This window comes from Rubritalea marina DSM 17716, from assembly GCF_000378105.1.
GTDB lineage: Bacteria > Verrucomicrobiota > Verrucomicrobiia > Verrucomicrobiales > Akkermansiaceae > Rubritalea > Rubritalea marina.
Map to the genome: position 1 here is coordinate 57,672 of NZ_KB899248.1, position 115,343 is coordinate 173,014.

General features: G+C 50.5%; 103 protein-coding genes, 2 tRNA genes, 1 other RNA gene and 2 pseudogenes (2 of these 108 cut by a window edge). 56 read left to right on the forward strand and 52 right to left on the reverse strand.

Annotated elements, in window-relative coordinates; translation table 11 throughout:
- Positions 1-253, forward strand: partial view of a MauE/DoxX family redox-associated membrane protein gene (locus F454_RS0101580; RefSeq protein ID WP_018968867.1) — the 3' portion only. It extends 488 nt beyond the left edge of the window; the window shows 253 of its 741 coding nt (coding positions 489-741); its start codon lies beyond the left edge, outside the window; the stop codon is at positions 251-253.
- Positions 254-306: 53 nt separating this feature from the next.
- Here the strand turns inward: F454_RS0101580 and F454_RS16245 are convergent, their stop codons facing one another.
- From F454_RS16245 to F454_RS0101610, 6 genes and pseudogenes are all read right to left on the reverse strand, one after another.
- Entirely contained in the window at positions 307-471 is a 165-nt protein-coding gene (locus F454_RS16245) for a hypothetical protein (RefSeq protein ID WP_156817079.1), read from the reverse strand.
- 573 nt (positions 472-1,044) lie between these two features.
- Positions 1,045-1,230 (reverse strand): annotated as a pseudogene (locus tag F454_RS16760) (sigma factor); the annotation flags it as partial.
- A gap of 293 nt (positions 1,231-1,523) precedes the next feature.
- Positions 1,524-2,126, reverse strand: coding sequence for a cation efflux transmembrane domain-containing protein (locus F454_RS0101595; protein ID WP_018968870.1), 603 nt, complete (start codon positions 2,124-2,126; stop codon positions 1,524-1,526).
- 4 nt (positions 2,127-2,130) lie between these two features.
- Positions 2,131-5,250: an efflux RND transporter permease subunit gene (locus F454_RS0101600; RefSeq protein ID WP_018968871.1), complete on the reverse strand. Its 3,120-nt coding sequence runs from the start codon at positions 5,248-5,250 to the stop codon at positions 2,131-2,133.
- Positions 5,251-5,306: 56 nt separating this feature from the next.
- Positions 5,307-6,872 (reverse strand): efflux RND transporter periplasmic adaptor subunit, encoded by a 1,566-nt coding sequence (locus F454_RS0101605; RefSeq protein ID WP_018968872.1) that lies wholly within the window; start codon positions 6,870-6,872, stop codon positions 5,307-5,309.
- Between the two features lie 4 nt (positions 6,873-6,876).
- The gene (locus F454_RS0101610; RefSeq protein ID WP_083912846.1) at positions 6,877-8,178 is read right to left on the reverse strand and encodes a TolC family protein; all 1,302 of its coding nucleotides are present in this window, start codon (positions 8,176-8,178) and stop codon (positions 6,877-6,879) included.
- 738 nt (positions 8,179-8,916) lie between these two features.
- Here F454_RS0101610 and F454_RS13775 point away from each other — a divergent pair.
- The gene (locus F454_RS13775) at positions 8,917-9,273 is read left to right on the forward strand and encodes an ArsR/SmtB family transcription factor (RefSeq protein ID WP_018968874.1); all 357 of its coding nucleotides are present in this window, start codon (positions 8,917-8,919) and stop codon (positions 9,271-9,273) included.
- A gap of 536 nt (positions 9,274-9,809) precedes the next feature.
- Positions 9,810-10,409 (forward strand): annotated as a pseudogene (locus F454_RS16740) (antirestriction protein ArdA).
- Positions 10,410-10,475: 66 nt separating this feature from the next.
- Here the strand turns inward: F454_RS16740 and F454_RS16765 are convergent.
- Positions 10,476-10,721 carry a GIY-YIG nuclease family protein gene (locus F454_RS16765; protein WP_425481058.1) on the reverse strand — a complete coding sequence of 82 codons (246 nt, stop codon included), beginning with the start codon at positions 10,719-10,721 and terminating at the stop codon, positions 10,476-10,478.
- A 13-nt stretch (positions 10,722-10,734) separates the two neighbouring features.
- A tRNA-Ile gene (locus tag F454_RS0101625) sits at positions 10,735-10,810 on the reverse strand.
- Positions 10,811-11,074: 264 nt separating this feature from the next.
- On the opposite strand from F454_RS0101625, the gene aqpZ reads away from it, so the two are divergent.
- Complete coding sequence (gene aqpZ, locus F454_RS0101630; RefSeq protein WP_018968877.1) at positions 11,075-11,761, forward strand: aquaporin Z; 687 nt, start codon at positions 11,075-11,077, stop codon at positions 11,759-11,761.
- 71 nt (positions 11,762-11,832) lie between these two features.
- On the opposite strand, the gene asnS is transcribed toward aqpZ, so the two are convergent.
- Together asnS and F454_RS0101645 are read right to left on the reverse strand one after the other, a co-directional pair.
- Complete coding sequence (gene asnS, locus F454_RS0101635; RefSeq protein ID WP_026292636.1) at positions 11,833-13,200, reverse strand: asparagine--tRNA ligase; 1,368 nt, start codon at positions 13,198-13,200, stop codon at positions 11,833-11,835.
- Positions 13,201-13,877: 677 nt separating this feature from the next.
- Positions 13,878-15,164, reverse strand: coding sequence for a glutamate-5-semialdehyde dehydrogenase (locus tag F454_RS0101645; protein ID WP_018968880.1), 1,287 nt, complete (start codon positions 15,162-15,164; stop codon positions 13,878-13,880).
- Between the two features lie 151 nt (positions 15,165-15,315).
- Here F454_RS0101645 and F454_RS13795 point away from each other — a divergent pair, with 151 nt between their 5' ends.
- From F454_RS13795 to F454_RS0101675, 4 genes are all read left to right on the forward strand, one after another.
- Entirely contained in the window at positions 15,316-16,536 is a 1,221-nt protein-coding gene (locus F454_RS13795) for a DUF418 domain-containing protein (RefSeq protein WP_018968881.1), read from the forward strand.
- Positions 16,537-16,654: 118 nt separating this feature from the next.
- A complete protein-coding gene (locus F454_RS15455) occupies positions 16,655-17,689 on the forward strand; it encodes a phosphatase domain-containing protein (RefSeq protein WP_018968882.1) in 1,035 nt (344 codons plus the stop codon).
- Positions 17,690-17,696: 7 nt separating this feature from the next.
- Positions 17,697-19,118 carry a dihydrolipoyl dehydrogenase family protein gene (locus tag F454_RS0101670; protein ID WP_018968883.1) on the forward strand — a complete coding sequence of 474 codons (1,422 nt, stop codon included), beginning with the start codon at positions 17,697-17,699 and terminating at the stop codon, positions 19,116-19,118.
- 60 nt (positions 19,119-19,178) lie between these two features.
- Positions 19,179-19,760 (forward strand): thioredoxin family protein, encoded by a 582-nt coding sequence (locus F454_RS0101675; protein WP_018968884.1) that lies wholly within the window; start codon positions 19,179-19,181, stop codon positions 19,758-19,760.
- Between the two features lie 7 nt (positions 19,761-19,767).
- On the opposite strand, the gene F454_RS0101680 is transcribed toward F454_RS0101675, so the two are convergent.
- On the reverse strand, positions 19,768-20,139 hold the full coding sequence (locus tag F454_RS0101680; RefSeq protein WP_018968885.1) for a rhodanese-like domain-containing protein: 372 nt from the start codon (positions 20,137-20,139) through the stop codon (positions 19,768-19,770).
- A gap of 62 nt (positions 20,140-20,201) precedes the next feature.
- A complete protein-coding gene (locus tag F454_RS13805) occupies positions 20,202-20,831 on the reverse strand; it encodes a L,D-transpeptidase family protein (RefSeq protein ID WP_018968886.1) in 630 nt (209 codons plus the stop codon).
- A gap of 181 nt (positions 20,832-21,012) precedes the next feature.
- Between F454_RS13805 and F454_RS13810 the strand changes: the two genes are divergently transcribed.
- On the forward strand, positions 21,013-21,849 hold the full coding sequence (locus F454_RS13810; RefSeq protein ID WP_169334287.1) for a polysaccharide deacetylase family protein: 837 nt from the start codon (positions 21,013-21,015) through the stop codon (positions 21,847-21,849).
- A gap of 7 nt (positions 21,850-21,856) precedes the next feature.
- The gene (locus tag F454_RS0101695) at positions 21,857-23,512 is read left to right on the forward strand and encodes a GTPase domain-containing protein (protein ID WP_018968888.1); all 1,656 of its coding nucleotides are present in this window, start codon (positions 21,857-21,859) and stop codon (positions 23,510-23,512) included.
- On the opposite strand, the gene F454_RS0101700 is transcribed toward F454_RS0101695, so the two are convergent.
- Entirely contained in the window at positions 23,509-24,402 is an 894-nt protein-coding gene (locus tag F454_RS0101700; RefSeq protein ID WP_018968889.1) for a LysR family transcriptional regulator, read from the reverse strand. The genes F454_RS0101695 and F454_RS0101700 overlap by 4 nt on opposite strands.
- Before the next feature lie 109 nt (positions 24,403-24,511).
- On the opposite strand from F454_RS0101700, the gene F454_RS0101705 reads away from it, so the two are divergent.
- The 4 genes from F454_RS0101705 (at position 24,512) to F454_RS0101725 (ending at position 27,044) form a co-directional block, all read left to right on the forward strand.
- A complete protein-coding gene (locus tag F454_RS0101705; RefSeq protein WP_018968890.1) occupies positions 24,512-25,231 on the forward strand; it encodes a pirin family protein in 720 nt (239 codons plus the stop codon).
- Between the two features lie 40 nt (positions 25,232-25,271).
- On the forward strand, positions 25,272-25,907 hold the full coding sequence (locus tag F454_RS0101710) for a YceI family protein (RefSeq protein WP_018968891.1): 636 nt from the start codon (positions 25,272-25,274) through the stop codon (positions 25,905-25,907).
- Between the two features lie 239 nt (positions 25,908-26,146).
- The gene (locus tag F454_RS13815; protein ID WP_033367156.1) at positions 26,147-26,518 is read left to right on the forward strand and encodes a hypothetical protein; all 372 of its coding nucleotides are present in this window, start codon (positions 26,147-26,149) and stop codon (positions 26,516-26,518) included.
- A 187-nt stretch (positions 26,519-26,705) separates the two neighbouring features.
- A complete protein-coding gene (locus tag F454_RS0101725) occupies positions 26,706-27,044 on the forward strand; it encodes a hypothetical protein (protein ID WP_156817081.1) in 339 nt (112 codons plus the stop codon).
- Between the two features lie 59 nt (positions 27,045-27,103).
- On the opposite strand, the gene F454_RS0101730 is transcribed toward F454_RS0101725, so the two are convergent.
- The 15 genes from F454_RS0101730 to F454_RS0101810 all read right to left on the reverse strand — a co-directional run bounded on the left by F454_RS0101730 (position 27,104) and on the right by F454_RS0101810 (position 43,814).
- A complete protein-coding gene (locus tag F454_RS0101730; protein WP_018968895.1) occupies positions 27,104-27,739 on the reverse strand; it encodes a hypothetical protein in 636 nt (211 codons plus the stop codon).
- A 124-nt stretch (positions 27,740-27,863) separates the two neighbouring features.
- Positions 27,864-28,169: a nucleotidyltransferase domain-containing protein gene (locus F454_RS0101735; RefSeq protein WP_018968896.1), complete on the reverse strand. Its 306-nt coding sequence runs from the start codon at positions 28,167-28,169 to the stop codon at positions 27,864-27,866.
- A 2-nt stretch (positions 28,170-28,171) separates the two neighbouring features.
- Complete coding sequence (locus tag F454_RS0101740) at positions 28,172-28,585, reverse strand: nucleotidyltransferase substrate binding protein (RefSeq protein ID WP_018968897.1); 414 nt, start codon at positions 28,583-28,585, stop codon at positions 28,172-28,174.
- Positions 28,586-28,712: 127 nt separating this feature from the next.
- On the reverse strand, positions 28,713-31,244 hold the full coding sequence (locus tag F454_RS0101745; protein ID WP_018968898.1) for a CapA family protein: 2,532 nt from the start codon (positions 31,242-31,244) through the stop codon (positions 28,713-28,715).
- Positions 31,231-32,562: an NADase-type glycan-binding domain-containing protein gene (locus F454_RS0101750; RefSeq protein ID WP_018968899.1), complete on the reverse strand. Its 1,332-nt coding sequence runs from the start codon at positions 32,560-32,562 to the stop codon at positions 31,231-31,233. Before F454_RS0101750 ends, F454_RS0101745 begins: the two co-directional genes overlap by 14 nt.
- A 400-nt stretch (positions 32,563-32,962) precedes the next feature.
- Positions 32,963-33,928 carry an ABC transporter permease gene (locus F454_RS0101760; RefSeq protein ID WP_033367159.1) on the reverse strand — a complete coding sequence of 322 codons (966 nt, stop codon included), beginning with the start codon at positions 33,926-33,928 and terminating at the stop codon, positions 32,963-32,965.
- A 2-nt stretch (positions 33,929-33,930) separates the two neighbouring features.
- On the reverse strand, positions 33,931-34,851 hold the full coding sequence (locus F454_RS0101765; protein WP_018968902.1) for an ABC transporter permease: 921 nt from the start codon (positions 34,849-34,851) through the stop codon (positions 33,931-33,933).
- Positions 34,852-34,854: 3 nt separating this feature from the next.
- Entirely contained in the window at positions 34,855-36,465 is a 1,611-nt protein-coding gene (locus F454_RS0101770) for a peptide ABC transporter substrate-binding protein (RefSeq protein WP_018968903.1), read from the reverse strand.
- A 133-nt stretch (positions 36,466-36,598) separates the two neighbouring features.
- Positions 36,599-37,165, reverse strand: coding sequence for a hypothetical protein (locus tag F454_RS0101775; protein WP_018968904.1), 567 nt, complete (start codon positions 37,163-37,165; stop codon positions 36,599-36,601).
- 15 nt (positions 37,166-37,180) lie between these two features.
- Complete coding sequence (gatB, locus tag F454_RS0101780) at positions 37,181-38,644, reverse strand: Asp-tRNA(Asn)/Glu-tRNA(Gln) amidotransferase subunit GatB (protein ID WP_018968905.1); 1,464 nt, start codon at positions 38,642-38,644, stop codon at positions 37,181-37,183.
- A 61-nt stretch (positions 38,645-38,705) separates the two neighbouring features.
- Positions 38,706-39,509: a hypothetical protein gene (locus F454_RS0101785; protein ID WP_018968906.1), complete on the reverse strand. Its 804-nt coding sequence runs from the start codon at positions 39,507-39,509 to the stop codon at positions 38,706-38,708.
- A gap of 193 nt (positions 39,510-39,702) precedes the next feature.
- On the reverse strand, positions 39,703-40,464 hold the full coding sequence (locus tag F454_RS0101790) for an exodeoxyribonuclease III (protein WP_018968907.1): 762 nt from the start codon (positions 40,462-40,464) through the stop codon (positions 39,703-39,705).
- A gap of 29 nt (positions 40,465-40,493) precedes the next feature.
- Positions 40,494-41,207, reverse strand: coding sequence for a hypothetical protein (locus F454_RS0101795; RefSeq protein WP_156817083.1), 714 nt, complete (start codon positions 41,205-41,207; stop codon positions 40,494-40,496).
- An 83-nt stretch (positions 41,208-41,290) separates the two neighbouring features.
- A complete protein-coding gene (locus F454_RS0101800; protein ID WP_018968909.1) occupies positions 41,291-41,662 on the reverse strand; it encodes a HesB/IscA family protein in 372 nt (123 codons plus the stop codon).
- Between the two features lie 568 nt (positions 41,663-42,230).
- A complete protein-coding gene (locus tag F454_RS0101810; protein ID WP_156817084.1) occupies positions 42,231-43,814 on the reverse strand; it encodes a hypothetical protein in 1,584 nt (527 codons plus the stop codon).
- A 704-nt stretch (positions 43,815-44,518) separates the two neighbouring features.
- Between F454_RS0101810 and F454_RS0101815 the strand changes: the two genes are divergently transcribed.
- Both F454_RS0101815 and F454_RS0101825 read left to right on the forward strand, forming a co-directional pair.
- Positions 44,519-45,763, forward strand: coding sequence for a hypothetical protein (locus F454_RS0101815; protein WP_018968911.1), 1,245 nt, complete (start codon positions 44,519-44,521; stop codon positions 45,761-45,763).
- A gap of 545 nt (positions 45,764-46,308) precedes the next feature.
- A tRNA-Pro gene (locus F454_RS0101825) sits at positions 46,309-46,385 on the forward strand.
- Between the two features lie 256 nt (positions 46,386-46,641).
- Here the strand turns inward: F454_RS0101825 and F454_RS0101830 are convergent.
- The 3 genes from F454_RS0101830 to F454_RS0101840 all read right to left on the reverse strand — a co-directional run bounded on the left by F454_RS0101830 (position 46,642) and on the right by F454_RS0101840 (position 48,840).
- Positions 46,642-47,589 carry an MBL fold metallo-hydrolase gene (locus tag F454_RS0101830; RefSeq protein ID WP_018968913.1) on the reverse strand — a complete coding sequence of 316 codons (948 nt, stop codon included), beginning with the start codon at positions 47,587-47,589 and terminating at the stop codon, positions 46,642-46,644.
- Between the two features lie 108 nt (positions 47,590-47,697).
- Positions 47,698-48,339, reverse strand: coding sequence for a SanA/YdcF family protein (locus F454_RS13820; RefSeq protein WP_018968914.1), 642 nt, complete (start codon positions 48,337-48,339; stop codon positions 47,698-47,700).
- Between the two features lie 33 nt (positions 48,340-48,372).
- Positions 48,373-48,840 carry a phage regulatory CII family protein gene (locus F454_RS0101840; protein ID WP_018968915.1) on the reverse strand — a complete coding sequence of 156 codons (468 nt, stop codon included), beginning with the start codon at positions 48,838-48,840 and terminating at the stop codon, positions 48,373-48,375.
- A 126-nt stretch (positions 48,841-48,966) separates the two neighbouring features.
- Here F454_RS0101840 and F454_RS0101845 point away from each other — a divergent pair, with 126 nt between their 5' ends.
- From F454_RS0101845 to F454_RS0101885, 9 genes are all read left to right on the forward strand, one after another.
- Positions 48,967-50,928 carry a nitrilase-related carbon-nitrogen hydrolase gene (locus tag F454_RS0101845; RefSeq protein ID WP_018968916.1) on the forward strand — a complete coding sequence of 654 codons (1,962 nt, stop codon included), beginning with the start codon at positions 48,967-48,969 and terminating at the stop codon, positions 50,926-50,928.
- Positions 50,929-51,175: 247 nt separating this feature from the next.
- Entirely contained in the window at positions 51,176-52,858 is a 1,683-nt protein-coding gene (locus F454_RS0101850) for a 30S ribosomal protein S1 (RefSeq protein WP_018968917.1), read from the forward strand.
- Positions 52,859-53,143: 285 nt separating this feature from the next.
- A complete protein-coding gene (locus F454_RS13825) occupies positions 53,144-54,877 on the forward strand; it encodes a GspE/PulE family protein (RefSeq protein WP_169334288.1) in 1,734 nt (577 codons plus the stop codon).
- Between the two features lie 37 nt (positions 54,878-54,914).
- Complete coding sequence (locus tag F454_RS0101860) at positions 54,915-56,159, forward strand: type II secretion system F family protein (RefSeq protein WP_018968919.1); 1,245 nt, start codon at positions 54,915-54,917, stop codon at positions 56,157-56,159.
- A 37-nt stretch (positions 56,160-56,196) separates the two neighbouring features.
- The gene (locus F454_RS0101865; RefSeq protein ID WP_018968920.1) at positions 56,197-57,147 is read left to right on the forward strand and encodes a type II secretion system minor pseudopilin; all 951 of its coding nucleotides are present in this window, start codon (positions 56,197-56,199) and stop codon (positions 57,145-57,147) included.
- Positions 57,137-58,348, forward strand: a complete 1,212-nt coding sequence (locus tag F454_RS0101870; RefSeq protein ID WP_156817086.1) for a hypothetical protein — start codon at positions 57,137-57,139, stop codon at positions 58,346-58,348. Before F454_RS0101865 ends, F454_RS0101870 begins: the two co-directional genes overlap by 11 nt.
- 8 nt (positions 58,349-58,356) lie before the next feature.
- On the forward strand, positions 58,357-58,893 hold the full coding sequence (locus F454_RS0101875) for a hypothetical protein (RefSeq protein ID WP_156817087.1): 537 nt from the start codon (positions 58,357-58,359) through the stop codon (positions 58,891-58,893).
- A 47-nt stretch (positions 58,894-58,940) separates the two neighbouring features.
- Entirely contained in the window at positions 58,941-59,459 is a 519-nt protein-coding gene (locus tag F454_RS0101880) for a hypothetical protein (protein WP_205618978.1), read from the forward strand.
- A 29-nt stretch (positions 59,460-59,488) separates the two neighbouring features.
- Positions 59,489-61,858 (forward strand): secretin N-terminal domain-containing protein, encoded by a 2,370-nt coding sequence (locus F454_RS0101885; protein WP_018968924.1) that lies wholly within the window; start codon positions 59,489-59,491, stop codon positions 61,856-61,858.
- A 50-nt stretch (positions 61,859-61,908) separates the two neighbouring features.
- Here F454_RS0101885 and ssrA read toward each other — a convergent pair.
- Both ssrA and F454_RS0101890 read right to left on the reverse strand, forming a co-directional pair.
- Positions 61,909-62,265, reverse strand: a transfer-messenger RNA (tmRNA) gene (gene ssrA, locus F454_RS16035).
- A 119-nt stretch (positions 62,266-62,384) separates the two neighbouring features.
- The gene (locus F454_RS0101890; protein ID WP_018968925.1) at positions 62,385-62,780 is read right to left on the reverse strand and encodes a Minf_1886 family protein; all 396 of its coding nucleotides are present in this window, start codon (positions 62,778-62,780) and stop codon (positions 62,385-62,387) included.
- Positions 62,781-63,615: 835 nt separating this feature from the next.
- Here F454_RS0101890 and F454_RS0101895 point away from each other — a divergent pair.
- Positions 63,616-64,692 carry a 6-phosphofructokinase gene (locus F454_RS0101895; RefSeq protein WP_018968926.1) on the forward strand — a complete coding sequence of 359 codons (1,077 nt, stop codon included), beginning with the start codon at positions 63,616-63,618 and terminating at the stop codon, positions 64,690-64,692.
- A 119-nt stretch (positions 64,693-64,811) separates the two neighbouring features.
- Here the strand turns inward: F454_RS0101895 and leuB are convergent, their stop codons facing one another.
- Positions 64,812-65,921: a 3-isopropylmalate dehydrogenase gene (gene leuB / locus F454_RS0101900; RefSeq protein ID WP_018968927.1), complete on the reverse strand. Its 1,110-nt coding sequence runs from the start codon at positions 65,919-65,921 to the stop codon at positions 64,812-64,814.
- A gap of 99 nt (positions 65,922-66,020) precedes the next feature.
- Between leuB and F454_RS0101905 the strand changes: the two genes are divergently transcribed.
- Positions 66,021-66,995, forward strand: coding sequence for a calcium/sodium antiporter (locus F454_RS0101905; protein ID WP_018968928.1), 975 nt, complete (start codon positions 66,021-66,023; stop codon positions 66,993-66,995).
- 90 nt (positions 66,996-67,085) lie between these two features.
- Here the strand turns inward: F454_RS0101905 and F454_RS0101910 are convergent, their stop codons facing one another.
- Positions 67,086-67,346, reverse strand: a complete 261-nt coding sequence (locus tag F454_RS0101910) for a hypothetical protein (RefSeq protein WP_018968929.1) — start codon at positions 67,344-67,346, stop codon at positions 67,086-67,088.
- A gap of 364 nt (positions 67,347-67,710) precedes the next feature.
- On the opposite strand from F454_RS0101910, the gene F454_RS15460 reads away from it, so the two are divergent.
- Both F454_RS15460 and F454_RS0101920 read left to right on the forward strand, forming a co-directional pair.
- Positions 67,711-68,772: a permease gene (locus F454_RS15460; protein WP_018968930.1), complete on the forward strand. Its 1,062-nt coding sequence runs from the start codon at positions 67,711-67,713 to the stop codon at positions 68,770-68,772.
- On the forward strand, positions 68,766-69,554 hold the full coding sequence (locus F454_RS0101920; RefSeq protein ID WP_018968931.1) for a TIGR03943 family putative permease subunit: 789 nt from the start codon (positions 68,766-68,768) through the stop codon (positions 69,552-69,554). The genes F454_RS15460 and F454_RS0101920 overlap by 7 nt, the downstream gene beginning before the upstream one ends.
- Positions 69,555-69,593: 39 nt before the next feature.
- Here the strand turns inward: F454_RS0101920 and F454_RS0101925 are convergent, their stop codons facing one another.
- Both F454_RS0101925 and F454_RS0101930 read right to left on the reverse strand, forming a co-directional pair.
- Positions 69,594-69,881: a hypothetical protein gene (locus tag F454_RS0101925; protein WP_018968932.1), complete on the reverse strand. Its 288-nt coding sequence runs from the start codon at positions 69,879-69,881 to the stop codon at positions 69,594-69,596.
- A 12-nt stretch (positions 69,882-69,893) separates the two neighbouring features.
- The gene (locus tag F454_RS0101930) at positions 69,894-70,253 is read right to left on the reverse strand and encodes a HesB/IscA family protein (protein ID WP_018968933.1); all 360 of its coding nucleotides are present in this window, start codon (positions 70,251-70,253) and stop codon (positions 69,894-69,896) included.
- A gap of 137 nt (positions 70,254-70,390) precedes the next feature.
- Between F454_RS0101930 and lpxD the strand changes: the two genes are divergently transcribed.
- Both lpxD and F454_RS13835 read left to right on the forward strand, forming a co-directional pair.
- Positions 70,391-71,416 (forward strand): UDP-3-O-(3-hydroxymyristoyl)glucosamine N-acyltransferase, encoded by a 1,026-nt coding sequence (lpxD, locus tag F454_RS0101935; RefSeq protein ID WP_169334290.1) that lies wholly within the window; start codon positions 70,391-70,393, stop codon positions 71,414-71,416.
- Complete coding sequence (locus tag F454_RS13835) at positions 71,416-72,144, forward strand: RluA family pseudouridine synthase (protein ID WP_018968935.1); 729 nt, start codon at positions 71,416-71,418, stop codon at positions 72,142-72,144. Before lpxD ends, F454_RS13835 begins: the two co-directional genes overlap by 1 nt.
- Before the next feature lies 1 nt (position 72,145).
- On the opposite strand, the gene F454_RS0101945 is transcribed toward F454_RS13835, so the two are convergent.
- The 5 genes from F454_RS0101945 to F454_RS0101965 form a co-directional block, all read right to left on the reverse strand.
- Entirely contained in the window at positions 72,146-76,093 is a 3,948-nt protein-coding gene (locus F454_RS0101945; protein ID WP_018968936.1) for a leucine-rich repeat domain-containing protein, read from the reverse strand.
- Positions 76,094-76,317: 224 nt separating this feature from the next.
- Positions 76,318-76,788, reverse strand: a complete 471-nt coding sequence (locus F454_RS0101950; RefSeq protein WP_018968937.1) for a RidA family protein — start codon at positions 76,786-76,788, stop codon at positions 76,318-76,320.
- A 24-nt stretch (positions 76,789-76,812) separates the two neighbouring features.
- Positions 76,813-78,429, reverse strand: coding sequence for a CTP synthase (gene pyrG, locus F454_RS0101955; RefSeq protein WP_018968938.1), 1,617 nt, complete (start codon positions 78,427-78,429; stop codon positions 76,813-76,815).
- 17 nt (positions 78,430-78,446) lie between these two features.
- The gene (kdsB, locus tag F454_RS0101960; protein ID WP_026292644.1) at positions 78,447-79,205 is read right to left on the reverse strand and encodes a 3-deoxy-manno-octulosonate cytidylyltransferase; all 759 of its coding nucleotides are present in this window, start codon (positions 79,203-79,205) and stop codon (positions 78,447-78,449) included.
- A 94-nt stretch (positions 79,206-79,299) separates the two neighbouring features.
- Complete coding sequence (locus F454_RS0101965) at positions 79,300-79,539, reverse strand: hypothetical protein (RefSeq protein ID WP_018968940.1); 240 nt, start codon at positions 79,537-79,539, stop codon at positions 79,300-79,302.
- 83 nt (positions 79,540-79,622) lie between these two features.
- Here F454_RS0101965 and F454_RS0101970 point away from each other — a divergent pair, with 83 nt between their 5' ends.
- The 12 genes from F454_RS0101970 to F454_RS0102025 all read left to right on the forward strand — a co-directional run bounded on the left by F454_RS0101970 (position 79,623) and on the right by F454_RS0102025 (position 90,940).
- Positions 79,623-81,194, forward strand: coding sequence for a sodium:solute symporter family transporter (locus F454_RS0101970; RefSeq protein ID WP_018968941.1), 1,572 nt, complete (start codon positions 79,623-79,625; stop codon positions 81,192-81,194).
- A 574-nt stretch (positions 81,195-81,768) separates the two neighbouring features.
- A complete protein-coding gene (gene dnaA / locus F454_RS0101975) occupies positions 81,769-83,169 on the forward strand; it encodes a chromosomal replication initiator protein DnaA (protein WP_018968942.1) in 1,401 nt (466 codons plus the stop codon).
- Between the two features lie 213 nt (positions 83,170-83,382).
- Complete coding sequence (gene dnaN, locus F454_RS0101980) at positions 83,383-84,486, forward strand: DNA polymerase III subunit beta (RefSeq protein ID WP_026292645.1); 1,104 nt, start codon at positions 83,383-83,385, stop codon at positions 84,484-84,486.
- A gap of 113 nt (positions 84,487-84,599) precedes the next feature.
- Complete coding sequence (locus tag F454_RS0101985) at positions 84,600-85,001, forward strand: hypothetical protein (protein ID WP_156817089.1); 402 nt, start codon at positions 84,600-84,602, stop codon at positions 84,999-85,001.
- 77 nt (positions 85,002-85,078) lie between these two features.
- The gene (locus F454_RS0101990; protein ID WP_018968945.1) at positions 85,079-85,399 is read left to right on the forward strand and encodes a bactofilin family protein; all 321 of its coding nucleotides are present in this window, start codon (positions 85,079-85,081) and stop codon (positions 85,397-85,399) included.
- 111 nt (positions 85,400-85,510) lie between these two features.
- Positions 85,511-86,017, forward strand: coding sequence for a GtrA family protein (locus tag F454_RS0101995; protein WP_083912850.1), 507 nt, complete (start codon positions 85,511-85,513; stop codon positions 86,015-86,017).
- A gap of 41 nt (positions 86,018-86,058) precedes the next feature.
- The gene (locus F454_RS0102000; protein ID WP_018968947.1) at positions 86,059-86,829 is read left to right on the forward strand and encodes a glycosyltransferase family 2 protein; all 771 of its coding nucleotides are present in this window, start codon (positions 86,059-86,061) and stop codon (positions 86,827-86,829) included.
- The gene (locus F454_RS0102005; protein ID WP_018968948.1) at positions 86,819-88,456 is read left to right on the forward strand and encodes a hypothetical protein; all 1,638 of its coding nucleotides are present in this window, start codon (positions 86,819-86,821) and stop codon (positions 88,454-88,456) included. Before F454_RS0102000 ends, F454_RS0102005 begins: the two co-directional genes overlap by 11 nt.
- A 124-nt stretch (positions 88,457-88,580) precedes the next feature.
- Positions 88,581-89,105 carry a GbsR/MarR family transcriptional regulator gene (locus tag F454_RS0102010; RefSeq protein ID WP_018968949.1) on the forward strand — a complete coding sequence of 175 codons (525 nt, stop codon included), beginning with the start codon at positions 88,581-88,583 and terminating at the stop codon, positions 89,103-89,105.
- A 65-nt stretch (positions 89,106-89,170) separates the two neighbouring features.
- Positions 89,171-89,602: a thiol-disulfide oxidoreductase DCC family protein gene (locus tag F454_RS13840; protein ID WP_018968950.1), complete on the forward strand. Its 432-nt coding sequence runs from the start codon at positions 89,171-89,173 to the stop codon at positions 89,600-89,602.
- The gene (locus F454_RS0102020; RefSeq protein ID WP_018968951.1) at positions 89,599-90,501 is read left to right on the forward strand and encodes a TIGR01777 family oxidoreductase; all 903 of its coding nucleotides are present in this window, start codon (positions 89,599-89,601) and stop codon (positions 90,499-90,501) included. The genes F454_RS13840 and F454_RS0102020 overlap by 4 nt, the downstream gene beginning before the upstream one ends.
- 49 nt (positions 90,502-90,550) lie before the next feature.
- A complete protein-coding gene (locus tag F454_RS0102025; RefSeq protein ID WP_018968952.1) occupies positions 90,551-90,940 on the forward strand; it encodes a hypothetical protein in 390 nt (129 codons plus the stop codon).
- Positions 90,941-90,959: 19 nt separating this feature from the next.
- Here F454_RS0102025 and F454_RS0102030 read toward each other — a convergent pair whose 3' ends face one another.
- Positions 90,960-91,433 (reverse strand): hypothetical protein, encoded by a 474-nt coding sequence (locus F454_RS0102030; protein WP_018968953.1) that lies wholly within the window; start codon positions 91,431-91,433, stop codon positions 90,960-90,962.
- Positions 91,434-91,529: 96 nt separating this feature from the next.
- Between F454_RS0102030 and F454_RS0102035 the strand changes: the two genes are divergently transcribed.
- Positions 91,530-92,102, forward strand: a complete 573-nt coding sequence (locus F454_RS0102035) for an SOUL family heme-binding protein (RefSeq protein ID WP_083912851.1) — start codon at positions 91,530-91,532, stop codon at positions 92,100-92,102.
- Between the two features lie 40 nt (positions 92,103-92,142).
- On the opposite strand, the gene moeB is transcribed toward F454_RS0102035, so the two are convergent.
- From moeB to rplM, 7 genes are all read right to left on the reverse strand, one after another.
- Complete coding sequence (moeB, locus tag F454_RS0102040) at positions 92,143-93,270, reverse strand: molybdopterin-synthase adenylyltransferase MoeB (RefSeq protein ID WP_051083276.1); 1,128 nt, start codon at positions 93,268-93,270, stop codon at positions 92,143-92,145.
- 73 nt (positions 93,271-93,343) lie between these two features.
- On the reverse strand, positions 93,344-94,441 hold the full coding sequence (locus F454_RS0102045) for an agmatine deiminase family protein (RefSeq protein ID WP_018968956.1): 1,098 nt from the start codon (positions 94,439-94,441) through the stop codon (positions 93,344-93,346).
- A 3-nt stretch (positions 94,442-94,444) separates the two neighbouring features.
- Positions 94,445-95,302 carry a carbon-nitrogen hydrolase gene (locus F454_RS0102050; protein ID WP_018968957.1) on the reverse strand — a complete coding sequence of 286 codons (858 nt, stop codon included), beginning with the start codon at positions 95,300-95,302 and terminating at the stop codon, positions 94,445-94,447.
- Positions 95,303-95,337: 35 nt separating this feature from the next.
- Positions 95,338-96,135, reverse strand: a complete 798-nt coding sequence (locus tag F454_RS0102055; RefSeq protein ID WP_018968958.1) for a TatD family hydrolase — start codon at positions 96,133-96,135, stop codon at positions 95,338-95,340.
- 53 nt (positions 96,136-96,188) lie between these two features.
- The gene (locus tag F454_RS0102060) at positions 96,189-96,455 is read right to left on the reverse strand and encodes a hypothetical protein (protein WP_018968959.1); all 267 of its coding nucleotides are present in this window, start codon (positions 96,453-96,455) and stop codon (positions 96,189-96,191) included.
- A gap of 200 nt (positions 96,456-96,655) precedes the next feature.
- On the reverse strand, positions 96,656-97,051 hold the full coding sequence (rpsI, locus tag F454_RS0102065) for a 30S ribosomal protein S9 (RefSeq protein ID WP_018968960.1): 396 nt from the start codon (positions 97,049-97,051) through the stop codon (positions 96,656-96,658).
- 26 nt (positions 97,052-97,077) lie between these two features.
- Positions 97,078-97,509 (reverse strand): 50S ribosomal protein L13, encoded by a 432-nt coding sequence (rplM, locus tag F454_RS0102070; RefSeq protein ID WP_018968961.1) that lies wholly within the window; start codon positions 97,507-97,509, stop codon positions 97,078-97,080.
- A 196-nt stretch (positions 97,510-97,705) separates the two neighbouring features.
- On the opposite strand from rplM, the gene F454_RS15465 reads away from it, so the two are divergent.
- From F454_RS15465 to F454_RS0102100, 6 genes are all read left to right on the forward strand, one after another.
- Positions 97,706-100,576, forward strand: a complete 2,871-nt coding sequence (locus F454_RS15465; RefSeq protein WP_018968962.1) for a GNAT family N-acetyltransferase — start codon at positions 97,706-97,708, stop codon at positions 100,574-100,576.
- The gene (locus F454_RS0102080; RefSeq protein WP_240471531.1) at positions 100,573-101,046 is read left to right on the forward strand and encodes a secondary thiamine-phosphate synthase enzyme YjbQ; all 474 of its coding nucleotides are present in this window, start codon (positions 100,573-100,575) and stop codon (positions 101,044-101,046) included. The genes F454_RS15465 and F454_RS0102080 overlap by 4 nt, the downstream gene beginning before the upstream one ends.
- 7 nt (positions 101,047-101,053) lie before the next feature.
- Positions 101,054-101,818 (forward strand): RluA family pseudouridine synthase, encoded by a 765-nt coding sequence (locus tag F454_RS0102085; RefSeq protein WP_018968964.1) that lies wholly within the window; start codon positions 101,054-101,056, stop codon positions 101,816-101,818.
- Positions 101,819-101,977: 159 nt separating this feature from the next.
- Positions 101,978-103,411: a decarboxylating NADP(+)-dependent phosphogluconate dehydrogenase gene (gene gnd / locus F454_RS0102090; RefSeq protein ID WP_018968965.1), complete on the forward strand. Its 1,434-nt coding sequence runs from the start codon at positions 101,978-101,980 to the stop codon at positions 103,409-103,411.
- A 235-nt stretch (positions 103,412-103,646) separates the two neighbouring features.
- Positions 103,647-104,594: a tRNA lysidine(34) synthetase TilS gene (gene tilS / locus F454_RS13850; RefSeq protein ID WP_169334291.1), complete on the forward strand. Its 948-nt coding sequence runs from the start codon at positions 103,647-103,649 to the stop codon at positions 104,592-104,594.
- A gap of 98 nt (positions 104,595-104,692) precedes the next feature.
- Positions 104,693-105,403: a YebC/PmpR family DNA-binding transcriptional regulator gene (locus F454_RS0102100; protein WP_018968967.1), complete on the forward strand. Its 711-nt coding sequence runs from the start codon at positions 104,693-104,695 to the stop codon at positions 105,401-105,403.
- A 260-nt stretch (positions 105,404-105,663) separates the two neighbouring features.
- Here the strand turns inward: F454_RS0102100 and hemN are convergent, their stop codons facing one another.
- Complete coding sequence (hemN, locus tag F454_RS0102105; RefSeq protein WP_018968968.1) at positions 105,664-107,013, reverse strand: oxygen-independent coproporphyrinogen III oxidase; 1,350 nt, start codon at positions 107,011-107,013, stop codon at positions 105,664-105,666.
- Between the two features lie 163 nt (positions 107,014-107,176).
- Between hemN and F454_RS0102110 the strand changes: the two genes are divergently transcribed.
- Complete coding sequence (locus tag F454_RS0102110; protein WP_169334292.1) at positions 107,177-107,728, forward strand: DUF4136 domain-containing protein; 552 nt, start codon at positions 107,177-107,179, stop codon at positions 107,726-107,728.
- Between the two features lie 75 nt (positions 107,729-107,803).
- On the opposite strand, the gene F454_RS0102115 is transcribed toward F454_RS0102110, so the two are convergent.
- Complete coding sequence (locus tag F454_RS0102115; protein WP_018968970.1) at positions 107,804-109,279, reverse strand: bifunctional ADP-dependent NAD(P)H-hydrate dehydratase/NAD(P)H-hydrate epimerase; 1,476 nt, start codon at positions 109,277-109,279, stop codon at positions 107,804-107,806.
- Between the two features lie 205 nt (positions 109,280-109,484).
- On the opposite strand from F454_RS0102115, the gene F454_RS13855 reads away from it, so the two are divergent.
- The 5 genes from F454_RS13855 to F454_RS0102140 all read left to right on the forward strand — a co-directional run.
- Positions 109,485-110,198 (forward strand): spermine/spermidine synthase domain-containing protein, encoded by a 714-nt coding sequence (locus F454_RS13855; RefSeq protein WP_018968971.1) that lies wholly within the window; start codon positions 109,485-109,487, stop codon positions 110,196-110,198.
- A 247-nt stretch (positions 110,199-110,445) separates the two neighbouring features.
- The gene (locus F454_RS0102125) at positions 110,446-111,960 is read left to right on the forward strand and encodes a sialate O-acetylesterase (RefSeq protein WP_018968972.1); all 1,515 of its coding nucleotides are present in this window, start codon (positions 110,446-110,448) and stop codon (positions 111,958-111,960) included.
- Positions 111,961-112,080: 120 nt separating this feature from the next.
- Positions 112,081-113,142, forward strand: coding sequence for an alkene reductase (locus F454_RS0102130; protein ID WP_018968973.1), 1,062 nt, complete (start codon positions 112,081-112,083; stop codon positions 113,140-113,142).
- Between the two features lie 91 nt (positions 113,143-113,233).
- Positions 113,234-113,872: a signal peptidase II gene (locus F454_RS0102135; RefSeq protein WP_018968974.1), complete on the forward strand. Its 639-nt coding sequence runs from the start codon at positions 113,234-113,236 to the stop codon at positions 113,870-113,872.
- A 138-nt stretch (positions 113,873-114,010) separates the two neighbouring features.
- On the forward strand, positions 114,011-115,343 hold the 5' portion of the coding sequence (locus tag F454_RS0102140) for a DNA topoisomerase IV subunit B (RefSeq protein ID WP_018968975.1). 515 nt of this gene lie beyond the right edge of the window; only the first 1,333 of its 1,848 coding nucleotides appear in the window; it begins with the start codon at positions 114,011-114,013; its stop codon lies beyond the right edge, outside the window.

Here is a 115,343-nt window from a genome sequence, read left to right on the forward strand (position 1 = left end):
TCCCTTTGTCGAGACCGGAGCGGGCATTCTCATGATCGCCGGACTCTTCACCTGGGTCGCTGCCCCCGCAGCCCTGCTTGTCTCCAGCATCGGAGCCATCTCAGTGATCAAAGCTGTCTACATCGAAAAACGAGATCTCGAATGCGCCTGCACCGGCGGCGGTGATGGAGTGCCACTAGGTTCCCTGTCCCTCACTGAAAACCTTCTGATGATTGGAATGGCGATTTGGATGCTACTCAAAGAAATTATTTAGCCTGCAGTCAGCGATAGGAGCTTGTCCTAAGTGCTCCTATTCAGCGGTTTTTTTCAACTCAAGACCCAGTTTGGCTTCGGGAGATTAAGGTGAGACAAAGTCTCTTCACGGATTTGTAACCTCTCAAGCAGGATCAGTAGGAACATGATCCAGAGAAACAGTTCGTCCTCTTTCTTGCGTTCGGCCTCGCGGTTGAATTTGTGGTGTAGCTTGGTCATGGTAACCTCCTGTAATCGCTGGGTTCTTGATTGCGTTGGACGCATTCGAAAGACGCCAAGACCGGGCAGGAATGGAAATCCGAGCAGTATTCCATCCGCTTGCAAGAGCCACCGCAATTGGATCGCACTCATACCCGCAACCGCGATGGCTGCGGGATGGAGCGATAGGGACATAAAAAAACTCCTGAGCGGAAGTTCCACTCAGGAGTTTTGTTAGATAGGAAGCCGGATCAGAAGTTTCGGCTAGTCGATTATGCGAAGTCGTCGTCTTGCTCTTCTTCTAGCTCAACTTCTTCGACTTGTGCTTGCACTTGATCCGCGTTCTTTTTTGCTTCGCTTTCGGCAGCTTCGATTTCCAAGAAAGTGAATCCGTATCTCGCGTGGAGCCAATGGACGTCTTTTTTTCTCTTCCGCTAAATCCAGATCAGGATATCCAGCCCAAAACCGCTTCTTTAACTCGATCTCCTCAGAACGAGTCGATGCGTCTTGGCTGACAGGACTCTGAAGGGATTTGGGGTTGAAAACTAAATCAGCTAGAGCACCTCTCTTCTGCGTTTCTGATTTATTTTTGCGATACTGGTCGATAAATAAACGTTTCGCGCTGACGAAGACTAGAGTCCCTTTCTTTATCTGCTCAGCATCAAATCTTGGAGACATGAATACCTTGAGCCAGGTTTTTTGGTAGATGTCGCTCGCGTCGTGCATATTTCCAGACAAACTAACAAGAAGCCCCATAAGGCGGTCTCCATAGTATGCAATCGGTCTACTATAGCGGCTTTCTTTTCAATCATTTCAGGGAGTGACCCTGTAGCTTGTTTTCTTCTTCCCATAAGCGTTTTTATATTTGGTGGGTTGATCTCAATTTTTTGCAGTCATGCGGTTACAGGAATGAAAACGAAAGATCTTCACGTTGCATCCGAGTAAATCTGACTTTTTTTATTTTTTCTTCAAGGCGTTCCTCTTCAAATCAACAGGTGGTCAGCCAATTTTATTCGAGGAATAACTCACAAAAAGATAACTTCACTCAAGCTTTTCAATTCTAACGATGGGTTTCAGTCTCTCTCGCTCTGTTGCCTAGCATCCACAAATATGCGAATTCCACCCCATAGCACAACCCCAGTAATGATTGTGCCAATGATCAGATCTGGCCACCTGGAGCCAGTGAGGTAGATGATGACGCTTGCCAGAATGACACAGGAGTTAGCGATGACGTCGTTCTTGGAAAAGATGTAGCTGGCTCGCATGTGAACCTCCCCTTCCTTTTCCTTGGAAATGAGTTTCAGGCAGTAAGCGTTCACAGCGAGCGCTATGATGGAAACGATGAACATCAGGAGCGACGAAGGCTCGCTACCAGTGATCGCCCGCCTGACGATGTCCGTGCCAATTCCCAAGGCGATGAGCAATTGGAACCCGCCGCTGAGGAAGGCTGCCTTGGTCTTGATGCTTGAACAGCGCCCGACAGCGTAAAGAGCCACGCTATAGACGAGCGCATCAGCCAGCATGTCGAGCGAGTCGGCCAAGACACCAGTCGATTCGCCGATGATGCCAACGACGAGTTCGACGAGGAACATGGTAGCATTTAGGGCGAGCAGTTTGCGGAGAACTCCTTTCTGTGAGGCATCGGTGACTTCGATGTGGCAGTCGCAAGATGACATCGATTTATTGGGCTGGAGTGGTTTCTATAGTTGATGAATTCTGCCGCTTACGGTTCACCATCAGGTAAAGAATTGGTAGCACAACGAGAGTGAGGGCGGTCGAAGTGATGACTCCGCCGATGACAACGGTGGCCAGAGGTTTCTGGACTTCCGAGCCTACGCCAGTCGAGATGGCCATTGGAAGGAAACCGATGGCATCGGTGATGGCGGTGGCCAAGACGGGACGGAGACGCTGAGTCGCCGCTTGTTTTACGGCGGTGACGGCATCGGTCGCGTCCTGTAGATTGGAACGAATCGCCTCAATCAGGATCTGGCCGTTGAGCACAGCGATTCCGAATAACGCGATGAACCCGATGGCGGCACTGACACTGAATGGGATGTCGCGCAGCCACAAGGAGAGAACACCACCGACAAGCGCGAAGGGAATCCCGAGATATATCAGGGCGACATCCTTGAGGTTCCGCAGACTGAGATAGAGCAGCACAAAGACCAGGATCATGGTCAGAGGAACGACTAGGGAAAGCCGGGTGTGAGCGCGTTCCAGGTTTTCGAATTGGCCACCCCACTCGATGACATATCCTTCCGGAAGATCGATCTCTTCAGCGATCTTGCGTTTGGCTTCTTCGACAAAAGAAACCACGTCTCTGCCATCGACATTGCTCTGGACTCGGATCAGGCGGCGACCCCATTCGCGGTTAATTGTAGCTGCACCGGGTGCTTCGACGATGTCAGCGACCTCGGAGAGAGGAACCCGAATTCCATTGGCAGTCGGAATGACAAGGTTCCGAACGGCTTCGATGTTGGTGCGATATTTTTCAGGCAGGACAATGCCGAGTGGAAACTGGCGCTGCCCTTCATAGATTTCGCCGACACGGAGCACACCGATTGCCTCGATGTATGGTAAAATTTCGGATGCTGAAATTCCAAGGCGAGCCATTTTTTCAGGGCGCAGCTCGATCCGCAGGCCGGGCTGGCCGCTGATCTGGTCGGTGGAAACGTCGGCTTGTCCGTCGATGTCAACGAGCACTTTCTGGATTTCATCGCTGAGGCGGGTAAGCGTTTCGAAGCTATCGCCGTAAATTAGAACACCGACATCTGAGCGCACGCCGGATTCCATTTCATTTAGTCGCATCTCGATGGGTTGTGTAAAAAGGATGTTCACGCCGGGCAGGGTTGAGACGGTTCCCTGCATCTTGGCAACGAGTTCGTCCTGGGTTTTGGCGCGAGTCCATTGATCGCGGGGCTTCAGAGAAAGGAAGATGTCGGTGAGTTCGGTGCCCATCGGATCAGTGGCAATCTCGGCGGTGCCGATACGGCTCCAAACGTGGCGAACTTCATCAGGGAATTTCTCCTTGAGTAGCTTTTCGATCTGAGTGTTGTAGTCAGTGGATGTATCGATGGAGGTTCCTGCCAAGCGAATGGTGTTCGCTACGACCGCACCTTCACTGAGGCGCGGGATGAACTCACCGCCAAGTCGGGTGGAGACGAAGCCAGTGACGACGAGCAGCGCGAGGACAACGGAGAGGACGATCCAGCGAACTTTCAGAACTATACCAAGGATAGCCGAGTAGCCACTAGTGAGTTTGCGTGAGAACCAGCCTTCCTTGTTCTTGAATTTACGGGGTAAAAACAGGTGTCCAAGGACGGGGGAAATGACGATGGCAATAATCAGTGCGCCAAGTAGGGCGAGGATGAAGGTCGTGGCCATGGGGCGGAACATTTTTCCTTCGGTGCCTTCCAGGGTGAGAATGGGCAGGAAAACCACGGCAATAATTCCCATACCAAAGAGAATTGGGCGGGCGACTGAGCGGCTTGACTCGAAGATGCAATTGAAGCGTTCCAAGACTGTGAGTTTTCGCCCGGCTTGGCGGGTGCGATCAGCGAGGCCGCGCAAGTTGGCTTCCGTCATGACCACAGATCCATCGACGATCAGGCCAAAGTCGATAGCTCCTAGGCTGAGAAGGCTAGCGGTGATGGCGAAATAGTTCATTCCAAGCACAGCGAAGAGCATGGCGAGCGGGATACAGATGGCGACCAGGAGACCGGCGCGGACATTCCCAAGCAGGATTAAAAGTGTTAGAGTGACCAGTAACGCACCACCGACGAGGTTGTGGGTCACGGTATCGAGTACCGAATCAGTCAGCTCGGTGCGGTCGTAAACAATTTGGACTTCCACACCATCGGGGAGAGACGGGCGGATTTCTTCCAAGCGAACTTTGAGTGCTTGGGTCACTTCTTGAGCGTTCTCACCCATCAGCATGAAGGCAAGGCCGAGGACGACTTCGCCCTGACCGTCAGCAGTAACCGCGCCACGACGTAGCTCACTGCCGATCTGCACTTCCGCTATATCTGCAACACGAACCGGAGTCCCTTCGCTAGAAGCGACCTCGATTCTTTCGATTTGTTTAATGGAGCTGACTCGCCCTACACCATGAACCAGTAAATCTTGGCCGCTGACAGTAACCCGGCCTCCGCCCACGTTGCGGTTGTTTTTTTCCAAAGCCTCTACGACATCGGAGAGAGATAAATCAAATTTTACCAGCAGCTCTGGATCGACTACAACGTGATATTGTTTTTCGAGGCCTCCCCATGAGTTTACTTCAGCAACGCCAGGGACTTTGCGAAGTTCGGGCTTGATGATCCAATCATGGATGGTTCGGAGTTGTTCAAGACTGCGACTGCCGTCGCTACTACGGATCACGTAATGGAAGATTTCACCGAGTCCGGTCGAGATCGGTCCCATCTGCGGTGTGCCGACTCCATCGGGCAGCTCGACTGTGAGGAGTCTTTCGGAAATATACTGGCGAGCGGTGGTGATTTCCGTATCGTCATCAAAGGTGGCGACAACCTGAGAGAGCCCGAATTTGGAGACTGAGCGCACACTGACGAGTCCGGGAAGGCCGGATATTTCCAGTTCAACGGGCAGAGTGATCTGTTGCTCAATCTCTTCGCCATTGAGTGACGGAGCAACGGTATTGATCTGAACTTGGATTGGAGTGGTATCCGGAAAGGCATCAACAGGAACACGCGATCCCGCCCAGATCCCGGCAACTGCGATCAAGGCGGTAAAAAGGAAGACTAACAGGCGGTTGGCCAGACAGAAGCGAATGAGATGTGTGAACATGGGTGCGGAATAGATTGAAAAATAGAAAGAGCGGGGTGCGGTTGGTGTGGCGGCTATCAATCATCGACGCAGCCAGCACCGAGAAGTGATTTGAGAAACTCCGAGCGCAGAATGTAGCTACCTTGGCTGACGATTTTATCGCCGGGCGTAAGTCCGCTGCGAATAGCGGTTAGTTCTCCGGAAGCCGCGCCATGTGTGATTTCAACGCGGGTTGCTGCGTAGAGTGCGGGTTCCTTGCGGACGAAGACGAAAGGAACTCCATCAATGGTCTGGATCGCGCCTGTGGGAACTGCGAGTGTAGGGCTGGCCTTGCCAAGGTGGATGCGAGCGTCCCCATATAGGCCTTTCCGTAAAGCGGCTGGAGGTGCGTTCACCACAGCGCGTGCCTGTATGCGGCGGGATTTCTCATCTACCGCACTCGCGACCCATACAAGTTCGCCGGTGATGACTGTATCCGGTATGTCGGTGAAAGTTGCGCTTACTTCCATTCCAGGTGTTAGGCCTGCAGCATCGCGGGCGGGAATAGAGAGTTCAAGCCACATGGTCGAGAGATCGGCCAGAACGAAGATCGCTTCGCCGGGTTCGATCCGCTCTCCTACGGAGACATCGCGGTCAACGATGGTTCCCGCAAAGGGAGCTTTTAGAGTGAGTAAAGAAGTCGGACGACCGTCGGAGGCGAGCAGATTGATTTCGTTCTCGCTCAATCCGAGATTGAGCAATCGCTGGCGTGCTGTGGACAAATCCACATCGGCGACTTCTGCAGCGGCTTCGGCGGCTTCGAGATCGGCGGCGGCGGAGATCTGTTTATCCGCTAACTTGCGCTCGCGAATTACCTGAAGACCAGCGAGCTTCTTTGCCGCATTCGCAGAGAGAAAACGGCTTTTCATTTCCGCGAAGTCCGGTGAATTCACCGTGCCGAGAATTTCACCAGCGGCAACTTTTTGACTGGGAACCACTGCGATTTTCTGGACGATGCCCTCGACCAGAGGAGTGATTTTCGCGACCTTGTTTTGATTGTAATCGACCGTTGCGTAAGCTTCGACAGCAGGCTGGCCGGTGGTAGTTTCCGGATTGGAAACTTTGACTCCTACCTTTTCCATCGACTCGGCAGATGCGACGCGGATCTTGAGGCTTTCACCCGCCTTGAGGCTGGCTGCGAGCTGAGGTTGGCAGATGGCGCATTCCTTTTCCAGGACACCATGCTCGTTGCACATCAGGGCATTGGCGGGTGCTGACGGTGCGGCAACTCCGGCTTTGTCGCCCTTCAGTTCAGGATGGCAAAGATAGCATTCATCTTCATAGACACCGTGCTCGGTGCAATACAACCGCTTTGGGTCTTTGATTTCCGGGTGACAAAGGAAACAACGATCTTCGTATCGGTCATGTTCCTTGCACCAGAGGCGCTTGGCATCGCGTTTTGAAGCATCGCAAATGAAGCAGCCTTCGCCCGTGGGGCAGGCCGCTACGGCGTGGACTTCGATTTCTCCATCGGAGGATTTCTCACTGGCTTCAGTCGATTCGGATTTCGTGTTGGTTTCATTTTTCTCGGCATTACATGCGGCGAAAAAAAAGGTGAGGATGCCAAGGCCGATGGCCTGGCTTAGTTTTGGGATTAGTTTCATAGCTTCAGTTGTTAGTCATTGTTTTTAGGGAATTGTGGGCGCGGAGAAGATCAGCCTGGGCGCGGGTCTGACCGCGCTCGACCTTGAATAGGGTTTTGCGGGCATCAAGCACTTCGAGCAAAGAAGCTTTGCCTGAGTTGTAGGCTTCGCGGGTGTCAGTCAGTCCTAGGCGGGCTGCATTGATGGTTCGCGTGTCGAATTCGCTGGAACGGCTGCGGGCGGCACGGAGATCTGAGGAGAGTTTGGTAATGCGGGAGCGAAGTTCGCTTTCGGTGGCGCGGCCATTGGCTTGGGCGCTGTCGAGGCGTTCTTTGGCGGCCTGAATATTCCCCTGATTACGGTCGAAAATAGGGAGTGGAATACGGATGCCGACCACCGCAGCCGTCTCATTGGCATCACGCATCTCGCGGACTCCGCCGCCTACCTCAATATCGGAATAACGCTTCACTTTTTCGAGGTCGTAGGTGGCTTGCGCACGGGCGAAACGAAGCGCAGCGGCACGCATCGCTGGATGGCGCGAGATCGCGGATTCGGGATTTGATGGGACAGCACCTCGCGGAGCATCAAGCGATCCGGCGGCGGTGACGTTGGGTGATCCACCTCCCCATATCTGGCTCAGTTCTGCTGAGGCATTGCTCTCCGTAGAGCGAGCCTCGGCAAGATTTTCCTTGGCTTCGGAGATGGCTAGCCTCGCCTTACCGACATCGATCCGATTGCTTTTTCCTACCTCAAGCAAAGTATTCAGCGTGCTCAAGTTTTCCTCTGCACGGCCAAGATTTTGTTCGCTTAGTTCGCGAAGCTTCCGCGCTTCCAGAAGGGTGGTGAAAGCCCTGTCAGCGGCGATTCGGATATTACGTTCTTCGCTGGCAATCTCGGCTTTAAGTGCTGCAGATTTGAGTGCTGCGACCATCGTTCGCTTCGACCGTTTGCCCCCGAGTTCCAGTTTTTGAGATAGCGCTGCGGTGATTTCAGCTCCATTGAAACCGCTGCTCTCACCACTTCCGGCGAAGTTCTCCACGTCCAGTCCTATTTCGGGGTTTGGTGGAAGCCCGGCCTGGATTGTCTCCGCTTCAAGAGCCCTGAGTTCCGCGCGTAGAGACTGTAATCTGGGGCTATAGATCAACGCATGTTGAATAGCACTATTGCGGGAGACGACTCCCTTCAAAAGAGGCGCTGATTTTAATCCGGTGTTGTGGCTGGAAGTAAATCGATTGGCTGATTCCCTGCTTGATCGAGACTGAGGGTCAGAGGCGCAGGAAATGAATAGGAATGGGAAAATTAAAAAAATTGAGAGCCTTAAATGCATAAGAATGTGGGTTAGAAGTCACTTGGTTTGAGTGGGTGCCTGATCCAACAGAGGAATCGGCCACAGCTGGGAAACCGCGAGAAATAATTGCGGCTTTAGGGCATAAAAAAGCGTGCGCTAAAAATGAGCGCTCGCTGTCAAACCAGTGAATCAAACGAGAAACACTGAATACCTCACACGAAGAGATACAGAGGGAATAAGTCCCACAAACGGGGGGCTTCCACGTATTCCGTGGATGGATCTTGTTAGGGAAAACGCGGTGGCGATTTCTCCTAACGACCTTGGAGATGCCATGGGGTCAGCCCCGTTTCGGCTATGGCTTTGGATGGAATCTACAGCAACAAAATTGTCTAGCTCCATGTAGAGATCTAGCGAACAATCTTGGCCTCGATTAGGAGAAACATCAATCTCAGAGGTGTCTTGCGAAGAATAATCACAAGATTCTTCATTGCTAAAACGTGAGCAGGCCCCCTCTGGAAGGATATCAAGGCACTCGCATTTTCCCACGAAAAAGTTCTGTATACAAAGACAATAGCCAAGGCCAGGCTGAGAAGTGGAAATTCCCACTAACATCAACCACAGCATAACTAGTGCTGTAAGTTTACGAGGCATTGTATAATTTGAGGTCAAATAGTTGAGCGGGCAAACGGCTTCTGTTTGTGACGCGGACGCTATGTGATTTCGCATAACGTAACTAAACACTTGAATTACGCAAGGGAAATTTTACAATTTTACATAATGAAAGCCGATATTGCAATGATCGACACCCCTAAGTGCCTGAACACGAGTAAAGTAGCTCGTCTTAAAAAGGGGCTGGAGGCGGATGCCTTTGTTGACATAGCAAAAATCTACAAGGCATTATCGCACCCATCCCGCTTGCAGGTGCTTTATTTGCTGGGTCTGGAACCGTGCTGTGTCTGCGATTTATCTCACGTCATGGGTATTCCAGTCCCTACAGCGTCACAATACCTCAGAATACTGAGGAAAGCAGGACTCGTAGAATTCGAAAAGGATGGAAAATTTATCATCTATTCCCTGACCTTGACGGCTCGTAGCCTGGGGGATTTAGGTAAAGTAAATGCCATTTACCTCTGAGATTGTTCGATGGCTGCAGAATACATCCCAGAATAAGGGAGAGCAGCGCAAGCAGTAGCAGCGAGAAGGCTTTCCCTTTGGGCTTACTACGTGCAGTCCTACGCCTTCGCCTGAAAGGCTCCACCTCTCAAACTCTAAAAAGTGGCGGCATTAGCCGCAGGAAATTAGCGGACTAACTGGCTTGTTTGCTCCGCACCTCGTGGACACCAAAAGCCCGCCGTTCGCTCATGCTTCGCTTGCCGGACGGGCTTATCGTGTCTCACGGACCGGAAGAATAGACAGCGTTCAATTGTCCGTTGGCGATACCAACCGACGAACAGCATTTGCCAGATGACGAACCGATCTGGCTAAGGGTTTGCCACCCTCGCGACCGTAAAGGGCATCACAAACATTGTCCTCGTCACTGCGTTCCTGCGGGACTGTTCGGAGCCTCCCTTGACGTTGCTACCCCGCTTCTCGGCGAAGGCCAAGGTTTCATGCGCGGGGCGATGAAGCCCAGTGGCTTATATAAGAACCAAATGAGAAAGGAACCTAACATGACGAACAACACCCCAAGAATTTACGTGGCTTGCCTTGCCAGCTATAACGCCGGAACCCTACACGGAAACTGGATCGACCTCGACGGAACCGAGGCCATCGAAGACCAAATTTCGGGAATCCTCAAAGCCTCGCCCGAGGAGGACGCGGAAGAATGGGCAGTGCATGACAATGAGTTTTGCGGCCATCTCTCCGAGCATGCCGGAACCGATACCCTGAACGCGATTCAGGAGGCATTCTAGAAAGTCGAAGCCGAGGGGATTGATTGGGAAGTATTCTGCGAATACTGCGCCCACTTGGGGCATGACATTGAAGCCGGACAGGTTGAAATGTTTAGCGAAGCTTACGCAGGGACAGCGGACACACTAGAAAACTGGTGCACCGAGTTTCTGGAGGAAACCGGGCAACTGGAATCCATCCCTGAAAATCTGCGTCACTACTTCGATTATGCGGCATATGCCAGAGACATGGAAATCAACGACGTGTTCACGATCAGTCACAACAGTGACACGCTCGTTTTCTGGCATCGATATCTTCCGTGGAACCGATATAGTGGCGACCAGATTGGCCTTTCAAAATGTAGACAAACGCCAAAATAAGGATGAATTGGTAGGGCCGGTGGGACTTGAACCCACGACCAACCCCGACTCTGAGTCGGGGCTGCTCTAACTAGAAGTAATATATTGGATCACCCTTTTCGGATTTTTCCACCGTTTCAGCGTAGCTTCAAGCTTTCTAGCCTCTGACATGCTTGCGATGTGCTTGGCGGCAATAAGAACAACTGGCAGGCCAAGGCGTTTTGTGGAGTGCACCATGCCTGAGTTGTGACGCGTAATTCTGGCATCGAGATCTTCTGTGGAACCGATATAGTGGCGACCAGATTGGCCTTTCAAAATGTAGACAAACGCCAAAATAAGGATGAATTGGTAGGGCCGGTGGGACTTGAACCCACGACCAAGGGATTATGAGTCCCCTGCTCTAACCACTGAGCTACAGCCCCCCTGAATTCGATTCGGAATATAAGGAGTCGAGATCGCTTGGCAACACAACAATTCTTTTTTTTGGATCGTGATTCTCTCCGGCTCCATGGAATTGCAGGCTGGGGGTGGCGTGCTGGACTTGAGATCACTAAGTCATGCGTGATGGACGCGCGCTTAGGTGGTTTTCAACTGGCTTGTAACAAATAACTTCTGGCTTTGATTCTAACGGTCTGATAGTTTTTTAAACGCTCGTTGTTCGGGCGCTTAATGAACACTAGAAAATTATGAATAAGTATTTAGCGGAAGCATTTGGAACATTTTGGTTGGTGCTGGGCGGTTGTGGAAGTGCGGTCTTAGCAGCAGGAATCCCTGATGTGGGGATTGGCTACTTGGGAGTGTCTCTTGCTTTTGGACTAACTGTACTGACGATGGCATTTGCAATTGGCCACATTTCTGGCTGTCACCTCAATCCAGCAGTATCGATCGGATTGATGTTGGGTGGTCGCTTTGATAAGAAGGATCTCCTACCTTACATCACCTTTCAGGTGCTGGGGGGGATTGCAGCGGGCGGTGTCCTCTATGTGATTGCGAGTGGTAATGACGCTTTTAGTCTTGAGGGTGGCTTTGCATCCAATGGTTATGGAGAGCATTCGCCGAACGGTTATTCGATGATGGCCGGCTTCGTGTGTGAGGTCGTCATGACGATGATGTTCTTGATCATTATCCTAGGAGCCACGGATGAGCGCGCTCCTGCTGGTTTGGCTCCCATTGCAATTGGCCTAGGCTTGACCTTGATTCACCTCGTGAGCATTCCTGTGACCAACACCTCGGTGAATCCTGCGCGCAGTACTGGTGTGGCGATCTTTGCTGGTGGATGGGCAGTGAAGCAACTTTGGTTGTTCTGGGTGGCTCCGATCATCGGAGCTGTGTTGGGTGCGCTTGTCTACCGCGTGATTGGCGCCAAAAAGTAGCCAGCGAGCAACTAAAATAACTTGATAGAAAAGCCTTCACGATTTAATCGTGAAGGCTTTTTTTTGAGAATTTAGAACTCACAATGCCCGGGTGTCCGGGCGAAAGGTATCACGTCACGGATGTTTTTCATGCCTGTCACGAACATGAGCATGCGCTCGAATCCTAGGCCGAACCCAGCGTGGGGGCAGGTACCGAATTTACGAAGATCGAGGTACCAAGCATATTCTTCTTTGCTCAGCCCGTGGGCTTGCATGTTGGACTCGAGAATGTCGTAGCGTTCTTCCCGCTGGGCTCCTCCGATGATTTCCCCGATGCCGGGCACGAGGAGATCCATAGCAGCCACAGTTTTTCCATCGTCATTGCTGCGCATGTAGAATGGCTTAACGTCTTTCGGGTAGTTGTAGACTGTGGTGGGACATTTAAAATGTTCTTCGGTGAGGTAGCGTTCGTGTTCTGACTGGAGGTTGGCTCCCCAGCTGACTGGGTATTCAAATGTTTGGCCAGAAGCCAAGAGAATCTCTACCGCCTCGGTGTAGCTCACACGTTGGAATGGTCGCTCAGCCACAAAGTTGAGCCGTTCCACTAGCCCTTTGTCGACAAATTTATTGAAGATTTCGAGGTCGCCTTCGTGTTGTTCTAGGATATAGCGCACTAGGTACTTCACAAATTCTTCTGCCAGGTCCATGTCGTCTTCTAGGTCGCAGAATGCCATTTCTGGTTCCACCATCCAGAACTCTGATGCATGGCGGGTCGTGTGCGAGTTCTCAGCACGGAATGTTGGGCCAAAGGTGTAAATGTTAGAAAGTGCGCAGGCGAAGGCCTCGCCCTCCAACTGACCAGAGACAGTGAGAAAGGTGTTTTTACCAAAGAAATCACTTTCTGGCGCGTCCTTGGCGCCTTGGCTTTGCGTGGTCACGCGGAACATCTCACCAGCGCCCTCGCAGTCGGAGGCGGTGATAATAGGGGTGTGGATGTAACTAAAGTCTCTTTCTTTAAAAAACTGATGGATCGCAAAGGCCAGGCGCGAACGCATGCGGAAGACGGCTCCATAGAGATTGGTGCGGGGGCGTAAGTGAGCGATTGAGCGCAGGAATTCTTGGCTGTGACCTTTCTTTTGAAGTGGGAAGTCGGTTGGCGCTTCGCCATAGAGCTTGACCGAGCTAGCGTGTACTTCCCACGACTGACCAGCGCCCTGGCTTTCCACCAATTTGCCGGTGATGCCTACTGCTGCTCCGGTGCTCATGCGTTCGATATCTTCGTAGCCGGGTACTCCAGCATCCACAATGCATTGTAAGTTCTGCAACGAGGAACCGTCGTTGAGCTCGATGAAGGAAAAGGCTTTCGAATCTCGGCGAGTACGAACCCAGCCTTTCACGGTGATTGCTTCAAGCGCTTGGCTACTGGATAGGGCGGATTTAATCAAAGTGCGCATCGACATTAGATCTAGCAGTGATTGCTGGAAATGCAAGGGAGGCTTTGCTTCCTAGGGGTAAGTTTTAGGCGTTAGATTTTATGGACTCCAAATGATGGTGAAATCTATCATCACAACGAAACCCTAAAGGACATGATTTTGTTTGATGCTATCTGCTATGATTCAGCTGATTTATTGGCAGGTATGGCTATTTTCTTTATGAAATAATGACAAGCCAGTGAATATATAGGGCTGATGATGAAACCTGTGACAGGAGCATAAGTCCTCCCGGTGTCGCTAGCTATAGCATTTAAGAGTTTTTTCAATTCAGGGGTGATCTCATCGCCATTAAAGGTGCCATTACCATCTAGGTCGAATGGTTCTAATTGAATCTGAAGTTGATACTCGATCATTTGAACACCCAGTATGATAGAGAGGTAGCAGATGAATGAGCAAATTACCGTGTTTCTCATCCACTTTGACCTAGCATCCGATTTTTGTGCGAGCAGAGAGAGCGAGCTTATTAGAGGAGGTGAGATAAACAGAAATATGGCTAGTAGCTTAATCATGAGTCTCAGGGATTCGAGAGCTTAGCAGACTACTTCCGTCAAAACTAACACGTAAATCGTAAACCTTCTTGAACCAAAAAAACGCGCTCGTGTGATGGCGAGCGCGTTTGAATAGATAAGTGTTTTTGGGGGCGCTTAGAGCCCTTCTTGGCGGGCGGCGTCCTTAAGCTGTCCGTCACCGGAGATGCGGTATTGGTAGCTACAGAGCTCGGCGAGACCCATGGGGCCACGTGCGTGGAGCTTGTCTGTGCTGATGCCAATCTCGGCGCCGAAGCCAAATTCTTCGCCGTCGGCGAAGCGAGTGGAGACGTTGTGGAAGAGGCAGGCGCTGTCGATCTCTGATTGGAAGCGAGCAGCATCGGCTGCATTCTCGGTGATGATCACTTCGCTGTGCTGTGAGCTGTAGTGGTTGATGTGCTCGATGGCTGCATCGAGGTCGTCTACGATCTTGAGCGCCACCACGAGGTCGAGATACTCGGTGCTCCAGTCTGCATCATCGGCTACTTCGAAGGACGGGACAATGGCGCGAGCAGCCTCGTCTGCTCGGACGGTTACGCCACGCTTGGCGAGGCGTTTGGCAAGCTTTGGTAGGAATTCTGCAGCCACTGACTGGTGTACTAGAATGGTTTCTAGGGCATTACAGACAGAAGGCTTCTGAGTCTTAGCATCGTCGATGATCGCAACGGCGAGGTCTTGGTCGGCAGCGCGATCTACGAAGGCGTGGCAGATCCCATCGTAGTGCTTGATGACAGGCATTCTAGCAAGTGAGACGACAGTCTCGATGAGGCCTTTGCCTCCACGTGGGATGATGAGGTCGAGGAATTGATCCATCTCAGCGAGCACCTTGACTGAGGCGCGGTCGGTGAAGGGGATGAGCTGGATTGAGCCATCTGGGAGACCAGCCTTGGCACCACCATCTTGTAGTGCCGCTGCAATTGCTTTGTTTGAATGAATTGCTTCAGATCCACCACGTAGGATTGTGGCATTACCAGATTTGAGGCAGAGCACCGCAGCATCAGAAGTCACGTTTGGGCGGCTTTCAAAGATGATGCCAATCACGCCAATTGGGACACGTACCTTGGTGATGTGGATGCCATTCGGGCGATCCACTTCATCGAGCACCGTGCCAACTGGGTCGGGGAGGCCGGCTACTTGGTCGACACCCCCAGCAATCGCATCGATGCGTGCGCTGTCAAGGCGCAGGCGGTCGAGCATCGCGCCACTGAGGCCCTTGGATTCGCCGGCTTCGATGTCGAGCTTGTTGGCTTCGAGAATTTCAGCACTGGCATCGCGGAGCCCCTGCGCCATTGCACGCAGGATATTGGACTTCTGCTCGCTGGAAAGTTGTGCCAGTGCGTGGGCAGCCTTGCGGGCTTTGGCTCCCATCGCATAGATGCTTGCTTGGATTTCCTCGTTCGTCATGGCTCACCCATACGCCATGATGGAGTGTTTGACTAGGGGGAACAGTGATAAATTCTAGTTGTATGGGAAGAGCAATCGGCGAGCTAACAATAGTTTAGTTGGTTATCGGTTGTTCACATTCACTGTATCATGCTAGAAGGAAATAGAATCAATGAGTCAGCAACGTATTAGTATAATTGACGCCATTCGTGGTATGGCGGTTTTCGGGATTTTATTAGCAAATATCCAGAGTTGGAGTGGCTACAAGTTTGTGCCATTTGAAGTGCATGACACGCAGCCGCTGCATGCCTATGACCATTATTTTAAGGCAGTTCACCAGTTTGTGGTAGATGGCAAGTTTTACGCGATTTTCTCGATTTTGTTTGGTGCTGGGTTCGCGATTCAATTTGTAAAGAACCAGGAGCGGATGGATCCGTTTTTGCAGATGTACCGGCGTAGGTTGAAGTTTCTGTTGATGTTTGGATTGCTGCACACAGTGGTGTGGTCAGGTGATATTCTTACTCTTTACGCTTTATTGGCATTTGTTTTGGTAGCGATCCGCGACATCCCATACCGATGGCTACTACCTACGTCTATCTTCTTGCTGAGTCTTTTCGCACTGACTCATTTGATCGTGTTGTTCGGTGGCTTGGCTCCTGAACCGATCGAGCAAACTGCGTATAAAACCTATCCAGACATCGATAGTGTGAGTTACATGGCGATCTTCACCGATGGCTCGGTGGTGGATGTGTTTAAGCGCAATTGGGAGAACGTGTATTACCGCTGGGCGGACATGTTGCCGAATGGCCGTGTGTCACGCGTTCTCGGTTTTTTTATGCTGGGCTTTTATATGATGCGCAGTGGTTTTTTCACCAAGCATATTTACAAGTGGTCGGTGTTGTTGGGGTCTTTGGTGGTTGGCTCGGTACTGACGTTTATTGTGAGTGAGCAAGGTACCTCAATGGCTTCGTGGTCGACCACTGCGATGGATGCGTGGTTCAAGATTCTCGTCGTTGGGGCTCAGATTGCGCTAGCCATCGGCTACATGTGTATTCTTGCTCAGATTTACCAACGCCCGATTGGTGAAAAGTTGCTCTGGCCACTGACTGCGATAGGGCGCATGGCATTCACGAATTATTTGTCGCAAACGCTAATAGGCATTTTGTTGTTCTATGGATTTGCTGGCGGTCTGTATGGGAAGCTATCGTTGACGCAGCTGTACATGCTTGCGGTGCTCATCTACAGTGCACAAGTGCTCTTTAGTTCCTGCTGGGCGAAGTTTTTCAAGCAAGGTCCCGTGGAGTGGCTATGGAAGTGCCTGACCACCGGGAAGTGGACTTCGAACCGCAAGCAAGTGCAAGTAAGTCAGGCTGAGGGAGCCACGCGTGCTTGATCTGAGGGATCGTTTCTGGCGCCGTGGCTCGAGACTTGATACACTTTCAGAATCGGCATTGGAATTGCTAGTCTCTGGTAGCTTGAAGGCACTAGAGAGATAAAGGATGAGACGGATCATGATATGGTTGCGCCACGGTGCGCTGGTGGTGGAATGGTTGATGGGGGTGATTTTTTACGTCCTCACCTTCTGGATCCCACGCCGTAAAGCAGAGCCAGTGGCGAATGTTTTCAATGCCGTGCATCATCCGAAAGGAATCTACCTCTTTGGCAGAGTGATGGCATTGCGAGTAATGTCTGCCCCGAAGCCAGAAGATGGCAATTGGGAGAATTTCAAGCGCATGGCGAGTAATTGGTTCACCCTTGATTTTCCCAATGCTCGAGTGGAGGTGAAGGTGGGGCAGCGACTCATCACGGTGCGATCGAATAAGGAAGGTTACTTTGAATTGCACGACACAATGGAGGCGGATGTGGACCGTATTGAGGTCAGCCTGCCGCAGCATGGGTATTCGGCATCGGTGGATCTCACCGACAGTCGTTCGGCCCCTCACTACGTGGTCATCTGTGATGTCGATGATACCGTGGTAGAGACTGGTTCGATCTCGATGATGAAGATGCTTGAGACGACTTTGTTTGGCAATTTACACACCCGTGAGATCGTGCCTGCGGTCCCGGAGTTGGTGTCTGAGTTGCATCGGCACCTGGCGTGTCCGGTATTTTATGTGACTAGCTCGCCATGGAATTTAGCGCGTTTTTTGAAACAGGTTTTCCGCCGAGCTCAGCTGCCATTGGGTGGATTGTTCATGACGAACTGGGGACTGACACCGGAGCAATGGTTGACCCCCAGCCACGATGACCACAAGCGTGAATCGATCAACGAGGTGGCTCGTTGGTATGATGACACGCCTTTCATCTTGATTGGCGATGATAGCCAACGTGACCCTGAAATCTATTCCAAGGCACTGCGAGATTTTGGTCCCGACCGAGTGAAGGCTATTTTGATTCGCAATGTGGCGGGCACCTTGCGCGGGATGGAAGTGAAGCAAGACTTTGAGTTGCTGAATGAGTCTTATGGCAAGCGTGCCGTCCATGTCGAAGATGAAGAGTTGATGCGCCAATTCCTCTGTGATATTGGTGTTAGCCTCACGGATTAGTGATTCTATGTTAGCAGAAAATTTTGATTACGATATGGCTGTCATTGGTGGCGGCAGTGGTGGATACGCGGCGGCTCGCACTGCTGCTGCAGCAGGTAAGAAGGTGGTGGTGATTGATGGTGCTGATGAGCTTGGTGGCTTGTGTATCCTACGCGGGTGCATGCCCAGCAAGGCATTGATAGAATCAGCCAACCGCAATCTCGCGATGCGTGAGTCTGAGGAATTTGGTCTGAGCCACGAGAATGCCAAGGTTGATATGCGCACGGTGATCGAGCGCAAACGGTATCTGATTAAAGACTTTTCTGATTACCGTGCGGAGCAATTGCAAGACGGGCGTTTTGATCTATTGCGTGGCTTTGCACGTTTCACTGATGCACATCACTTGGAAGTGCAGCTCAAAGAAAGTGGGGCGATGGAGTCTCTATCTGCTCGTACGATCATTGTCGCTACCGGGTCTAGCATTTTTGTGCCTGAAATTGAGGGTCTTCAAGACTGCGGCTACATCACCTCGGACGACATCCTCGACATGCAAGAATTGCCCGATTCGATTGTCGTGCTCGGCGGGGGGGCGATCGCGCTGGAGATGGCGCATTATCTCGAAGGGTTAGGCAAGGAAGTCACCGTGGTGCAGCGTAGCCCGCATTTATTGACCGGAATGGATACTGACTTGGCTGATGAACTAGAGGCTGCGCTCACCGCCCGCACGATGAAGATCCACACGGGTACGAGTCTGCAACGCTTTGAACCCTCAAGTGCAGGAAAGAAGCGTGTTGTGTTTGTTCGCGATGGTGAGGAAGAAGTGGTAGAGGCAGATGAAATCTTGTTGGCGCTGGGGCGGGTGCCAAATACTGTGGGGATGCAACTGGAGCAAGCTGGAGTTGAGCTTAATAAACGCGGCGGCATCGTAGTGAACCAACAGATGCAGAGTTCAATCCCACACATCCTGGCATGTGGTGACGTTTGTAGCCCCTACGAGCTGGTGCATATTGCCATTGAACAAGGTGAGTTGGCGGCTGAGAATGCCATGAGTTTGATGTCTGATCAGGCTGCGCAGCTCAATGAAATCGACTACCGGCTTAAACTTTACGGGATTTTCACCGAACCTCAGGTGGCCGCTGTCGGTCTGTCTGAGGCTGAGGTGCGCGCCTCAGGAATTGAACCTTTGGTGGAGACCCATCCATTTAATGATCATGGTAAATCGATGATCCATGGCTCCAAGTATGGTTTTGTGAAGCTGATCGGTGACCCGACGACTAAGGAGATTCTTGGCGGGTCGGTTGTGGGGCCTGAGGCGGTGGAATTGATCCACGAAATCGTGGTTGCCATGGCCTTCCGCGCAACGGCGAACCAACTAGCAAAAATCCCGCACTACCATCCAACCTTGAGCGAAATTTGGACCTACCCGGCTGAGGAAATTGCTGATGCGTGATTGCGTTTCTGAGTCTGAAGAAATCCTTGCACTTTTGGCTGGGTAGGTGAGAGTCACCCTATGGCTGAAGTACCATCTACATTCACATTGGAAGCAGGGGCGCAAGCACCTGATTTTAGTTTGCCGAACGGCGCTGGCGAGCTTGTTGCTCTGGCGGAGCATCTTGGCAGTAAGGGCACCTTGGTGATGTTTGTGTGCAACCATTGTCCTTTCGTGGTGCATCTTGCCAAGCAAGTGGGTGAGATGGCTGCCGAGATGAAAAGCTGGGGGATGAATACCATCGCAATTAGCTCGAATGATGTGGAACATTATCCGCAAGATAGCCCAGAGAAGATGCTTGAGTTTGCGCAACAATTTGGCTGGGATTTTCCATACTTGTACGATGAAAGCCAGGAAGTAGCGCATGCCTACTCTGCTGCTTGTACGCCGGACTTTTTTCTATTGGATAAGCGCGGTTGTTTGTTCTATGCGGGGCAATATGATGATTCACGTCCTAACAATGATCTGGCGATTGACGGCCGTGATCTCAAGCTCGCGATCCGCCAGCTTCTGGAAGACGGCGAGCCGGTCACGGAGACCAAGCCAGCAACGGGCTGCAACATCAAATGGAAGCCAGGCAACGAGCCTGCTTACTTCGCTTAATGCTCGCTTAATACCTTGGCACCGAGGGATCGATGTCTAGCGACCAGAGTTCGATCCCACCGTGCATTGAGAAAACGTTAGCATACCCTTGCTCTCGCAGGTAGAAGGTGGCGTTGAGAGAGCGTACCCCATGGTGGCAGTAGATGATGCAGGCAGTCTCTTTGTTGGGGAATTGTGATTCCGCCATGCCTGCAAATTGGGAGAGCGGTACTAGCATACTACCCTCGATGCGGCAGTAGGCGTATTCATGTGCCTCACGGCAATCAAGAAACAAGACCGAGCTGTTCTCACTGAGGATTGCCTTGCATTGCTGTGGGCTGATCTCGTTGACGTGTGTTGGATCGGGAAGCATGAAGATACGTGATGATGGGCCATTCATTTCGGAGCCCAATGGTGTGCTTGAACCTATCAGAGAAGCTCTGTTGCTAGAATTAGCCCAGATTACTCGACGATGACGGTACTGCGGAGTGGGGTGTTCTCGAAGAACTTTTTGGCCATCGCATCGGGCATACGCACACAACCATGGGAGGCTGGGTAGCCAGGAAGGAAGCCCGCGTGCATGCCAATGGTACGGTTGAAGCGCATGAAGTATGGCATTGGAGCCGCTTCAAATGTTTCGCCTGGGCCCGGCTTGTCGATACGGGTGTCGGCGTCATTGTTGATCGTGAGGCCCGAGGCATTGTCTTTGATGATGCCGTAGAGCGAAGACTTGTGGTCGGCTACTTTTTGGGTGACTTTGAAGCGACCTTTTGGGGTGCCGTGGCCATCGGTACCAGTCGAGATTGGTGAAACTCCTACCAGGGTCTTGCCTTTGTAAAAATAGGCTCGCTGGTCATTTAGATTGATGCGGATACTCGGGGAACCAGTGACGCCGTCACCATCCCAGTAGCCTTGCGGAGATGCAATGCCATTGTGAGTGATTGCTGGACCGACTGGGTCTGGTGTGTCGAACCCGGTCAAATACCCGGCATTGGAGCGCGCCGAGCTGGTCGAGGTTGGAGTGTATGGCACACAGCTTGAGATGAGAAGCGTGAGTGTCAGGCCGAGGGAAGCAATGGAAAGTTTTTTCATAGGGAACGGGCTGAGTATATGAATCGCGGCATCTTGGTCAAGACGCAGTCATTAGTACTACTTGAATTTCTAGTCTTATTCATTAGAGGGAAAGAATTTATGGTATTTCTGCGTAGAACCATCTTGTGGCGTGACAGTAATCGGATTCTCGGTTATCCATCCACAGTACATGACGACGCCTATGTGTATCACTCAAACCCTCCGATATGGCCTGATGGTGACTTCGATGTTTTTCCTAGCTAGTTGTGGCAAGGATAAGCAGCCAGAGCAGGCTGCCATCGACCCAATTGTTTCTAACAACACCAAGAAAAAGAAGTCGAAAAGTCAGTGGTACACTGGCAAGGCGCAATGGAATGAGAGTAGCAATGGCCTGAGTAATGACATTAGCGGCAATCGCCAAGTTTCATTCAGTTATGGCAATCGTAACAGCAAGAATATTGCGATCACCTTTGATGACGGACCTCATCCGACCCTCACACCGAAGCTGCTGGACATTCTGAAAGCGCGCAATGTGAAGGCTACATTTTATGTGCTTGGTCCGCTGGTGGAGAAGCATCCAGAACTGACGCGCCGCATCCTGCGCGAGGGGCATGAGTTGGGTAATCACACCTGGACTCACCCCGATATGTCAAAGATGGGTGCCAATAGTGTGCGCAATGAATTGCAGCGCACTGAGGACACCATCGTCCGGGTGACTGGGGTGAAACCTCAGACGATGCGCCCGCCATATGGGGCATTTCGCAGTGAACAAAAGAAGTGGGTTTTTGCTGAGTTTGGCTACCCAACGATTCTTTGGGATGTCGATCCTAACGACTGGCGTCGTCCTGGCTCACAAGTCGTAGCCCGCCGTCTGATCAATGGTGCGCGCGGCGGTTCGATTCTTTTGGCACATGATATTCATTCAGGTACGATAGCTGCTATGCCGATGACCTTGGACTCCTTGATCAATCAAGGCTACAAGTTTGTCACGGTCTCTCAATTGATTGCGCAGAGCAATACTGCGACCGCTGGGTATTGAATAACCGATGATCGCCACCAGACTGACGGAATCTCGCGATGAATTGCTAGAGCTTGTTCGCTATGTGCGAGGCCTAGCGAGGGAGTCGTCGACCGAAGTCGACTCGGGTGATGATGCTCTGATCGAGCAATCGCAGCGCCCATTTCGGATTGCGGTGGTGGGGCCGCGGGAGGTGGGAAAGACCAGTTTTTTTGAGCAACTGGTTTCCTGTAAGTTTGATAAAGCATGGGCCCGAGCTGGCGGGGTGATGATTGTTCGCGACATCGGGCATCGCGTGTTTGTCGATTACGAGAAAGCCTGTAAGATTCACTACCAATCACGGATGCGCGGTGTGGAACTGGTTGAGTTTTCTGATTTGGCGAAAATGGACTCGGTGCAGCGGCTTGCTGCTGAGAAATTGCTTCGTGGGGCGGATTTTACTTTCTACCTGATCTCAGCGGAAAACCCGTGGGATGCGCCGACCTGGAATACGATTTCGGATTCTTTTGCTTGGACTGAGGAAAAGGCGGCCCTGGTATTGCATAAAACCGACACGCGTCTGGAAAAGGATTTAGGTATTTTACAGCAGCACATGCGCGAGCTTTGTGCCAAGAAGCTCAAGGCAGTCTTGCCAGATTTTGCCACGAGCTTGAAGCGTCCCAATTCGATACAGTTATTAAGAGAGTTTCTCGATGACACACTCGAGCGTAGTCGTGAAAGAAGGCGTTCAGTGCGCATGGTGTATGATTCGTGTTACGCGCTGCTCAGGCGCTGTGAACAGGCTGTAGATGATCAGGTCAGAGAGCTGAAGGGGGATCAAGAATTCCTGCAGTCGGTAGAGGCTCAGGTGGTGCGATTTCGCGAGCAAAAGATCACGGAAGTGCAGGATCGTATTGGCGAGTTGGGTGGCTTGATGGACACAATAGAGCCCAAGGTCTATCGCTACATGGCGTGGCGTACTGGTGTCTTGGGGTCGATGGTCTCGGTATTTGGTAATGGGAGTTTGGCGATGAAGGTGGAGTCTTATCTTTGTAAAAAACTGCAAGAAGAAGCGACTGATTACGCCCAAGAGGAAGCGAGCAAGATGATTGATCAATGTCGTGAGGAATGGCATACGATGCGCCCCAGCCTGCAACAACGGCTCTCGGTGGATGTGGCTGAATTCGACGAGGATACCTTTGCTGATCTAGGCGAAGAATTTATAGAATCGAGTGCCGCAGCGGTGAGCCAGGCAGTGGTGAGCATGAGGCTGCGCGGTAGTGTCGATAGTTTAGTGCATCGCAGGCATCGGATCCAACAACGCATCGCGCAGCTTGTCCTGCTTCTCTTGTTTCTCGGTCTCACATGGGGAGCGTTTGTGTCGGAGAATCCTTTTCACTTGTTTACCCAGATCACGCTAGGACTCGCTGTTGTTTTGATGCTTGTGGGCGCGGTCTACGCCAAGCGCAGCCAGGAGGAACTTATGGAGGTGTTTTTTGAGGCCTACGACACCACCGCGGGCTCGCTCACCATGGGGGTCGGTGAGGCTCACCTCGATCGTATGCGTGTGTTCTTCACTGGTTTTACTCCGATGTTTGAGAGCACGCGCAAGCACATTGCGCGCGAGCAACAGAGTCTCGGCCCACTGGAGAAGGTCGCTGCTAACCTCTACTTGCGTCTACGTTCTTGGGAAAGTAGCTTCTAATCGCTGGATCTTTTGTTGCTCTCGGTGGCATGGAGCAGCTCGGCGATGAAGTTGTTCGTGATGGTATCTGGAGCGCTATCGTTGCGCCAGCCCACACTGACGGGCACGAGTGCGGCGCTTGATTCCTCCAGAGCCACCAAGCACAGGTCTGAATCTAAGGAACTGCCTTCAGCCACTAGGGCGACTCCTAGCCCAGCTGAAATGGCCAAGCTGACGCTCTCAATACTATCGAACTCACCAGAAATCTTGGCATTGATCTGGTGGTCTTGGAAGAATTGCACCACCCCGCGGTAGTATTCAGGGTATTCGTGGCGAGCTAAGAGTAATAATTTTTCTCCATCGAGGGCGTCGGCGCTGATGCTGTTACTGCGCGCAAAAGGGTGCTTTGGCGGGACCGCGAGGCAGAGGCGTTTATCAAAGAGTCGCTGCCACGTGATTTCCTTGTTGGGGAATTCAGCACTGACGATCAGGTCAACTTGGTCGTCGAGCAAAAGCTGGCGCATTTCCTCGGAACTTTTGTCGTGGAGCTCAATTTTCACACTAGCGTGGAATTGTAAGAAGCGACTCATCGTTCCCTTGAGTAATTTACCAGCGAGGCTGGGGGCGTAGGCGACGCGGATGGTACCACCTTCGATTTCACGGCGTATGCCTTCGATGCGCCGATCCATATCGTGAATGAGTGCTTCACCTTCGCGTTGCACTACCTTGCCAGCGGTGGTGAGGCGGATTGATTTGGCGCCGCGGTCTAGCAGCTTCCAGCCGCAGTCGTCTTCAAAGGCTTTAATCTGCCGACTCAAAGCCGGCTGAGTCATGCGCAGCTGAGCTGAGGCGGCAGTGATGCTGCCAGATTTAGCAACTTGTAAGAAATAGCGAAGCTGACGGATTTGCATGACGTATACCTACCTGGCATGAACCTGGGAATCAAGTATACCTTTTAGGTATGCCATGAGAGAGGTCTAGTCATGAGACAAAAGCCATCGTTTGTGGCAATGTCAATGCATGGAAACAACAAAGCAACAGATTCAAGTATGGCGTTCTGAGGAACGCGGGCATGAGAATCATGGCTGGCTCAATGCTCGCCACAGCTTTTCCTTTGGCAATTACTACAACCCAGCCCGTATGGGTTTTCGTAGCCTCCGTGTGATCAACCAAGACATCATCGCACCGGGGATGGGCTTCGGCATGCACCCGCACCGCAACATGGAGATCTTCACCTACATGCTCGATGGGGTGCTCGCACACAAGGACAGCATGGGCAATGAAGGCGCGATCCGCCCAGGGCAGATCCAAGTCATGTCAGCAGGGAAGGGCGTCCAGCACTCCGAGTTCAATGGCTCCGCTGATCAAGAAGCATCCTTGCTGCAGATCTGGCTCTTGCCAAACGAAGAGGGCACCGAGCCAAGTTATACAGAATGGGAACCCAGCGCCGAGCACGCCAATGACAAGCTCACCCTATTGATTTCACCCGATGGCCGCCAAGGCTCCGCTACGATTCGCCAAGATGCCTTTATCTATAGCATCAAGTTAGATGCAGGCGAATCGCTGGAGCTGCCCGTAGCCCTCGGACGTGGAGCCTGGCTTCAGCTCGTGTGTGGCGAGCTCGAGCTTAATGGCAACCACCAGCTGAGCGCAGGCGATGCCGCCTCCACCGAGGATGCCGGCACCCTCACTATCTCAGCCAAGAGCGAAGTAGAAGCGCTCTTTTTTGATCTCAACTAACAAACTAATCCAACAACTAAAAATAATAGATAGAAACACCATGAAAAACACAGCATTAGCACTAACCGCAGTCGCAGCTACCGTCACATTCGTATCGTGTGAGAACCCTGCAGACAAGTCCACCGCAGCCAAGGTTTCCGAGGCTAAGGAAGTTCAAGCTGGGGACGCCACTGGCCAAAAGTGGAGCTTCACCGAAGGCTCCAGCATCACCTTCGTTGGCTCCAAGGTGACTGGCTCACACGAAGGCGGCTTCAAGAAATTTGACGGCCACTTCTTTGTAGACGGCGAAGAACTCGCAGCCAGCGGTCACGAAGTGGTGATCGATATGAGCTCTACCTGGTCTGATGCTGAGAAGCTCACTGGCCACTTGTTGTCACCAGACTTCTTTGATGTGAAGCAGTATCCGAACAGCACCTTCACCGTGACTGGTCTCAAGGAGCAAGCTGGCGCCAAGGGCGAGACCCATCTCCTCACTGGCAACCTCGACTTCCACGGTGTGACCAAGTCCATCGACATCCCAGTCAATGTTTCCAAGGCAGACGGCGAAATCAAGCTCAAGGCTGACTTCTTCATCAACCGCTTCGACTTCAACGTGAAGTACCCAGGCAAGACCGACGACCTCATCCGCGAGGAAGTTGTCATCCGCTTCGACCTCACTGCCCAGCCGCAGTCCTAAGCCTCATTCGTAAATCACAAACCATTCTAAACCCAATCGTCCGTCAGTACGCTCTGCGTGCTGACGGATTTTTTGTGTCAATGGTTCTGGAGCTTCGTTGGCTTCCATATTTATTGATACTACGCAGGACATTTCCAAGATGGATCGTTTCTAGCAGAAAAGATTTGATGTAATCTACTTAGCTGTTAGCTATATGTAGCTCTCTGAGTGATCAACAAAATCACCTCAATCAATTTCGTATGAAATACATCTATCCATTCATACGCTCTTCTATTTGCGCCTCTTTTCTTGTTGTTTTATCCTCTTGTGCTCAGCAAACAGATGAGCTTCCTCCTGTTTCATCGATAAAATCGAATCTTGCAGAAGAAGGAACATTAACAAACAAAGTTCTTGAGAGAGATGCGACCCAGGCTATTCGCAAACTCAAGGGCGGAAATCCACAAATTATCAAATTTGTCCTTCAACAGCCTGTTGGGGCTTCCGGAAATAAAGCATGGAGAGAAATATGGGTTACTGATCCACACGGCAAAAGTGAAAGCTTCATCATGACATTCCGAGAAGACGGTAGAGGTTCAGCTAACTTTGAGATCGAACCTATGAGAAGAAGCTAGGACTTGAGTCATTATTCGAGTAAATTTACAGATCTAACAAAATCTTATTCCGCTACAAGTTGTCTCTATCTGACAGTCAATCCTACGCTATTGGCCCGGCGGCTCTGAGAAACATTCAACGCATTAATTGCGCATTTTCACCGACCTCTCGAGGGGCGCGCATAATGTGCTCTGAGTTCTATTTAAAATGAATCCGTTAAAACTAATATCTCTAGCACTCATCGTATTGTCGACTTTCAGTTGCCAAACGATGTATGTTCCACCTCATCTACCTCAGCACGCAACAACATCATTATATGGTAAGACTCTTGAGCCGATAAGAGGCAAAGAAAATTACTACAAGCTTAAGGTTTATACAGGCGGTACAGCAGGTACGAAGCACGCAACCCAAGTAGCCGAAAGTGAAATTGAACGGTGGATGGTAGGTAAAGAATACGCTTCTTATGAGATTACAAAGACGCGCTACGTACCATTTCCAATTTCACATGTGTACTTTGAAATCAAAATGGCAAGTGGTAAAAACTAAGGTGCTATAGTATTAAAAAAGACAGAGCACGGATATAATGAATGATTGTGTAGGCCAATTTAAAAGCCCAACTGCGAAAGTATCAGGTCGGCCTGTTCTTTCATTAGAGGTTGTAACTCTTTTATTAAGGTCTTTTTCTCGCTAGCAGTCAGTTCATTCCATGAATCGACCTCTCTATCAATAGATGTCGGTTTGTACGAGTAGCCTTTCTCAACGCCGTAGTTCACAGGTTGATAGTTATAGGATTTTTTTCCATTTTGAGTAACCTCAAGAGCTCCGCGCATATTGCAAAATGCTACGATTGGAGAAGACATGCTGAGAAAGCTTCTTCGATGAAACCCGACTCCTGTCATCCCTGGGTTTCCGTATGGGTATGTTGGGTGTAACTTGAGACAAATATCATGCTCTGGGGTTGTAGTAAGGTATGCGGGATATCCTTTGTCTTTAAGACTATCGACTAAGTATCTTGCGAACGAAACATCTTGGTCCTTGATTCCACCGAATTCATTATTGAATGCTGTGGTACCGATTACTGTAAATCTAGGCTTTGTGTCTTCTGACTCAACGACTGCTATCCCACTTTTGGTGACTTGTTTCAAACTCTCAGGGGCGATCTGCTGATTATTAACGCAGGAACTAAGGAGCGTGAAAGTCATGCATAGGCTTGTAAGGAATATCCTGTTTTGTTTGTTCATGATTTTTCTGATCAAGTAGGAATCTATAAGTGTTAGTTTAACATGTTAGTAAACCAGCCTAACTAGAAGTCAACGGCAAATCGAACTTTGGATTATGAGTGCCAAAATATCGCTAAATTTAGCTTTAGTTCGGCGAGTAAAACAAGACTCCAACCCGTTCGATATGCTCTAGCAATGAAGGTGTTCTGATCTGCGAGCGTATTGAAATATCAAAAGTGTAGGGTAGTAGGAGGTCGTCTAGCTCGTTCTCAAGCTTTGCTAGATAGCGATGATTCAGGTTCTCTCCGACGAGTGTTAGGTCGATGTCAGAGGCTGGACGGTGGGTTCCCATTGCCCTTGATCCGTAGAGAATCGCTTGTTCAATCTCCGGGTATTTGGAAAACACCTCGAGGATTGCTTGGTAATCTGTATCTTTAAGGCTCAATACCATGCTTACATATCCTCTGCTAGGCGTGCATGGAGTTGCAGAAATGCCGAGTGATAGTCATTTCGAATGAGTTCGCTGATTTCATCGGCAGTGTCCTCATTGTAGGTATGGGATGATTTATTTCTGCTCTTAATCATTTCCATCCAAGTATCTGGATTTTCAATTAGTCCTCTAGCAGCTGCCATCCGTGTGGCATCGCGTGACCCTTGGATGTTGGCTTCCCCTTGATATTGGTAAAAGTCTTTCACCGTGTTCCACGCCAGTTCGTGAGTGAACTCGAAGGCCTGAATCAAGCCTTGGTCCTCAAGAGCAGTCAGAGGGCGCTCGAATGAAAGCTCCACAGCTTCACTCAATCGCTGAAGGGCGCGGGTGTAGTTGATGTAGCGTTGCTTCCATCGAATATCCTCTGAATCTACCATGTTGCTGTTAGTATTACTTAGTATCTAGTGATAGACTCTCTACGAGTCAAATGCAAGGTTGCATGGCTGAGAATCCGAAGGAGTAGGAGATTTGAGTTCTGCAGTGGAATACTATGGATCTATCTTATTATTCATCCTGAATCCAATGATATGTGATCCGTTTTTGTTTAGGGTGTAGCTGAAGTTGTAAAAGGTGGTAGTCGTTGAATCCTTTAGGTCCTTTGTTGGGGAAGTAGAGGTTACCTAGGGAATACGCGATGAGTCTGCCACGGTAGTATTCTGTGGCTTGTACGATGTGTGGGTGGCTGCCGATGACCATATTAGCACCGAGGTGAACCATCTCTTTTGCGATCTTTCGCTGAGGCTCGCTGATCACCGTGGTGTATTCATTGCCCCAGTGGGGTAGGGCAATGACGAAGTCACAGCTTCTAGAAATCTCACGGATTTGTTCTTCAATGATTTCGCGGTCACGTGGGTACTGGAGGATGTTGTTGTCAGAGGGAAGAGCAAGTGTCCTGACTGCATTGAAGCTAATCCATCCGATGGATACTCCCTGGGTATGGGTGATGAGTGGTGATGAGCCTAAACCTGCGACTTTGAAACCTGTTTTCTCCAAACTGGCTATGGTGTCTCGCAGGCCAATACTGCCAGCATCATAGATGTGGTTGTTACCCAAAGTCACAAGTTCCACTCCATTATTGGCGAGATGCTGGATGTTGTTTGGTTCTGCAACAAAGGAAAAACTACGATTGTATTCGATGGCTGGTGCCTTGCTGAGAGCACATTCTAAATTGACCACCGTGAGGTCATCATTTTTCATCAAATCAACAAATCTTTGAGAGAAGATATTCCCTAAGGCTTCATCTAGATTCACATCACCACCGAAGTGCATGGTGATGGCTGTGTCATCATCAGGCAGCGTGAGAACATTGTATCGGCGGTACTTCTCTAGCAACTTTCCTAGGGTGCTGATTTCTGGTGCCCCTCCAAGGTGGTGGATGACTTCATCCTCATGATCGAGGAATCCTAGCATTCCTTTGTCATGCCAGAGCGCGCCAACGTGCGACCCGAAGTCGAGTACTAAGCCTGATTCGATCACGTTTTCAGTGATTGGAATGGAGTCTTGGCTCGTGCAGCCAGAATGGATCATCTGGAGCTGCTGGCGCAACTGTCTGGGGTTGCTCCAATGTAGGGGGACTCCGCTTTGGCGGAATCCATACACCAAGAAATTGGCGCAGTCATTGCCAATCAGGCATTCACCGCCGCGCTCGCCATTGTGTTCTAGCAGGCCGATTCCAAAGGCGTAAGGACTGCCTGCTTGCTCGCTCAAGCTGCCGCGAAACCCATCGGCACAACGCACCCGAATTTCAATGCACTCCGACTCGGTCACTCCCTCATTGGTGTGGACGTGTGCTTGGATTTTGATGATCCCAGCTTGACTTGGCCATGGCAGGAATTGTTTCCAAGTGCGCGCTGCCAAGGCTGGGTCCAGAGTGTCGCAGAGGAATTTCTTTGAGTAACTGAGGTAGCTGGATTGCGGGCCCCGAGTGAAGTTTTTTCCCAATGGGATGTGTGGAAGAAGGTCGTAGCTCTCAGCATCGGGAATGTGTTGCCACCATTCAACCTTCTGAATCTGTTGGTCGATGTTGTTGATGCGGATGTCGCCAACAGTGTCGATCGGCATGCGGTAGACGCCATCAATACAGCGGTGGGCATCGTCGACAGTTAACGGGAGCGATGCGTGCTCACTCTGCCATTGTTGGAGGAGATTTTCCCAGCGTTCTTTCTGATGACCGACTGTGACCTTGTTCCGGTTCTGTACCAACAAGCGCTGGATGCGCTTTGAATAGTTGCGGGAGGTGAAACGGGGGATCGGCTGGCCTTGGCGGATGAGTTCTTTCGCGCGCTCTGATCGATCAAGGTTGGATTCTTGAAATGGCTCGATGACAATCTGGCAGTTCTGGATGTTGGAGGCTTTCTCGAGTGCTCGGAACATCAACCTCTCAGCCTGTAGCTCTGAGTCGAGCCATGGTCGAGAAATGGCGAAGCTCAATGCCTCGAGCTTTGCTTGCCCCAAGACCCACGCCCAGTGTTTTTCAAATGCGGCCTCGCTCTCCGAGTCTTGCGCATAGAAATCGAGGTCGATACTGACAGCGAGTTTCTCATCAAATGTCTTTTGGACTAATTTCCTAAAGTCCCAGACTTCAAAGTGTGGAGCCAGAGCTCCGCAGGATCTGGGGACAATCTGTAGTCGCCAGTCGAGATGTTTTATAGCTTCCTCTTCTAACTCGCGCATTTTCGCCTCGCTGAGCTCGCTGCCGGCAATCCAGATCACCCGCTGAATCGGTCTTGGCATGAGCGGCTCAATCCAATTGTAGGCTTGCAGCTTTCCAGACTGGCGTAGCTCCTGAATGACCTCTGCACGATGCTGCGAAGATCTTACTTTGCGAATGCGTTCACGGATTGAATCACTATGCGCGATATTAGATGCATCAGAGTGCGCATCAAACAAGATGAGCGTGTATTCCTCATCCAGATCGAGTTCTTGGGCAAAGAAGCCAAAGCTACCAAGATGGTTGTCCTCAATGTAGATTGGCAGCTGCTTAGCCTGTGCTGTCAGACACAGGATCAAAAAGATGAAGAACCTAACGAGCACCATGACCCTCAGGCATTTTCTCTAACTTGTTGAGAAGCGTGATGTCCGTGAGGCAAGTGTCTTCGAAATGCGTGCCCTTGTAGACGGAATCGATGCGCAGTGTTATTTTTGAGATTTTGTTGGGGATTGATCCTAGATCGATGAGTTGCTGGTGTTGGTGATCATAGAGCATTCTTTTAACCTCATGCTGGTCATTAATAGTAATGGTAAGGTCTTTAACTCGGTTGTTCTGTCTGAAGTTACTTCTGTAACCGTTCATCATTAATAGGTGCGTCACTTTGGTGCCTGCATTAGGTGTTATAGTGATGGTCTCTCCAATACCGTCGCCCTCGACCCCTTCTGACCAAGCTTCTTGTTTCAGTCTCGCCTTATATTCAGTGCGTCCTATGTTTTGAACCTCATATGTGATTCCAGATACAGATGGTAATTCTGAGCTTGCTAAAATTTTGAAATCCTTAGAATTTCCATAAATCTGGTCTCCAATTGTGTAGACATATATTGCCTCATCTTCTCCTTTTGGGAACACCACAACTCCACTATACCTAATGCGGGCCACGACTGTAATGTCATCTTCAATGGTTGGTTCCAGATCCTGGAATTCCCAAACTAAATTTCCATCTTTTGGTATAAATTGATTGGTGGGTTTTGATACTTTGATGTGTTTCGGGTCGACTCCTCTGTTGTTGATAGTAATTTTCCCTTTCTTAATTGGACCGTGCCAGATTCCACCACTAGATAGGCGATACTGAAATGACCATGAACTATCATTGAAGTCGTCACTAACGAAGTAAGTGGAAAAGCTATAATCCGAATCATAGCTAATTTCAATGATCGTAGGGGTGTCGGCCTTGAAACGAACGCTACTGACATACCAAGCTTCAATTCCTTTAAGTACTTCGGAACTTTGGAAGGGCTTTATCTTGCCCGTTGCATAAGCTTCAGGAGTGTATTTTGCCTTAATCGGCTTGCCGTTTACTTTGATGCTATAATCTCGGCAGTATTGAGGATTTATTTTGAGAGGTTTTTTTTCCTTGGTATCAATGACCTCGTACATGGTCTCCCTCATATCTTCCACTGGAAAACCAAAGGTGACCTTAGTGGATTTACCGGAGACATTGTGCATTTCGTATCGCACCTTGACGCGTGCGAAGTCGGGGTAAAGGTCGATGGTGAGCTGTTCATCCATGATCTGAACATTCTCGGTGCCCTCCGCTGTGAATGGCGCCAAAGAACCAGTAAACGCGATGCCATGTGAATAGCCGCCACCATTGGCGAAAAGTGCGGCAGATAAGGCGAGGTAGAATGCAAGAATGGTACGCATGAATGAGTCGCTGTTAGGTTTCGAATCAGATGTTAACTTTGGTCGGATTCAAATAACAATAGCAAATGCTAAGAGAGTGAGGTTTCAGCTTTTCGTTCTCTGGCGCTTATGCGCTCCCCTTTCAGGGAAGGTGTTTTTTGATGAAGGGACCTAGGCTTGCGGCTCATACTTCGCCTTACCCTAGGCTGGTATGTGATTCGCTTTCAGCCAGTGGTGCTGCACTTGGAATTGGCCTTTGTTGAAGTGTTTTACGGACCAAGTGTCATGCTGTCTTGTCACAATAGACGCCGCTCTGAGGGAGTTGCAGTCCCACGTGAGTGCGCAGCAGGCCTCTTTACCGCTTACGCATTCCCAATGGCTGGTGATCAATGACCAATGACGAATCCCAGCCGCTTCGCAGCTAATCCTTGGCAGCTTTTGGATCAAGGGCGTCGCGGAGGCCGTCGCCTAGGAAGTTGAGGGCGAAGAGGGTGATGGAGAAGAGGACGCTGGGGATGATGAGGAGCTGGGGGGCGGTTTCCATGTAGTTGGCACCGTCCTTGAGGAGGATGCCCCAGGAGGAATTGGGTGAGCTGACGCCGAGTCCGAGGTAGGAAAGTGAGGCTTCGAAGAGGATGAAGCCGGGCACGGTGAGGGTGGCGTAGACGATGATGGGCCCCATCATGTTAGGCAGGATGTGCCGGGTGAGGATCTGGCGGTGGCTGAGGCCGAGCGAGACTGCAGCCTCGACGTATTCTTGTTTCTTGATGTTGAGTGTTTGGGCGCGCGCCATGCGTGCCATGGTGAGCCAGCCGAGCGAGCCGATGGCGACGAAGAGTGGGATGAGGTTGGTGAAGCGGGTGACGAAGCCGGCATTCCAGCCCCAGTCGTCGCGCAGCAGGGTGGTGAGTGATTCCATGTACTCGGAGATGAGGAGTGAGAACAAAATCACGAGGACGAGGAAGGGGAGGCCATAGAGGATGTCGACGAAGCGCATCATTAGGGCGTCGGTTCGGCCACCCACATAGCCAGCAATCGAGCCATAGCTGATGCCAATGATGAGGGAAAAGCTGGTAGCGACGAGACCGACTAACAAGGAGATTTGCCCGCCGTAGAGGAGGCGAGCGAAGATGTCGCGCCCAGATTGGTCGGTGCCTAGCCAATGTTCGGCTGAGGCGGGCAGAAAGGTTTTGTTGAGGTCTTGGTGGTTGGGGTCCTTGAACCAATGTTCGAATCCAGAGTTCTCGGGTGTGCCGATACTGCCAATGAATGGCAGGGCAAAACAAAGCAGGAAAATGACGGTAAGGATACCGAGGCTGACGATGGCCATGGAGTTTCGTCGCAAACGCAACCAGGCATCCTGATAGAGTGAGTGGCTAGTAGACATGGCTATGATTGATTTCTCAAGCGAGGGTTGATGGCAGCGAGGGCGAGGTCGGCTAGGAGGTTTGCCAGAACGATGAGAATGCCGAAAAGGATGACCACGCCCTGGATCAGGTTGTAGTCGCGGGCGAGGGCTCCATTGATGAAGTGCTGTCCAAGGCCGGGGACTTGGAAGATGGTTTCGATGATGAAGGAACCACTCACGAGCGCGGCGAAGGCGGGGCCGATGTAGGCGATGGCGGGGATGATGCCACCGCGTAGCGCATGCTTGAGCACGACGGTGGATTCTCTAAGCCCTTTGGCGCGTGCGGTACGGATGTAATCTTGGTTCAGTGTTTCTAGCATGCCACCACGTGTGATGCGTGCGATGTAAGCAGCGGTGGCTAGCCCTAGGGTGATGGCGGGGAGTAGCCAGTCGAGTGGGTCTCCCCAGCCCGCGACTTTGAGGAAGGGAACCTTGGAGGCGATGCCGCTTGCTAATAATGGGCCGATGACAAAAGACGGGATGCTGATGCCAATCATGGCAAAGACCATGGTGCCGAAGTCGATCCAGGAATTCTTACGCAGGGCGGAAAGTATGCCCGCCGGAATGCCAATACAGAGGGCGATGAGCATTCCTGTGGTGCCGAGGATCAAGGAGGCGGGGAAGGAGTATTCGATGATCTCTAGCACTTGTCTACCTTCCTTGGACATCGAGGGACCCAGGTCGCCTTGTGCGATATTGCCGAGGTAGTAGCCAAATTGCACCACCTTGGGTTGGTCGAGCTTGTAGTAGGCTCGATTTTTTTCGATGACGTGTTCTGGCACGGCTTTTTCATCGGTGAGTGGGTCGCCGGGCATGAGGCGGACCAACACAAAAGTAATGGAGATGAGGAAGAAGATCACCACGACGCCTTGGCCGAGTCTGCTAATGAGAGTCTTGAGCATGGCTTAGGGTTGGGTGAGGTCGATGAATTTGTATGGATGCTGATTGAGCAGCAAGGGGTGCCACCCTTGGACCTGCGGCGAGAGAAGGTAGTTGGTGGTGGCCCAGAAGAGCGGCAGCGAGGGCAGTTCGTCCATCATGGTGGCTTCGGCTCGCTCAAGCAGGCGGAAGCGTTCAGCGGGGTCGCTACATTGCGCAGCGGTTTTGAGTTGTTGGTCGTAGTCGTTGTTGAACCAGCCGGTACGGTTGTTGCCGCCACCTTTTTTCCACATGTCTAGGAAGGTGGTTGGGTCTGGGTAATCGGCAGACCAACCGCCGAAGCAGACATCGTATTGGAGTTTGGTGAGTTTATCGAGGTAGGTCTTCCATTCGAACTGGACGATGGTGCAGTCGACGCCGAGTTCTTGCTTCCACATCGCTTGTACTGCCTCGCAGATGCGCTTGGTGGAATCTCTATCAGTAGCTAACAATTTTAGGCGAAGAGGGTTATCAGGTCCAAATCCGGCTTCTTTGAGGAGGGCTTTGGCTTCACTGAGCTTGTATTCGATTGCCTTTGGTGGTTGGTACTCACCGATGGGTGGGGTGACCGAGTAGGCGGCGCTTTGCCCGCCTTGGAGGATTTTGTCGATGATTGCCTGACGGTCGATAGCGAGTGCGAGTGCGCGTCGGATTTTTGGGTTCTGTACGGCGGGGCTGGTGACATTACAGCGGAGGAAATAGGAAGCGAAGTAGGGTTCTTGGCGAAGCGATTCAGGCTCGGTATCTTTTGCGTAGCGGATCATTTCCGGCGCGAGGGTGTAGGTGCCGTGTAGCTGGCCATCAAAGAACATGCGGGCTTCGGTGTAGGCATTTTTGATCGGGAGGAATTTGATCCCCTTGAGTTTGAGGCGGGCGGCATCCCAGTAGTTTGGGTTTGCTTCGGCGGCGATGTATTGGTTGAACTTCCAGCTGGTGAGCTGGAAGGGACCATTGCTAACGATGTGTTGTGGCCGCGTCCAGGGATTGTGCTTCGTTTGCATTTCGCCATGTGAGAGCACGCAATGCTTTGGCACGGGAAACCAGGTGTAGTGCATGGTGAGGTCTGGCAGGAACGGAGTGGGAGCCACGAGTTCTAGCTCCAGCGTGTGTGGATCTGGAGCACGCACAGAGACGCTAGAGAAGTCGTCGCTTTCGCCTTGGTGAAACTGTTGCGCTCCTTTGAGGTAGTAGAGCATCTCAGCGTATTTGGCCCCGAATTCTGGAGTGAGGATACGCTCGAAGGCGAAGAGGAAATCGGCTGCGGTGAGTGGGGTGCCATCAGACCACTTAGCGTCGTTACGCAGGTGGAAGGTCCATTGGGTAAAGTCGGCATTGGCTTCCCAACGCTCAGCCATGCCGGGGAGGTGGACGCCTTCATTTTCTGGATGTCGGACGCAGAGTCCCTCGAATAGAGCGTTGATGATATTGGACTCAATCACGCCTGTGACCACTTGTGGGTCGAGTTCTTTTGGCTCGTCGCCATTGCCTAGCAGGAGAACTTTTTCTTCGCTTGCTCGGTCAACAGTCCGGCGCTGATCGCAGCTGATGAGACTGAGAGTGAGTGCGAAAACGGCACTGATGTGGAAGATGCGAAGCATTACATTACTTTGTGAGGCAAATCGCAAGTGATGTGGAGCATAAATTTGTCGAACTTGGCGGGGGAGAGCGACTATTTGAGTGCCTCTATCGGTGGGGGCTAGCAATTGCTAACAAGCGGCAATGGATCAAGGGCTATTGCTGAGCCACCTCGAGCATGACTGGGTTGAGCGGGGCGTGGGTGAGCTCGCTAAAGTCTGTCGCTCGGTTAGCGTTTGGGGCGGCTTCGCGGAGCTCAACGACCCAGCGCATGAATGGCTGCGATTTGTAGCCGAGGTAATCGGCCATGTTTTCGAGCCCTTTGGTGCATTGGATGGTGATGGTATTGCTGCCGTTGGGGAATTTGCCGCCGGTGATTGCGAGGGTGTTCGAATCGCCCACGTATTTGCTGACTTCGTTGGCATCGCCTATGTTTGATTTGAATAGGACTCGGAGTGTGCCGTCTGAGTTATGATTGGAATCGATGGTGATGGTGGCTACTGGGATGACTTCCTCTTTGGCATTGGTGATCCAGTAGGTTTCGATTGCGTCGATGTGTAGCCACTGCCCCTCGGCGGGGATGTCCGACTCGTATGGTTCGAGAGCCGTCATATTCCCGATACTTGAGAGGTAGTAGAGGGCCCCGAGACCAAGAGCGAGTAGCAAGAGGCCTGAGAGGCCAATGAAGAGGAAATCTTTTGCGGTGGTCTGGGGTTTTGTCATGCTGTGTGGTGGTGCTTAAATTGCGAGTTTCTTTTGGACGTATTCTGAAACCATTTTTGGGTTGGCTTTGCCTTTTGATGCTTTCATGACCTGACCGGTGAACCAGTTAGCAGCTTTCGCATTACCTCCTTTGATTTCTTCTACTTTGGCTGGGTTAGCAGCAATGATTTCGTCGATGATAGATTCGATGGCGGAGTTGTCGGCGGGTTCGAATCCCATGTCTTTGGCAATGGCAGCTGGTTTGGATTCTGGGTTGTCCCAGAGTTTGGCGAAGACGTCTTTGGCTTGGTTGTTGGAAATCGTACCGGCTTCGATGAGTTCGACAAGTTCCTTGAGTGCCTCTGGCTGGATGGGGTTCTGGTCGATGCTGAGGAAGCTTTCGTTGAGCTTGCCGAGCACGGTGTTGATGATCCAGTTGGCGATTTTCTTACCAAACTTTGAGCCTGCTGCAGCTTTTTCAAAGTAGTCTGCGAGGACGAGGTCGCTGGTGAGGACTCCGGCATCGTATGCTGAAACACTGAAGTCGCTTTCGAAGCGATCGCGTTTGTCGTGTGGTAGTTCTGGAACGAAGGCTCGCATTTTTTCTACCATCTCTGCTGTATTGACTGGGAGGAGGTCTGGCTCAGGGAAGTATCGGTAGTCGTGAGAGTCCTCTTTGATACGCATCACGGAGGTTTGGCCGGTATTGGGGTCCCAGCGGAGGGTTGCTTGTTGTTGTTCGATCCCCATATCGAGTTCTTCGATTTGGCGGTCGATTTCGTAGTAGATGGAGGCGCGGACCGCGGAGATGGAGTTGAGGTTTTTGATCTCTAGTTTGGTGCCGAGGACGTCGGTGCCGTTCTTGCGAACGGAGATATTCACGTCGCATCGCATTTGGCCTTTTTCCATGTCGGCGTCTGAGATTTTGCCGTACTGGAGGATTTGTTGGAGTGACTTGAGGTAGGCGTATGCTTCTTCGGCGCAGTCGATGTCTGGCTCAGTCACGATCTCCATGAGTGGGGTGCCGGCACGGTTGTAGTCGATTACCGAGGCATTGGCGAGGTGGGTGGATTTGGCGACATCTTCCTCAAGGTGGATGCGGTTCATCTGCACTACCTTGCCAGGGTTTGGTATATTTTTTTGTGCGTCTTTGTGGTAGGCCAAGTCGTAGAGTGGCACGCCACCGCCGCCGCAGAGCGGGAGGTCGAACTGGGTGAGTTGGTAGTTCTTTGGCATGTCTGGGTAGAAGTAGTTTTTGCGGTCCCACTTCGACACTTCGGGGGTGGTGCAGTTGAGCAGCATGCCTGCGAGGATGGTTTGCTCGATAGCGTGCTTGTTGAGCACGGGGAGAGCGCCGGGGAGGCCAAGGCAGACGGGGCACACGTTGGTGTTGGGCTCATGGCCGTAGCCTGCACGGCAGGCACAAAACATCTTGCTTTCGGAGTTGATTTGACAGTGAACTTCAAGGCCGATGGTGGCGATGTAATCTTCTCTTGGCATAGTAAATCGTTGGTAAATTGGTAGGGCTGGCGTGGCTGCCAGCGGGTTGTTGCTGATTGGTCTAGCGAAGCTTGAGCACTTGTTCAATATCGATCTGCGCAATTGCCAATTGTAGTTGTTCGTCAGCTAAAATTTCCTGGGCCTTTGGGTTGAGCATGAGCTCGGTTAGCTTGCCTTCTTTGAGTTGTTGGAGGATTTCCGGGTCTTCTAGAAATGCTTGAACTTTGGGGTGTTCGAGTGCGCGTTTGACTTCGGCATTTTTGGCGATTTTTTTAAAGGCTTCAGGGTCTTTGGCTTTAATCTCGCTGAGTTGAGCGAGGGTATCGGTGGCATCGTCACTGGAGCCGATAAGTTTTTGGACTTGGCTGCTGAAGGCGCCCTTGATTTGTGGGGCGGCGGTGTCGGTGACTTCGTTGAGTTTTTCCTGGATTGCGGGCAGGCTGGATTTGACCCATTCAGGGCTCTTTTCAATAAACTTTTTATTTGAGCTAATGATGACCACGGCAATGCAAAAAGCTCCGAGTAGGCAGACCCCAGCAATAATGGTGAACATGGGGGGGCGTTGGCCATTGGGGCCATTGGGCACGGGATCGTAGAGAAAGTGGGTGATGTACTTGAGCCCGAAAAAGCTTAGCAAGGCACAGATGCAGCCTATCAAATAATGGCCGTAAACAGGGAAGTTTGGCCAATGCTGTGGCGCGAAGTGGTTGCTGGCAGCAAAGCCCAAGAAGCCGCCAAGCACGAGACCGACGAGGCAAAGTAGTGCATAGAAGAGCTTCAGCACACCCTTGATCAAGCAATACGATACAATCGCAATGGCGATGCAGAGCAGTACTGCTAGTACCCAATTTCCTTCCAAGTCCATCTAGCAATGAAGAGTATCGGGATGATCCGATAGGTCGATGAAAAAAATGGGCGACTAGCAATGAGTGCTGGCAGGGTTTGTGGCGAAGCTTGATGGGTGACTTTGGGGCGCCTTGCCTGTGCCTGTTAGGCTATGATGTGTGCATCGAATGCGTCTTCTGCCATCCCTGCTGAGTGTGGATAGCGTCAGGGATTTATTTCAGCTGAAGTAGCACTGGGCAGTGGTCTGAGCCAAGAACTTGGTCGAGAATGCTAGCAGATTCTAGCTGTTCAGCGAGGCTGCTAGAGGCACAGAAATAATCAATTCTCCAACCCACATTTCTGGCTCGAGCACCGGCGCGGTAACTCCACCAACTGTATGCTTCTGTGGTGTCTGGGTGGAAGTGTCTGAAAGTGTCGATGAAGCCGGCCTCTACGATGTTATTAAAGCCTGCGCGTTCTTGGTCACTGAAGCCAGGGTTCTTACGGTTTTCTTTTGGGCGAGCAAGGTCGATTTCTTGGTGCGCGACATTGAGGTCGCCACAGAAGATGACGGGTTTGTTTTTTTCTAGTTCTTGGCAGTAGGCGAGGAAGGCGACATCCCAAGAGCAGCGGTACTCGATGCGCTTGAGGGCATTCTGAGCATTGGGGGTGTATACGGTGACCAAGTAGTAGTCGGGATACTCGGCGGTGATCACGCGTCCTTCAGTATCGTGTTGCTCGATACCGATGCCATTGACGACACTGAGTGGCTTTTCTTTGGAGAGAATGAGCGTGCCTGAGTAGCCTGGCTTGTCTGCAGCATTCCAGAATTGGTGGTAGCCGGCGAACTCAAGTGGGAGCTCGACTTGTTCTTCGCGCGCCTTGGTCTCTTGGAGGCACAAGACATCGGGGTTGGTGTCTGCAAACCATTGAGCAAAGTCTTTTTTGAGCACGGCGCGGATGCCGTTGACGTTCCAGGAAATGAGCGTTTTCATCGGGTTGTTATGTTCTAGTTGGTGGGCTGCTAGGGGTGAGATTTCCCCCAAATTTCAAGTGATTCTGGCGGGGAGATCATGAAGCTTTTGCCATTGGGGGCTGAGACTTCCTGGGCATAAACTAGCGGGACGCAGGTCAGCGAGAGAATGGGGTCGTCGCCACTGCGCTGGATGCGTTCGACGTGGAGCACGGAGAAGTAATGAGGGTTTTGGCGGATTTCGAGCAATCCACCTGTTTGGAGCCACGCGCGTGCCTGGTGGGGAGCCTGCGGGAGGATGAGGTGGATCTGAACTGGGTAGGGGGTGAGGCCGTCGTAGCCATCGTGTGTCACCATGGCTTGGAGGCTGAGGATGAGGCCTTGTGGGATCAGGTGGCTGGCGTTGAGTTGGGCGGCCTTGAGTATCTTGAACGAGCCTTGGACGTAGGTGTTGTAGCGGATGTCTTTGTGATTATTGATGTAGACGCGCTTGAGCTCGCTATTGAGGGTCTTGACCTCTTTCTCGTCAAGTTGGCTAAACTTTTTGTAGAGGTTTCGAGGATTGAGGGTGTCGCCTTGCGGTGGGAATAGAGGGCTGTGCGCCTCGATCATTTGTTCGCGACCTAGCGCCTTGAGGATCCGGTAATTGCGCGGTTCATGGGGATTGCCAAAGACCTCGAGAAAGAACAACCAACTCCAGATGGCGAGACATAGAGCTACGAGGTTGGCGAGTATCCACCAAAAGTGTGGTGGTTTCGCCTCCAAGATGTTGGTGACAAGTGACGAGTGTTTACGCTGCTTGGCCACCGTGATTGATCAATGCGAATTCCCAGAGGGGTAGAGGGGGGCTACTTGCAGTCGTTGGCAGGGTCGTAGCTGCCTTCCTCGCCTTTAGCTTCAAATGAAGTGCCGCAGCCACATGAACGTGAGGCGTTCGGGTTCTGCAGGCGGAAGCCTGAGTCCGAGAGTGAGTATTCATAGACCAATTGGCAGCCTTCGAGGTATTCAAAGGATTCTGGGTCGATGTGGACAATGGCGCCATCTTGCTCCAAACTTTGATCCTTGGCTTCTGCGGCTTTGATCTCCATCACGTATTGCATTCCCGCGCAGCCGCCCTTTTGCACGGAAAGGCGAAGGCCATGGCCGGCTGGGGCGTCGTTCTTGGCGAGAAGGTTTTTGAGTTCCTTGATCGCTGACTGTGAGAGTGTGATGATTTCCATAATTTGCTGGGCTCAACATAGGCGAGCAATTCCGATTCATCCACTGAAACTTTTGAAAAAATGCAGGTGCTTGGTATTGAATCACTCAGCAAGCACGGAGCCCTAATTCTGCTAGGCTAAGCTATTTCTAGCTTGCCTTGGGAATCGCGGCGATTATGGTCGCATCCAGTTCGGGACTTGGCGCAGTTTGGTAGCGCGCCGCTCTGGGGGGAGCGGAGGTCGCAGGTTCGAATCCTAATGCCTGTGTGCGTGGTTCGATTTTTGTTTTTTGTAACTTTTTTACTATTAGTTATTTGTTTTGTTTTTTTCGCAGCACTGTGCCGCCATGTTTTTTGATAATACGTGGTAATTACAGCCTATGTTGCATCGTAATTACACGAAAGTCGTATGATTATTTGCGTGATGTTTGATCGACTATGAGAATAAGGTTCATAATTATCTATAGGTGAAGGGGTGTCTGCCGCGCGGCTTTATGCAAACGATTGTTCAACTGTTGTAGGGGAGCAATAAAAAGCCCCTTACGTATTTCAACATAAGGAGCTTTTAGAGAAAATGTAAATGGATGTATCTATTGCAAAGCTTTGTTCAGTAAGTCAGCTTCTTTGAGTAAGGGGGTCAAAGTGACGATCTGTACAGGGCTAAGATCCATTTGTTGAAGTAATTTGACTCTTGATGTTAGCGCTTGAAGACCAGCCTTTATTTCAGGTAATTCGGCACTGTTATCTACTTTGTATGTTATAAGAGCGTTCTCATTTACTGAAGCCTCACCCCCTTTATCTGTGGCGTTTATGCTGTATTGCGAACTGATCTGCTCGATCCCTCCCCCCATAGTATCTTTCAAAGACTTTAGATCGTATTTTGTATCGGAGATTAACTGGTCTATTAGATCTGTCTGAGAGCTTAAGATTGTAGTAACAAGAGTTTGGCGTTGAACCGAGTCTAGTAGTTGAGCCTCTTCAGATTCGAGCATTTTAAAGGCTTTCTGAGGGTTCTTTTTAGCTAAATCTTCTATGCCACTTACTAGTAGTTTGAGTGTTTGATTAGTTTCATCCGATCTTTCAGCCATTATACGTGTTTCAACAGCACCGAGGTTCGGGTAGTCTGGATACCTTACTGAGAATGCATTAAACTGTAGACTGGCTTGTCTCGCGTCACGTCTAGCTAGATAGCCAAGCTCTTTTGCCTCGACGTTAGCAGCGTCATGCTTGTTTTTTAGGTAGGCAATATCAGGGGTAATCTGTCTCTCTACAATTGTGACTATTTCACGGTCAGTAATTTGTGTTTGAACCTTGCTTAAGGAGTAATTTATTTTTTCTAGAGCTGACCAATATCGATTCATTGCAACTTCTGCATTCATTTTGCTGCGTATTGCAGCAGCAATTTTGGTAGCTTTTGCGATGACTTTCTGTCTTTTAATAACCTCTTTCTGCTTTTGGGCTATGTCTAGGTCATTGGTATAGGAGCGAGTGTAGACGTTGCATATGGCAAAAGCTGCTTCTACTTCGTCAGCGTCGATGAGCAGATCTAGCAGCCTGAGTGTGTCCTTTTTAAGCTGCTCTCCTGAAGCAAGGTCAATAGAGGCTTCGTTTCTTTTAATTTTTCCTGCTTCGCTCTTGAGCTTTGCCAACTCTTTTTCAGCTTGCGCTATGATACTGGCATTTCTCACACATTCTCTATGTGCTTTTGTGCCTTGTTGTACTCCCCGTGTCCGATTAAAAGTTAGTTTATCAATTTTAGCGTTGGCTGTGGCGACGATCTGTTTGTATTTCGCGTATTCTGCACGTACTTGATTTTTTCTAGATTCATTTTGTTTAGATGAATGAGAAAGTGCAGAGTTTTTTTGGTGGTGGGGCATTGTGCCTTTGGCTAAATCGAGCATCACGTTTACTCCTAAAACTTGATATGAATTGGGTGCATAGTCGGGGTTGTTTAAAAAGTCTTCCCCAAAATTGACAGACGCTTCCATATCATTTTTACGAAAAGCATTTACTACGTTTTTCCATGCTTGGGTAGCGCTGGCATCTTCTAGATTTGTGACATCAACTTCTGGAGATAGTAGATCGTCCAATTCGTCAGCAAAGCTAACGGGAGCTATTGATAAAATTACTGATGAGCTTAGTAACAGAGTTTTAAAAAAAGGGGGGAAAGACATGTGCGTGTAGGTGTAGTATAGTTGGGTGTTACGATAACTCAATATGTGGAGAGTGGATCCCAATGTGAAGAAAAAAATATAGATAAATGGGCTAACTAGTAAAATGAGTGAATTCTTCGCGCATCGTGATTGATTGTGAGTGTTGACTTGTCTTGGAGGGAGTTTGATAAAGTGATTCTTCATTTGTGCTAACAGATGTTGATGTGTGAGCTTTATGAAGTTAATGTTTTTTGTCGTTTCTTGTTGACAATGTTGTATGTAATGTTAGCATTTTAATCGTGATTTTTGATTTTAAATATCACCAAGGCAAGTCTTTGGGGGGAGAGGTTCGTAACCTCAACTTGCTGCCATATATAACTATATGAATTATTTATTTTTTCATTTTTTATAATTCCGATGAGTTTTTTCGGTTGTATAAAAAGTGAATATTTTTAAATACTATATTTAATTGTTTCGGAAATGCATTTCAATTCCTTAATATGGTTGTGGAGGTTTCTTTTATAAGAATATTTCTAGATGAGTTAACTATCAGTTCTTATGAGCAGGTATGTATGCTTTTCGGAAATGCCTACAATGCTATATAGTATGTGTAGTATCTAGTAAAAAAGAAACATAATAGGTGTTCCTTTGTGTGCCTTCTCTTCTGTTCTCTTTGTTGCGAGTGTTTTATTCATTTAGTTATAATGTAAATATAAAATATTATTATGGCGAATAAAAAAGAAAAGAAAATAGTAGTTTTTTTACCCAAAAAGAGTAAGAGGATTTTTAAGTGTTTATATGATGAATTCCCTAAAACAAGTAAAGGTAAATATGCTAACTTTAAAAAATCTGTTGCATTTATTACTGAGTATATAAATCTTTCGAAATCTTTAGGTTTTAAGTGTGTTAGTATGAGTTCAACATATATTAAAAGTAAATATGGAGATGTGGTGTATGAATCATTAATTAATGGATACTTGTCTAAAATAGTGGTAAGAGGTGATGCATATTCTAATGATTTTGGTAAAGGGTTTTGTAAGTCTTTTAAATTAAAAGATGAATATATGAAGTCATCGCTGTATCACGTCAAGATCTGTGGAATTAATATTTCAAGAGCCAATAAGTATTGGTTTCCTGATGAGTCTAAGGGTTTTCTCAATAGGGATTTGGTAGAGAAAGGGCTTAATTCTCTATCGATTGACAATAAAGACTTTGGTGAGCTTGATGCAGATATCTATATGTCGATGTCAAAAAATTCTGTAGATCTAAAGGACTGGAAACTTTCAAGAAAAGATCGTGTCTACAGTGCTGTGACGAATATGAAGAAAAGCGTTCGGCGTTGTTTACGGATGAATGGTAGCCCGATCACATGGGTAGATGTTAAATGTTGTCAGCCATACTTAGCCCTCTCTTATCTTAGTGATGAAAGGGAGTACAGGATCTGGTCTAACATGTTGGACCGAGACTTTTACAACTCAATTCTGAAATTTAATAAATTTTACGAAGGTTTAGGTAATGATCGAGCAAGGATGAAGCAGCTGGTTTCAGCATTTCTAGCAGGTTGTGGTGATGGTACGTCGAAGTATCCATTAGGCAATTGCAAGTATGATGACCCTGATGAGCTAACCAATGATGAAAAGCACGCCATTCACCAATTCATGAAAAGAGCATTTCCCGTTTTTTACAAAGAGCATAAAAAAGGTCGAAAGGAAAAGCACAGCTATCTGTCTTTGGCTCTCATGAAGCTGGAGTCAGATGTTATTATCGACAGAGTATTGCCTGAGTTAGATTTTGATGCTGTTACCATTCACGATTGCATAGGTTGCGAGCCTAAGAATGCTGATAGACTCAAGCAAGTCATGATGGAAAAATTTGAGGGGGCTATAGGTGTCTCTCCAAAGCTTGATGTTGATAGTCCTGTAAGCTTCCTCCAACTGTACTTTATGTTGAGTGGGCTGGTGGTGGCTTAGATAGAACGCCACAGCATCAAGGAGGGTGCTTTTCTGTTTTAATTTGGCAAAGGCGTCTTCAGCCATTCTCACATCAATAGCCGTAAGATGAGTGGTAACATGGTTAAGGGGTTGGTTTATATCTTTGTTTAAACGAAGCAGGGCAACAAAGCACTCAGCATCTTCAAGGTATTTGAATTTCTTTCTTTTCCATTTTCCATCCTCCTTCCAGCCCTGCACTAGATGACTATGGTAGCGTTTTCCGTTCTTCGTCTCAGTGTATTCTCTGATACTTAATTTAGATAGAGTGTGAGTAGGCTTAGATTTGAGGTTTTTATTTTTGGAGATGTTCATTTTCGGGGCTAACAAGCTCCAAAAAACATTGCACGAAGATCACACGAAGCTCGCTAGCATTGAGCAAGCACGACGAAGGAACGACAAACTTAAAGCCTTGCCAGCGATTGATAGGGATACAAATACTGGCTACCTCGTCGCGATGTTTTCTTATGCACAGCACTATTTCTAGCTTGCCTTGGGAATCGCGGCGATTATGGTCGCATCCAGTTCGGGACTTGGCGCAGTTTGGTAGCGCGCCGCTCTGGGGGAGCGGAGGTCGCAGGTTCGAATCCTGTAGTCCCGACCATTTTAAAAACGCCAGTCTCGATGGAGGCTGGCTTTTTTTATGCCGCAAGGATGAGTAAGCTGTTCGACAGCTGAGCGTGAATCACGCGATCTTACATGAGAATGCGGAGGAGCATGTTGTTAATAGCAGATCAGGAACGGAGTGACAATGATCCTGGAACTCTTCGCATTTAGGAATGGTGATAGCTTTTGGGACCCGGCGTTTTTTGCCTATCTTTTCCGAAGGGTGGCGTGGGGTGAGTGCGGCTTGGTTGAGCCTAGCCACGGGTGCCTTGACGGTATTCTAGACCTTCGAGTTCGATGCCAACGCCTTCATCGAGGATGATGATGCGGTCTTCAAGATTGAGGCGCTTGGCCTCTGCCATGAGCCGTTGCTCTGGCTCATCGACGGGTTCATTGCCGAGCGGGAAGGTGCGGTAGTGCATGGGGATCATGAATTCTGCACCGAGTTCAAGGAAGGCTTGGACGGCTTCTTCTGGGTTCATGTGGACATCGCGGCCACTTGGGGTGTTGTAGGCGCCGATGGGGAGAATGGCGATGTCGATATGATGCCGCTCGCCTATCTCATTGAAGCCTTCAAAGTATGCGCTATCGCCGCAGTGGAAGATGGTGATGCCGCCGGAGCGGACGATGTAGCCACCGTAGTCGCGGTGGGTGTCGTGGATGTAGCGGGCACCCCAGTGGTGGCAGGGTGTGTGGATGACCTCGAGCTCACCAAAGCGAAGTTGGTCCCAGATTCCCATTTCGATTACGCGGTTGAATCCTAGTTTCTTCACGAGTGCGCCATTGCTCTGTGGTACGACGATGCCCTCGCGAGAATCGACGATTTTGAGCGATTTCTTGTGCATGTGATCGAAGTGGGCGTGGGAGACGAGAACGAGGTCGACGAATGGGAGTAGCTTGATGTCGAGTCCTGGCTGGCGCTGGCGTTTGACAAATCCGTGCCAGAGCGCCCAGTTGGGGTCGACGAGGACTGAGGTTTCGGCAAATTGTAGTAGGAAGCTGGCGTGGCCGATCCAAGTGACGCGGGCTGTGCCAGTGGGTGGCGACTTGAGTTCTGGGGCGTTGGTGCTTCCTTTGCGGCGTTTGAAAAACTCGCTGGCGATCACCTTGCCAAAGAAATGGATGTTGCGTTTGACCCATCCGCGGCGGGGCTTAACCCCTGAGTAGTTTTGGCGTTCTGGCTTTGGATTGTTACGAGGCATGGGTGATGGGTGAGTGCTCGTGACATCATGCCTCAGCTTTCGCTAGATTGCAAATGTTGGAGATGGCGAATCTCTGCGGAGATGCGGATTTTTTGGGTGCTGCCGGGATCACTCGCCTGGCTTGGCATCGCCGATGGGTTGTGGCTGGCCGAGGTGTTTGGCCTGGGTGTCAAGTAGGTGGATGTCGAGGAAGGCTTTGGCTCGCGCAAAGATTTCGCGCATTTGCGTCTTGGTGCCTTGGTTGGTGGTGACGTCGGCGGCTGGGTGGGCGACGATATCGACGCCGAGGGCTTGGCCTAGGTAGATGGCGCGCTTGCTGTGGAAGGGTTGGGAGACGAGGAGGATGGATTCTTCTTTGAAGACCTCTTTGGCGCGGACGACGGAGTCGAGCGTGCGCAGGCCGGCGTAATCGCAGATGATCGCGTGTTCTGGAACCTTGGCTGCCACTAGCGCCTTTTTCATGGCGGTGGGTTCATCGTAATAGCGGTCAGAATTGTCTCCACTGACGAGTAGGAATTGCACTTTGCCTGCGTGGTAGAGCTGGGCTGCGGCGTCGATGCGGAATTTGAAGTAGAGGTTTGGGCGGCCATCAATGAGGGTGGGGGCGCAGCCGAGTACCAGGCAGACTTTGCGTTCGGGGACGGCGTCGAGCGTGTATTCTAGGCGAGGTGCAGCTACTGATTCGACTCGCAAGTAGATGAGGCCTAGTGCCAACAGCCCGCTGGCTCCGAAAGCGAGAAGGAGAATCATGAGGGATTTTAGCAAACGCACGACAGAGGGGGGCTAATCTTCGTCTTGGTGCATGCGTTCGAAGTTTCCTTCTTCACAGCAACGAATAAAGCCTTCGGTGTGGCCTTTGAGGCGGTTCCAGATTTTGCGTAGATCTTCGGCTTCATCCGGGGTGATCGAGTTGTCAGAGGCGGCGTGGGCAATCCGGCTGAGGAGGTCGGAGAATTGGCTGACAATTTTATTGGTGGCTGGGAGGTAGTGGCTGGTGTCGACCTCGCTGGCATCTGCGTGGGGTACGAAGTAGCCACCGCATTGGTGGGCTAGGAATTCGATGAGCTCACGGTGTTGGGTGAGTTCGTAGATTTGGAGAAGCCTGTCGATTGGGTTTTTGCTGCCGGAGCCTAGCTCTGATTGTTCTTGAGCCCACTTATAGACGAGAGAAAGCGAGACCCCGAGCTCTGAGGCAACGGCTTTTGGGCTCGTCTCTTTGAATGCATTACGGAGGACTTCGTGGGATTCCATGCCTACGAGCTGTAGATTGTCTAACGAATATTGCAAGGAGGGAGTCGACAAGAATCAAGTCGATGTTAGCCACAGGTTAAGAGTTTACTTGGGCTGGGAGCTGTGGAAGTCTATGGGACATTCATTATGAAAATTCTTCGAGTAGCAGCTGCGAGTGTGAACCAAACGCCGATGGATTGGCGGGGGAATGCTGCGCGTTTGATTGAGGTGATTGAGTCAGCGAAAGCTGAGGGGGTGCAGGTGCTTACCTTGCCTGAGCTGGCGATCACAGGCTACGGCTGTGAAGATGCGTTTTTGATGCCGAATACCGTGGAGCGCGCCGAGTCTGTCTTGGCTGAGATTTTACCGCACACTTCAGACATGATGGTGTGTGTGGGGATGCCATGGCGCCACCGTCATGCCTTGTTTAGCGTGGCGGCGATAGCTGTGGATGGTGCATTGGTGGCTCTATCGGCGAAGCAGCACCTCGCTGGGGATGGGCTGCACTATGAACCGCGTTGGTTTAGTGCCTGGCCCGCAGGCGAACAGGCAGAGGTGAGGTGTTGTGGCTGCAGCGTGCCGATGGGCGATGTGGTGGTGGATCTAGAGGGTTTGAAGGTAGGGTTTGAGATTTGTGAAGATGCGTGGTCTGCGACGCGGCCGGTGAATGCGCTGAGCCGCTATGGGGTGGATGTGATTTGTAATCCGAGCGCGAGCCACTTTGCCTTTAATAAGCAACGTCTGCGTGAGCGATTCATCAATGAAGGGGCTCGCTGTGCAGGAGCGGCATATCTTTACGCCAATTTGCTTGGGAACGAGAGTGGGCGTGTGATTTTTGATGGTGGCCCACTTATTTCGAATGCTGGCTCGATTGTGGGCCGTGGTGATCGCTTTAGTTTCCAGCACTCTACGCTGGTGCAGGCAGATGTCGATGTGGACGTGAATCGGGCCAAGCTGGCGGCTACTGCGAGCCGAGTGGTGGAGGTGCGGGATTGCTTGCGCACGGTGGTGGTCGACTGGGCTCCTACGTATTTGCAGAAGGCTGCCTCGATCGAGCATGCAGGTGAGGCCTGGGAGAAAGAAGAGGAATTTGCCCACGCGGTGGGGCTCGGGCTATTTGATTATTTACGCAAGAGTTACTCGCAAGGGTTTGTGGTGTCATTGAGTGGAGGCGCGGATTCCTCTGCGGTGGCGAGCTTGGTGGCGATAGCGATGCAGTTAGCGTTAGACGAGCTGGGTGAGGCAGGGGTGCGCCAACGGTTGTCTCACATCGAATTAGCTGATGCTTCTGGTGAATGGATGAAGCAGCTGCTTGCCTGTGTCTATCAGGCATCTGAACACAGTGGCGATGCCACTGAGGAAAGTGCCCGTGAGTTGGCGCGCGCACTCGGAGCGGACTTCCATCGCTGGTCGATTGCGAGCCTTGTGGATGATTACACCGATAAACTACAGGCTGTGCTTGGCCGCGAGCTTGATTGGGATCACGACGACCTGGCGCTGCAGAATATTCAGGCACGCGTTCGTTCTCCGGGGATCTGGATGATGGCTAACGTGCGTCGCGCCTTATTGCTGTCGACGAGCAACCGCTCTGAGGCTGCTGTGGGCTATGCCACGATGGACGGTGATACCTCGGGTGGGCTTAGCCCGGTGGCTGGTATCGATAAGGCATTCTTGCGACAGTGGTTGGTCTGGCTTGAGCGTGTTGGTAGCAAGCGCATTGCCAAGGTGGGAGCGCTTCACTTTGTGAATGGTCTGCAACCGACTGCTGAGTTGCGTCCGGCTAGTGAGTCACAAACTGATGAAGGAGATCTCATGCCATATCCCGTGCTCGACGCGATTGAGCGTGCTGCGATTCGTGATAAACAAGCACCATTGGAGGTCTACCTGGGCTTGAAGGATAGCCTGAGCAAGTACCCAGCTGGGCAGCTCAAGTCGTGGGTGATCAAGTTCTTTCGGCTTTGGTGTGTCAACCAATGGAAGAGGGAGCGCTATGCACCATCGTTCCATGTGGATGATGAGAATTTGGATCCTAAAACTTGGTGCCGATTCCCGATCCTTTCGAGTGGATTTAAGGCTGAGCTCATAGAGCTCGAGAAGTTCGAGTCCTAGAGCCTCGGTGGCTTCTTCAGCCGAGCGGGGGGGAGATTTGTTTTTCTGTGACGAAAAAACCTTAAAAAAGGCGTTTATTCTGCTTGCTTTGCGGATGTGAACAACTAAATTGCGTGCCCCTTCTCGAAGGGGAAAACAACTCGATCAAGGCCTTTCCTAGGTGCGGATGTTGGAGCCCCGGTTCCGCACTGAAGATTCTGGGGCGATTCTGAAAGGTTCTTGAATCAACAACTAAACAAAACAAACAATGAGCATTAATGCTGAACTCTCAGAACTTATTGATTCTAAGTTCCGTGAATTTAAAGAAGGTACCATCGTCAATGGTACTATTATCGATATCCGTCCACAAGTGGTCCTCGTAGATATCGGTTACAAGTCCGAAGGCGCAATCGCAACTCAAGAATTCGAAGACGAAGAGATTGAAGTTGGTGATGGCGTAGAAGTTCTCCTCATGAAGCTTGAGGATGACAACGGCATGGTCGTACTCTCCAAGGAAAAGGCTGCACACAAGCAGAACTGGGAGAAGATCGTCAAGGTTTACGAAGATGGTGGCCTCGTTAAAGGTAAGGTCAAGAGCGTGGTCAAGGGTGGCCTCATGGTCAACGTTGGCGTGGAAGCATTCCTTCCAGGTTCACAGGTTGACATCATCCCACCAAAAGATCTCACCGAGTACGTCGGTAAGGTATTTGAATTTAAAATCGTTAAGGTCAACGACGAGCGTAAGAACATCGTTCTTTCACGTCGCGAAGTGATCGAAGCAGAGCGCGCAGAAATGCGTCAGCAGTTCCTCCAGACTGTGGCTGTAGGCGACAAAGTAGAAGGTCTTGTGAAGAACATCACAGACTTCGGTGCTTTCGTTGACCTTCAGGGCATGGACGGACTTCTTCACATCACTGACATGTCATGGGGCCGTATCTCACACCCATCTGAGATGCTCCACATCGGTCAGTCACTCGAAGTGCAGATCCTCGACGTAGACCGCGAAAAAGAGCGTGTTTCCCTTGGTATCAAGCAAATGCAGGACAACCCATGGGCAGACATCGAGTCTAAGTTCCCAATCGGCCAGCAGGTCAAGGGTAAGGTCACTAAGCTTCTTCCATACGGTGCATTCATCGAAATCGAGAAGGGCGTCGAAGGCCTCGTTCACGTTTCTGAGCTTTCATGGGTCAAGCGCATCACACGTCCATCCGACGTGCTCGAGCTTGGTCAGGAAATCACAGCTGTGGTTCTCGGTATTTCAATCGACGAGCAGAAGATCTCTCTCGGCGTACGTCAGCTCGAAGAGAACCCATGGGACGCGATCGAAGCTCGCTACCCAATTGGTCAGCGCATCACAGGCGCTGTGCGTAACCTCACTACATACGGTGCATTCGTAGGTCTTGAAGAAGGCATCGACGGCATGATCCACGTGTCCGACCTTTCATGGACACGCAAGATCAACCACCCATCCGAAGTTCTCAAGAAGGGCGACGAAGTGGAAGCAGTGGTTCTTTCCATCGACAAAGAAAACCAGCGTGTGTCACTTGGCGTGAAGCAAGCTGAGAATGATCCATGGGCAGACATCGACGACAAGTTCAAGGTAGGCGACCTCGTGAAGGGTCAAGTTGCGAAGATCGCATCCTTCGGTGCATTCGTAAACCTTCAGGACGACATCGACGGCCTCATCCACATCTCACAGCTCTCCGAAGAGCATGTTGAGCGCGTGAAGGACGTTGTTAAGGTTGGTTCCGACGTGGAAGCACGCGTGATCAAGGTGGACAAAGTCGAGCGTCGCATCGGTCTTTCCATCAAGGCAGTTGAGTACTCAGAAGCAGAACTTCGCAAGGAGTCACAGTCCTTCGAGACACTCAAGCCATCCAGCGAAATGGTTGGTCTCGAGCAGGCATTCAACCTTGCCTCTGGCGAGGAGTGGAGCCCATCCGAAGACTAATTCTTCCGCAAGGAACACTAGTTCAAATCAAAAGCGTCTCGGTTCAGACCGAGGCGCTTTTTTTGTCTTTATTGCGGGGTGGTGGTGGCTGAGCGTGATCCTGTGGGCAATGGTACTGGTTGTCTAAGTCGAGTGACGCGAGTGGTTTTGTTAGGAAACGTGCTGGGTGCTTGATTTGATGGTAAATGATCGGGCCTATTATGTTCTTGTGCTCATGAGTGCAGGGGATACAAAGGGGTATTCACATTCTCGCTCAATTTGGGTGAGGAGAGTTAGAGAATGCTTATGAGTACAATCCAATCAAGGCCAAGAATATCGAGGCAGCTTGTGGAGCTTGCGATGGCAGCGGGTGACACGGCGGAGGCGAAGCTCAGCGAGGTGGCTGAGGAGGCTCTTAGTCTGAACGTTTCGATGATTGATGCATTTTTGGACCAGGAGTTGGTGAATGAGGAAGTATTTTTTGGGCTTCTGGCGGACAAGTTTGCTTCTGAATTGATTGGTTCTGACGTGGTGCTGGATCCTGATGCCAAGGCTCAGGAGGCATGTTCCGCAGCTTTGGCTATTCAGTACCAAGTGGTGCCGCTGTCGCTCAAGGATGGGGTGTTGAGTTTGGCGAGTTATGATCCGTATCGTATTGATGCCCGTCAGGTGTTGAGCCGAGCCTTGCCTTACGCGCTGGAATGGAAGCTGGCAACACGGCGCTTCACTCGCAGTAGCTTGGGGGCGATCTATGGGATCGGGGCAGATACGTTTGAGAAAATTTTGGCAGGTCGTGATTCTGATGACGATGCGGTCCTGGAGTCGGATGAAGCATCTGAACTGGATGATGAATCTGAGGACGCTAGCGTCTTGCGTTTTGTGAATCAGATCATCAAGGAAGCGTTGAGTCATAAGGCTACGGACATTCACATTGAGCCGCAGGCTGAGGAATTGCGGATCCGCTACCGGGTGGATGGGAAGTTGCTCGATGTGCCGGTGCCGAGCAAAATCAATGCGCTTCAATCTTCGGTGGTGGCACGATTAAAAATCATGTCGCGACTGGACGTGGCTGAGCGCCGCCTCCCACAAGATGGGCGTATTCATTTGAAGAGTGGCGGCGACAGCATTGACGTGCGTGTGGCCACGGTGCCCTCAGTGGAGGGGGAGACCGTGAGTTTACGTCTACTCAACCAGCAGCGCTTTGATCTCTATGGACTGGAGCTTGAGGAGAAGGTGCAGCAGAGTATTGAAGACGTTCTTTCGGCCTCCCACGGAGTGATTTTGGCCACTGGGCCGACGGGGTCAGGTAAGTCGACGAGTCTCTATTGTTTCCTCGATTATTTAAATTCTCCGGAGACCCGAACGGTGACCATTGAAGATCCGGTAGAGAACAAGCTCCCTGGGATTGTCCAGATTGCGGTGAAGCCTGAGGTCGGGCTCACCTTTGCGAAGGGGTTGCGTTCGATTTTGCGTGCGGACCCTGACAATGTGATGATCGGGGAGATTCGTGATACCGAGACAGCTGAAATCGCGATTCGCGCGTCGCTGACGGGGCATTTGGTCTTCAGCACCTTGCACACGAATACTGCTGTGGGTGGGGTAAGCCGCCTGATGGATATGGGTGTGGAGCCGTTTCTTTTGTCTGCATCAGTGCGCGCGTTTATGGCGCAGCGCTTGGTGCGTCGACTCTGTCCACATTGTGCTGAACCGGCGAGCGATTGGTCGAGCGAGCGTGCGCGTGCGCTTGGAGTTCCTGAGGGTATCGTGCGCCTGCCGCATGAGGTGAAAGTGCCTGTTGGTTGTTCGGAGTGCCGCCACACTGGATACCGTGGGCGCATCGCGATCTACGAAATTTTTAAGATCTCCGAACCAATCCAGAATTTGATTGCGAAGGAGGCGGATGAAAACGAGCTCATTGCCCAGGCTGTGCGTGAAGGTTTCGAACCCATGCGTGATTATGGATGGCGTAAAGTTCTCAAGGGGGTGACCTCAGTGGAGGAGGTCTTATCAGCCACCCACAAAGGGGAAGCAATTAGTTAAGCCGCGCGTTGGATTGCAGCATTTTTTGGGATAAAGCATGAGTCAGAGTTTTCAATATGTAGCGTTAGATAGCCGTGGTAAGCAAAGCAATGGTTCCTTGGTGGCGCAGAACCGTGTGCAAGCTACGCAGATGTTGAAGGCTCAGAAGCTTCGCGTGCTCAGCCTCAAGCAGGGAACGGCAGGTGCCAAGGCGTCGAAGCGAGGTAGTTTGCTAGCTTCCGCGAGACGACAGACGGGCAAGAAGGAGCTCTCACAGAAGGATGTGGTATTGTTCACCGAGGAACTGAGCGAGTTGTTGGAGTCAGGCTTGCCGCTGGAGCCGGCCCTGGCCTCAATGGAGGGGCGCTCTGAAACTGGGGTGTTACAGCAAGCCGCTTCCAAGTTGCGCAAGCACATCACAGAGGGGGAGCATATGTACCAAGCTTTACCCAAAGTATCATCCACGTTTGGAGCGCTCTATTGTAATCTAGTGAAGGCGGGGGAGGCTGGTGGTGGATTGCAAACGATTTTATCACACCACGCGGGTTACCTATCTGAGCAAATGGAACTACGCGCTCGCTTGAAGCAAGCGATGATCTACCCAGCGGTACTCTTGGTATTTTGTCTGATGGTTGGCTTGGTATTCATTTTCTACCTCATCCCACAGCTATTGGGACTCTTGGAGAGTCTACCCGGGTCTGAAATACCACTTGGGGTGGTGATCGCAGTCTCATTGAAATCAATCCTTACGGAGTACTGGATGTACATTATTGTGGCGATTGTTGCTTTGATTACTATCGTCAAGCTGTGGCACGACCGCGAAGAGAATAAGCTAAGCTGGGACCGCCTGCGCTTGCAGATTCCGATCTTGGGAGCGGTGAGTAGCTATGGGATTTATGTGCAGTGGTTGCAGACCTTGAGCAATCTACTGAGTAATGGCCTGCCATTGGTGCAGGCTCTGAAGCTAACCCAAGAGACGGTGACGAATCGTTTTTTGAGACAACATTTAGTGACGATCCACGAGGGTGTGAGTGATGGCTATCGATTCACCAGCTGTTTGAGTAAGGCGGGGGTCTTTCCGCCAAACTTGGTTGACCTGATAGCGGTGGGTGAAAAGACAGGAAACCTTTCGAAAGCGGTGGAGCGTGCAGCAATCTATTACGATAAGCGTTTGAGCGCGATTATCCAAAGTGCCATGAGCTTGATCACTCCGGTCATCTTGATTGTGATGGCTGGACTGGTGGGGATGTTATCTTACACCTTCATTCAAGCGATATACGAAACGATGTCCAATATGCGTTAAAGCGACCATAGGCTGTAGTCGCTTGCACCACGAAGTCATGAGAATCCCAAGGAAGAAGATCACCTCAGGTCGCCGAGCTATTGCTCTGGTGGCTGTGTTGTGGGTGATGGGCGTGATCTCTTCATTGTTGGTGGTCACGCTTGGCTTGTTAAAGATGGATTTCGACCGTGGGATGGAGCAATCAATGGCAGTCTATGCCTGGCAGCAAGCGCATAGCGGCTTCAGCTATGCGGTTCATCCCGGAGTGGATCGTGATGATACGGTTCTGCAGTACCAGGACAGCGAGTACGATGAGGGCTATTCAGTGAAAATCATGCCGTCAGGTGTGCAGTTAAATCTGAACCACGTGCTCCAGAGCAATGATAGTAGGCTCTTGGTAAACTTGTTTGAACTTTGGGGGATGGATCCCTCGCTTGCTGAGGATTTGGTCGATGCGATGGTGGACTGGGTGGATGGAGACGACTTGGTGAGCCTGAATGGTGCAGAGGCTGACTTTTACCGTGATCAAGGGTTCTTTGATCGCCCACACAATCGCCCATTCCGCCATGTGTCTGAATGCCATCTGGTGCGGGGCTTTCATATGCTTGAGCAATTGAAGCCGAACTGGCGGGAGTATTTTACGCTGTGGTCAGATGGGCCACTCGACGCGCATGAAGCATTGCCAGAGTTGCTCGCCGCGGCTGCTGAGGTCGAGCTTTCTCAGTGCGAGAGTTACAGGAGCTTGGTGCGTGGGGAGGACGGATTATTTGGTACGGAAGATGATGTGAAGTTCCAGTCAGTGGACGCGGTACTTGATTACCTGCTTTCACCAGCAGGCGGTCGAGACATTATTAAGAGAAGGTTTATTATACGTAGTTCTAACTTAAGAATTGAGAGTTTAGGCTATTCAGGTACATATAAATGTCTGATTGAGGCAATCAGTGCGAAGGCAGGAGGGAATGCGCCGCTCTTGTATTATCGAGAAACGTATCAAAGCAGTGAGAAATAAGAAGCAAAGCACACTGACTTTACCAGCAGTAGAGGGAGGTTGGCAGCGTTGGGAATGCATTCCCGATGGCGCTGCAGTATTGCTTGATGAGAAGCATGAGGATCTGCCTGAGTCGACTTGTGTTGGCTTGCCGAGCCATTGCGTGGTCACGATCCCATTGCGCCTTCCAGTTGCATCTGCCGAGGTGTATCGCGATGCGGCCTTGCTGGAGCTTGAGACTTTAGGCTTATTGGATGGCGATGGAACTACTAGCCAATTTGATATCCTCGTGGTGGAAGAGGCCGCCGAGCATGCTTATGTGGCAGTTCATTGCTTGATGGCGGGTGAGCTCGATATTCCTGAGGCTGCGGCTCACGCGCGTTTTGATGTGGCATGTCGCCATTGGGAAGTCGACAAGGATCAGGATGTGATTGGAGTGTGTCGTGAGCACGGCCAGTGGGTGTTGCTCTTTTTCATGCGCGGTGAGCTGATTTTAAGTGAACTCTGCGGAGCCTCACATGAGGGGCTCGGGGTGAATCTGGATCTCATGATCGATCAATTGAGCATGCGTGGCTTTGATTTTCATCCCTCCATTGTGCAGGTGCTTGGGGTGGGCTGTCCAAGCGAGGCGGTCGATAGCATTGGGAAAAACTTTGCGATGGAGGTGCTTATGGATCAAGCCATGAGCCCTAAGGTGCCTGAGGAAATGCTGCATATTGAGCCACTCGAGGCCACTGCAATCAAAGCGAAAGAACACCGCCAGAAGCGCCTAAAGTCGATTGGCGTGTCAGTGGCAGCGGTGTATTTGATGGGGGGCTTGTTGATTGGTGTGCTGATGTTGATGCAGCATGTTGATTTGAAAAATAAGCAGGCAGAGCTCGAGAGATACCTGCCGGGGTGGCAGGAAAATGAGGCGCACTTCGAACTCTGGAGCGAACTCGATGACCTCGTGACTCCCGAGTGGCCACTGGCCCTGTATGCGGCGACGGTTTCGAGTCTCGACGGCTTGAAAGGAATTGAATTTGATGAGGTGATGGCTCGGCCGAGATTTATTGAGATTCGTGGCTCAGCAGCGCGCGCATCGGACCTCAATGTGTTTAAGCAAAAGCTCAGGGTCGAACCGATGTTCGAGGAGTATGATTGGTTGCTCGGACAACCGAAGAAATCATCCAAGACCCAACGATGGGAATTCAAATTCCGAGCCCAGGCAAAACAACTATAGTTAGAGAGATGGCAGCAACCCAACGTGAAAAGAGATTAATGGTGGCAGTCGGTGTGCTGGTTGCTATTCTGGCGCACGTCTGGGTGGCTCAGGCAATCATGCAATCATACGCCAAAAAGAAGTCCACGATTTCAAGCTTGGAGAGCCGTATCGGCCAATACAAGAATAGCGATAATGTGAAGAAGGTGATTGCTGATGAAATGCAATGGGTTGCCGACCATGAGCCTGAGCCGATTGATTTTGAGCAACAACAATCGCAGTTGCTCGAATTTTTGTCGAACTCAGCGGCTGACCAGTCGATTGTGCCGACGAAGCCTGAGCTCAGCCCACAGAAAGATTTGGGTGGGAAGTTTCAGCGTTGTAAGATTCAACTTGAGGCTGAGGCTGGTGAGTCCCAGCTCTATCGTTGGTTGGTGAAGGTGCACAAACCGAGTGAGTTTCGTGCTGTGACGAGTATCAAGCTGAAAGCTGATCCTAAAGATAGAGCGAGCGGCTTGCTGACATGTACGTTGGGTACGGAGCAATGGTTGATAGATATTGAATGATGTTACGACTTCTCACATTGACGATGACTTCTGCGGTGGTTTCAGCCATGGCCCAAGTTCCCGTGGACCCGCAGATCAATGACTTTGACGGCTTGCTGGAAAACTCGCCATTCAAGGTGCAAAAGGTCGATATTGCACCCATCGTGTCGCCACCAATTAATAAGAATTTCACCTTGAGAGGGGTGTCGCGCTTTGATGATGGCTGGAGAGTGACTCTCGTTGATATGAAGCAGCCAAAGCAGCGCATCCGAGTCTACGAGAAGAAGCAAACAAATAACGATGGTATTCGTTTGCTTCGAGTGAACCAGAACACGAGTGATCTCTTTCAAACCACTGTGGACCTTATGGTCAATGGCCGCAAGGTGACGGTGGGCTACAACGAGGCAGACCTCAAAAAGAAACGCAGCAGCTCGATTGTCTCGGCTGTACCAAAAATTCCAACACGTCCGAAGCCCGGGCTCGAGCAGCCGGCTACCAACCAAGCAGAAAACGAAGCCAATACATCACCTCAGAATACCAAGAACGTACGCCGCCCACGCGTCCGTAGGACACTTCCGAGCCAGTAAGTCATTTTCCGCTGCACCCAGATCCAACCATGAACACATTCACCAATATTCAACCGATGATCGCCTTTGGCCTAGCGATAGGCATGCTTGGGGCGGTCTCTGCCCAGCGAGAGCCACTCGCGCCGGGAGTCAAAGCTCCCGATCCAGTATTGGTTGATCCTAATACGATGATCAAGAATGACATCCAGGAGCCGCTGATGGATGGAGAAAGTATCGCGATGTTCTACCGTAAGGTGACTGGTAAGCGCGTGATCGTGACCAAGGCCGCGCAGGCTTTGGAGATCAGTTTTGTGCAACAAGCGCCTCTGACTTATGCTGAGGCAGCCGATCTCTTGGTGAAGACATGTTTCTTGGAAGGTTTGGTATTTGTGCCGAGTGGACCCAATGAGGTGAAATTGCTGGTGGCTCCTAGCGTGCGCAAGGCAGGTGGCTACCCGTTGGTGTCGGATCCGACGTTGCTTCCTGATACAGAGGAGCTTGTCAGTTATGTGATGGGTTTGGAGAATATTCAGCCCGAGGAGGCCATGAGCATTTTTACTGGCGTCATTTCTCAGTTGGATGCTCACGGTTCGATTGTACCAGTGCCTAATGCCAACGCCTTGATCATCACTGAAAACTCGCAGCTCGTTCGAACATTGATAGCCATCAAGCAGCGCATCGATATCCCGCAGGAGCTTTCGACCCAGAAGTGGATTCCTTTGCAGCATGCTGACGCAGATGAGACTGCAGAACACGTGCGTACGATCATGGACTACAGTAGCCAGCAGAACCGTCAAGTATCGTCGGGAACTACTGCGAGGACAGCTCCTAGAAGCAACGTGAACAACAATCGCGGCACGAATAACAACAACAATAACCGTAATCGCAACACCAGCAATAACCGCTCTAGTAATTCAGGTAATAGTGAGAGTGGGGTGCAAGTGATTGCCGACATTCGTACCAATCGCATCTTTTTGATTGGCCGTCCGATAGATGTAGAGGTGGCGGAGAGCTTAGTGCTTGGCTTTGATTCTCCCTTGGATGAGCGAAACTTTTACAAGCAGAAGCTGAAGTTCCTCTCGGTTTCGGAGTTTCTAAACATTGCTGAGAGCGCGATCACTCAGGTGTCAGTGCAGACTAGCAATGGAGCAAACTCACCACGCACCAATAGCAATGCACGCATCACTACTGGGCAGAACCGTGGGCAAGTAAGTGCCAATGGCTCATTCTCCCAGAACAATGCAGGAGGCAACCTTGAGTCGACAAATCGCGTCGATGGCCCGGAGTCCATCATCATCGGCAAGACTTTGTTGGTAGCAGATAATAGCAACAACACCCTCATTGTGAAGGGTCCTCCACAGTCGATTAAGGTACTCAAAGACTTGATCAATGAGATGGATGTGGTGACTGAACAGGTGCAAATTACCGCCATTTTTGGTCGTTACAATATTGGTGATACACTGGATTTTGGTGTCGACTTCGCGCGGACCTACCAGCAAATTTCTGGTGATTTTGGAGCGGCTGGTCAGAACCGGACTGGTTATCCCGTGCTCACAGATCCATTAAGTTTGGATACGATAGCGTCGTTTCCTGACACTTCGGGTCTCTCGATTTACGGTCAGATTGGGCGTCACTTTTCAGCGACCTTGCGTGCTATGGAAAACACTGGAAAGTTTCATTTGATGGCACGACCAACAGTCTTCACCACGAACAACCGTCGCGCGGTTTTGTCCTCAGGTCAGCAAGTGGCAGTACCGACCAACACATTCACCCAGGGTGGATCGGGAGTGAATGGGTCACAGTCTACCAACATTGCTTTCCGTGATATCTTGCTAGAGCTTGAAGTGATTCCATTGGTTAATTCACACAACGAGGTCACGCTTCAAATTTCCTTCGTCAACAACAACATCATTGGAAATACAAATATCGATGGCAATGACATCCCTACGATTGGACAAGAGAGTATTGTCACAACAGTGACGGTGCCAAATGGCGAGACGATCGTGCTAGGAGGCTTGATCACGGAGCGTAATGAATCCTCTGAGACTGGGGTGCCCTTCTTGATGCATGTGCCAGGTCTGAAGCGTTTGTTCTCCTCAGTACAGAAAGACGTGATCCGTGAGGAATTGGTTATTTTCATCCAGCCTCGTATTGTGAATGGTCGCGTGGATTTGATGGGGTTGCAGCAAGAGAATGCTGAGGCTTCACAGCTTGTGACTGATATGCAAAGTGGCGCTTCTGTGTTGCCGATGCGTTACGCAGACCCTCAGGTGCAACAACAGGCAGAGGACGAGCAGCGTCAGTCGATGCGACGTACATACCAGCCCGCGAACTCAACAAGCGGGCAGAGCAACACAAGTTCCGGGCTTACTACGCCAAGCAGTAACAAGCGCAAGTCAGTGGGGAGCCGGAGACGTTAAATAGATTCATAAAAAAAGCTCAGATCGGGTGGATCTGAGCTTTTTTAAGGTGGTGGAGGCGAGGGGAGTTGAACCCCTGTCCTAAATGCCTTTCAGGCAAGCGTCTACATGTTTAGCAGGTAGAATGTGTTTAGGAATGAGCTAGTCTACCAGCAGCTTACTCAAACCGATTTCCCTGTAATATTTAACCATTGAGCCCGGAAACCCGACTCTCAAGCGATTCCTCAATTGTGTCGCGGCGGCCCGTAGAGGACGTCTGGGCGGCGGCGTTGCTGTCAATTAAGCAGCAAGTGCGAGCTCGTTAGAGTCTGCAATTATTTGTTTTGAACGGCTTTTTAAGAGGCCAGCCGATCAACCTCTACATGCAGCAAGTCCTTCCAACATCCAGTCGAAACCAAAACGCCCCCGAAAGTTCTCAGCCAGTGGCTTCGAGCAATCGGCATATTGCACTTTGTGTGTTGCCGTGGCGGGGAAGGTACGGCTGCCTTGAGTGGATTGCAACAGAAAAGTATCGCTGAATCGGGGCCTAGGCGTTCTGTGATTTAGGCAAGAATGGAGCCACAAAGCTCTCGTGGAAATCGAAGCCTTCGTTGAAGTCACTTCGTTCGTCGCTGTCTTGCTTACCAAAGACACCTTCTTCGATGAGCCCGAAGACCATGGTGCCGATATCGGCGCTTGATTGAATACCCCACTCGGCGAGCAAGGTAGATGCCATGGGGCCAAATTCTTCGAGAGCAAAGTCACGGAAGCCAACGAGGAGCTCCTGAGCTGTGACGTGCTGGACGGCGTATGGGTCGTCTTTCTGGCGTTCAGTCACGGTGCGATCCAGGGCTTCTTTGAGAAAGAAGTAGGCATCCTTTGAGAAGCTGGGCTCTCGCTTGAGGATGTTTGCGATGGCTTGTTCAAAGTGAACTGATTGCATGTACCATTTGTACTCATAGAAATTCCTTTCATTCAATCCGCAAGTTCTATAACTGCTAGATTAAATGAATGTGAATAACTTGGAAATAAGTGTGGATGGATGTTCTCAGCGCCTATCTATCAAGGTTCTAAATAGTTCCTCATGCCTGTCGCTTGATGGATAGATGCATGCGATTTAAATTTTTATTAATTTTAAATTGTCTCTTGAAAGCTGAATTAGAGGCTTTTGTGTCGCCTGTTCTAAATCGTAGAGACTGATTCTTTGATGAGGCGTTTGCGTGGGAAGCTCATGCAGTTCATGCAATGGGCAATACTCGAGACAGCAGATTGTATTGTGAATAACTTGTGCAAAGTGTGTCCTACTGAGCCTTGTTCAAGGTCTTAGGTGGATTCTGCTTTTGATGGAGAAATCGAAGCATCAAATGTATTGCGAGTCTTTGTGAATAACTTGAGAATAGATCTGAAAGATTTGACGATTTTTTATTCATTAATTTTTAGGATAAATGAAGGGTTGTGTGCTGAAACCTTATTTCTATATGGCAGAGAGCTCTTTTGAGGGATGAATATCACTCATGCTTAAGTGCTTCATCTTGATGGTGTTATTGTGTGTTTTCGATGTGGACAAATGAAAATTGTTCCGTAATATACACGTTTTTTTGATCTGATTAGATGTTCTGAGCGATGTGAAATCGGGACGAATTTACTGATGTGCTCAAGCTATGCAATAGATACAGCCGATTGTGAATAACTTGTGAATGTTCTAGAATGCCGAAAAGTGACTAAAAATATGTAATGAACTTTTTTGCATTGCTGTATCTCTTTGTTATGGTTCGAACATGCGCATCGGAATTCTGAACAGCGGGGGTGATTGTCCAGGGCTTAATGCTGTGATTCACGGCGTCGTAGGGGCTGCATCGAAGTTGAATATGGAGGTGGTTGGCTTTCGCGACGGCTTTGAAGGGCTCTTGGATGGTGGTGAGCATGTGATTTTAAATCCTATCGATACGATTGGGATTATGAAGTTGGGTGGTACGATTTTAGGGACAACCAACAAGAACCACTTCGTTAAGAAAGTGGGAGTGGAGGATATTAAAGACATTGCCCAGACCCTGGTCACTGAGACCAAGGCAACAATGAAGGAGCTTGAAATAGAAGCGTTGATTGTGGTGGGCGGAGACGGTACTTTGAGTACTGCGTTGCATCTCTACAATGAAGGTATTCCGGTAATTGGTGTCCCGAAAACCATTGATAATGATCTTCAAGCGACCGCGATGACATTCGGGTTTGATAGTGCCGTTTCCTGTGTGGTTGATGCACTGGATCGTCTTCACACAACGGCGGTGAGCCATAAGCGTGTGATGGTGGTGGAAGTGATGGGGCGTTCAGCGGGTTGGATCGCTCTGTGGGGGGGGGTCGCAGGTGGTGCCAATATCGTGTTGATACCCGAGATTGAATTTGATTTTGAGAAGGTGGCTAAGAAAATTAAAGAGCGGGAAGAGAAAGGGTTCTACAGCACCATGATTGTGGTGGCTGAGGGGGCGCACTTACCTGAGGGTGATCAGATCACGAAGTCCACGGTAGGGAAGAGTGTGCGTTTTGGAGGTATTGGTGAAGTGGTCGCTGAGCGCATCGCTAAAATGACTGGGAAAGAAACTCGAGCCTGTACTTTGGGGCACCTGCAGCGTGGTGGTGAGCCAACAAGTCTAGACCGTATTCTAGGAGCTAGATTCGGCGTGAAAGCGATCGAGCTGGCCAAAGAGAAACAATTTGGCCGGATGGTGAGTTATCAATCGTATCAGGTCAGTTCGGTGACAATTGCCAAGGCGGTGCACCAGTTGCGCACAGTGGATCCACATGGTGAAGTGGTGACGACTGCGCGTGCTATTGGTATCTCCATGGGTGATGAGGACTAGGATGATCCTAGAGGGGGGGCATCTCCAGCGATTTAGGCTTGGCGTGGATGCATAAAAAATGCGCGTACCCAAGGGCACGCGCATATAGAAATAGGTAGCTTAATACTAGCTTGTGTTGATCAGCCGGCGATGGCCGCAACAATGGCGTCGCCCATTTCGGCTGTGCTGACCTTCTTTTCAGAAGGATCTCCAGTGAATAGATCGCCTGTGCGGAGGCCTTGATCAATCGCCGTGTTGACGGCAGCGTCGATGGCGTCGGCAGCTTCGAATTCGCCCAGTGAGTAGCGTAGCATCATCGAGCATGATAGGATTTGAGCGATTGGGTTGGCGATACCTTGACCGGCGATATCTGGAGCGGAGCCACCAGATGGTTCGTACATTCCGAAGTAGAGGCCATCTTCCTTCTTATTGCCTAGGGACGCAGATGGCAGCATGCCAAGCGATCCTGAAATCATAGCCATTTCGTCAGAGAGGATATCGCCAAAGAGGTTGCCTGTCACCAAGACATCGAATGCGTCTGGTTGTTTGATGAGCTGCATCGCAGCATTGTCGACATAGAGGTGCGATAATTCCACTTCAGGAAAGTCCTTAGCCACCTCGGTAGCGACTTCACGCCAAAGAATAGAACATTGGAGTACGTTCGCTTTGTCTACCGAGCAAAGGCGTTTGTCGCGGGCCATCGCTGCAGTGAAAGCCACACGACAGATGCGCTCAATTTCATGTTTGCTGTAGACCATGGTGTCGTGTGCTGTCGGGTTTTCCACGTTGTTGTCTCTACCTTTTGGCTGGCCGAAGTAAATGCCGCCGGTGAGTTCACGGACGCAGAGTACGTCAAAGCCGTTCGGGATGAGCTCGTTTTTGACAGGGGAAGCGTGCTTGAGAGCAGGAAGGCAGACGCCGGGACGTAGGTTGGCGTAGAGGTTGAAGTGCTTGCGGATCGGGAGAAGGGCGCCGCGCTCTGGCTGATCGTCTGGAGCGAGGTGTTCCCATTTCGGTCCGCCAACAGATCCAAAGAGGATGGCAGCAGATGCTTCACAGGTTTTGACAGTACTTTCAGGAAGCGGGCACCCATGCGCATCGATGGCAGCCCCTCCAACGAGAGCTTCTTGCTTTTCTATTTGGAAATCGAATGTGGTAGAAACTGCGTCGAGTACGCGGAGTGCTTGCTCCATGACTTCGGGGCCGATACCGTCACCGGCGAGAACGGAAATTTTATGATTGCGAGGCATGCGCAGGGTTTAGCAAAGCCAGGGCTGCTTGAGAACAACGATTTTTATAAATCTTACCATCGATTATGATTGTGCAGTCATGCTCTGCTAGGCATCGTCATGGCCGTGGATCTCTCTCTCAATATTGCCTTTATTGTTGGTGGCCTCGTGGCCTTATTCTTCGGTGCTGAGTGGTTGGTTCGTGGTGCAGCTCGCATTGCTCTGATGGTGGGGATTTCCCCCTTGGTGGTGGGTCTCACCGTGGTAGCCTTTGGCACGAGTGCTCCAGAATTACTGGTATGTTTGGAAGCGAATGCTGATAACCAACCGGACGTCGCCTTAGGGAATGTGATCGGCTCCAATATTTGTAATATTGGTCTGATCTTGGGGATTGCAGCGATCATGCGGCCGGTAGTGATACACAAACAAATCGTACGTAAAGAGATGCCGATCTTGGTGGTGGTGAGCCTGCTGTTTATCGGGATGTTGCACAATGGGATGGTATCGCGTTTCGAGGGGGGCATACTCTTTCTCGGGGTGGTCGCTTATACGGTGGTGAGCATCATACAATCGCGCAAGGAGGAGAGTGAGGATGATTTCGGTGAACTCGCAGAGGAAGACATTGTTGCGGCTAAGACTGGCGGCGCGAAAGAGGTGTGGACCAACATCTTTTTTATTCTTCTTGGCCTCGCTGTCCTTAAGTTTGGCTCTGATTTTTTGGTGCGAGGCGGGGATTATGTGGCGCGATATTTCGGAGTGGATGATGCCATCATCGCCTTGTTTCTTTTCGCTTTCGGAACATCGCTTCCGGAGTTAGCCACTTCGATCGTTGCAGTGCGTAAGGGTGAGGGAGACTTGATTGTCGGCAATGCCATTGGTTCCTGCATCTTCAACTTGCTGGCCGTGATTGGAATCACCGCGATGGTCAAGCCGATCGCTGAAGGGGAAATCGAGATGCTAGACAAATTAGTTATGTTGGGTTTCACCGTAGGCATTTTCGCTTTCATGTGGTCCAGTATGAAGATCAAGCGTTGGGAAGGCATTTTGCTCTGCCTCATCTACTTATGCTACTCCGTCGTTCGAGCACAGATGTAGAGTGCTTGGCCTAAAAAGTAAAAGCCACCCAAAGGTTGTAATCCTTGAGTGGCTTTTGAGGTGTCTTGTTATCCTTGGGGGGAAAACAGCTTATGCTGCATCCGTGATTTTCTTTGCTTTTTTCAAAGTAGCTTGGCTCAACTTGCCGTTGACGCGGCGTGAGTTGTCTACCAAGTCTTTGAGTTCAGAAAGGCATTCTTCGGCTGCTTTCAATGCTTTACGTGGACCGCCGTACTTCTTATCAGAGAAATACTTGGTGAATGTAGAGCCTGAACGACTTAGGCATAATCTCCAGCCCTGGAAGGCTGTGGTTTCGTATGTGAATCGAGTTAAGTTCTTTTTTGATTTCATAATATTTCGTGGGGTGGTTGTTGTTGACCTAACATTAGACCACTATATGACAAAATTGTCAAATTAGAGGCTGTTGTACGAACGTTTGAAAATAAGCGTGTTATAGAAATTTGAATACCCTTATATGTTAGATGTGTTCTATTTGTCCTGATTTATCAGGGGTTTACACGTGTTGGGTAGATTTTTTGCGACAGCCTAATGAATTCTATCAAGTATAAAAAAATGAAAAAAATTCTACTGATAGGTGAATTAAGTAGATTGTTGGGTTGAAAAAGTGTAGGTTTTATGATTATACGCAAAAGTGAGGGAGTAGTTGACTGGAGATCAATGAGCTGTGTATAGCTGTGTTTGAATTTGATTGGTAATGGAGGGATATTCTGAGAGCACGTTTGCCTATTTCTTTTTGAGTCTCTTTATTGAAGGCTTACCATATATATTGTTGGGCACCGTACTGAGTGGGTTCATAGATGTGTATGTGCCTGCCCGGAGTTTTGAGCGTTTTCTGCCGAGGAACCGGGTATTAGCGGTATTGGTGAGTGGTTTACTTGGTGTGATTCTACCAGTTTGTGAGTGTGCGGTTGTTCCGGTTATTCGTCGATTATTGGGCAAGGGATTGCCTTTGGGCTGTGCGTTCACCTACATGTTGGCGGCTCCTATAGTGAATGGCATCACGATGTTCAGCACATGGACTGCATTTCAGGGGCAGGGAGCATGGATGATCATGTGGTCGCGCATGGGCTTAGGCTATCTGGTGGCGATCATCGTGGGCTTGCTCATGCTGCGTCTGCCGGCGCATTGGGTGTTGAAGCGTGGAGTCCTACGAGGTGAGCATGATGGTGATGCTGCTGGGCACGGGGGAGATGGGCAGCATGAGCACGGCTGTGATCACGAACATCAAGATGGTTGTGGCCATGTTCACGGTCACGGGGATGAGCATCATGCATGTGGACACGATCACCACGAGGATGAAGTGCCTAGGGTGTTGAAGGCCCTGCGCTATGGGATGAAGGATTTTATTGAGGTGGCAGTGTATTTCTCTGTGGGAGTGATTCTTACTACCTTGTTCAATTTAGCGTATGTTGATTTCCATGATGAGTTACAGGCTTACGCAGCATCTGAGATCAAAGGTACCTTGTTGTTGATGGGTCTGGCGTTTTTATTGAGTGTGTGCAGTACATCTGATGCCTTTTTGGCTGCCTCCTTGGGTGGTTTTGCGTATGTTTCGAAGATGGCGTTCATGGTGTTTGGGCCGATGTTGGATGTGAAGTTGCTCTTCTTGTATCAGACTCTGATGAATCGTCGGTTTTTGTTGGTTTTTTCCATCGCTTTGTTTCTTTTGGTAGCGCTGCTTTGTTTGTTATGGGGGCAGATGGATACAAGCTTATCTTATGAGGCTTTTGATCAGGGTAAGGAGGGGCTATGCTAGTGTTGCAACGTGCTGTTTATGCGATGTGTACCATCGTGCTTGGTGGGTTTCTTCTGTATTTTTATCAAGCTGACTTCTTGATCGCTTATGTGAAGGAGTCGTTTCATCTGGCGATTCTGCTGGGAGGACTGGTAGCCACCGTCTTGGGAGTCTTCAATTTAGTATGCTGTCGACAGGGGGGGAATGAGGATGGCTGTGGGCACAACCATGAGGAAGCGGGAGTGAGCCCATTTTCGGCCCTATTCTTTATCGTGGTGCCCTTGGTGTTGTGTTTGATTTTCACCAAGCATGAGGTGGCGGCAAGCCACTTGGAGAAGCAGGCGGATATTGACGCCGATCCTTCAAAGATGAAATTTTTGGTAGACCTCCCCCCATTCACTAAAGAGACTTTAGAGCAAACGCGTCAGAAGTCGGTGGATGGGTACTTTGAGATGAACCTTCTAGAGTTGTTTTATTCGGCGGGAGATCCTGAGCTTGAGAGGGTGTTCAGCGGGCTTGATTTTGAAACAAGTGGTCAGATCAAGGCTGAAACGAAGCATCAAGGTGATGGCAAGCGCATGCGCTTGTTCCGGATGTTTATGACATGCTGTGCTGCTGATATGAAAGCAGTGCCAATGGGTCTTGAATTCAGTGGTGAGCTCCCACAGTTCGAGGCCGGAGCTTGGGTGGAAGTGGCAGGCTCTTTAAGCTACGAGATGGTAGGGGGGCTCAAGCGTCCATTACTTCATGTCGATAGAATCGAGCAAATTGAAGCCCCTAGCTTGGAGGAACGCTACCAATAGGCAAAGTGTTCGAAGCCACATCGTGAGCTTGGTGTGGATCTAGTCCTGTTGCGCATGCCTTGGCATCAAAAATATCTTTGCCTTACTCATCTCTGGCTTCCCATCGACCATGCCCGCTGTGGATGGGTCATAGGCATGGTGGCCAGGCTTGAGGCCTCGGACATCAATGAGATTGTGAGGGGCGTAAGGGCTGACGACTTGTGAGTTACTAGAACCGTGCCACGAGGCTTGCGGGTATTTGCTATTGGAGCCATATGGGTGACTCACAGTTTGTGTGCAGGAGGCGAGGCTGAGGATGGCGAGTGATACTGGGAGGTATGTCTTCATGGTTCTGATGGTTTATGCGGCAAAGCTTTCTCCACAGGAGCAGGTGACTTGGGCGTTCGGGTTGGTTACCTTGAATCCACCTTGTTGGAGGTCGCTGGAGTAGTCTAGTTCACTCCCAGCAACAAAGAGTGCGCTCTTGGGGTCGATCACGACATTGACTGAATTGCTGGCGATTAGGATGTCTCGATCGCGTGGTCCGTCGACGAGGTCCATTTTGTACTGGAGGCCTGAGCAGCCACCTCCGACGACGGCGATACGGAGCGCGCCGTCTGGTCTTCCTTGCTTTTCAAGCAGTCCGCAGAGGTGCTCGGATGCACCATCTAAAATCTTGAGTAGCTTTTCGTTACCGCGCTTGAACTTGATGCCTGACATGGGATTCATCTATGTCAGATCCTCTTGGTCATTTGAAGCGTAATATCAGGCATCACGTCTAATTTATGCTCACGAAGTATGTGGATCCACAGTGAATCTTTGGGTGACAAGTGATGATCTGGGTGCATACTGGCTGGGTGGAACTAAAATTAGCCGAAATTATTGAGAAGACAGGCGCTCGATTGGTGTCTAAAGGGAGTGCTGAGGTGTTTAGTGGGGTGGCCTCACTGGATGAAGCAAGTGCTGAGGATGTTTCATTTTTGGGGAACGAAAAATACTACCAAGATTATCTCGATACGAAGGCTGGTTTGGTTTTTGTGCCACAGATTGTTGAGCAATACCCAGAGGGTGTGGCCATTCTTGAAATCGAAAACCCTTCTTTTGCTTTCGGCCAAATCGTGAAGATGGTGAACCAACTGACACGAACATTCGCGCCTGGTGTGCACCCAGCGGCATGGGTGGCAGATGATGTGCAGTTCAACCCCGAAAAGGTATCGATCAAGGCAGGTGCCATTGTGGAGAGTGGCGCGATTTTAGGAGATGGTGTGGAACTCAATGCGGGCGTGAGTGTCGGTGTGGGCGTGAAGATTGGAGCTCATTCTACCGTGCATGCCAATGTGACGATCCGCGAATATTGTGAGCTCGGTGAACGGGTGATTTTGCAGCCAGGGTGTGTGATCGGATCTGATGGATACGGCTATGAGTTTGTCGATGGCAAGCACGAGAAAGTGGATCAGGTCGGTATTGTGGTCTTGGAAGACGATGTAGAGATAGGAGCAAATACGACAATTGATCGCGCACGGTTTGGGAAAACAGTGGTCGGTGAGGGAAGTAAAGTGGATAACTTAGTACAGATTGCCCACAACGTGAAAATCGGGAAACATAGTTTGGTTGTGGCTCAGACTGGGATTGCAGGTAGTGCAGAAATTGGCAACTACGTAACCATTGCAGCGCAATCTGGTGTGGCTGGCCACATCAAGATTGGAGATAAAGCAATCTTGCTTGGTCGCACTGGAGCGACTAAGTCTCTTGACGGTGATGCCATGTACATGGGGATGCCTCCTCGACTGGCTAAAGATGAGCGCAAGTCTATGGTGATGGTGGCGCGGTTGCCGCAGATTTATCAGGACCTGAAAGTGATCAAGAAGAAGCTCGATCTCTGATGCCTGGCGATTTAGCCGGCTTTGATTCTATGGTTGAGCCTATCGAGATTCTCTATCGAGATCCTTATTTGGTCGCTGTCAATAAGCCAGCTGGACATTTGGTGCATCCTGCGAGGGAGCCTGCTGCCGATGATTTGGTGACGATGAAAATCGTTAGAGACCAGATTGGTCAGCGAGTGTATACGATCCACAGGCTGGATCGCCCAACGTCTGGTGTGTTGCTTTTGGGGATTGATCGCTCGGTCGCGCGGAGTTTGCATTTGGCGCTTGAGGCGCATGACTTCGAGAAAAAGTATTGGGCGGTGGTACAGGGGCAGCCTGCTGCTGCTGAGTGGGAATGCCGTGCACCGATACAGAAAGAAGAGCTAGCCCCGCTGCGCGAAGCGCATACGAGCTTTCGCGTGTTGGCGAGCGAGCGAGTGGCGGCATTGGAGCCGATTTTTGGGGAGGCGGCTGGGGGATTGAGTTTGGTAGAAGCTGAACCACACACTGGCCGATTTCATCAAATACGTCGGCATCTATTGGATTGTGAGTTGCCTATTGTTGGAGATTATCGCTATGCAGGTATTGAACGATCAAATCAACTGAGTGACTTATTGGGCTTGCAGTCGCGCATGATGCTGCAAGCTAAGAGCCTGAAAATACAGCACCCAGTGACTGGTGAAGAGCTGATGATTGAAGCGCCGGCTGAGCCTTTATTTGAGCGTTGCGTGGCATCATTTTTTTAGTTCATTCCTCGGAGATCGTGATTCTAAGATACTGTTTGGGGGTGCCGCCATCCTTGGCAGTGCTCGATGTACGCATTCCGTCAGAGTCTAGAGTCGAGTGAGTGATCGAGGTGCTGAACCAATGGATGAGGTCGGTACTGCGTTCTACGGTGTATGTCATGCCAGCTTGGGCTGCATAATAGGTGATCGATAGGGTGTCGGCTTCGAGTCTTGCTTGAGGCATTGTTTGAGCCAGGAGGTCTGGGTGGATATTGAGTGCGTATGCCAGAAGCAGCGCCTTACCGTCATTATTTGGATCACTGCGGAGGTCGGAGTCGTAGGCTTGCTGGTGTTTCAGTAGCCATGGTGCATGGGGGTGGGTCAGGGCATCGATTGCTACTATGCTGAAGCTGCTGAAATTAGAGTGGTCGAAGCCGGTAGAGCCGGTATAGCGGTAGATGTTGAAGTCACTTGCGCTATTTCCAAAGGGTTGATTGCCCACTGTGCTGGGGGCGTTTCCTAGAAACAATGAGCTACTTAGAGCCTGGCAATAATAGAAGGCGTAGTCTCCGAGATCCACTAGGGAGCTGGGGAGTTCGATGTGTTTGATTGATGGACAGTTATAGAAGGCGGCATACTCAATGTCCTCGAGGGTCGCTGGGAAGGAAATCGATGCTAAGATTGGGCAATTCGATAGCGCAAATGATTCGATGGCTTTCAATCCACTTGGGAAGGTGATAGAGCTCAGTAGTGGGGCATTTCTGAAGGCACTAGGGCCTATGTTTTGGGTGCCATCAGCAACGACATAGTCTCCTGAGATCCCATGGGGGAATGTGAGGAGGGTTGCGCCATCTTTGGTGTAGAGTGCGCTATTGAGGCTGGAATATGTGGTGTTACTCGCGTCCACGGAGATCGAAGTGAGTTTGTCACAGCGGTTCACAAAAAATTCGCCTATGCTACTGACTTGGCTACCCAGGCTGAGACTGGCGAGTTGTTGGCAATTGGCGAAGGCTGAGTCCCCTAAGCTCGTGGTGCTATCTGGAATGGTGAGACTTGTGATGGCATTACAGCTAGAAAATGCATTTACCCCGATACTCAGTAGGCCTTCATTGAGATGGATTGTATGAGCTTGTTGGCAATAGCTGAAAGCGTAGGGACCCACACTTTCAGTGCTGTCAGGCAAGGTGATTATCTCAATTGAGGCACAGTTTCTGAATGCGGAATTACCAATCGAGTTGATCGAGTTGCCGAGAGATAATGTGAGGATCTCAGTGCAATCGTAGAATGCTTCTTCGCCGACACTGGTGACTCCATTCCCAATGGTCACTGCACTGAGAGCATCACATTGATAAAATGCTTGGTCTCCAATGCTGAGTGCTGAGTCGGGTATTGTGATGCTGGAGAGTTTTGCACATTGGTAGAACAATGCATCGGCGATGGCCACTAGCGAACTGCCGAGGTCAGCAGACACCAGTTTAGTGCATTCATAAAAAGCTTGAGAACCAAGAGATTCAAGCCCGTTTGGCAAGGCGATCGAGCCTAACTGATAGCATTGGTAAAATGCTTGATCTCCAATGACTTTGACGTCTCCATGAAAGCTCACTGTACTCAGATTGCTGCAGCCTCGAAATGCACAGTCGCCAATCTGGTTGATGATAGCAGGAAGGGAGATGCTTGTCAGTAAATCGCAATCCCTGAACGCATTGGCTCCGAGGCTCGTGAGCCCACTAGGGAGTGTCACCGCCGTGAGTGCTTGTGCTTGATAGAATGCATTTTTTCCAATGCTTGTGACAGAAGTGGGGACAATATAGTTACCGGCTTTGGCTCCCGGGTAACCGATGAGAGTGGAGCCTGAGAAGTCGAGTAGAATACCATCTTGGGTTTGGTAGTGTGTGTGCGCGCCTAACAAGATAACTTCTTCGAGAGATTCGCACGGTGACACGGCTCCTAGGCCAATGGACGTGACACTGTCAGGTATCGAGATGCTTGTCAGTTCTGAACAATGACTGAAGGCTTCTGCGGCTATGGTGGTAACGGGGAAGGTTTCGCCGCTGAGCGACAGAGATGACGGAATGATAAGGTCGCCGAGCGCATCATTGTTGCAGCTGGTGATGCTGATAGAGCTACCGTCATGGGTGAATTCGAGTCGGTGATTGGTGTTGATGATTGGCAAGGTGCTCTGGAGGTCGAGAGCGACGGTCTTGTAGTTGTCTGCCCACGCGTTGTCGAAACCCGTTGCATCATCAGCATAGTAAATGGCAAAACCGCTGGGTTTTGGATCGAGAAATTGGAAAATACTGCTGCCGGTGATCGAGCTTGGAGCGTTGCCTAGGAAATGTATAGAAACCAAGTTGGAGCACTCGCGAAAAACGCCAAATCCCAGAGTATCTAGGCTCGCGGGTAATGTGATACTGTGCAGTGCTGAGCACCCAAAGAACGAGGAGTCACTCAAGGTGAGTACCCCTTCTTCGAGAGTCACTCGAGTCAAAGACGAACAATTGGCAAACGCACCAAGGCCGATACTCTCGACATTACCTGGGATCAGAATGCTACTCAGCTTCGTGCAGTCTTGGAAGGTGTACTGCTGAATCTGACTCAAGTCCGTGCCAAACTGTACGCTGAGTAATGAAGAGCATTGGTGGAACGCATATTCCCCTAGAGTCGAGAGTGAATCTGGTAAGATGATGGCACTCAGCTTCGAACATGACTGAAATGCTGATGCTCCAATGCTAAGTAGCCCATCTGGTAGGATGATTCCATCGAGTGAAGTGCACGCTGCGAATACCTCGTTATCCATGGTCTCCAGCCCAGTACCTAGGTGGATTGATTCCAGCGATGTGCATGATATGAAGGCTCCTTGGTCAATCGATAGAACTGAATTAGGGAGTGTGATGGATTCTAGATCAGTGCATTGCCGAAAGGCGTATGCACCGATGCTTTCTAATTGGTTGCCAAAGCTAACGTTTTTGAGTGAAGGACAATATTGGAAGGTGCCGTAGTTGATCTGTTTGACACCGTTCCCGATCGTGACGGTTTCCAATTTGGAGCAGCCTTTCAGAGCTTCATCACCGATGCTGGTGACACTGTCGGGAATGGAAATGCTTGTGAGCTGGCTGCATTGAGAAATGGCATCCTCCACAATGGTAGTGACTGAGTTGGGTACGGTGTAGGTGCCGGGTTTTCCGGGGGGGAATTGTAATAGAGAGGAGGCGTCAGCATTCAGGAGGACGCCATCAATCACTTGGAAGTTGCTGTTACCAGCAGCGATACTAATGAAAGTTGCTGATGAGCAGCCAGAAAGGAGGCGATCTCCTATGCTGTTCACCTTTGTAGGAAGGTGTAGTGAGAGCAGTGCCGTGCAGGAACCGAAGGCCAAGTCTCCAATGCTAGTAAGAGAATCGGGTAAGGTAATAGATTCTAGTGAGGAACATTGATAGAAAACGTAATGATTGATGCTCAGTAGACCTTCGGGAATCGTGATAGAGCGCAAGTCGAAGCACTCGCCGAGTAGCCCCTGCTCGAGTGTTTTGAGCTCTGGCGGGAGCATTATAGTTTCTAGGGAGGAGCACCGGTAAAATGCGTAACGATCAATGCTTTCAAGGCTATCAGGGAGGGTGAACGCTGTTATTCCTTCGCAGTTGTTGAAGGCGAATTCCCCAATGTGGATGAGGGTGTCAGGCAGAGTGACGCTCGAGAGTGAGGCGCAATGACGGAAGGCTTCATTGCCGATGGCTGTTACGGGGTGCCCACTGGCTTCATCAGGAAGGTGGCTAGGGAGAACGAGGTCACCAGTGGCATCTTCATTGCAGTCTGTGATGGTGATCTCCCCTGAATCGATTTCGTAGCTTAAGCTGATATTGGTGTCGGGGATCACGAAAGATTCAGCCAATAGAGATAGGGAGCTGATCAGGAATGAAACAAGCATCAAGGCGAGTGCCCGAACTTGTTTGGCGTGAAGGTGCTGAATCATGAGTGGATCTTCCCGTGATACTGAAGCATTTCATTTCTATCAAGTATTAAGGTGTGGTGTATCTTAATGAGATATTAATGTTATCACATGCTGGATGTGACAATACCGAGCAATCCGAGAGCTTTCATGCATGTTCTGCTGATTCAAAGGCATAAAAAATGCGTCTCTTGTACGAGACGCATTGAGGGAAGAATAGAGTGACAGTATGGATGGTGAGGAAGCAATTATGCCTCGACCTCGACGACCATGTTGATTTCAACTGAGACGTTAAGTGGCAGTGCTGCCACACCGCATGCGGTGCGTGAGTGCTTGCCTTTGTCTCCGAATATTTCAACCAATAGGTCAGAGCAGCCATTGATCACGCTTGGATGAGCGTAGAAATCTTGCTCAGAATTTACAAAGCCATTGACGGTAACAATTTGCCTTACCTTGTCGAGTGATCCCACGGCGTCCTTGACTACGGCGAGGCGATTCAGAGTCACCAATCGGGCCGCTTGCTGTGCGGTTTCAATCGAGGTGTCTGTGGGTACTTTCCCCATCCATTGGTCTTCGAGAGGGGGGATGCCCCCGGCTAGAAATAGAAGGTTGCCACTGCGGGTGTAATTGAGGTAGGAGCCAGCTGGTGCTGGTACGTCTGGAAGCTCATAACCGAGCTCTTGAATTTTTGCTTCGATACTCACGGGATAATGCGTCATTAATGATGAAAACGATCTTTGTGACTAGCTATTCTTTTTAGCGAGTGCTGCTTCTACGAAACCAGCGAAGATCGGGTGTGGTTTGTTCGGCTTTGATTGAAATTCTGGGTGGAACTGGGCACCGATATAGAATGGGTGGTTTTGGATTTCCACGATTTCAACAAGTCCATGGTCTGCAGAAACGGAGCTGATTTTCAGGCCAGCAGATTCGATTTGTTCGCGGTAGGCTGGATTAAACTCATAGCGATGGCGGTGGCGTTCCGTGATGCTTTCCTCACCGTAGAGTTCAAATGCCTTGGTGTCTTTGTAGACCACGGATTCGGATGAGCCGAGGCGCATCGAGGCTCCCATAGTGGTGACATTTTCTTGTTCCTCTTGGAGTGAGATTACAGGGTGAGGCGTGTTTTTGTCGAATTCCGTGGATGTTGCTCCGTCTAGTTTGCAGACGTTGCGCGCGAACTCAATGGTGGCGATTTGCATGCCGAGGCAGATGCCGAAGTATGGCACGCCATTCTCACGGGCAAATTGCGCCGAACGGATTTTCCCCTCGGTGCCTCGATCACCAAATCCACCAGGGATGAGTATGCCGTCGACATCTTTGAGTTGAGTAGCTGGCCCTTCTTCTTCGATCTGGCCGGCATCCACGCGAATGACATTCACGCGGGTATCGTGCTTGGCCCCCGCATGCACGAGAGATTCGTAGATCGATTTGTAGGCGTCTTGAAGTTCAATGTACTTTCCAACCACGGCAATAGTGACCTCATGCGTTGGGTTGATGACGCGATCGACAAAGTGGCGCCATTGCTCGAGGTCTGGTGTCTCGGATTCGAGTCCCAGGCGGTCGCTTACGAGGCGGTCGAGCTTGTCGCGACGGAGGTCGAGTGGGCATTCGTAAATGGTGTGCTTCACATCGCGGAAGGCGACCACGTTTTTTGCCTCAACGTTACAGAACATCGCGATTTTGGCGCGGTTGTCTTCATCAAGGTCGTGCTCGGTGCGGCAGACAATGATGTCTGGCACGATACCAATTTCACGGAGTTTGGCGACGGATTGCTGAGTTGGTTTGGTCTTAATTTCTCCCGCAGCAGCGATGTAAGGCAGTAAAGTAACGTGGATGAAGCAGACGTTGTCGCGGCCAACTTCGAGTGAGAACTGGCGCAGGGCTTCGAGGAAAAGGTGTCCTTCGATATCGCCGGTGGTACCGCCAATTTCGGTGATGATCACATCGGCGTCGCTCTTGAGGGTGACTTCGCGGATGCGGTCTTTGATGATGTCGGTACAATGCGGAATGAACTGCACGGTCTTACCAAGGTACTTGCCACTGCGCTCGTTCTTGATCACATTTTCAAATACTTGGCCAGAGGTGATATTGTTGAGGCTGGAGCACTCGCAGTTGGTGAAGCGTTCGTAGTGACCCAGGTCGAGGTCAGTCTCCGCGCCATCAGCTAGAACGTAAACTTCGCCGTGTTGGTATGGCGACATGGTGCCTGGGTCAACATTGAGGTAGGGATCAAACTTTTGAATGAGAACGTCGAGGCCACGGTGCTCGAGCAGGGTGCCCAAGGATGCTGCTGCTAGACCTTTACCGAGTGAGGATACTACCCCTCCGGTAACAAAAATATATTTAGTAGGATGCGCCATGTGAGATGGAATTGAGATTATGAATTAGATTGTGATAGGAGTACGTGTTCAAGCTCTGCAGCTTGTTCAGGGGTATCAATGCCGCCAGAAAGGTCATCGGTAATAATGACTTTGATGCGGGCATTGTTTTCGAGCGCACGCAGCTGCTCGAGGGATTCAGCCAACTCTAGCGGCGATGGTGGCCACTGCACGAATTGGTTAAGAAAGTTTTTGTTGTATGCGTAGATGCCTTTGTGGCGGAAGCAAACAAGTTCAGGGCTACTGGAGCGTTTGTAGGGGAGTGGTGAGCGGGAGAAGTAGAGTGCCTCATGGTTCTGTTTGAGTACACATTTCACAACGTTGGGGTCCTGCATCAAATCTGCATCATCGATCGGGTTCGCCGCAGTTGCCATTTCCAGTGCTGGATCATCAACCATCGCCTGCGCTAGTTCATCGATGAGGCTTGGTGCAATCAATGGTTCGTCACCTTGGATATTGATGAGGTGGGTGGCTTGTGGGAATTGTGCAGCAGCTTCTGCAATGCGGTCGGTACCAGTGGGGTGGTCAGCTGAGGTCATGACCACTTCAGCACCCATTTGCTGACAAAAAGCTAGAATACGCTCGTCATCAGTAGCGACGACAATTTTATCCAGCATGGAGCACTCGGCACAACGTTCCCAGACACGCTGAATCAACGCCTTGCCGGCGATTGGATGAAGCGGCTTTCCGGGGAAACGAGTGGAGGCCCATCGCGCTGGAATGATTCCTAAAATATAGTGATTCGAATCAGTATTCACGGTGAAGCTGGTGCAGGTTACTGTTGGGTTCTTACTGGCGCAAGGCTCTTTTCAATCGATTTGAGGCGACGCTGGCGCCTCACTTGAACCAGAGCTAGAGCAAGCCTTCATCGCGCAAAAAGTCCAGCGCTTTCACCAAACTGTATTGCACGAGGTAATGCTGTAATTGCTTAGGGCATGATTTCAAATGCTGAGCCTTCCAAGTGTCAATGGCTTCACTCACCTGTTGGAGTTGCTTGAGTTGTTCTTCGGGTGACTCCGTACGCAGCTTTTCATCACCAATCACATCTAACCGCTGTTGGAGGAGTTTGGCTAAATCTTGGTATGTCTTCATGGTGTCGAAGGTGTTGTTGTGCTTAAGAAAAGTAAAGTATTCATGTCGACTTCGTCGATCTCACTTGGTAGTGCTATGCAGGTATGGATGAGATTGCGAAGAACTTTGGCCTCATTGACTGGGGTGTGGTGTTTCTCTACATGGCTTTAACCACCTGGGTGGGGCACTTATTAAGAGGGCAACAAGCAACCATCAAAGACTTTTTCCTAGGTGGGAAGTCATTGCCGTGGTGGGCGGTGAGCGGATCAATCATTGCTACAGAGATTAGTGCTCTTACCTTTATTGGCGTGCCCGGAATGGTATTCGCATTGAAGGGCGACTGGACCTATCTGCAGTGGGGATTGGGCTCAATAATTGCTCGTTTCATTGTGGGGTATTACCTCGTGCCCATCTATTACCAACGCGAAATTTTTAGCCCCTATGATTTTATGGGGCACAAACTAGGTGAGTCGGTGAAACGATTAGTGACTGGCTTGTTTAGCTTAGGGGCTATTCTTGGTCAGTCGGTTCGTGTTCTCGTGACAGCGATCATACTCAAAGCCGTCACTGGCATGGACATGAGTTATTGTATTTTGATCATTGGAGCTTTTGCCTTGGGGTGGACTTTAATGGGCGGCATGCGAACGGTGATTTGGACTGATGTGATGCAGTTTTGTGTCTTTATTGTGGGTGGCCTTTTCTCACTCTACTGGCTCTGGTCGGAGCTAGGCACACAGCAAATCATAGAGATGAATCGTTCCGTCATGGTGGACGGGGAAACGATTGATAAGATGCGTGTGTTCAACTTTAGCACGGATCCAGCCGTTAATTTTACCTTTTGGGTCGCGATCATCGCCATGCCTTTCCAGAATCTTGCGGCATTTGGGACTGACCAGCTCAATGCACAACGGATCTTTTGTTGTGGAACTCCTGGAGACGCCCGTAAGGCGATGCTTTGGAGTAGCGTTTCTCAGTGCATCACCCTCATGATGTTGGCCGTGGGCTCTGGCTTATTCGCTTGGTATTTAATCCACGAAGCCACTCCTGCAGAGATGGCATTGATGGAGCAGGACAGTAGTAATGCTTTTCCAGTTTGGATCGTCACTGTTCTGCCTACGGGAATCAAAGGGCTTATTGTAGCAGGCGCTTTTGCTGCTGCTGTTTCTAGTTTAGACTCTATTTTAGCGGCCCTCTCTCAGACCACGCTCTCAGCTTATTACGGACAGAAGTACATTGATGAGCACGGAAGTGACGCAAGTATCGTTCGTAAGTCACGAGCCTTGGTGGTGATCTGGGCAGTGGTTTTATCAGGAACTAGTTTGCTCTTGAGCAGTAATTACTATGCAGAAGGAGGAGATCGTAGCCTGATCGGTTTGGCCTTCCGTATGGTGAGCTACACCTATGGTCCATTATTAGCGATTCTGATCATCGCCTTGTTTTCTAATCGATTGCCATGGTCTCGCATTGGCCTTGTGATCGGCACTGTTGCCTCTGTCATGCTGAGTGCATACATGCAGGTAGATATATACAACCTTGCAGACGCTTTAGGCTGGGATTGTTTTCAACAAATCAAAGAGTCACGGCCTGAAGTGAGTTTCGCATGGTTCTACCCGATTACCACGGTGTTAACGGTACTTGTGACTGTCGTGTTTGGTGTTTTTAAACCTTCTAAATGACTGATGCTGAAACACTCTTCGCTCAGGAGGAGGTGATTTTCATGAGTTCCATCTATTTGACTCATATTGCATAACGCTGCGATGCTTCAAATTGAGTGAATTGCAAAAAAAATAGTCGATGGCAAATTCCCTGTTAGTGGTTTTGTGAATTGAATTTGATAACGAGCTATAGATCACTTCGTTTTCTCGCTAGGGACTTTATTTTTCATGGGCTTACAGACGTTTAACTAGTGGCTAATAGGTCATAAGTAGAAGTTTGGTTTAGATTGGTTGTTTTGGTTGTTGTCTATTGAATTATAGTGACTTGCGGTAGAATGTTAGATGTCTAACAGGTGATTTGGAGATAGTTAACCAATCTTAACTTTATGTAGAGTCAAGTCAGTATTTTTTGATCGCCGTGGAACTCTTGTGGAAACGTAAAATTTTATTTATCTGGTTGATAAATTATAAAAAGTTTTGGCCAGAGCTTTAAAAATTAGAGTAAAACCCTCTTCACCCCCGAGGGGCAGATATGTGACGAAAATTGCACATTCTGGTTCCCAATAAAAAACCTTGATATTGGAGCTACACACACATGAATAAAACGAATACTGCTGAGGATAGAGAGAGCGCGAACACGCATGAGGATAAAGTATGGAATGCAGTATCAATTCATTTGCAAAAACTTTTAAGCGCGGATGCTTATGAGCGTTGGTTTAGCGGCGCACGATGCGTCGAGCTCAGTGAGAACGAAGTTTGTGTGGAGGTACCTAGTGACATCCACCAGGTGTGGGTTGAGACTAACTTTATGCCTGAGCTTCAATCAGCAGTTTCTCAGGTGTTGGACGCCTCAGTGGTGGCACGCGTGACAGTTGAGGGAATGGAGGAGGAACGCGTGGAGAGCCCGAATGCCGCAGCGCCTCACTCAGTGAAGACGCAGAAAGCGGACCCAGCCATGGACAAGAAACTGAAGAGCATTGGGCTCAACCCGCTGTTCAATTTCATGCGTTTTGTGGTGGGGCAGAATAGCGAGTTTGCTCACGCTGCGTGTACTGCGATTGCCACAGGTTCTGGAGTCACCTACAATCCTCTGTTCATTCACGGTAGTTCCGGCTTGGGGAAGACTCACTTGATGCAGGCTGTAGGCAACCGTATCGTGAGGGAGAACCCCGAAGCTAAGGTTGTGTACCGCACATCGGAAAAGTTCACCAACGAGTTCATTGACTCGGTAAAGAAGGGGGATCTCGAGAAGTTTCGTAATCGTTACCGCAAGGCCGATGTTTTATTGATCGACGATATACAATTTCTGGCTGGTAAGGAGCGTTCTCAAGAAGAGTTCTTCCATACTTTTAATACCTTGTTGGATCTGCAGAGCCAAATCGTTCTCACTAGTGATCGTCCAGCTTGCGAAATTAAGAAATTTGAGCCGCGCTTGATTTCTCGTTTTGAAAGTGGCCTAACTGTTGAAATGCAGCCACCAACTATGGAGACTCGCGTTGCGATTCTGCAGAAGAAAATGGATGACTGGGACGTGAAACTCTCAGATGAAGTAGTCCGTTTCGTGGCTGAGCGCATTCGCAGTAATGTGCGCCGCTTGGAGGGGGCCTTGGTGCGATTGGCAACCTTTGCATCGCTTGGGAGTTCATCGATCGATGTTGATCGTGCGGAGAGTCTTTTGCGTGATATCCTGCGTGAAGAGGGATCCAAGCAGGTTAGTATAGATGCCATCCAGAAAGCGGTCTCTGAGCATTTTGATATTCGTCTCGCTGACATGAGTAGCAGACGCCGCCCTGCAAATATTGCATTTGCTAGACAAGTGGCAATGTACCTCAGTCGCAAAATGACTCAATCATCCTTAATGGAAATTGGTGACGCCTTTGGTGGTCGTGATCACGGCACTGTGATTCATGCGGTGAAGAAGGTAGAGCAGCGCATTCAAAAGGAGTCCTTGGTTCGTGATACTGTGGATTTATTGGACGCAATGCTTCAGCGTTAACGTGCATCGCGCAGCGTGCTGAGCGATTCAGTTGCTGCTGCCTAGGCACTATATGTAGTATGTGGTAACCGATGTCGGTGCCACATGGGTATTTAGCCGTGATTTTTCGCAAATGAGACTTGCCTTTGTTTGAGGAGAGTTCAATTTATCAATGTGATCATTGACTGCGCAGATTCAAGCGCAGGCCGAACCAACTCAAGCTCAGTCGAACTCATGAAATTTACTATTTCCAAACTCTCATTCCTCGATGCACTGCAGCAAGTGCAGCACGTAGTGAGTAGCCGAACCACCCTGCCGATTTTATCTAACGTACTCATTGAGGCAAAGGGCAGCCAGCTTACTTTAACCACGACCGACCTCGATGTGGGTGTCAGCGGAACTGTGATGGCAGACATTGAGAAAGAGGGAGCCACAACGCTACCAGCGAAACGCCTAGTGTCTATCATTCGTGAGCTTCCAGCGGAAGATGTAGAAATCTCAATTGACAGCAAGAACCACGCGAGCATCAAGTCCGGCCCATCATTTTTCAAAATCATCGGGCTCGGTGAGGACGAGTTCCCTCCACTTCCAAAGTTCGACGACTCAAAAGAGTACAAGATTTCACAAGAGATGCTTCTCGATTCCTTGAAGAAGACATCCTATGCGATTTCTACGGATGAAACCCGTTATGTGTTGAATGGTATTTTTACTTCCTTCAAGGATGGAAAGATCACACTCGTTGCTACCGATGGTAGACGACTCGCAATGGTTGAAAATGACTTGGAGTTCCCAGCGAGCCATGAGGCTGATGTGATTATCCCTTCGAAGGCAGTGACTGAGCTTCAGCGCCTCTTGTCCAACAAAGGTGAGGTGGTGATTCGTCTCTCTGAGTCGCAGATTGCTTTCGAAATTAACGGTAGCTTTCTTGTATCGAAGTTGATTGAGGGCAATTACCCAAATTACCGTCAGGTGATTCCTAATAACACTTCTGAGCGTATTCAAGTGAACCGCGAAGCCTTCCTTGAGACAGTACGTCGTGTTTCTTTGATTGCCTCGGATAAGTCGAATTCTGTGAAACTCACCTTTGGTGCCAATTCTATTGATGTGATGGCGAATACTCAAGATGTGGGTGAGGCAACTGAGCGAGTCGACGTGACCTATTCGGGTGCTGAGTTTGCGATCGCGTTCAATCCGGAATTCTTGATGGCACCACTCAAGAGTCTTGATGCAGATGATGTGTATCTAGATTTGATTGATGAGATGAGCCCAGGTGTGATTCGTATTGAAGGTTCATTCCTCTATGTGATCATGCCGATGCGAGTGACTAACAACGGCTAGAATACGATTCTAAGCAACTTTCTGAAAGCGCCTCACTCGAGGCGCTTTTTTTGTGTCATAATGTTTGTGAATTCTCGCTTGTGTCGGCGCGTGGATCGGGCACTCTGTGATACATGATGACAACGATCAAACTAGGTTCACAGGACTACATGGATGTTGAGGAACTCCTCGGGGAAAACCCAGAAGATACTAACATCGAGATGGTGACAGGCATCGATTGTGATGATGAAGACATCGAGCGTCAAGAGGCTGATGGAGTTGAGGATCCTATGTCGACTATCGAGCTCATCGCTCAATGGAATCCGGATACTAAGGAGGGGATCCTCGATTGGTACTACACTTGTGTTTCTGCTGAAGCTGAAGAAGAGCCTGATATCCATCACGGTGGACCATTGATCGGCTTTCGCTATACCACTGAGGCTCCAGAATTTGATGAACTTCTGAATCCTGCTGTCGAGCAGTTGAATGAAGTGGTCGAGTGGGCAGAATTCCACCTCAACGAAGAAGAGGCTTAGGCTGGATGAAAGGATGCATTGGTTTCATAAATGGATCCTTGCCCTGAGAATCAAATTATGATGTTTTATCGGTAGTTATGGCAAACGCAACAAATGTTCTCGCAAGTGGTATTGAAATCACAGGTTCTATCAAGTTCTCAAACGACATGATTATCGACGGTAAAATCGATGGTGAAATCACCTCAGACAAAGGCAAGGTGACCATTGGTGAGAATGCGACAATCAAGGGCGATATCAAAGCTGGTGAAGTAAAGCTTTACGGTAAAGTTGAAGGCACAATCAGCTCAGAACGTTGTGAGCTAAAGTCAAACTCGAAACTCGAAGGTGACATCAAAACCAAGATGCTCAGCATGGAAGAAGGCGCAGTGCTTTCTGGCCGTACTGAGATCGGCGGCTAATGCCTCGGGCTAGGTGGGCACGCGACACTGCCCGCCAGATAAACAACGAATGAGCGTAGCGTGGGGAGTCTCTCAGCTACGCTTTTTTTGTATCAGAAGCACACATTGACGATGCCTAACCCTGCAACGAATGATGCTCCGAGCTTATGGTTCTGCCTGAGGCATCCCCGCACCATGTTACAGGTGCTGGCGCGTAAAGAAGCTCCTGTTTGGGCGCAATTTATTAAATATAGCCTTTGTGGTGGAATTTCCACGGTTATTTTATTCGCTGTGGTGGTGGCATTTCACGTCTATGCTCCTGAATTCTTGTCTGAAGATCAAGCCACTGAAGTCCGGCAGCACAACCTGCGTATTGCATTATTCACGGCTTTTGTTCCTGCGAACCTTTTTGCCTACTTTGCGAACCGTTGGCTGGTCTTTCAAACAGGTCGCTACGGCTTCTGGGCTGAGATATCTGTGTTCACAGGTATTTCGTTTGTTAGTTTTGTCGGTGGGGAGCTTGGTAAGATGTACATTGTCGAATGCGGGTTTCCAAACTGGATGGCAGCTGGCACGTTTGCCGTGAGTTCTGCATTGGTCAATTTCGTTGCCAGAAAATTCTTGGTTTTCGCTAGCTAACAACCTACTGCTGCACATTCTATCTATCAGCACAATTTCATATGAACTCTAACGATCCAATCGAACGCCCACTAAGTGTCATCATCCCATCATACAATGAAGAGAGCACGGTTGAGCAGGTCATTCGCTCTGTGTTTGCTGTGGATTTGGTGGGTGAGGTGATCGTGGTTGATGATTGCTCTGGCGATCGCACCGCGGAGGTTGTAGAGCGCTTGTGCTCTGAGTTTCCTCAGTTACAGCTTCTTCGACACGATGTGAATCAAGGTAAGGGAGCCGCCCTGCGCACTGGCTTCCAGGCGGCACGCCTCCCGTATGCGATCGTGCAGGATGCTGATTTGGAGTACGACCCTCGAGAATTTGAATTAGTGGTTCGGCCTTTGATTGATGGCAGTTGTGATGTTTGTTACGGTTCACGCTACTTAAAAGACAACCCACGACGTGTGCTCACCTTCTGGCATACCATGGGGAATCGCTTCCTCACGACCCTCTCGAATATGGTGACCAACATGTATGTGACGGACATGGAGACATGCTACAAAGCATTTAGACGTGAAGTGATTCAAGGACTGACGATTGAAGAGAACCGTTTTGGTTTTGAGCCTGAGGTGACAGCAAAGATAGCAAGGCACGATTTTCGGGTGATGGAGGTAGCCATATCCTACTACCCACGAAGCTTCTCGGAAGGTAAGCACATCGGGTGGAAAGACGGAGTGCGCGCGATCTACTGCATTTTGAAGTACGGATTTTTCCGTCGTAAGTCTTCTCCGTTCATGTTGTGTGAGACCGACGACAATTCAATTCATGACAAATAAGATGATGTCGGGGAATTCGACTGCATCAGGACTGGCCACGAAGCCACAGAAGTCATGGTTTGCACTCATCTTCATCGTAGGCTTTTTTTGGCCACTGTATCGACTTTTGATGAATGATGGTTGGATTTTGGATGATGAAATCAGCCATTATTATTTTTCTCGTTCAGTGTGGGAGAACCCAGAGCAATTGTTTAATCACTGGACTCGACCAGGTCGCAATTGGATACACTTGTTGGTCGCTCCATTAGGGTTTACTGCCACGCGTGTATTCACACTCATTCTATCGGCACTCGCTACCTGGATGAGCTATCGAGTGGCTGATAGGCTGGGCCTGAAGTATGCTTTTTTAATTCCTGCATTGCTGATGTTTCAGTCATGGTTCCCTGAGCTTTGCTATCCAGTATTGACTCAGGCTCCCTTCATGCTGGTGTGGATCTTGGGCATTGCGGCTGCCCTCAAGTCGCGATATCACTGGGCAGGCTTTTGCTTTGGCTATCTCTCATTAATACGCCATGAAGGAATTTTGCTTACTGCTCTCTGGGGGCTTTGGCTTAGCTTTCAACCTGGTGGGCTGATGCACAAGCTATTCGGCACGATCACTCATGGGAGAGGTGAAGTGACTTTGGCCAAGGCGATATCTCGCGATACATTGTATGCACTTAGTACGGTTTCAGCGATATTGATCTACAACATTGCAGCCTTCCTGATGCTTGGACATTGGCCGTTTTCGATCTATTTTGAATCCAAGCCGACCACGATGTATGGCAGTGGTACGGTCTACCATTACGTGCCATTGCTTATTTATGGAGCTGGCTTTGCTAGTAGTCTATTGGCAGCCATTGGCCTTTGTTTCTTGAGGGGGCGGGTGCATGCTTGGAGTTTGATTCTTGTGAGCTATGGATTTTACTTTGTGGCGCATTCTTTGATCTACTGGAAAGGAGCGTTTGCTTCAGGCGGCTATTACCACTTTATCATGCCAATGGCACCAGCTCTGGCATTGCTTGCTGCACTGGGCTTGGAGGGCCTTTGCGAGATGGTCAAAAAGTGGCGCTGGGGATCGAGGATTCAGAAACCGTTGGTTTCATGCTGTGTTGCGTGTGTCATCTTCCAAGGGTTCAATATGTTTCATCATCAGATGAATTACCAGAATTGGGCAAAAATCATGCATGAAGGAGGGAGACCGGAATTCAAGCTCATCGCGCCACCATTGGAGCAGGGGGGCCATTCTCAAACTGTGATTGAGGCCTCCGATTGGGCGACAAATCAAGAAAATGGCAGGGTCTTTGCTAAGCATGTGGCGCATAACTTCCATCAAGGGATTTTAGCTACTCAAGAGCAAATCGAGGCTGAAAATGCTGCGCTCTACATGATGCCTACGGGATCCTACTACCTCTGGGATTCTCTCTATTGTGAGTTTGAAAACCGCATTCGCTACGCTTCTTTTGATGAGAGTCAGGACTGGGTTGCAGTGCGCGCTTGGCAGCAAGAGTACCCAGTGGATGGGGCTGCAGATCCAGCCAAGATCTACCGGGTCGTGGTGTTTCAAAAAGTTTCTGCTAGAGACACCCAAGACAAGCATTATGACGTTCTCGGCGAGGCTGACAAAGTGGATCAAATCTACGAATAGAGCAGGAATTTCCCACTAATCCCTCCCACCTCATTGATTGAGTTTCCTAGGGGACTAGCGTCTTCGAAAAATTATCATTCTATTATTCTTTACTTGGATTTATTTTTCAGTAAATACTGAAAATATGAAAGGTGATGAAGGAGTGAAGCAATCCAAAGAGGCATTTATTGCACAGTGGGGGGCTTTGGGGAGTAGTTGGGGTATCAGTAGAACGATGGCGCAAGTGCATGCTTTACTCATGGTGAGCCCTGAACCGATGAGCACGGATCAGGTGATGGAAGAATTGGTGATCAGTCGTGGGAATGCGCATACCAACCTGAAAGAGTTAGTTGGTTGGGGATTACTTCGTATCGTTGTCCGCAAAGGTGAGCGCAAGGAGTTCTTTGAGGCTGAGAAGGATGTTTGGAAGATGTTTACATTAGTGTTAAAGGAGCGTCAGAGGCGCGAGATCGACCCGGCTTTATCTCTTCTCCAAGATTGTGCCGAGAACACCGAGGGTGCGAAGAGTGTCGAGGGGCTTGCATTTCACCAACAGATGAAGGAACTCGAAGAGTTTGCTCAGCTCGCGAGCAATGTAGGAGATAAAGTAGGTCGGCTCAAGTATGGACCAGCACTCAAGCTTGCAGCCAAAATTTTGGGGGTAGCGTGAGTGGTGATTAGTGGCTCTGAGCAAAAGGCGTGGTGTAAATTTTCAAAATTAACTGAAAGTACAAAATGAACAATACTAGAGGTATTCAAGAGATGGAAGTGTACTTTGATGGGGAATGTGGAATGTGTCGTCGTTTGATGCATTGGTATATGGCTCAACCTTTAGAGATTGAACCTCACTTTATTCCCTATCAGAAGGCGCTTGTAGATGTTGCGTTCCCTGAGTTGGAGGGCTACGATCCACAGGAACAGATGGTGCTTCGAATCAACCGTTTGGAGGTTCTTTATGGGGCAGATGCAGTCTTGGCTTTGATTCAATTGAGCAAGCGCTACCATCGCATTGGGCGCCTTATGTCTCACCCGAGCATGCTTGCCATGGCACGTAGTGGGTATCGATGGGTCGCTAGAAATAGACACAAGATTAGTCATATTTTATTTGGCCCCGCGGCGCAGTGTCAGCTTCCAGATCCAGCCAAAGAGAAAGGCGGTAAGCGATGAAGAGTATCGTTATCGTGGGAGCAAATGGTTTCTTGGGGAGAGTGCTTTCTAAGCACTTTTTAGGGAAGGGGTGGAAGGTGATTGGCATTGCTAGAACTCACAGTGGTTTGGTCGATGGTGTTGAATATGTGCATTGGGACGCAAAGCAGTTAGGGCCTTGGGTCGAAGCTCTAGAATGGGTAGATGCTTTGGTGAACCTCAGTGGCCGAAGCGTCAATTGTCGCTACCATCAGAGTAATCGAGAGCTCATTAGAGATTCACGGGTGCACACCACTGAATTGCTAGGTGAGGCAGTTAGTCTGTGCACACATGCTCCTAGAGTTTGGTTGAATGCGAGTACAGCAACGATATACAAGCACGCTCAGCACGCGCCGCAAGGTGATGATGGCGAAGTTGGAACCGGCTTTTCAGTTGAAGTGGCAAAAGCATGGGAGAGTGCATTCTTTGATCAGCAGCGCGATGGTGTGAGGCAAGTGGCGATGCGCACGGCTATCGTTATGAGTCAGGAGGCGAAGACCGTCTGGCCAGTGATGCAGGGGCTTGCCAGGCGTGGTCTAGGCGGGACGATGGGAAGTGGTCAACAGATGGTGAGCTGGATTAGCGACCTTGACTTCGCTCGAGCTGTCGAGTGGTTGCTAGGAAACAAGCAAGCTTACGGGACCTATAATTTGAGTGCTCCTGAGCCCTTGCCGAACGCTCAACTTATGGGGGAAGTACGCGATAGTGTGAATCGGCCCTGTGGTTTGTCAGCGCGGGCTTGGATGCTAGAGATCGGTGCATTTTTCATGCGTACGGAAACGGAATTGGTATTAAAAAGTCGTTGGGTACTTCCGAGTAGGTTGGTGGATGAGGGCTTCCGTTTCCAACATGAGAATTTACGTGAGTGGAGATCAAGCTAGCGGAGGAGTAAGCTGCGTGCTATTCTATGCTTCAACTTTTTCTGGAATCATGAACACACGCAGTCAGCTTTCCCTCGCCTTCAATCATGTGGACAAAAACATCGTGGCCGCCACACTCAGTGTGGTCCCTGGTCTTGGGCACCTCTACAAGCAAAAGTTTGTGCATGGTTTAGCCTTGTTGGTTGTCGGCAATGCGACGACTTTGTGGCTTACCGAGTGGCTAGCATTTGATTATTTCGGAATGGCAGTATACATGATCCCACTTGGCTACGTGGTGGCTGTGATGTGTGATGCCTACTATGCCGAGCGTGGCGGTGGTAAGACCTTGTTCGTGCAACCATGGAAGAAGGTCGATCCCAAACTGGTTGCCGAAGAGTGTAAGATCCTCGACGGGTATGAAGAAAGTGAAGGAGAAGGGATGAATGGCGATGGAGTCTAGCCGGAGAAATGGATGACCATTACCAAATGTCGTCGATGAAGCCGTCTGAGCCATCTGGCATTTTCACATCGGCACCAATCACCTCGCCAAGAAGAGCTGAACCAATCGGTGAGTCAGGCGTGATTACAGTGAATACCATCCCTTGAAATTCGACTCTTAGGCCACCTCCAGCTGGTAGTAGCAGGTAGCCATATGCATCTGTATCTGTGCTGATAGTGCACATCGCGCCCGGTGCAATCGGCGCATCATCATCGAGGTCGAGTACGAGTCTTTCGATGATTCCGATCTGTTCCTCTAGCAGGTTGACTTTGGCAGCTTGGGCCTCTGCTAGATATGAGGCTTCCAGGCCGCGCGTGTCATATTTTCCTTCTTGTTGGCTTTGAGAGTCTGTTGAGTTTTCATGGGTCTCTAGTGCCGCTCGACGCAGTACATCAAGGTCAGATTGAAGTGTGTTGAGAATGGATTGGATGATGTCGCTTTTGCTCTGACTCATAGTTTAAGGAGTGAGGAATAATGCGCGATATTTGTTGGCAGGTCAACCATATCGAGCTACCTTTACTCTAGAAATTTATCACCGTCTATCAGGCCTATGAAAATAACCTTCACTACCTTTTTATTATGTATTGCGATGCTTCTACCCGCCAGCGCTATTGAGAAACCAGAATTTGAATTGGTGCAGAATGAGGAAGGCGTGGAGTTACGCCGCTACAAGACCTTGCACATTGTCACCACAAAGATGGGTGACCATTCAGGACGAAATAATAGTTTTCGTAAGCTTGCTGGGTACATTAGTAAACAAAATGACAAGGAGCAGAAAATTGCAATGACTGCGCCAGTGATCATGGCTCCTGGTGATGGTGGGGCTGCAGCGCAGCAACAGACGATGAGTTTCATTGTGCCGCAAGCAGTCGTCGATGCTGGAATTCCGAACCCTAGCAATGCGGAAGTATCGCTAGATAGTATTCCGGAAGGCCTGATCGTTGCGGCTCGCTACAAGGGATCGTATAAAAAAGAATCTCGTGAAGCTGCAATTGCGAAGCTGCGTGCTTTCATTGAGAAAAACGCACTGACCGCTGTGTCAGAGCCGAGCTTTGCCTTGTATAACCCACCGTGGATTCCCGAGTTTTTCCGCCGCAATGAAGTCTGGATCAGGGTCGAGTGAAGGCGAGAGGGCTGGGTTGTTTCCCTCAGCCCACCTCGATTCATGCCATTGGCAGCGTGGGGTCGATCAGGGTGCGCCAGGCGTCGATGCCACCTTTGACATTAGTTAGGTCGGAGTACCCTTGGGCTTCGAGAAATTGGCATGCCTTGGCGCTGCGGCCCCCGGCCTTGCAGTGGATGTAAATCTTTTGGTCGCTTGGGAGTTCGCTGTAGCGGTTAGGAAGCTCTTGAAGCGGAATGTGGATTGTTCCATCCAGTTTAGCAGCATCCCATTCTTCTGGGGTACGCACGTCTACCAGGATGCCATCGAGCCCTTGCTTGAGGGCTGTGGCGAGTTCTTGAACAGTGATTTCTTTCATAGATTCGGTATTGGGAACGCCACAGAAGCCATCGTAGTCGATGAGGTCAGTGACGCTTGGGTTTGGACCGCAGAGGATGCATTCAGGGTCTTTGCGGAGGGTGAAGTTGCGGAACGTGGTGTTGAGGGCGTCGTAGTGGACTAGCTTGCCAGTTGGTGGTGTGCCGATACCGGCGATGAGCTTGATTGCTTCCATCGCCTGCAAGGAGCCGATGATGCCGGGAAGGACGCCGAGCACGCCAGCCTCTGCGCAGCTGGGCACCGTACCTGGGTCAGGAGGATTCGGGAGCATGCAGCGATAGCACGGGCCGCCGAGGTGCGGAGCGAAGACTGAAACCTGTCCTTCAAAGCGGAAGATCGAGCCGTAGACATTTGGTTTGCCAGTGAAGTAGGCGAGGTCGTTACTGAGGTAGCGGGTGGGGAAGTTGTCGGTACCATCGATGATGATGTCGTAGGGCTCGGCAATTTCACGCGCATTTTTGGCAGTGAAGCGGGCGTCGTGAGTCACCACTTCGATGTGGGGGTTGATCTCAAGGAGGCGATGCTTCGCACTTTCTAGCTTCGGTTTGCCAATCCACGACTCGCCGTGGATGATCTGTCGCTGGAGGTTCGAGGGCTCGACATGGTCTGAGTCGACCAACCCTATCTTTCCGACGCCAGCGGCTGCGAGGTACATGGCGGCTGGAGACCCCAGACCGCCGGTGCCAATACAGAGAACTGAGCCAGCTTTGAGCTTTTCTTGGCCGGTTTCTCCGAGTTCAGGGAGAGTGAAGTGGCGCGCGTAGCGTTGCTTTTCCTCAGGTGTCAGCATGGCGCGGAGTGTGCCCAAGATTGTTGAAGCTGCCAAGTGGATTTTGTGCCCACCAGAGCGTGAGGCTAGATTGCTAGGTGACGGATGGTTGTTGTTGGCTGAGACAATGGATGGCGCCGCCTTCCCAAAGGATTTCACTGCAATCGATCCCGACGACTTCGCGGCTGGGGAAGAGCTCCCTGAGCATGCCGCACGCTCGATCGTCGTTGCGGCTTTGATCAAAGGTAGGCACGAGAACCAATTGGTTGAGAATGAGAAAATTGGCGTAGCTTGCAGGTAAGGTGTCGAGCCTCCACTGGTCGGCACGTAGGGGATCAGGCATGGGAAGTGGGATTGTTTCCACATTCGATCCACTGGCAGTTTTCAGGTCTTGGAGAAGCTCAAGGTTGGTTTGAAGCACTCGGTAATTCGGCGACTTTGGGTTGAGGTCTTCGATCGAGACAATCATGTCTTCGGCAACGAATCTGGTGAGGTCGTCGATGTGGCCATCGGTATCATCTCCCTCGATTCCAGATGGCAGCCAGAAGATGGAGCTTGCACCTAGGCAGCGCTGCAGTTCTTGCTCGATATCTTGTTTACTGAGCTCAGGGTTGCGGTTGGGGTTGAGAGCTACGGCTTCAGTCGTGAGAACGACGCCTGCGCCATTGCCTTCGATAGCACCACCTTCGAGAAAGATTGAAGAACGCGTGGTCTCAGCGCTGATAGCAGACGCCATCTTGGCGGCGACCTGGTCGTCTAGTTCCCATGGCGGAAACTTGCCACCCCATGCATTGAAATGCCAGTCGATGCCGTGGAGCTGCTTACTTGATTGGTCGACAACGAATGTGGCGCCATGATCGCGGCACCAGACATCATTGGACGGATGGTCATGTAGGGTGATGTGATCGAGCTCGGCATGGGCGATCTTGAGTGCTTCTAGGACTGCGGAGTGGTGTGGCGCGGCGACATTGATTGACACCGGCTGCGTGCGTGAGATGAGAGCGATAAAATCTGCGAATTGTTTTTGAATGCTGCTGAGCTTCTTGGCCGGCCAGGTATCGCTGCGGTGGGGCCAGGTGAACCAAACGGCGTCTTGGGGCTCCCACTCAGCGGGCCAGCGGAAGTCGCGTGGAGCGGCTTCAGCCGCTGGCTTCTGCGTGTGGCCCTCAATGTTGAGAAAATCGAGATTCATGGATCAATCGATGAAGCGTTGGGTAATGTCGCTGTATGAGTCAATACGGCGGTCGCGGAAGAAGGGCCAAATGCGGCGGTGTTCCTCGAGGGCTTGGAGGTCGAGTTCCGCGGTGAGGATTGTTTCATCACTGACGGGGGCCTCAGCGATGACTTGGCCGTAGTGGTTGGATACAAAGGATTGCCCCCAAAATTCGGAGTCTCCTTCGGTGCCAGTGCGATTGATCGCAACGACGTAGCAGGCATTGGCAACCGCGTGCCCGCATTGTACTGCGCGCCAGGCGTGGTGTTGGGCCTCGCCAAGTTCCTCTTTCTCCTCCGGAAGCCAGCCGATGGCGGTAGGGTAGATTAAAACCTCCGCGCCTAGCAGGGATGTCAGGCGTGCGGCCTCCGGGTACCATTGGTCCCAACAGATAAGCACGCCTAGCTTGCCGAATTGTGTGTCGAAGGCTTTGTAACCAAGGTCGCCTGGTGTGAAGTAGAATTTTTCCTCAAACCCAGGATCCTGAGGGATGTGCATCTTGCGGTAGTGCCCAAGGTAGGAACCATCGGCATCGCATACCCAAGCGGTGTTGTGATAGAGGCCAGTGGCGCGCTTCTCAAAGCCACTAGCCACGATGACCACGCTTAGCTCTGCGGCGAGCGCACAGTGCGCCTCGGTGATTGGCCCAGGAATTGGATCGGCGAGATCAAAGTTCTCGGTGTCTTGCGTGGTGCAAAAGTACTCAGTCGTGAAGAGCTCCTGGGTGCAGATGATTTGGGCACCCTTAGCTGCAGCTTCACGAATCGCAGCTTCGGTTTTGCTCAGGTTCTCAGCTGGAGTGGTATGAGCCGTCAGCTGCAGTAAAGCGATCTTGGGCATGTCCGTTGGAAAGAGGTGAGTGCCTTAGCGTAACACTATATTTTGAAGTTCGGGCATTGCTCGAGGAATCTCTTTGGATTCTCATAGACGATGCGCTCGATTGTTTGCTTGTCATACTTGCGCTTGCCCATTTCGAGGGCGGTCTTGGCAACAGCGAGCGGGTCGGAGATGCCCCAGTCACAGGCTGAGTTCATCCAGATGTTTTCCATGCCGTAGTTTTCTAGGATATCGATAGCGCGTGCTGGGGTGCACTTCGATTCTGGGTACAGGGTCATGCCAGCCCAGAATCCTTCATCGAGGACGAGGCCTGCGGTGTGCTCTTCCACGTGGTCAATGACGACGCGGCTTGGGTCGACATTGGCATTTTTCAGCGCATCAATGATGAGCTTCGTGCCCTTCAGCTTGTCTTCCAGGTGAGGGGTGTGGATGAGAATTGGTTGATCGTACCTTTTTGCGATGTCGACGTGTTCTTCGAAGATGGCGAGTTCATTTTTGGTGTTCTTATTGAGACCAATTTCGCCGATACCGAGTACGCTGGGTTTGTCGATGAATTCAGGAATGAGGCTCAATACTTCACGAGCGAAGCCTGCATCTTCTGATTCTTTTGGGTTGATACAGAGCCAACAAAAGTGGGCGATACCGAATTTGGCGGCGCGTGCGGGCTCGTACTCGGTGAGCTGGCTGAAGTAATCGTAGAAGCCATCGACGGAGGCGCGGTCGTAGCCAGCCCAGAAGGCTGGCTCGCAGATCGCTTCGCAGCCGGCCATCGCCATCTTTTGGTAGTCGTCGGTGGTACGGCTCACCATGTGGCCGTGTGGTTCGATGTATTTCATTGAGAAAGGATGAATCGTAGTGGTGAATGAATGCGCTGGGCTTGGAGTGCCGCCTAGTCTCTAGGTGCGCCAAATGCTCCTTGGATGGTGGCCGCAGGGATGGGTGTTTCGCTGTGGTCAGAGAGGGCGAGGAGGACCGCTTCGGCTCGGCGTTTGTCGCCAGGATTGAGCATCGCTTCGAGAGCTCGGTGCAAGGCTGGCTCGCGGAAGTCTGATTCCCCGTCGTGGCGATCTAGGCGGTCGAGGTATGCTGCTATTTCTATCAAGTCACGGCGGGCTGCCATGAAGTAAAGGTCCAGGATTTCTTGCTTGGTTGGCATAAAGATAAAGGTAGTCTAAATCTACGATTTGGCACGGAAAAATTTATACGATTGATTCGAGGGGGAGGAGCTTTTTGGTATTACCTTTGCGGCAGACGAAGGGTCTCGCGTGAGTCGTATCGGGAGATAAAAAAAGCCCACTCGCATGGAGCGAGTGAGCTTTTTTGTAAGTGATTCGTAGTGAATCCTGTTCTGGCGGATTAACGCTTGGAGAACTGGAAACGCTTACGTGCACCTGGCTGACCAGCTTTCTTACGCTCTTTCATACGTGGGTCACGACGAAGGAGGAGAGCAGCTTTGAGCGCTGGGCGAAGTTCTGGGTCGTGCTGGATAAGTGCACGAGCGATAGCGAGGCGCATTGCGCCAACCTGACCGTTGAGACCACCGCCGTTTGTTGCGATGCGTACGTCAAACTTGTTCATGAGGTTTGCTACCTGGAACGGTGCAAGCACTGCGTTCTGGAGAGTGATGGTTGGAAGGTAGTCTTCGAAAGCACGCTTGTTGACAGTGATTTCGCCAGTACCTTCTACGATCCATGCGTGTGCAATTGCGTTTTTACGACGGCCAGTTGCGGAGAATGTTTTTGATTCGCTCATAATAGGAAAGTGATAAAATTGAACAATTAAGCAACTTCGAATGCTTCAGGATTCTGTGCTTCGTGTGCGTGTTCTGCGCCTGCGTATACGTGGAGTTTCTTGTAGATTGCGCTACCGAGCTTGTTGTGTGGGATCATGCCCTTCACTGCGCGCTCGACGAGGAGTTCTGGATGACGCTCACGAACCTTCTTTGGGTTCTCAATTTTCTGGTTACCAACGTAGCCAGTGTAAGCTGTGTAGATCTTCTGCACTTCCTTGTTGCCAGTAAGGCGAACTTTTTCAGCGTTGATGATGATGACGTTGTCACCTGTGTCAACGTGAGGAGTGAAGATTGGCTTGTGCTTGCCGCGCAAGAGAACTGCGGCTTCACGAGCAACTTGGCCGAGTACCTTATCGGCAGCGTCGATCACATACCATTTGCGCTCAACGTCCTGAGCTTTGGCGGAGAATGTTTTCATCTTATATATTTTTTCCTGGTTGTCCTTATGTCGAAGCTCAACCGAATTGGTCGGAGTGAGTCTCGGGGAAGGGGCGGGCAACGTAGGAGCCGCTCTGCCTGATGTCAATCGAAATCTCTGCGGCTCGTGTTGAATATTCACATTTTATTGTTTTTGCTGTGTCTGAGTGACTTGGCTGTGTTAGGTGATGACTTGTATGAATGAAGTGCCGTGGAGAGAGATCGTTCCGAATGGTGGTCGTGTGTTTGTGGGTGGTGGTGCGATGGTGCCCTTTGCCTTGATGCAGAGTTTGCTCGAGCAACGTGAGTATTTTCAGGATGTGGAATTTATCCACATCCACACGCTGGGTGAGCTGCCGTGGCTTGACAAACAATACGATGGGCACTTCCGAACCAATAGTTTCTTTCTCTCACGAACGATGAGTGAGGCGGTGAACCAAGGTAGGGCAGACTACACTCCATGTCCTACTTTTGAGGTGCCAAACTTATTTCGCCAAGGGGTACTTGCTTTGGATGTGGCGTTGATTCAGGTGAGTCCGCCTGATGCTGATGGTTATGTTTCTACTGGCCTCAGTGCCGACGTGATCTTTGCGGCTGTTCATTCTGCGACAGTTGTGGTGGCTCAAATTAATCGTAAGGTACCACTGACCTTTGGAGACACCCGTCTTGCCGTCTCGGATATTGATCACTTTATCGAGCAAGACGCGGAGCTGCCGCAGACTGAACCGTGGGCGTACTTGCCTCATCATGAAAAGATCGGTCGCTATGCTGCGCAGCTTATTGATGATGGGTCGACGATCCAGGTGAGTATGGGGAATAGTCCTCAGGCGGTGCTGCGTGCATTGGATGGTCATGAAAATCTGGGGATTCATACTGGTTGCTTTACCGATACGATGATGGAGCTGGTGAAGAATGGTGTGGTTGACAATTCTAACAAGGCTTACCAACGTGGCATTAGTGTGGCTAGTCATTGTCTGGGCTCGCAGGAGCTTTATGATTTCATGCATAACAACCATGCGATTGAGCTACATAAAAGCGAGTGGGCGAATGACCCTCACCGCATTGGCAAGCACAAGCAGATGGTATCGATTAATGGTGCGCGCGAAATTGATCTGACTGGCCAGGTTGTGCGCGATTCGCGTGGGCATCATTTCTACGGTGGGATTGGTGCGACTCAGGACTTCATTCGAGGTGCTGCGATGAGTGAAGGTGGGCGCCCGATCATTGCGTTGAGTTCATTGGATTCAAGCGGCAGGAGCCGCATTGTCACGGGCTTAGCCTCTGGCAGTGGTGTCTGTAGTTCGCGTGGGGATGTGCATTATGTGGTCACGGAATATGGGATTGCGAATTTGGTGGGGCAGACGATCCGCCAGCGCGTGCTTCGATTAGTCGAAATCGCGCATCCAGATGTGCGTGAGTCTCTCCTAGAGGGAGCAAGGATGCAGGGATGGATTCCGGAGATTTATGGATTCAATCCACGAGGGATCCATGATTCTGGTTCTGCTGAAATTGATAGCGGGCGCGTTAAGTTTTCCGGGATTACCTACACGATGCGTGCGATGCATCCGAGTGATGTGCGTACCTTGCAGCAATTTTTCTATGCTCAAGATGAGGAAACGATTCGTCTGCGTTATGGGCATGCGATGCCGAACCTGGATGAAGGTGCGGCATACCGAATGGCGTCGGTGGATCAATCTAGTGATCTCGCGATCGGGGTATTTTACAGAGATGGGCATCGCGAGGTCTTGCGTGCGGTTGGTCGATTCTATTTGGATCAATCAGGGGAGTCCGCCGAGGTCGCTTTTCTGGTGCATGAGAAGGCGCGCCGTCTTGGTATGGCGAATCTTTTATTATCTGAGATTGCGAAAATTGCGAAAAAACGTGGGGTGAAAACCTTCTGGGCCTCGGTGCAGAAGCGCAATGAAGCGATGATCCAGCTATTCATGAACCGTGGGGCTGAGCGTGAGCGCCAGTTTGGTGAAGATAGTGATGAGTTCTTCATGGAGGTCGACCAGTTGGTTGTGCAGGCCGAGCAATGGGAAAAAAAGCAAGAGGCGAAACGCCAGGCGAGTCGAGAAGGTGCAGGGAAGGATCACCATGTCGATGCCCCTGAAGTTCAGAGTGGCCGCAGTGTTCAAAACGCTTCAGTTGCCTTGTGGTATTCTACCGAGCCACTCCGGCATGATACTGGTGATGGTCACCCAGAGTCTGTGGAGCGCTACCAAGCGATATTGGATTTGATCGAAAAGAAGTATGCTGATTGGCCAGCCATTGATGATCGTTTTGCTACTGTTTCTGAGATCACCATGGTGCATTCGCCACACTACCACGATATGGTGCGTATGGATGTGGATAATTTTGCTGAACAACTACGTACTGGTGACACGGCAATCTGCGAGCACTCGTATGATGCTGCAGTGCTATCTACTGGCGGGGTGCTCAATGCCGTCGATGAAGTGATGGCAGGGGAGGTGAACAAGGTGTTCTGCGCCACACGCCCTCCAGGGCACCATGCATCTGAAGACTTGGGCATGGGGTTCTGTGTGTTTAACCATGTGGCTGTGGCTGCTCGTTATGCCCAACAACGATATGGCCTGACGCGTGTGGCAATCCTAGATTGGGATGTGCATGCTGGGAATGGCACCCAATCCATCTTTTATGAAGACCCGAGTGTCTTGTTCTTTTCAAGCCATCAACATGGTTTGTTTCATGCCTTTGGCAGCAAGGAAGAACGTGGTGCCGGGGAAGGCGAGGGTACGACCATTAATGTGCCATTACCGGAAAAGGCTGGCGATCGAGAATTACTGGCAGCCTGGGGGGAGCCACTGGCCGCTGCATTGGATGAATTTCAGCCCGATATGATCATTCTCTCTGCTGGATTTGACGCTGTGGATGGTGATCCTTTAGCTGATTTATGTGTCACTCCTGAGGGCTTTGGCCAACTCACCAAGATCGTGGTGGCTTATGCTGAGAAGTTCTGTGACGGTCGTCTGATTTCCGTGCTCGAGGGTGGCTATGATCCGCTGCTTTTAGCCGATTGTGTCGAGGCTCATCTGGATGCGATGTGATTTTGAGCTTTGGCGTTGCCATGCTGGTAGCTCAGTTTCATAGTCTGGGCATGGCAGTCTTCATGAAGGAACTTGAATTTGACTCACGCAGCAAGGGTACCTACGAGATTACCGAGAATGTGGCTGCGGTGGTGCGAGAATCAGGAATACAGAGCGGCACGGTTAGCGTGTTTAACAAGCATACGAGCTCAAGTCTCGTGCTGATGGAGAATGCGGACCCGAGCGCGCGTCGTGACTTGGAAATGTACTTCGACAAGTTGGTGCCAGAAGACACACCGTATTTTATTCACACCTACGAGGGGCCAGACGACATGCCATCGCATATTCGTATGGCGCTGACACGCAGCAGCGAGACGATTCCCGTCTTTGCCAATCAAATGATGTTGGGCACCTGGCAGGGCATCTTTGTATTCGAGCACCGTAGGGCTCCGCATCGCCGCCGCATTGTGGTGACTGTGATGGGAGAGTGAAAATAGTATGATCGGGGGAGGTGACAGAGACTGTAACTTTGCGGTAGTCGATGAATCAGATGATTGGATTGTGGTCGATAAGGCTGCTCCTTTGATTGTGCATCCGACGAATAATAAGCGAGAAGCCACCTTGCTCTGTGGTCTTCAAGAATTGCTTGTTTACGAACTAGCTAATGGAGCGGCGCTATCCTTGATGAACCGGCTTGACCGCGAGACTAGCGGCTTGGTCTTGGTGGCTAAGAACAAGTCAGCGGCTCGCCAATTTGGGCGAGCGATGGAGCGCCGACAGATTCACAAAGAGTACGAAGCTCTCGTGTTTGGTTGGCCCGAATGGGATGATTTTACTGTGGAGGAACCAATCCTACGCAAAGGGGAAGTCATGGAGTCACCTATCTGGCTGAAGCAATCGGTGCATCCAGCGGGTAAGGCATGCCGTACCGAGTTTCAGGTATTCGAGCGACGAATCGTGCATGGCGAGAAGGTATCTTGGCTGCATGTGCTGCCGCATACTGGTAGAATGCATCAGATCCGTGTGCATGCTGAATATGCTGGCTTTCCGTTGATTGGTGATAAAATTTACGGCCCAGATGAGCACCATTATTTAGAGCATATTGAGCGGGGATGGACTGAGGAAATGCAGCGCGCATTGTACCTGAAGAGGCATGCTCTTCACGCCAGTCACCTGCACGTTCGTACGGATGATCTCGAGCTTCGCTGGTCTTGTCCGATGGCAGATGATCTGAAGCGCTGGTTCCAGAGCGGAATTTATTAGCTAAAATTGAATGAATGCATCCGACGAATCTGAAAAAACTAGTAGAAATGCGAAAGATCTGATCAGTTAAGCACAAAAATGGCGCAAGTTCCTGTTGCCATGCACTTTGAAGTGGTCTAAACGCCGGAAGTAACTTTTCACTGAAAAAAGGTAAAAAATATGAGCAAGAGTGATTTCGGCCTAATTGGCCTAGCCGTAATGGGCCAGAACTTGGTTCTCAATGTAGAGAGCCGTGGTTTCCAAGTTTCCGTGTACAACCGTACGACTTCTGTAACTGACGAATTTATCGCAGCAAACCCAGGCAAGCAGCTTGTGGGGGCACACACACTAGAAGACTTTGTCGAGAGCCTCGCGTCTCCTCGTAAGATTCAGATTATGGTGAAGGCTGGTGGCCCAGTCGACGCAGTGATCGATTCTCTGGTGCCACTTCTCGACGAAGGTGACATCATCATCGACGGTGGTAACACTCTCTACACAGATACTGAGCGCCGTGAAAAAGCTCTCTCTGAGAAAGGGTTCCGTTTCATTGGAGCTGGTGTTTCAGGTGGTGAAGAAGGAGCCCTCAAAGGCCCATCCATCATGCCTGGTGGTCCAACATCCACTTGGGATGTGATGAAGCCAATCTTCGAGTCCATCTCCGCCAAGGTAGATGGTACTCCATGTGTCACTCACATCGGCGAAGGCGGCGCAGGTCACTTCGTAAAGATGGTGCACAATGGCATCGAATACGGTGACATGCAGCTCATTTGTGAAGCATACAACATTTTCAAAGCAGCTGGCTTCTCCAACGAAGAGCTCGCTGAGATTTTTGCTGACTGGAATGCAGGCGACCTCGAGTCATACCTCATCGAAATCACGGCAAACATCTTCAAACAAAAGGACCAAGAGACTGGCAAAGACATCGTCGACCTCATCGTCGACAAAGCTGGCCAAAAAGGTACTGGTCGCTGGACCGTGATGGGCTCAGTTGAACAAGCAGTTCCATTCTCAACCATCGCTGGCTCCGTAGAAGCACGTATCCTTTCTTCCATGCGTGACCAACGTAAGGTGGCTTCTGGCATCCTTCAGGGTCCAGACAACTGGAACTTCGAGCTCAAAGGCATGAGCAAGGAGGAGCTTGTTTCTAAAGTGCGCAACGCACTCTACGCATCCAAGATCGTATCCTACGCACAGGGTCTCGACCTCATCGCTAAGGTGGGTCGTGAAAAGAACTGGGGTCTCGACCTTGGCGCAATCGCACGCATCTGGCGTGGTGGTTGTATCATCCGTGCTCAGTTCCTCAACCGCATCACTGAAGCGTACGAAGAGAGCCCAGACCTCACCAACCTCATGCTTGCCCCATTCTTCACCGAAATCCTCAACAAGGGTCAGCAGGACTGGCGCGAGGTGGTGGGTCTCGCTGCTGTGAACGGCATCCCAGTACCATCCTTCGGTGGTTCACTTTCCTACTTCGATGCCTACCGTGCAGAGCGCGTTCCTGCGAACCTTCTGCAGGCGCAACGTGACTTCTTCGGTGCTCATACCTACGAGCGTATCGACAAGCCAGAAGGCGAGTTCTTCCACACCGAAGACTGGCCAGAGCTCATCGACTAAACGAGTCGAATCAGTTCACTGATTTTTAAATGACGCAACTCGACTGGTTCGAGTTGCGTTTTTTTTGTGTGAAGCCGCTGGAGTAGCGGTGATGGAGCAGCTCTTGTTTAGTTTTCAGATCTCACAGCCTTCGCTTGGGATGGCTCAATGATGTCGAGCCAGAGTGAGTCGCATTGATACTTTGGAGTATGCAGGAGAGTGGATTTACGTTACTCCCATTGGTGTGACAATGGATATGGAAGTATCATTTGAGGAGTTTGATCTGGCGGCTACGTGGCTTGTAGGAGTTTCTGGCGGTAGAGACTCGATGTGTCTTCTTGAGTTGATGTTCCAAGCTGGCTTTCAGAAGCTGATCGTGGTCCATGTGAACCATGGCTTGCGTGGTGCTGAGGCTGACGAGGATGCATCGTGTGTGCAACAACGCGCCTCTGAGCTAGGGCTACCATGCGAGCTTGTGCATGCCGATGTGCGCAGCACGATGCTGAACCAGCATTGGGGGTTAGAAAAGGCAGCCAGAGAAGTAAGGCATCTTGCGTTTGCTGAGTTATTCTCCCGACACCAAGCGAATGGAGTATTCTTGGCGCACCACGCCGATGACCAGATAGAAACAGCCTTGTTCAATTTGCTGCGCGGTTCACATGGACTCAAAGCCATGCAGTCTGAATCCCGTATCTTGACTGCTCGCGGAGCTCTAAAGATCCATCGCCCTATGCTGAAGGTGCGCCGTTGGCAAATCACACAATTCATGCAGCAACGGGGACTAGCGTTTAGAGAAGATGCTAGTAATGCTGAGCCGATCACGGCGCGTAACAGGTTGCGCAATGAAGCGCTTCCTCTGCTCGAGTCGATCATGGGGAGGGAGGTGGTCCCCGCTCTGATCGCCGCTGTTGAGGCGCAGGAGAGAATGGATCTCGCGCTGGAGGAACTAACGCCATCATTGGATGAGCTTCTTGACCCTCAGGAGAGGATCCACTTGCCCAGTTTTGTGAGACTTCCACTGGCTTCACAAAGTGCGTTACTGCACGCCTACTTGAAAAAGTACTCCGTGCCCGATATTGGAAGAGCTACCATTGACGCCTGCATGGCGCTGTTGGAACCTGGCGGGAGTGCCAAGTGTAATCTCCCCGGTGGTGCTTGGATGCGCCGCAGGGAACAACGGTTGTTTATTGAGTTTCCTCGATAATCTCGCTGCCTCGCGTTTTCTACACTTGAATAATAGTGGGGAACCAGCCAGCAATAGCTCAGAGACAATTCATCCACTTACAATATTGATTTAGTACCATGGGACGCGCATTTGAATACCGTAGAGCATCGAAGGAAAAACGCTGGGACAAAATGTCCAAGCTCTTTCCAAAGTTAGGCAAGGCCATCACCGTTGCAGCAAAAGAAGGTGGCGAAGATCCGGAGGTGAATACCAAACTCCGCGCCGCCATAGCCACGGCGAAGGCTGAGAATATGCCAAAGGACAACATCGACAAAGCGATTGCGCGAGCGACTGCTAAGGATGCTGTTTCCTACACCGAAGTGAATTACGAAGGTAAGGGGCCACATGGCGTGCTCATTTGGGTGGAATGTGCCACTGATAACAATACACGCACCTTCACCAACGTGCGGACCATTTTCAATAAGTCAGGTGGTAGTTTGATGCCATCTGGCGGGCTCGAATTCATGTTCACTCGTAAGGCTGTAGTGAAATTCAAAAAGCCTGAGGGCCAAGAGCTCGAGGAGGTCGAATTGGAACTGATTGATCACGGGCTTGAAGAATTGGAAGACTTGGGTGAAGAAGCTGTGGCGTACGGCGAGTTTACGAGCTTTGGTTCGCTCTCAAAAGGGGTCGAAGAACTCGGGCTAGAGATCACCAAGGCCGCACCCGAGCGTATTGCCAATAATAGTAATGAATTCACAGAAGAGCAGCTCGAAGAAATCGAGGCCTTTCTCGATAAGTTGGAAGATGACGACGATGTACAGAACGTCTTCACCAACATTGCGTGATTCCCACATCGTTGACATGGTTCAGCGATAGATCTCTCTAAAAAAAGCTCAGAACCTAGATGGTTCTGAGCATTTTTGTTTGCCTGAGTGGGGAGGGCACCGAGGCGCTTGGGAGGTTGTTTGGGAGGAGTGATTGGTAGCTTGAGTAGACAGTTTCAGCCCGTGTCGTTGGGAGGAAAATGATGCACTGGTCTAGCTTGGTCCGAGCAGGGGCTGATTCTATCAACTTGCTACTACCAACCAAAATGGGTGATGTTTGTTCAGACAGTCTTTGAGTGTCGCGCCTTGGATTGAGCCAAGTGGGCATCGAAGATCATCGCGATGTTTCGAATAAAAAGTGACCCTTGTGGGGTGACTTTGAGGTAATCAGAGTTCAGCTCGACGAGCTCGTCTGCTATGAAGCTTTTTAGCTGATTGAGTTCTGAGGCGAAGTAGTCTTTGAAAGGGATGCCGAGCTCTTTGGAGAGTGTTTGGAAATGGAGCGTGTGATCGCACATGAGGCGCATGATCGTGAGCCTGCGCATGCGGTCGTCTTGGTTGAGCACGTATCCTTTGTCGAGCGGCAGCTTACCATCGTTGAGCATACTTTCGTAGGTGTTGAGGTCTTTGACATTTTGTCTATACGTATTGTTGGTTTGTGAGATTGATGAGATGCCGAAACCACAGATTTCCACATCATGGAAGGTTGAGTAACCTTGAAAGTTGCGCTGCATCGTCTTATTGCGTTGCGCCACAGCGAGCGGGTCACTGACCTTTGCGAAGTGGTCCATACCGATGTATTGGTAGCCTCGAGAGGTGAGCTCACGGATGATGACTCCGAGCATTTTTATTTTTTCTTCACCACTAGGAAGTCCATGGCGCTCAAGAATCTTCTGAGCGGGAGCAATCCAGGGAACGTGCGCGTATGAGAAGACTGCCAGACGGTCGGGGTCGTAGCTGAGCACTTGGTTGAGTGTTTCATGGATCGAGTCTGGCGTCTGATAGGGTAGGCCATAGATTAGATCAATGTTGAGCGAGCACATACCAGCTTCCTTTGCCCAGCGAATGGCGTCACGATTCTGCTCATCACTTTGCACACGGTTGACGGCCTTTTGGGTCTTTTCTTGGATGTCTTGCACACCAAATGAAACGCGATTGACGCCGAGTCGGGCAAAGGCTTTGATGTGGTCCTGAGTGAGTCTACGTGGATCTAGCTCAGCGCTGATCTCAGCATCCTCTGCGAAGTGGAAGCGAGAATGAATGGCCCTAGCCAGGGTGTCGATCTGCTCGGGGGTGAAATGGTTTGGGGTGCCGCCTCCAAAATGCAGTTGCTGTACTGGGCGTTGTTGACCCAGGTGTGGGAGCATCAAATCCATTTCTTGTTCAAGCAATTCGATGTACTGCTCTGCCGGCGCTGTCTTGCTGGTGATCATTTTGGTGCATCCGCAGAACCAGCACAGAGAGGCGCAAAAAGGGAGGTGGAAATACAGTGAAAGTGGTGATTTCCCCATGTCTGCGACCAAGGCTTCGGCCGCGACATTCTCGGTGAATTGCGGTGCCGTAGGGTACGAGGTGTAGCGTGGCCCAGGCTGGTTGTACTTTTCGACCAGCTTTAAATCAGGGGTGATCATATATTCAGAATACGCTTAGTAATTGCCGATTTCTGTGCAGATGCTGACCTCGTGCGGATAAAATATGCGTGGCTGGCACATTTCATGCGAGGCAACTCAGTTCTCTTTGATCCAGCGTAGAAATCTTCTTGTTTTCAAGGGTACGCTGGTTAGAGTGTTAGCCATGACTAAATTACGTCTCTTGCTCGCAGGTCTCTGTGCGTTTGCTATGGCATCGTGCTCGAACTCCATCGACATGCCGAAGGGTAGTAGTAGCGGCTACAGCTCAGCGCGCATCGTCAAGCGTGCGCCTAACAGCCAACCGATCACGGATCCTGTCGAAAAGAAAGTGCACCGTTTGATTCATAGCAATATTCAGAATCAATTCACCTCACGTGGCATGGGCTTCAATTCTTCCAATTCGGATCTCGTGGTTGCCTACATGGTGATCTACCAAGACAGCTCGACCACCACCTCATATGATGAATACTTTGGATACCACCGCGATAGCACCGAGATTCTCGACCGCGCGCATGAAATTGGCGTCATCAAGGAGAAGAATCCAGACTACTTTGAGCGTGCTGGTCTACTTGTAGACATCATCGACTCCAAGACAAACAAGCTCGTTTACCGCAACATTGGTGTGGTGGATGTGGTTAATAGCCCAACTGAAAAAGAAAGAGCAAATCGTGTTTCCACAGCTGTGAATGAGGCGATTTCACCATTCTTCAAGTAAGCATTCAGCGTTTTCAAACTCTCTTTACGAACTCACCGCGCCACAGTGCACGGTGAGTTTTTTAGTATTTAGGCTTTAGTCTCTAGCGGGCAGGGATTGTAGAGCTTCTGGGAGGAATTCGATCACTGAGCTTGCTGTCAGTGTCTCGGTTGATTCCTGACTGAGGGCGAGCTGAGCCGCTTCGCCGGCGAGCCAGACTGCAAGTTTGCTAGATTCTAGAGAGGTGTATCCTTGGGCGCAGAGGCCAGCAATGAGGCCAGAGAGCACATCACCTTGTCCGGCCGAAGCCATAGCTGGGGTGCCAGTGCTATTGATCCATTGTGGGGAATCGGCTGAGCAAACGATCGTGCGGGACCCTTTATAGACAAGTGTGGCGGGTGATTCTGATTGAACCAAGCGAGCTTTGTCCTCGCGGCTGCCGGAGTGGGGGAAGAGACGCTGGAATTCGCCTGGGTGTGGGGTGATGATGGATAGATGATTGAGCACCTCGTGTCGCTGTTCTGATGCAATGAGGTTGAGTGCGTCTGCATCGATCACTGTGGGAACATTACTTTGTTCGATGACCTGAAGCAGGCGCTCGGCCAGTGAGGGGACTGGAGTGCCGATGCCAGGCCCGATGATGAGCGAGTCGAATTCCATGTCGAGCATGATGCGGGGGTCGATGGCCGGCTGCACCATGACTTCTAAAGGTACCATGGTGGCGAGTACTGGATAGAGCGTGGGGGGAATGAATACCGTGATCAAGCCAGCTCCGGACTTGAGGCATGCAGTAGCTGCTAGCGCAGCGGCTCCCAGCATCCCTTCAGAGCCAGCCCAGATTCCGACTCTGCCAGACATGCCTTTGTGCTGGCCATACGGACGTCGCATGCGAGTCAGTGACGCTGGGCATATGAGTTGAGGAGCATCCGCTACATCGCCGATGAGTTGTTGGGCAGCTGAGGCACATAGATCAAGGGCTGTGAGTGGGACGTGGCTGATAGCGCCGACCTTGTCGGTGTGCTGCGAATCTAGGGTGAAGTCTTTGGGCAGGCCTATCTGAATGCAATGGTCAGAGATCACGGGGGAAGCATCTTGAGATAGACCACTGGGGACGTCTAGGCTGACCGTGACGGCTCCGCTCAGGGCACGCGTTTTGTTGATTTCTTGAACTAGCGTTATTAGGGGAGCTCGAAGTTCTCCCTGAGTACCAGTACCTAGCATGGCGTCTATAAGTATGCTCTGGTGATGGGCTGAAGTTTGCTCCTTGAGCGCTGGTTTGCCCAGTTCGGTGTATGCCATTTTGGGGAGTTCTCCCCAAGAATCTAGTGGATAAGCGGCGCGTAATTCGATTTGCCAACCAGCTTCTTTGAGGTGCTTGAGAGCTACCAATGCGTCACCAGCATTGTTGCCTTTGCCTAGGTAGGCGATCACGTGATGCGCGTGAGGGTAGTAATGCAGGATGGTTTCTGCAATGCCGCGGCCGGCTTCGAGCATCAATGACCATGGAGAATGCCCCTGGTCAAAGGCGAGTTGTTCGATGGAGCGCATGGTGCTGGAGCTGACGGCGATCATACTGACCCTATAGCAAGTAGCAGGCGATTGATCTACTCTTAGATAGCACTTGCTAGTATTTATTTCTTTGAAGGAGTGCACGACGGCAGAGAATAGCAATGGTGCTGCGATGCCTGAGCGATCAAGCCATACCTGCGAGGTGAATTCATTGTTTCCCTAGCTTTGCATTTTCAATAAGTCGTGCTATGGGTGGGGCAGATTCGACATGAAGCATTACATCAAACTCGCTGAAACCACGACACCTGAAGGAGAACCACTTGAACTATATCAACATGATAACGAGTTCTTCATTAGTTCGCATGGTGAACGTTTGATGACGAGTATTGCCTACGGTTCCGAAGAGGAACTTGCGCGCATGGCGTGCCAGCCACTACGTCCAGCAAGGCAACCACGCGTTTTGATCGGGGGGCTAGGCATGTGTTACACCTTGTCTGCTGCGGTTGAGACTCTACCTCAGCTAGGAGCTGAATTTGTAGTTGCCGAGCTGACGCAAGGAATTGTTGATTGGAATAAAACCTACCTCAAAGACCTGCATCCAGGCTTGTTGAGTGATCCACGTATTCAAATTAAAGTCTCACCGGTGCAGAAGCTTATCGCTCAGGCAAGTCAGGAATATTCAGCAATCATGCTAGATGTGGATAATGGTCCGAGTGCCTTCCATGGCGAAGAGAACGAGAGTCTTTATACTATGGAAGGGTTATTGGCTGCCAAGGCGGCTCTGAAGGATGGAGGTATCCTTGCTGTTTGGTCGGCCTATCCAGATAAAAAATTTACCAAGCTTCTGCGTAAAGCTCAGTTCGATGTATCAGAAGTCGAGGTCCCTGCATCCCATCGTGGTCGCAAGCGCAGGATGCACACGATTTGGCTCGCCCGGAATGGCGATTATGTTTCTCAGAATGAAACGAAGCGAAAGCGCTAGCGCGCGGAGCACGCGTAGTCCCACTTATATAGGGGTCACACGTGTGTCTGCATGGTGAATATTACATGAGTTTTCGTTAAAAATACAGTTTTTCTGTGCACTAGGTAAGAATTGTATAGTAGTCGATGTATATTTGTTAGCGGCTGCTTTTTACCTGTGTGTCATGGGTAGATGAGCAGCTAAATCAAGTGTTGATCAAGGTCTCACCCGGAGCCTCTATGCTTGCTTAAAACCACAACAACTCTATATGAAACACAACTACATTGTATCGGCTCTGCTAGGCTTGACAGCTATTTCACATGCAGAAGTAACCCTCCCACAAGTGATCAACAGCAAGATGGTGCTCCAGCGCGGTGTGCCGGCACCTATCTGGGGGTGGGCGGATCAGGGAGAGAAGGTCACAGTCCAATTTGCAGGCCAGACCAAGACCACCTTACCTGACGCCAATGGTAAGTGGATGGTCAAACTGGACCCACTCACCGCCTCATCAGAGTCCCGCGTGATGACGATCAGCGGTAAGAATGAACACAAGCTCGAAGATGTGCTTGTCGGAGAGGTTTGGCTCGCCTCTGGCCAATCAAACATGGAGTGGACTTTTTCTCAAATTGTGGAAGCCGAGCGCACATTGGCGGTCAGCCACAAGGACAACAACCTTGTGCGTGCATTCCACGTCAACCAACACGTGCAGTCAGGTGTGCCACTTGATGACACCGTAGGCATGTGGAAGAATTGCAACGACATGGTGGGTGCTTCGCTGCACAGCGTGTCGGCGGTAGGTTTCTTTTTTGCGGTTGAGCTACAGAAGCAGCTCGACGTACCAGTGGCTATTCTTGATTCGAACTGGGGTGGTCAGCGCATTGATCTCTTCATTTCCAAGGAAGGCTATGAATCAGTAGGTTTGCCATATCGCGCTCACGCTGACAACGGCGACAAGAAGGTTGTCGCTAGACGCCTAAACGCCATGGCTCATGAGTTGCAACAGGCTGCTAAGTCTGCGGATAAAGGAATCACTCGCCCAGTGGCGCTCAACAATGTCTATGGCTGGGCCAATAATGGCATCTACAATGCCATGATTGCACCGCTTGCACCGTATGCGCTGAAGGGCGCCATCTGGTACCAAGGGGAGTCGAACCGCAGTGATGGCCAGTACTTTGAGAAGGTGAAGGCTCTCTCGAATGGTTGGTCCAAGGCGTTTAACGTGAAAGATATTCCGCTCTATCAAGTTCAGATCGCACCATACGACTACACTCGCGGAGCAAACCCGAAGGACAGCACACTCTGTAACACCATTTGGAGTGCTCAGTACCGCGCGGCAAAAGAGATTCCAGGCGTGGGTGTGGTGGCGATTCACGACACCAACATCAACATTCAGGACATTCACCCAGCACACAAGTTGCCAGTCGCTCAGCGTTTAGCTGCACAAGCTCTCAAGAACGAATATGGTAAAGATGTGGTCACCACAGGTCCATCTGTAGCTTCTGCTCAGCGCACAGGTGACAAGGTGGTGGTATCCTTCACTGATATTGGTCAAGGATTGACTACGAACGATGGCGAGGCTCCGTCATGGTTTGAAATTTCTGCGGATGGAACAAACTTCGTGACTGCAGATGCGGCTCTCAAAGGCAACACGGTAGAGCTTAAGAGCTCGCAGGTGAAGAACCCACAGTTTGTGCGCATGGGGTGGGTAGAAACTGCCATTCCAAACCTCACGGATAAAAATGGCTGGCCTGTTTTCAGCTTTGCTCCGATTAAGGTGCAGTAGGCTGGTTCAATACTCTCAGATTATTAGCGACTGGGCTCTGGCTCAGTCGCTAATTTTTTTTTAGAGAAAATGCAGCTTGCTAGGTTGACCCATAGGGGACTGAGGCTATGTTAGGAGATTATGAGTACATCCCCACTTCTATCGCCTGTCTCTTTTGGTGCCATTGAGCTTTCGAACCGCATGGTTATGGCGCCACTCACACGCTGTCGGGCGAGTGAAGGCAGGGTCCCCAACAAGATGATGGCTGAGTACTATTCTCAGAGAGCCTCCGCTGGATTGATTGTATCTGAGGCCACCTCGGTAGATCCCATGGGCGTGGGGTATCCGAACACTCCGGGTATCTGGTCTGCGGAGCAAGTCGAAGGGTGGAAGCTGGTGACGGATGCAGTCCGTGCGGCTGGCGGAAAAATAGTCCTGCAGTTGTGGCATGTGGGACGCGTTTCGGATCCCGTCTACCTTGGTGGTGAGCTACCTGTTGCTCCGAGTGCGATTGCCCCTGAGGGTCACGTTAGCTTAATCCGACCGATGAAAGAATTTGTGACACCCAGAGCGCTCGGGCTGGAGGAAATTTCAGGTGTTATCGAAGCATTCCGACATGGCGCAGAAAACGCGAAAAAGGCGGGCTTTGATGGAGTTGAAATCCATGGTGCGAATGGCTACCTTTTGGACCAATTCCTGCAAGATAGCACCAACAAGAGAGAGGATGCCTATGGCGGATCGGTCGAGAATCGAGCCCGTTTGATGCTTGAAGTAGTCGATGCTGTGGTTTCTGTTTGGGGAGCTGATCGCGTGGGTCTTCATCTGGCACCGCGTGGCGACGCGCATGATATGGGTGACTCGGATCTAAAAACCACATTCACCTACCTAGCTAGTGAGGTCGGTAAGCGCGGCTTGGCATTTTTGTTTGCTCGCGAAGGGCTCGGCGATCCTTATCTAGGGCCTCTGCTAAAAAAAGCATTTGGAGGGAACTTTGTGGCCAATCAGCAGCTTAGCTTTGATGAGGCGATTGGGATCCTTCAACGGGGTGAGGCTGACGCCTGTGCTTGGGGGCAACAGTTCATTGCCAATCCTGATCTGGTGATGCGCCATGCACAAGGGGCCGAACTCAATGAACCTCACCCAGAGACATTCTATGGCGATGGCCCCGTGGGCTACACAGACTATCCCGCATTGGATAGATGAAGTGGTAAACCCTCCAGTGGGGGCTACTTAAATTTGCTAGAAGCATGACTGTTTCCTTTACCTTTTGGGATTCCTGTGCAGCGTGAATGGCATGCAGAAATTGTTACCCTTGTTGTTGAAGGTTTCACTTCCCTTGGTGGTCATTGACCAGATTACCAAGTGGCTTGTGGTGCTCAATTTCAAGCAACCGTATCTGCCGCACAAGGAGTACCCGTACCTCGAACCGATTGGTGAATTTCAGGGGAAATATTGGTTGGCATCAAACCACGTGGATCAGATTCCTGTGATTGAGGGCTTCTTCAATATTGTAAGAGTACACAATCAAGGTGTGGCATTCGGCATGGGCAATGGCTCGAGCTGGGCACCAGTAGTCTTTCTCATCGTTCCCTTTGTGGCGCTTTTCGTGGTGCGCATGCTATGGAAGAATGGGGTCTTTGTCGGCATCGCCAAGTGGTCCGCCCCTTTGTTGGTGGCTGGGGTGCTGGGCAACCTAATTGACCGATTACTACAAGGCTTCTTTCTCAAAGGCTACGAATCTTATAGTTTCTGGGGACGCCTTAGCGAAGGCTACGTGGTCGACTTTATCGATGTGACGATTCCCTTCATCAACTACCGTTGGCCGTCGTTTAACGTGGCGGATAGCTGCATTTGTATTGCTGCCAGCTTGCTCTTTATCTCAGCCTTTCGCACCGAGCTGGATGATCGCAAAGTGAGGCGTGAGAGTGCATAGCTGGAAGCGTGAGCTTGGTTTCAGCTGACCTCGTAGATCGTTTGCTTATCTGGATTGGGCTGCTGCGCTTTCTTCTAGCTTGCCAGCCTGAATGGTTTCTACCATGTTAAAGACATCTCGAAGAAAAGGTAAGAATTCATGGCAAGTTATACAGAAGACGACATCAAGAGCTTAGACTGGAAAGAGCACATCCGCCTCAGACCGGGGATGTACATCGGCAAGCTAGCAGATGGTTCGAACCCTGAGGATGGTATCTACATCCTGCTCAAAGAAGTCATGGACAACTCGATTGATGAGTTCGTCATGGGCCATGGCAACGAGATTCATGTGAATATCGATGATGAGGGGCGCGTTGAAGTCCGTGACTACGGCCGCGGTATCCCGCTTGGCAAGCTCATGGACTGCGCAGCCAAGATCAACACAGGCGCTAAATACGATTCAGAAGCCTTCAAGAAATCTGTAGGCCTCAACGGTGTCGGCATCAAGGCGGTGAACGCACTGTCGATATTCTTCGAAATCCAAGCGTGGCGCGACGGTGAAACCAAGGCGATTGAATTTAGCCGTGGCGAGGTGGTTGAAGAAATGCAAAAAACAGCAAAGGATGAGGCTCCGAATGGTACCCGTATTTGCTTCGACATCGACCGCGAGATTTTCCCTAAGAAGACGAGATACCGTGAGCAGTACGTTGAGAAAATGTGCCGCTACTATGCCTACCTCAACCCCGGGCTCTGCGTCGTCTACAATGGCAAAAAGTTCAAGTCTAAGAATGGGATCTTGGACCTCCTGCGCGAGGAAATGGATGAAGAAGCGCTGTATGAACCAGTCATGCTCAGCGGTAAGGATCTCGATATTTGCTTCACCCACACACCGAGTAGTTCGGAGGATTATTACACCTTCGTCAATGGCCAACACACCACCCAAGGGGGGACGCATCTAGCCGCCTTCCGAGAGGCAGTGGTGAAGGTACTGAGAGACTTCTTTAAAAAGCAGTACGATCCATCGGATATCCGCGCAGGCATCGCAGTCGCGGTTTCGATCCGTGTCGAAGAGCCGGTCTTTGAATCCCAAACTAAGACCAAGCTAGGTTCCACCACTGTCTCACCAGATGGTGAGACGGTTCGTACCTTTGTGCTCAACTTCCTCAAAGAACACCTAGACAACCACCTGCACAAACACTCCGCCGTAGCCGAGGCTATACAGAAGCGCATCCTTCTCTCGGAGAAAGAACGCAAGGAACTCTCCGGGGTGAAGAAGCTCGCTCGTGAGCGCGCCCGCAAGGCCAAGGTGCACAATAAAAAATTGCGGGATTGCCGCGCGCATCTCGACACCAAACACGCTCGCCGCGATGAAACCACGGTATTCCTCACCGAGGGTGACTCAGCCTCTGGTTCGATCACCAAGTGCCGCGATGTGGAAACGCAGGCGGTGTTCTCACTGCGCGGTAAGCCGCTCAATTCCTTCGGCCTCACCA

Bases quoted from the DNA above. Each gene is read 5' to 3' on its own strand.
- F454_RS16245 (WP_156817079.1), bottom strand. From the start codon at position 471: ATGACCAAGCTACACCACAAATTCAACCGCGAGGCCGAACGCAAGAAA.
- F454_RS0101595 (WP_018968870.1), bottom strand. From the start codon at position 2,126: ATGTCATCTTGCGACTGCCACATCGAAGTCACCGATGCCTCACAGAAA.
- F454_RS0101600 (WP_018968871.1), bottom strand. From the start codon at position 5,250: ATGTTCACACATCTCATTCGCTTCTGTCTGGCCAACCGCCTGTTAGTC.
- F454_RS0101605 (WP_018968872.1), bottom strand. From the start codon at position 6,872: ATGAAACTAATCCCAAAACTAAGCCAGGCCATCGGCCTTGGCATCCTC.
- F454_RS0101610 (WP_083912846.1), bottom strand. From the start codon at position 8,178: ATGCATTTAAGGCTCTCAATTTTTTTAATTTTCCCATTCCTATTCATT.
- F454_RS13775 (WP_018968874.1), top strand. From the start codon at position 8,917: ATGAAAGCCGATATTGCAATGATCGACACCCCTAAGTGCCTGAACACG.
- aqpZ (WP_018968877.1), top strand. From the start codon at position 11,075: ATGAATAAGTATTTAGCGGAAGCATTTGGAACATTTTGGTTGGTGCTG.
- asnS (WP_026292636.1), bottom strand. From the start codon at position 13,200: ATGTCGATGCGCACTTTGATTAAATCCGCCCTATCCAGTAGCCAAGCG.
- F454_RS0101645 (WP_018968880.1), bottom strand. From the start codon at position 15,164: ATGACGAACGAGGAAATCCAAGCAAGCATCTATGCGATGGGAGCCAAA.
- F454_RS13795 (WP_018968881.1), top strand. From the start codon at position 15,316: ATGAGTCAGCAACGTATTAGTATAATTGACGCCATTCGTGGTATGGCG.
- F454_RS15455 (WP_018968882.1), top strand. From the start codon at position 16,655: ATGATATGGTTGCGCCACGGTGCGCTGGTGGTGGAATGGTTGATGGGG.
- F454_RS0101670 (WP_018968883.1), top strand. From the start codon at position 17,697: ATGTTAGCAGAAAATTTTGATTACGATATGGCTGTCATTGGTGGCGGC.
- F454_RS0101675 (WP_018968884.1), top strand. From the start codon at position 19,179: ATGGCTGAAGTACCATCTACATTCACATTGGAAGCAGGGGCGCAAGCA.
- F454_RS0101680 (WP_018968885.1), bottom strand. From the start codon at position 20,139: ATGAATGGCCCATCATCACGTATCTTCATGCTTCCCGATCCAACACAC.
- F454_RS13805 (WP_018968886.1), bottom strand. From the start codon at position 20,831: ATGAAAAAACTTTCCATTGCTTCCCTCGGCCTGACACTCACGCTTCTC.
- F454_RS13810 (WP_169334287.1), top strand. From the start codon at position 21,013: ATGTGTATCACTCAAACCCTCCGATATGGCCTGATGGTGACTTCGATG.
- F454_RS0101695 (WP_018968888.1), top strand. From the start codon at position 21,857: ATGATCGCCACCAGACTGACGGAATCTCGCGATGAATTGCTAGAGCTT.
- F454_RS0101700 (WP_018968889.1), bottom strand. From the start codon at position 24,402: ATGCAAATCCGTCAGCTTCGCTATTTCTTACAAGTTGCTAAATCTGGC.
- F454_RS0101705 (WP_018968890.1), top strand. From the start codon at position 24,512: ATGGAAACAACAAAGCAACAGATTCAAGTATGGCGTTCTGAGGAACGC.
- F454_RS0101710 (WP_018968891.1), top strand. From the start codon at position 25,272: ATGAAAAACACAGCATTAGCACTAACCGCAGTCGCAGCTACCGTCACA.
- F454_RS13815 (WP_033367156.1), top strand. From the start codon at position 26,147: ATGAAATACATCTATCCATTCATACGCTCTTCTATTTGCGCCTCTTTT.
- F454_RS0101725 (WP_156817081.1), top strand. From the start codon at position 26,706: ATGAATCCGTTAAAACTAATATCTCTAGCACTCATCGTATTGTCGACT.
- F454_RS0101730 (WP_018968895.1), bottom strand. From the start codon at position 27,739: ATGAACAAACAAAACAGGATATTCCTTACAAGCCTATGCATGACTTTC.
- F454_RS0101735 (WP_018968896.1), bottom strand. From the start codon at position 28,169: ATGGTATTGAGCCTTAAAGATACAGATTACCAAGCAATCCTCGAGGTG.
- F454_RS0101740 (WP_018968897.1), bottom strand. From the start codon at position 28,585: ATGGTAGATTCAGAGGATATTCGATGGAAGCAACGCTACATCAACTAC.
- F454_RS0101745 (WP_018968898.1), bottom strand. From the start codon at position 31,244: ATGGTGCTCGTTAGGTTCTTCATCTTTTTGATCCTGTGTCTGACAGCA.
- F454_RS0101750 (WP_018968899.1), bottom strand. From the start codon at position 32,562: ATGCGTACCATTCTTGCATTCTACCTCGCCTTATCTGCCGCACTTTTC.
- F454_RS0101760 (WP_033367159.1), bottom strand. From the start codon at position 33,928: ATGTCTACTAGCCACTCACTCTATCAGGATGCCTGGTTGCGTTTGCGA.
- F454_RS0101765 (WP_018968902.1), bottom strand. From the start codon at position 34,851: ATGCTCAAGACTCTCATTAGCAGACTCGGCCAAGGCGTCGTGGTGATC.
- F454_RS0101770 (WP_018968903.1), bottom strand. From the start codon at position 36,465: ATGCTTCGCATCTTCCACATCAGTGCCGTTTTCGCACTCACTCTCAGT.
- F454_RS0101775 (WP_018968904.1), bottom strand. From the start codon at position 37,165: ATGACAAAACCCCAGACCACCGCAAAAGATTTCCTCTTCATTGGCCTC.
- gatB (WP_018968905.1), bottom strand. From the start codon at position 38,644: ATGCCAAGAGAAGATTACATCGCCACCATCGGCCTTGAAGTTCACTGT.
- F454_RS0101785 (WP_018968906.1), bottom strand. From the start codon at position 39,509: ATGGACTTGGAAGGAAATTGGGTACTAGCAGTACTGCTCTGCATCGCC.
- F454_RS0101790 (WP_018968907.1), bottom strand. From the start codon at position 40,464: ATGAAAACGCTCATTTCCTGGAACGTCAACGGCATCCGCGCCGTGCTC.
- F454_RS0101800 (WP_018968909.1), bottom strand. From the start codon at position 41,662: ATGGAAATCATCACACTCTCACAGTCAGCGATCAAGGAACTCAAAAAC.
- F454_RS0101810 (WP_156817084.1), bottom strand. From the start codon at position 43,814: ATGTCTTTCCCCCCTTTTTTTAAAACTCTGTTACTAAGCTCATCAGTA.
- F454_RS0101815 (WP_018968911.1), top strand. From the start codon at position 44,519: ATGGCGAATAAAAAAGAAAAGAAAATAGTAGTTTTTTTACCCAAAAAG.
- F454_RS0101830 (WP_018968913.1), bottom strand. From the start codon at position 47,589: ATGCCTCGTAACAATCCAAAGCCAGAACGCCAAAACTACTCAGGGGTT.
- F454_RS13820 (WP_018968914.1), bottom strand. From the start codon at position 48,339: ATGATTCTCCTTCTCGCTTTCGGAGCCAGCGGGCTGTTGGCACTAGGC.
- F454_RS0101840 (WP_018968915.1), bottom strand. From the start codon at position 48,840: ATGGAATCCCACGAAGTCCTCCGTAATGCATTCAAAGAGACGAGCCCA.
- F454_RS0101845 (WP_018968916.1), top strand. From the start codon at position 48,967: ATGAAAATTCTTCGAGTAGCAGCTGCGAGTGTGAACCAAACGCCGATG.
- F454_RS0101850 (WP_018968917.1), top strand. From the start codon at position 51,176: ATGAGCATTAATGCTGAACTCTCAGAACTTATTGATTCTAAGTTCCGT.
- F454_RS13825 (WP_169334288.1), top strand. From the start codon at position 53,144: ATGAGTACAATCCAATCAAGGCCAAGAATATCGAGGCAGCTTGTGGAG.
- F454_RS0101860 (WP_018968919.1), top strand. From the start codon at position 54,915: ATGAGTCAGAGTTTTCAATATGTAGCGTTAGATAGCCGTGGTAAGCAA.
- F454_RS0101865 (WP_018968920.1), top strand. From the start codon at position 56,197: ATGAGAATCCCAAGGAAGAAGATCACCTCAGGTCGCCGAGCTATTGCT.
- F454_RS0101875 (WP_156817087.1), top strand. From the start codon at position 58,357: ATGGCAGCAACCCAACGTGAAAAGAGATTAATGGTGGCAGTCGGTGTG.
- F454_RS0101880 (WP_205618978.1), top strand. From the start codon at position 58,941: ATGGCCCAAGTTCCCGTGGACCCGCAGATCAATGACTTTGACGGCTTG.
- F454_RS0101885 (WP_018968924.1), top strand. From the start codon at position 59,489: ATGAACACATTCACCAATATTCAACCGATGATCGCCTTTGGCCTAGCG.
- F454_RS0101890 (WP_018968925.1), bottom strand. From the start codon at position 62,780: ATGCAATCAGTTCACTTTGAACAAGCCATCGCAAACATCCTCAAGCGA.
- F454_RS0101895 (WP_018968926.1), top strand. From the start codon at position 63,616: ATGCGCATCGGAATTCTGAACAGCGGGGGTGATTGTCCAGGGCTTAAT.
- leuB (WP_018968927.1), bottom strand. From the start codon at position 65,921: ATGCCTCGCAATCATAAAATTTCCGTTCTCGCCGGTGACGGTATCGGC.
- F454_RS0101905 (WP_018968928.1), top strand. From the start codon at position 66,021: ATGGCCGTGGATCTCTCTCTCAATATTGCCTTTATTGTTGGTGGCCTC.
- F454_RS0101910 (WP_018968929.1), bottom strand. From the start codon at position 67,346: ATGAAATCAAAAAAGAACTTAACTCGATTCACATACGAAACCACAGCC.
- F454_RS15460 (WP_018968930.1), top strand. From the start codon at position 67,711: ATGGAGGGATATTCTGAGAGCACGTTTGCCTATTTCTTTTTGAGTCTC.
- F454_RS0101920 (WP_018968931.1), top strand. From the start codon at position 68,766: ATGCTAGTGTTGCAACGTGCTGTTTATGCGATGTGTACCATCGTGCTT.
- F454_RS0101925 (WP_018968932.1), bottom strand. From the start codon at position 69,881: ATGAAGACATACCTCCCAGTATCACTCGCCATCCTCAGCCTCGCCTCC.
- F454_RS0101930 (WP_018968933.1), bottom strand. From the start codon at position 70,253: ATGTCAGGCATCAAGTTCAAGCGCGGTAACGAAAAGCTACTCAAGATT.
- F454_RS13835 (WP_018968935.1), top strand. From the start codon at position 71,416: ATGCCTGGCGATTTAGCCGGCTTTGATTCTATGGTTGAGCCTATCGAG.
- F454_RS0101945 (WP_018968936.1), bottom strand. From the start codon at position 76,093: ATGATTCAGCACCTTCACGCCAAACAAGTTCGGGCACTCGCCTTGATG.
- F454_RS0101950 (WP_018968937.1), bottom strand. From the start codon at position 76,788: ATGACGCATTATCCCGTGAGTATCGAAGCAAAAATTCAAGAGCTCGGT.
- pyrG (WP_018968938.1), bottom strand. From the start codon at position 78,429: ATGGCGCATCCTACTAAATATATTTTTGTTACCGGAGGGGTAGTATCC.
- F454_RS0101965 (WP_018968940.1), bottom strand. From the start codon at position 79,539: ATGAAGACATACCAAGATTTAGCCAAACTCCTCCAACAGCGGTTAGAT.
- F454_RS0101970 (WP_018968941.1), top strand. From the start codon at position 79,623: ATGGATGAGATTGCGAAGAACTTTGGCCTCATTGACTGGGGTGTGGTG.
- dnaA (WP_018968942.1), top strand. From the start codon at position 81,769: ATGAATAAAACGAATACTGCTGAGGATAGAGAGAGCGCGAACACGCAT.
- dnaN (WP_026292645.1), top strand. From the start codon at position 83,383: ATGAAATTTACTATTTCCAAACTCTCATTCCTCGATGCACTGCAGCAA.
- F454_RS0101985 (WP_156817089.1), top strand. From the start codon at position 84,600: ATGATGACAACGATCAAACTAGGTTCACAGGACTACATGGATGTTGAG.
- F454_RS0101990 (WP_018968945.1), top strand. From the start codon at position 85,079: ATGGCAAACGCAACAAATGTTCTCGCAAGTGGTATTGAAATCACAGGT.
- F454_RS0101995 (WP_083912850.1), top strand. From the start codon at position 85,511: ATGCCTAACCCTGCAACGAATGATGCTCCGAGCTTATGGTTCTGCCTG.
- F454_RS0102000 (WP_018968947.1), top strand. From the start codon at position 86,059: ATGAACTCTAACGATCCAATCGAACGCCCACTAAGTGTCATCATCCCA.
- F454_RS0102005 (WP_018968948.1), top strand. From the start codon at position 86,819: ATGACAAATAAGATGATGTCGGGGAATTCGACTGCATCAGGACTGGCC.
- F454_RS0102010 (WP_018968949.1), top strand. From the start codon at position 88,581: ATGAAAGGTGATGAAGGAGTGAAGCAATCCAAAGAGGCATTTATTGCA.
- F454_RS13840 (WP_018968950.1), top strand. From the start codon at position 89,171: ATGAACAATACTAGAGGTATTCAAGAGATGGAAGTGTACTTTGATGGG.
- F454_RS0102020 (WP_018968951.1), top strand. From the start codon at position 89,599: ATGAAGAGTATCGTTATCGTGGGAGCAAATGGTTTCTTGGGGAGAGTG.
- F454_RS0102025 (WP_018968952.1), top strand. From the start codon at position 90,551: ATGAACACACGCAGTCAGCTTTCCCTCGCCTTCAATCATGTGGACAAA.
- F454_RS0102030 (WP_018968953.1), bottom strand. From the start codon at position 91,433: ATGAGTCAGAGCAAAAGCGACATCATCCAATCCATTCTCAACACACTT.
- F454_RS0102035 (WP_083912851.1), top strand. From the start codon at position 91,530: ATGAAAATAACCTTCACTACCTTTTTATTATGTATTGCGATGCTTCTA.
- moeB (WP_051083276.1), bottom strand. From the start codon at position 93,270: ATGCTGACACCTGAGGAAAAGCAACGCTACGCGCGCCACTTCACTCTC.
- F454_RS0102045 (WP_018968956.1), bottom strand. From the start codon at position 94,441: ATGAATCTCGATTTTCTCAACATTGAGGGCCACACGCAGAAGCCAGCG.
- F454_RS0102050 (WP_018968957.1), bottom strand. From the start codon at position 95,302: ATGCCCAAGATCGCTTTACTGCAGCTGACGGCTCATACCACTCCAGCT.
- F454_RS0102055 (WP_018968958.1), bottom strand. From the start codon at position 96,135: ATGAAATACATCGAACCACACGGCCACATGGTGAGCCGTACCACCGAC.
- F454_RS0102060 (WP_018968959.1), bottom strand. From the start codon at position 96,455: ATGCCAACCAAGCAAGAAATCCTGGACCTTTACTTCATGGCAGCCCGC.
- rpsI (WP_018968960.1), bottom strand. From the start codon at position 97,051: ATGAGCGAATCAAAAACATTCTCCGCAACTGGCCGTCGTAAAAACGCA.
- rplM (WP_018968961.1), bottom strand. From the start codon at position 97,509: ATGAAAACATTCTCCGCCAAAGCTCAGGACGTTGAGCGCAAATGGTAT.
- F454_RS15465 (WP_018968962.1), top strand. From the start codon at position 97,706: ATGAATGAAGTGCCGTGGAGAGAGATCGTTCCGAATGGTGGTCGTGTG.
- F454_RS0102085 (WP_018968964.1), top strand. From the start codon at position 101,054: ATGATCGGGGGAGGTGACAGAGACTGTAACTTTGCGGTAGTCGATGAA.
- gnd (WP_018968965.1), top strand. From the start codon at position 101,978: ATGAGCAAGAGTGATTTCGGCCTAATTGGCCTAGCCGTAATGGGCCAG.
- tilS (WP_169334291.1), top strand. From the start codon at position 103,647: ATGGAAGTATCATTTGAGGAGTTTGATCTGGCGGCTACGTGGCTTGTA.
- F454_RS0102100 (WP_018968967.1), top strand. From the start codon at position 104,693: ATGGGACGCGCATTTGAATACCGTAGAGCATCGAAGGAAAAACGCTGG.
- hemN (WP_018968968.1), bottom strand. From the start codon at position 107,013: ATGATCACCCCTGATTTAAAGCTGGTCGAAAAGTACAACCAGCCTGGG.
- F454_RS0102110 (WP_169334292.1), top strand. From the start codon at position 107,177: ATGACTAAATTACGTCTCTTGCTCGCAGGTCTCTGTGCGTTTGCTATG.
- F454_RS0102115 (WP_018968970.1), bottom strand. From the start codon at position 109,279: ATGATCGCCGTCAGCTCCAGCACCATGCGCTCCATCGAACAACTCGCC.
- F454_RS13855 (WP_018968971.1), top strand. From the start codon at position 109,485: ATGAAGCATTACATCAAACTCGCTGAAACCACGACACCTGAAGGAGAA.
- F454_RS0102125 (WP_018968972.1), top strand. From the start codon at position 110,446: ATGAAACACAACTACATTGTATCGGCTCTGCTAGGCTTGACAGCTATT.
- F454_RS0102130 (WP_018968973.1), top strand. From the start codon at position 112,081: ATGAGTACATCCCCACTTCTATCGCCTGTCTCTTTTGGTGCCATTGAG.
- F454_RS0102135 (WP_018968974.1), top strand. From the start codon at position 113,234: ATGCAGAAATTGTTACCCTTGTTGTTGAAGGTTTCACTTCCCTTGGTG.